Source organism: Lentzea sp. NPDC051838 (assembly GCF_040681245.1).
Lineage (GTDB): Bacteria > Actinomycetota > Actinomycetes > Mycobacteriales > Pseudonocardiaceae > Lentzea.
Map to the genome: position 1 here is coordinate 57,672 of NZ_JBFAYI010000023.1, position 87,586 is coordinate 145,257.

Genomic DNA, 87,586 nt, shown 5'->3' on the forward strand with positions numbered 1-87,586 from the left:
CACGAGAGCATCGAACCAGAGCAGCTTCGTCGCGAGCTCCTCGCCCGGGTCGCGCACGATCGGGTTGAAGTCGAAGGAGCCCGGCAGGTAGTCGAGTCCGAGGTTGAGGCCACCGCTGGCCCGCAGCAGCTCCTGGACCTCCTGGTCCGGTTCCGCGCGCGCCAGCTCCGGGTCGAGGTGCACCAGCACGATCTCGGGTATGCGGAAGCCCAGCCGCCGCGCCAGCTCGCCGACGACGATCTCGGCGACCAGCACCTTCACGCCCTGTCCGGCGCCGCGGAACTTCACCACGTACATACCCAGGTCGTCGGCCTCGACCAGCCCCGGCATCGACCCGCCCTCGCGGAACGGCGTCACATACCGGGTGGCCGTGACCTCCCTCAGAGAACTCGCTGCCACACTCACTGGCGCATGATCACACGAACGCCTTCGCGAAGCCGAGCAGAATTCCGCCCCAGCCACCCTCGCCGCTGACGCCGGTCTCGACGCGCTCGGGCTTGGTGAAGTGCCGCTCGAAGTTGCGATGCACCAGCTCAACGCGCGTGCCGTCACCCTCCGCCGTGAAGGTGATCTCCACTTCGGACGCCCGCCGCGGGTCCGGGTCGTAATCCCAGTCACCGTCGAGGTGCCAGGCCAGCAGCAACCGTGCCGGCGGCTCCCAGGCTTTGACCGAACCCCACTCGCACTCGGCGCCGTCGACGCCGATCTCGTACCAGCGGCCACCTTCGCGCGGCTCGACGACGACGTCCTTCAGCTCCGCCTCGCCGATGTGGTGCGCGGACGGCCACCACGTCACGAACTTCTCCGTGAACACCTTGAACGCGTGGTCCGCGCCCGCGTTCACGAGCACAGATCTCCGGACCTCGGTCATGTTTCCTCCACGATCGCAGCGAAGTTCGCGAGTGCCTGACCCCAGATGTCGTCGAGGTAGTCGCGCATCGCGGCCACCCCGACGTGGTCGACCGAATACAGCCGACGGGTGCCGGCCGCCTCCGCGCGAACCAGCCGTGCCTCCTTGAGCACCTTGAGGTGCTGCGACACGGCCGGCCGCGACACGGGCAGCTCGGCGGCGATCTCCCCCACCGCCCGCGGCCTGGCCACGAGCAGCGTGAAGATCTCGCGGCGGGTCGGGTCGCCGAGCGCCGCGAACGCCACTTGGTAAGTCTCCACGAACGGTAAGCTACGACTTACAGAGTCACCCTGTCAACGCCTGGAAGTACGCGGCCTGACCGGCCTTCTTCGGGTGGTACGAGTCGTCGGTCGGACTGACCAGCGCGTTGATCCACGGCTCGTCCGCACAGACGCCGTGGTCCGCAAACGCTTCCCTGACGTCGACATAGCGCGCACCAGCCCTTTGCGCGGCCTCGGCGATCACCCCGGACAGCTCGTCGGCGGCGTCGTTGAGCGCCTGCCGCTTCCGCACGGACAGGGTGCGGCACGAGTCGTTCTGCGTGAACAGCCGCGGATAGCCGAGCACGACGAGCTGAGCGTTCGGCGCGGCTTGCTTGATCGTGGAGTAGGCGCCGTCCAGTCGGCCGGGCAGCTCGTCGCGGGCGAAGTCACGGGCCTTCCCGACCCTGGTCTCGCACGCCTTGTCGCCCTTGAGCACGCAGGTCGTCAGCACGTCGACGAACCCGAGGTCGTTGCCGCCGATGGTGATCGTGACCAGCGTGGTTCCGGGCGTCAGCGCCTTGAACTGCGGCCTGAGCGACTTCGTGGTCGCACCGGAACACGCGACGAACTTGAACGACGGGAAGTCCTTGCCCTGCAACGCCGGATAGGCATTCGAACTTCGGCGGCAGGAACCGTCCAGATAGGAACCAGCGCCCGCGCCGGACGCGTAGGAGTCGCCGAGTGCGACGTACTCCGGAGCGAACGGCGCGGGCGCCAGCAGAGCTGCTGCGAGTACTCCAGCCATGAGTCCCATAAGGCCCGGAGTACCACTGTGGATGATCGACTAGAAGGCCATTAACCCAGTCGTGTGGGCAGCACGCAGACCGGGATCGCGGTCGTCAGCGGCGTGCCCGACGGCGTGAGCTTGCCGGTCGCCCGATCCACCGCGAACGACGTCACGTTGTTCGAGTTCTGGTTGGCCGCGAACAGGAACGCACCCGACGGGTCGAGAACGGCGTGCCGCGGGTACTTGCCCCCGGTCGGCGTGTGCCCGACCAGCGAGAGCCCCGTCGCCGTGACGGTGAAGTGCGCGATGCTGTCGTGGCCGCGGTTCGACAGGTAGACGTGCTTGCCGTCGCCCGACACCAGCACCTCGGCCGGGTAGTTGCGCACACTCGTCGCCGGCGCGGTCTTGAGCACCTGGCCCGGCGTGAGCTTCCCGTCCGCGTACGCGCAGACCACGATCGTCGAGTCCAGCTCGTTCGCCACGTAGGCCGTGCGACCGCCGGGGTGGAACGCGATGTGCCGCGGCCCGGCGCCCGGCTTGAACTTCGCCGTCGACACGAGCTTGAGCTGCCCGCCGGTGAACGAGTACACGAACACCGCGTCCGCACCGAGGTCGACCGCCGCCGCGAAGCGCCCCGACGGGTCGAACACGATCTGGTGCGCGTGCGGGCCCTCCTGGCGCTCCGGGTCCGGCCCGGAACCCTTGTGCTGCACCTTCTGCGTGCGCGCTCCCAGGCTCCCGTCCGGGTTGACCGGGAACACGCTCAGCGACCCGGACGAGTAGTCCGCGGTGATCAGGAACTTCCCGGACGGGTCGAGCGTCAGGTGGCACGGGTCCGCGCCGCCGGTCGCCTGCTTGTTGATCACCTTGAGCGTGGCCGCGTTGAGCGCGGTGACCTCGCCCTTCGTGTTCTCGTTGACCGCGTACAGGAACCTGCCGTCCCGCGACTCGACCACGAACGACGGGTTGACCACGCCGGAGATGACGCCGGTGGTCTTCAGCTGGCCGTTCGCCGTGTCGTAGGTGCCGATGCCGATGCCCTTGGCGCCACCACTCCACGTCGTGTAGGCACCGAAGAAGACTCTCTTCGTGGCGGGTGCCGCTTCCGCGGTTCCTCCGGTCATCAGCAACCCAGCTCCCACACCCATGACGCCGAGAAAACGTCGTCGATCAACACCCACGGTCCGCACCTCCGGGATACTCAGCGGCGGCGCATGACACAGTGGCCTAGACCATCACGGCCAGGCAATAGGTGCAACGAAGATTGCGCCTAGCGCAACGGGTCGGCGGAGATCAACCGGGCCTTCTCGGCCTCGATGTCGTAGGCGGGCGGCGGGAACTTCGGATCCATCTCGCGCATCGTCTCGAGCAGCAACCGGGACACCGCCCAGTTGCGATACCACTTGCGGTCACTGGGAATCGCGTACCAGGGCGTGGCGGAGCAGTTCTTCAACGCCTGCGTGTACGCGTCCTGATACTTGGACCACTTCGAGCGCACGTCGATGTCGGCGGGGTTGTACTTCCAGTGCTTGCGTGGATCGTCCAGACGGGCAAGCAGCCGTTCCTTCTGCACCTCCGGCGAGATGTTGAGGAAGCACTTGATGACCGTGATGCCGCTGTCGGCCAGTTCGAGCTCGAAGGCGTTGATCTCCTTGTAACGCCCTCGAATCTCCGCGGCCGTGAGCAGGCGCTCCACTTTTGGCACGAGGACGTCCTCGTAGTGCGAGCGGTCGAACGCGCCGATGCGCCCCTTGTCGGGCAGCACCTTCTTGATGCGGGTGAGGAAGTGCTGACGTCGTTCGGCGGGAGTCGGCTTCTTGAACGACGCGATCCGCACGCCCTGCGGGTTCACCAGGCCGACGACGTGGCTGACCACGCCACCCTTGCCCGAGGTGTCCATGCCCTGCAGCACGAGCAGCACCGCGCGAGAATTCTCCGCGTACAGCGCTTCCTGCAGGTCGTCCAGCTCGGCCCCGGTGGCGGCGAGGTCGTCGGCCGCCTCCTTCTTGTTCTTGGGACCGATCGGGCGCCCGGCCGGGTCGAGGGTGGAGAGATCCACCTCATCGAGTCGCAGAGCTTCACGAACCGACTTCTTCGCCATCAGCGCAGCGTATCGATGAACCGTTCTACGCGCCCGCCACGCAAAGATCACCCACGATCTGATGAATCTACGCAACGAACTGAGGCAGTACGCAACGCTTCACGGTCGAAATCGCTTGTCCGGGCCCCTAGCCTTGGAGGATGACCGCCATCGCTGAGCACAAGACCACCACCAGCGCTGACTTCGTAGCACTCGACGAGGAGTGGAGCACCCACAATTACCACCCGCTGCCGGTGGTCATCTCGCACGGCGAGGGAGCGTGGGTCACCGACGTCGAAGGCCGCCGCTACCTGGACTTCCTGTCCGGCTACTCGTCGCTGAACTTCGGCCACCGCCACCCCGCCCTGGTGGCCGCGACCATCGAGCAGCTCGGCCGCGTCACGCTGACCAGCCGCGCGTTCCACCACGACCAGTTCGGCCTGTTCTGCCGTGAGCTCGCGGCGCTGACCGGCACCGAGATGGTGCTCGCGATGAACTCCGGCGCCGAGGCCGTGGAGTCCGCGATCAAGGTCGCGCGCAAGTGGGCCTACCAGGTCAAGGGCGTGCCGGAGGGCACCGCCGAGATCATCGTCGCCGGGTCCAACTTCCACGGCCGCACCACGACCATCGTGTCGTTCTCGACGGACGAGACCGCGCGCAACGACTTCGGCCCCTTCACGCCGGGCTTCAAGGTCGTCAAGTACGGCAACCTCGACGAGATCGAGTCCGCGATCTCCCCGCGCACGGCCGCCGTGCTGATCGAGCCGATCCAGGGCGAGGCCGGCGTCGTCGTGCCGCCCGCCGGGTACCTGCAGGGCATCCGCCGCCTGTGCGACGAGCACAACGTCCTGTTCATCGCCGACGAGATCCAGTCCGGTCTCGGCCGCACCGGCGAGCTGTTCGCGTTGGACCACGAGGGCATCCGCGCCGACCTCTACACGCTGGGCAAGGCACTCGGTGGCGGCATCCTGCCGGTGTCCGCGGTGGTCGGCTCTCGCGCGGTCCTGGGTGTGCTGAAGCCCGGTGAGCACGGCTCGACGTTCGGCGGCAACCCGCTGGCCTGCGCCGTCGGCCGCGCCGTCGTGCGGCTGCTGGAGACCGGTGAGTTCCAGGAGCGCTCGCGCGAGCTGGGCGCCTACCTGCACTCCTCGCTGGGTCAGCTCGTGGGCTCCGGTGTCGCCGAGGTGCGCGGCCGCGGGCTGTGGGCCGGTGTCGAGATCTCCCCCGGTGGCCCGGTCGGGCGTGCGGCGTCCGAGGCGCTCGCCGCTCGGGGTGTGCTGTGCAAGGAGACGCAGGCGACCACGCTGCGCGTCGCCCCGCCGTTGGTGATCACGCGTGACGAGATCGACCTGGGTGTGCGAGCGATCGCGGAGGTCGTTCGTCCCGATTTGGGGTGATTTCCCCACCTGGAGTGGTCACAAATGCGGTGGACGGGCGACGTTGCCCGTCCACCGCAGGCATGATTACTCGTATGGGTGAACGGGTTAGAGCCGAGGCTGCTGCGGCGTTGGGCACTTGGACTGAGCCGGAAGAGGTCTACGCGGCCGGTCGTGCGCTGAGGTCCTCTGTGGACTTCAAGGCGCACCGCGCGGCTTCTCTGGCCGCATCGCGTCCGTCCGTGCTGGAGTTCATGAACGCCAGCAACAAGGGCCGGCTGGAGCACCTGATCCCGTTGCGCGTGGGCCGGATGCTCGCCAACCCCTTCGCGTTCTTCCGCGGTGCCGCCGGGCTCCAGGCGGGCGACCTCGCCGCCGGCTGCGCGACCGGTCTTCACGCTCAGTTGTGCGGTGATGCACACGCAGCGAACTTCGGGCTGTACGGCACGCCCGAGGGTCAGATCGTCATGGACATCAACGACTTCGACGAGACGCTGCCCGGCCCGTGGGAGTGGGACCTCAAGCGGCTCGTGGCGTCGCTGGTGCTGGCGGGCCGGACCGGCGGCGTGTCGGACAAGGGCTGCCGTGACGCCGCCGAGGACGCCGTACGCGCCTACCGCGGTGCGATCAGGGCTCTCGCCGAGCAGCCGTTCATGGACTCGTGGACCGCGCTGGGCGACGAGTCGGTGCTGTCGAAGGTGAAGGCCGACGACCTGATCAACGACTTCTCCAAGGCCGCCGAGAAGTCGCGCAAGAACACCAGCGCCCGCTTCGCCGCCAAGTGGACCGCGCACGACGGCGAGAAGTGGCGGTTCATCACGAACCCGCCCACCTTCACCGACGTCTCGCCGGAGACCGAGGCCGCCGTGATCGCCGCGCTGCCGTCCTACGTGGACACCCTGCGCGAGTCGCGGACCAACCTGATCATGCGCTACGGCGTGTCGGACGTGGCGTTCCGCGTCGTCGGCACCGGCAGCGTCGGCCTGCGCAACTACCTCATCCTGTTGCACGGCAACGGGTCCGAGGCCTTGGTCCTGCAGGCCAAGGAGGCGCGTTCGTCGGCGTTGGAGCCGTTCCTGGACGTGGAGCCCGCCAAGCACGAGGGCAAGCGGATCGTGCACGGCGCCCGGCTCGTCCAGGCCGAGTCCGACATCCTGCTGGGCTGGACGACGATCGAGGGCCGTCCGTTCATCGTGCGGCAGTTCCGCAACCGCAAGGGCGAGATCGACGCGACCACGTTGAAGCGCGACGACCTCGACGACTACGGCCGTTTCGCGGGAGCGCTCCTGGCTCGCGCGCACACGCGTTCGCTCGACCCGCGTCTGCTGGCGGGCTACTTCCAGAACGGCGGCGGCGAGGATCTCGACGAGGCCTTCGCCAAGTACGCGTTCGACTACGCCGACCAGACCGAGGCCGACCACGCCTCGCTGGCCGAACTGGTCAGGAACGGCAAGCTGCCCGCGCTCGTCGAGGACCGCTGACGCGCCTTCCGGCTTCCGCGGGAAAGTTCGCCTAGCCTGGAAATATGAAGATCCGCCGCGCCGCCACCCCCGACGACGTGTTCGCCGCAGCGCACCTGTTCGACGCGCCCCCGGTGGCCGACGCGACCGCGCGGTTCCTCGCCCAGGAGCACAGCCACCTGCTGATCGCCTACGTCGACGACCAGCCGGCCGGGTTCGTGTCCGGAGTGGAGACGACCCACCCCGACAAGGGCACCGAGATGTTCCTCTACGAGCTCGGCGTGGACGACGCGTTCCTGCGCCGCGGCATCGGCACGGCCCTGGTCGAGGCGCTGAAAGCCCTTGCAGCGGAACGGGGTTGCTACGCGATGTGGACCGGCACCGCCGCCGGTGACGCGGCGGCCCAGGCCACCTACAAGAAGGCCGGCGGGTCGATCGACGACGGCGCGTTCGTCTCCTGGGACCTCTAGGTCCAGACGGGTTCGTCCACTTCGGACACCCGGCCGTCCGCGCGGAAGTGCAGGAACCGGTCGAACGACTTGGCGAACCACCGGTCGTGCGTGACGGCGACGACCGTGCCCTCGAAGTCGTTCAAGGCGTTCTGCAACGCCTCGGCCGACGCCAGGTCGAGGTTGTCCGTCGGCTCGTCGAGCAGCAGCAACGTGGCACCGGACAGCTCCAGCAACAGGATCTGGAACCGGGCCTGCTGGCCGCCCGACAGGTTCTCGAAGCGCTGGTCGCCGGCCTTGTCGAGGCCGTACCGCTTCAACACCGACATCGCCGCGCCGCGATCACGTCCGCGGCGAAGGTCGTCGCCGTGCCAGAGGATGTCGACGAGCGTGCGGCCGATCCACTCGGGGTGCTCGTGCGTCTGCGCGAACAGACCGGGCACCACGCGCGCGCCGAGCTTCCACGCGCCGTTGATGTTGACGGTGTCGCCGCCCAACAGCCGGAGGAAGTGGCTCTTGCCGGAACCGTTCGAGCCGAGGACCGCGACCCGGTCACCGAAGAAGATCTCCTGCGAGAACGGCTTCATCAGCCCGGTCAGCTCCAGCTCCTCGCACGTGATCGCGCGAACGGCCGTGCGGCCGCCCTTGAGGCGAGGGTTGACCTTCTCGTCGGACGGGATCTCCGGTGGTGGGCCGGCTTCTTCGAACCGTTCGAGCCGACCACACATGACGCGGTACTTCGGCGCCATGGACTCGTAGTACTTCGCCTGTTGTTGGAGGGTGCGCACGAGCTCTTTCAACCGCTCGTGTTCCTCGTTCCAACGGCGATGGTCTTCCTTGAGCTTCTCGATGCGCTTGTGCCGCGCGGCGTGCCAGGTGCCGAACGAGCCGGCGTGCGTCCACGTGGAGTGCGCTTCGACCGTGACTACGTGCGTGGCGGCGTTGGCGAGCAGCTCGCGGTCGTGGCTGACGACGAGGACGGCCTTGTCCGTGGCCTTCAGACGTTCTTCCAGCCAGCGCTTGCCGGGCACGTCGAGGTAGTTGTCGGGCTCGTCGAGCAGCAACACCTGTTCGTGGCCGCGTAGGAGCGTCTCCAAGACGAGGCGTTTCTGTTCGCCGCCGGAGAGCGTGCGCACCTCACGGAACCGTGCGCGGTCATAAGGCAGATCGAGTGCGGCGACGGTGACGGTGTCCCAGAGGACCTCGATGTCGTAGCCACCCGTCTCGCCGTACGTGGTCAACGCGTTGGCGTAGCGCATCTGGGCGGCTTCGTCGTCGGTGTCCATCAACGCGAGCTCGGCCTCGTCAAGCTCCCTCGCGGCGTTCTGAAGCGCTTGAGGGGCGACGGACAGCAGAAGATCGCGTACGAGAGAGTCGTCGCGCACGGAGCCGATGAACTGCGGCATGACCGCGAGCCCGCCCTGCACGTGCACGCTGCCCTGCTTGGGTGTGAGCTCGCCGGACAGGATGCGCTGCAGCGTCGTCTTGCCCACGCCGTTGGCACCGACCAGCGCGACGACGGTGCCGCCACTCACCTTGAACGAGACGTCGCGGAACAGCTCCCTGCCGTCCGGCAAGGCGTACGCGAGCCCGTTCGCTTCCAGATAACCCACGCCGGAGATGGTCGGCGTTCCGGCGCCGTGAGCGCCAGCGAGTTTCCGGCTAGCGGAGGCGGAGCGGGTACTTGCGCAACACCAGCGCCGCCGCCGTGACGAGCAGGCACTGGAACGCGGGGCCGAACGCGCCGATCACCGTCAGCAGCACCGTGAGGCCACCGAAGAGGAGCAGCAGGGAGTAGAAGAGCCACGGCCGCACCTGGCGGTTCATGGTGCGCGCGAGTCTCGGTTCCTCGGCTAGCAGCCGCTGCTCGATCTCCTCGAGCGAGCGACGTTCGGCTTCACTGAGCATCGGTGCCTCCGGAAGACGTCGGGACGGCATCATTCCCGCCCGGCTCCCAGTGGATACTCGAACGCCGCCGTAGTCAAACTAAAGCTCGCCCAATCGGTCATACTCCCCCGCATGTCTGGGGGTTACTCGAAGAAGCTGGCGCTGAGACTCGACGCGGCGCAGTACGCCGCGTATGAGGGCACACCGCCCACCCGGCCGCACTGGACGGCCGCCCGCGCCGCGCTCGTGGCGGTGTCCGCGGTGCTGGTCGTGCTGGTCGCGGGCCTCGCCGTGCTGGGCGGATGGCTCGTGGTGCGGGACTTCCCGTCGTTCTCGATCCTGGCCGGCATCCCGGTGCTGATGATCGCGTGGGTGCTGCGGCCACGGCTGTGGAGCGCGGACGACGTGTGGCACGAGCTGCGCCGCGACGACGCGCCCGCTTTCTTCGCGCTGCTCGACCGGATCGCGGCCGCCGCGGGCGCGCCGATGCCGGACCGGGTGGCGCTGGACGCCGACTTCAACGCCTCGGCCGCTACCCACGGGTGGCTCCGGCGCCGGACGCTCACGATGGGGCTGCCGTTGTTCGGCGTGCTCACGCCCCAGCAGCGGGTGGCCGTGCTGGCACACGAGTTCGGGCACTTCGTGAACGGCGACCCGGCGCGCAGCCTGCTGACGCAGCCCGCCGTGCGGACACCGCTGATCCTGGCCGATCTCGTGCGGCCGTCCGACACGGCCATCAGCGCGAACCTGTGGGAACAGCTCGCCGAGCGGGCGCTGTGGCCGCTCCAGGTGGTGTTGCAGCGGTTGTTCCCGCTGATCGGCACCGGGGTCGTGGCCGTGGCCGCGCGCGATCACCAGCGGGCCGAGTACTGCGCAGACGCACTCGCCGTCCGGCTCGCCGGAACTCAGGCGGTGGTGTCGGCCATGACGGACATGGCCGCGGGAGAACAGCTCCTCGCGACGATCGCGGCCGCCGAGCGCGGCACCCAGTCGAACCCCCGGCACGGCCGGTCGCAACCACCCCGGTGCGGCACGATGGCGGGCAGCGGCGGACGCGTGGCGGGCGACGATGAACGTGGCCGACGTGCTGGAGAAGTCCGTCGAGGACGCCTCGCTCTGGCACGACCACCCGCCAGCCGGGCTGCGGGCGCGGATCGCCGAGTCCTGGCCGTACACCTCGCCGTCGGTCGTGCTCAGCGAGGCGGACTCGGCTCGGATCGACGCCGAGCTGCACCGGTTCTACGCGCGGGCGGGTAGAGATATGGCTTGGTCAGGCGCTTAGGGAGGCTGCGACACCGGCCCGTCAGCGGCTCAGGGCGACCAGCCTGGACACCGCCCGCAGGTACTTCTTGCGGTAGCCGCCCTTGAGCATCTCCTCGGTGAACAGCTCCGAGAGCGGCTGCCCCGAGACGGCGACCGGGATGTCGCGGTCGTAGAGCCGGTCGCCGAACGCCACCAGCCGCAGCCCGACGTTCTGGTCCGGCGCGGGCTTGACGTCCTTGAGGTGCACGGCCGTGACCCCGTCCAGCAACCTGCCGTACTTCGACGGGTGGATGCGGGCGAGCGCTTTGCACAGGTCGTCGAAGTCGTCGATCGTCGAGCCCTCGGTGTTAGAGGCTCTAACGATCAATTCAGTGTCTGACATCGGTGAAGGGGCATCAGGCAGGCCGCGGTGGCGGTAGTCGGGGCCGTCGACGCGCACGACGTCGAACTTCGACGACATCGACTGGATCTCGCGCAGGAAGTCGGCGGCGGCGAACCGGCCCTCGCCGAGCTTGTCGGGCAGCGTGTTCGACGTGGCCGCGATGAAGACGCCCTGCGCGGTCAGTTCCTTGATCAGGCGGGTGACCAGCATGGTGTCGCCGGGGTCGTCGAGCTCGAACTCGTCGATCGCGAGGAGCTTGTGGTCGCTGAGGCGCTTCACGGCCTCGGGGAACGTCAGGACGCCGACGAGGTTGGTCAGCTCGACGAACGTGCCGTAGGCCTTGGGGCCCGGGACGGCGTGCCACAGGCTGGCCAGCAGGTGGGTCTTGCCCACGCCGAAGCCTCCGTCGAGGTACAGGCCGAGCTTGCCCTCTTCTTCCTTGGCCCCGAACAGCGACCATCGCTTGCCCTTGGGCTTGGTCAGGCTCACGCGGGCGGCGAACAGGCGTCCGGCCTCGACCGCGGCGGCCTGGCTGGGCTCGTCCGGGTTGGGGAGGTAGCTGTCGAAGCTGACGCTGTTGAACCTCGGCGGCGGCACCAGGTTCTCGATCAGTTCGTCGGCCCCGATCTGGGGATCCCGGTCGGACAAGCGCATGCCCGCAGCCTATCGGCGTGATGGGATGGGAACGTGGAGATGTTGTGGCCCTCACCGGGTGTTGAGATGACCGACACAGCGCTTGCGTCCTTGTACGGCTACCCGGCGGACAGGACGTGGGTGACCGCGAACTTCGTGTCCAGCGTGGACGGTGCGGTGTCGGTCGACGGACGCTCGGCCGGGCTCGGTTCGCCTGCCGACAAGCAGATCTTCCTGCTCGGGCGCTCGCTGGCCGACGTCGTGATGGTCGGTGCCGGGACCGTGCTGATCGAGGGCTACCGGCCGTCGAAGCAGCTGCCGATCGCCGTGGTGACCGCGCGCGGGACGTTGACGCCGGACCTGCCGTTGTTCAGCGACCCCTCGCTGCGGCCGATCGTGATCACCACCGCGTCCGCAAAGCTGCCGCCCTCGTTGCCCGCGGACGTGATCATCGCCGGGGACACCGAGGTCGACCTTCCGACGGCCGTGTCAGAGCTCGCGGCACGGGGGCTGCACAAGATCAACCTCGAAGGCGGGCCGCGACTGTTCGGGTCGATGATCGCGGCCGGTCTGGTCGACGCGATCAACCTGACGATGTCGCCGTTGCTGGCGGTCGGCGACTCCACGCGGATTGCATACGGTTCGGTGGTGCCGCCGGTAGACCTCACATTGTCTTCAGTATTGCGCGCCGACGACGTGCTGTTGCTGCGGTACCAGCGGCAGAATTCCAGCTGAAGAGGCAGGATGTCGGCGTGGACCTACCGCTGACGCCGCCTCTGCAGCCCATGCTCGCGACCGCGGTCGACGGTATACCGGATACCGCCGACCTGGTGTTCGAGCCGAAGTGGGACGGTTTCCGCTGCGTGGTGTTCCGCGACGGCGACGAGGTCTTCCTGCAGTCCCGCAGCGGCAAGCCGCTCAACCGCTACTTCCCCGAGGTCGTCGCGTCGATGCTGGACGTGCTGCCGCCGAAGGCCGTCGTCGACGGCGAGCTGGTCGTCGCGAAGAACGACGAGCTCGACTTCGACGCGTTGTCCGAGCGCATCCACCCGGCGGCCTCGCGCGTGGCGTTGCTGTCGGAGTCGACGCCGGCCACGTTCGTAGCGTTCGACCTGCTCGCCCTCGGCTCCGAGGTGTTGCTGGAGCAGCCGACCACAGCCCGTCGCGAGGCGCTGCTGAAGCTCGCGGACCTCAACATCACCCCCGCGACGACGTCGGTGGACACCGCCCGCCAGTGGTTCACCCTGTTCGAGGGCGCGGGCCTGGACGGCGTGATGGGCAAGCCGGCCGACGGCCCGTACACGCCCGGCAAGCGCTCGATGATCAAGGTGAAGCACGCCCGCACCGCCGACGTCGTGCTCGCGGGCCTGCGCTGGCACAAGGACACCGAACCCGGCACCGCCGTCGGCTCACTGCTCCTCGGCGTCTACGACTCGAACGACCTTCTCCACCACATCGGCGTCTGCGGCTCGTTCAAGGCAGCCGAACGCCGCGCGCTGGCAACCGAGCTGGCTGAGTTGATCACCGAGTCCGACTCGCACCCGTGGGCGAATCCTCAGCCGGGCCAACGGATTCCGGGCGAGATCAACCGGTGGCGCGGCAAGCAGGCCGAGTACGTGGCACTGCGGCCGGAACGCGTCCTGGAGATCCACTACACCCAGACCGAGGGCGAACAACCCGTGCGGCTGCGGCACAACGGCCAGTTCGCGCGGTGGCGTCCGGACCGCGAACCGTTGTCGTGCCGCTACGACCAGCTGGAGATCCCGGCCCGCTACGACGTCGCCTCGGTGCTGAAGGGCGAGCTGCGCGCTCGTTAGACGTCCGGCTTGGCCGATCGGGTGGCTCCGACCGACGCGATGACGACGCAGCCCACGGCGACCCACTGCGCGGGCTTCAGTTCCTCGCCGAGCAGCAGCAGTCCCGCCAGCGCGGCCACCGCGGGTTCCATCGACATCAGGATCCCGAACACGCGCGGAGGCATGCGCCGCAACGCTTCCAGCTCCAGCGAGTACGGGATCACCGACGACATCAACGCGACCGCGAAGCCCGCCGCGAGCACGATCGGGTCGAACATCGCGGTGCCGGACGACGTGATGCCGAACGGCAGCGCGATCACCGCGCCCACCACCATCGCGAGCGCGAGGCCCTTGCCGTCGGTGGTCTTGCTGCCGAGCTTGGCCGTCACCAGGATGTAGGCCGCCCAGCACGCGCCCGCGGCCAGCGCGAACAGCACGCCGGACAACGCGAGCCCGCCCTGCACGCGGGTCAGCAGCACGACGCCGGTGCCCGCGAGCAGCACCCACACCCCGTCGAGCCACCGCCGCGACCCGACGACGGCCACCGCCAGCGGGCCGAGGAACTCGATCGTCACGGCCGCGCCGAGCGGGATGCGGGCGAGGGCGGCGTAGAAGCAGAGGTTCATCACGGCGAGCACCACGCCGTACGTCACGACGACCGCGAGCGTGCGGCGGTCCATGCGCAACGACGGGCGCCAGATCGCGACCAGGATGAGCGCCGCGAAGACCAGGCGCAGCGTGACCGTGCCCGCCGCGCCCGCGACCGTGAAGAGCTGCTTCGCGAAGGCCGCGCCGACCTGGACGCTCACGATGCCGAGCAGCACCAGCGCCGTCGGCGGGATCCCGCCCATCAGCCGGGCGACGGGAAGCCGATCCGCGTGAGCCATGGCCCCATCCTCACGCAGGGTCGTCCGGCGATGCATGCGAAATTCCACACACCGATCTGACTCACCGTTTCCTCACCTCAGACGTGCGAGGCTCAGCTCGTTCGAAGAGTGGACGAGAGTGAGGACATCTGTGCGTCGCGCTGCCTTGGCCCTGTTGGCAGTGAGCGTGCTGACGGCGTGCAGCGCGGGACCCTCGACCCGGCCGGTGATCGCGGTCAAGGGCGAGGAGAACCAGCCGGTCGACCAGAGCACCCTCGCTGGGCCGCAGCCCGTTCCCCCTCTCAGCGAGTACCGGACGGACTCGCTGGGCTGGTCGGCGTGCAACGAGCAGATGAAGGACCGCCTCGGCGCCGACGCTCCCCAGGGCGACCAGACCTACGAGTGCTCGCGGATGACCGTCGTGCTCGACCCGCCCGGACGTCCAGGGCGCGGCACGCTCGGCATCGCGTTGATGCGCGTCGGCACCGGCAAGAGCGCGCTGGTCGTCGTCAACGACCCCGGCGGCGAACCCGGCACGGTGAAGGCCGCGCGGCTCGCGGCGTCGTTGCCGAAGGACATCCTCAGCACGTACACGATCATCGGCATGGACCGGCGCGGCACAGGCCGTTCGGACGGCATGTCCTGCGTGCCACCGGCAACGCGCGCGCAGCTCGTCGAGTACGACCCCGCCGAGACCGAGCAGTCGAACCTCGTCGTCGCCGCCGGTGAAGCGTCGCAGGAGTGCGTGCTCGACCTCGAAGGCAGGCTGACGGCGTTCGACTCTTGGCGCGCGGCCGCCGACCTCGAACGACTCCGCGACCACCTCGGCACCGACCGCCTCAACGCGCTCAGCTTCGGCGAGGGCTCGCGCGTGCTCACGACCTACGCCCAGCGCTTCCCGAACCGCATCGGCCGCATGGTGCTCGACGGCGCCCCGGACCCGACGCTCGACATGGTCGGCGTGCTGGAGTCGCGGGCCGTCGCCTCCGAGGCCGCACTCGACGCGTTCGCCACCGACTGCAAGATCCGCAGCTGCGCCCTGGCGAACCCGCGCGCCGACGTCGAGGCGCTGCTGACCCAGCTGCGTTCCGGGCGAGTGCGCGGCGAGTACGTCGACCTCACGCCCGGCTCGGCCCTGAACGCGATCCTCTACGGCCTGGCCGACCGCGCGCGCTGGCCACAGCTGACCGACGCGATCGTCAAGGCGCGCGCGGGCGACGGCAGCGGCCTGTTCACGCTGCTCGACCCCGTCGTGAACGACCTCGACGAGAACCCGCCGCGCTTCGACGCGGGCCTGATCATCGGCTGCAACGACACCTCGACCCGCATCCCGCCGGACCGGGTGAAGGCACTCGCCGCCGACTGGCAGACCAAGTACAAGCTGTTCGGCACGCTGTACGCCCGCCAGCTGCTGCACTGCAACCCGTTCCCGCCGCCCAAGGCCGAGAAGCTCGACGCGTTGAAGAGCGCGCCGCCGATCGTGGTGCTCAGCACCGCCAACGACGTCTCGACGCCCGCCCCCGGCACCGAGCACACGGCGCAGCGGCTGCCGGGGTCGGCGTTGATCGGGTGGCAGGGCAGCGGACACGGCGCGTTGACGTTGTCGAGCTGTGCGACGACGGCGGTGCGCGACTACCTCGTCGACGCGAAGGTGCCGTCGAACGGCACCGTCTGCCCGCCGTGACCCGGACTCCGTAGCCTCGGCGGGTATGGGCGGAGAGCCGGTGAACCAGGTCCACGGCGACGCGGGCAACGTCGTGCAGGTCCGGGACATCCACGGCGACCTCCACCTGCACCAACCCCAACCACCGGTCCACTCGGTGACACCGCGCCAGCTCCCGGCGGACATCAGGCAGTTCAACGGCCGGGAAGGCGAGCTGCAGCGGCTCGACGCGCTGCTGACCGGAGAGACCGCCGCGGTGGTCGTCTGCGCCATCGCCGGTACCGCGGGTGTCGGCAAGACGGCACTGGCCGTGAGGTGGGCGCACCGGGCACGGCACCACTTCCCCGACGGCCAGCTGTACGTCGACCTGCTCGGCTACTCCCCGGACGCGCCTGTCCTGCCAGGCCAAGCCCTTGAAGGCTTTCTGCACGCGCTCGGGGTGTCCGGTGACGCGGTCCCGCCCCGAGTCGAGGACCAGGCCGCGCTCTACCGGTCGCTGCTCGACGGCCGCCGCGTACTGGTGGTGCTGGACAACGCCGGTTCCCCGGACCAGGTGCGCCCGCTGCTGCCCGGCTCCGGCAGCTGCTTCGCCCTCATCACCAGCCGCAGCGGCCTGTCCGGTCTCGTCGCCCGCAACGACGCCCAGCGGCTGACGCTGGACCTGTTGTCCCACCACGATTCCCTGGCCCTGCTCCGCGAACTGGCCGGTACGTCCAAGGTCGACGCCGAACCACGTGCCGCGGCGACCCTGGTCGACCAGTGCGGCCGACTGCCGCTGGCGCTGCGGGTGGCGGGCGAACGCGCCGCCGCGGAACCCGATCTCCGTCTGAGCGAGCTCGTCGCCGAGCTGACGGACGAGCGCGGCCGCCTCGATCTGCTCGACGACGACCAGGACCCGAGCACCGCTGTCCGCGCGGTCTTCTCGTGGTCGTACCGCAGTCTGTCCTCGCCCGTCGCCAGGCTGTTCCGCTTGCTGGGTCTGCATCCCGGCCCCGACTTCGGCGTGCCGGTGGCGGCCGCGCTCGCCGATGTCCCGCTGCCGCAAGCGAAACGGCTCATGCAGACGCTCGCGGGAGCGCACCTCGTCCAGTCGAGCGGTCCGGGCAGGTACCGGTTCCACGACGTGCTGCGGCTCTACGCGGCCGAGCTCGCTGAGTCGGACGAGCTGCGGCACGAGGCAGCCCGGAGCATGCTCTGCTGGTACCTGCACAGCGCGAGTGCCGCCGACCGCCTGCTCCTGCCTTTGTTCGTCGTGCCCCAGGTCGAGTTGCCGAAACCGCCGACCACGCCCCTCCCGTTCGTCTCCCGCGGTGAAGCCTTGGCGTGGTGCGAGGTCGAAGCGGCCAACCTCGCCGCCGCAGCCCGCTACGCGCACCAGCTCGGCGAACATCGGCTGGCGGTGTGGTTTCCCCGGGCCATGTGGAGCTACTACGACCTGCGCAAGCCGTGGACGGACTGGATCGCCACCTACGAGATCGCGCTGTCCTCCGCGCGCCTGGTGCGCGACAAGAACCTCGCCTGGATCGTCAAGTCGCTCGGTGTGGCGTACTACGACCTCCAGCGCTTCGACGAGGCGTCCGCGCTCTTCGAGGAATCCCTGGTGATCTGGCGGGACATCGGCGACAACTCCGGCGTCGCAGCCAGTTTGGACATGCTCGGCTCCACCCATCGCAAACAGGGACACACCGAAGCCGCACTCGAATGCCATCGGGAGGCGCTCACGTTCCGACTCGACGATGGCGCCAAGCGCGGTATCGCCGTGACGTTGAACCGGCTGGGGTCCACGTATCGCGACCTCGAACGCTTCGACGAGTCACTCGACTACCTGGGCAGGTCACTGGCGATCAGACGCGAGATCGGAGATCTGCACGGGCAGGGTTTCGCGCTGCACAGCATCGGCGCCACCTACGAACAGCTCGGCCGGTTGACCGATGCCATGGACGCCTACGGGCAGTCTCTGGTCGTCCGCCGGGAGATCAGCGACCGGCGCGGAGAAGCCGAGATCCTGTACTGCCTCGGGAAGATCCGGCTCCGCCTCGGCCAGGTCAGCGACGCACGGGAGGCGTGGACGGAGGCTCTGACGGTGTTCAGCGATCTCGGCGCGCCACAGGCATCGGACGTGCGGCGAGAGCTGCAGGCGCTCGGCGAGGCGTGACGTGGTTCGGGGAGCCTCCCGCCCGGCCTCAGCGCGGAAAAGGCTCCCCGACCGAATCTTGTGTCAGCAGCTCGAACAGCAGCCGCAGCCGGGACCCGTGCACCCGGAACAGCACCCACACGTACCCATCAGGGCCTCCCCGTCCTCCAAGCCGGACCTGCGCGGGACATCCGCGCATCCCACGGTCCGCCCCGGCACCAGCCCTGGGAAGCCCTCTCACCCGAACGCGTACGGACAACCACCGGGGCGTCGCAGCGCGTGATATCGCTACGCGCCCAGGTCGTCCAGAGCCTTCTGCGCTGCCTCCAGTTCGGCTCGCAACTGCTCCACGCGGGCGAGTTGCTGAGCACGCGCCGCGTTCAGAACACCCTCGACGATCTCGGCGACCTCGGGCGTCAGCAGCTTCGCGGCCTGGGCCACGGAGGCGGGCGACACCGGGGTCGGGCGGATCGTCTTGCGGGTGCCCTGCAGCACCTCGACCGTCCATTCGCCCTCGCCCGCCGACACCAGGGTGACGGTGACTTCGGGCGTGGCGTTCTTGGCCGCCGGCTTGCGCTTCACGGGCGCGGGCTCGGCGACGACCGGCGCGGGAGCGGGTTTCGGCTTGGGGGCCGCGGGTTTCACCGGCGCCTCCGGAACGTAGGGATGGAAGATCTCAGTCTCTCGCGGCGGCTCCGGCGGCGCAGGGGCCGGAGCCTTCTTGCGCGGCGGCGGCTTCTCCAGCGTCAGCTCGGCGGGACCGAACGACATCTCGTCCTTCGACCCCGTCGGCCGGACCTGGATGAAATCGCCCTCCTCCGGTTCGGTGAAGGCGAGCAGCTTCGCCGACCTCCCCGCCTCCATGCCCACCGCGGCCGCCGTGAACCACACCAGCGGCTGGGTGCCTCCGTCCAGCTGCGAGCGCAGGCTGTCGACGTCCTCCGCCGACAGCCCGCTCTTCTTCGCCATCGCCCTGCCTCCCGCCGTTCGAACACCTGTGCCCCAGCATGCCCTACACCCCTGACAATTCTGAGCACCGGGTCCAGCGGCAAGATCAACTACGGGTTTCCGTCGGTCCCGCAGATGTAGCCGGCGTTGATGCAGTTGCGCACACGCCGTTCCAGTTCGGCCTGGTCCCACGCGTTCATGAAGTCACCGTGGAACGTGTAGCCGGGCGCGCTGGTCACGTTGACGCCGTTGACCGTGCCTCCCAACGACAATCCGGTGCCGTTCACCGGATAGGTGATCAGGAACTCGAGCCGCGGCACCACCACGGGATGCGACGCCGGACAGACCAGCCCGACCGCGAACGCCATGTGGTCGCGGTGGTTCGCCGAGTCGAGGTCCCTGCCGTTCCAACAGGTCGGGAAGTCCAGATATGTCTCGACTTTCGTTCCCGGCGGGCAGTTCAGGAAGTTGCGGTCCGACGGCGACTGCGTGGTGCACGACCACCGCGCCGCCGGGTTCTGGTCCGGAGACGTCGCCTTCGAGTTGCCCACGACGTACCGCAGCCCCTGCGGGTGCGCGACGGCCCGCTGCCGGTCGTGGATGCCCTGGTAGTAGATCGTCACGGTGTCGGGCGCGATCGCCTGCCCGTTCTTGTACAGCGTCGGCACCCAATACGCCGACTTGTCGGCCACGGGAGCACAGTTCGTGGTCCCGGCTTTCAGCGATGTCAGCGTCGACTGCGCGTTCGTCGTCCGGTTGCCGAAGAACTCGTGCATGTGTGACACGCCAGGCTGGTTCTGGAACACGATCGGGTCATCCTGCCGACGATGACTCGCCCCGCAGTTGGCCCGGAATTCCGAACCGGGGATCGCCTGCTGCTCGACCATCGCCTGAGCCTGCTCGGCGCTGTACACGTAACTGTGCCCCGCGTGGGACACCCCAGGCTGACTCAGGATCAGCCCCGCCGCCACGAGCGACATCGCCACCGCCGCGACGCCGATCGCTCCTCGAATCCGCACGTGCATGGACTCTCCTCTCGCACCACAGTGTGTGAGAGCGCTCTCATGACAGGTACGGTAAACCCGAATGCCTCCGCGTGTCCACGTGAGGGTTGCTCAGGCTTCTTCGGCCTCGATCGCGCGCAGCCGGTACTCGCACCCGTACTCGACCGCGTACTCGAGGTCGTAGATGTGGACGATCTTGGGCCCACCGTGCAGGTGCACGTACGTCACGGTCTGCTTCGGGTCCTCGGGCGTCGAAGGCAACGAGTCGACCCGGCCGTCGAGAGGACCGCCGACGTACCGCACGACATAGGGCTGCGACATGGGCGACCTCCTCTCACGTTCCTGCCATTCTACGAGGTCGCACGCTGTATCCGTGCCCAATACAGCCGGTTGGCGCACTAGCCGAACCACTTCAGGGCCAGTTCTTCGAGCGTGTCGGCCTCCGGCATGCCTTTCATGAACCACGGCACATTGCTGTACACGTGCAACAACGTGTAAGCCATGACGGTGGCAGGATCCGGCGTCCGCCCATACGCCTCGACCATCGCCTTCCAGCACCGCGAGTCGCCCTTCGTGACGAAGATGCCCGCCCCGGCGAACTCGTACTCGAACGCCCCGCGCATCGCCGGCTCGAAGTCGAGCAGCCCGGACAGCTTCCCGTTCTGCCGCAACAGGTGCATGCTCCCGACCTCGGTGTGCAGCAACACCGGATCCTGGCTCGCGAGGTCGACGCCGTCGAGGAACTCAGGGATCTGCTCCAACCAGCGCTCGCCCAGCCCGTGCTTCCGTTGCCGCTCAACACATCCAGCGCGCTGCTTCGCGACGAACTCGCCCCAGTCGGCCGGCTTGAGCACTTCCGGCGGCACGATCTCGTGCAACGCCTTGAGCATCTCCCCGACCTGCGCGCTGACCCCGACGTCCGGCACCTCCGGCTGCTCGCCGTGCAGCCGCGACATCAGCACGTACGCCCACTCGCCCAGCACCCCGGTGTCGAGCAGCTTCGGCGTGGGCACCGGCAGCCGACCGTGCAGCGCCTCCATGACCGCGGCCTCGGTCGGCACCTCGTCGTGGTGCTCCGGCGGCCACAGCTTCAGCACCAGGTCGTCGCCGATCGCGAAGACGGGCAACGAGCCCTCCTCGAACCGCACCACGTCCCCGCGCAGCCCGAGCCGGTCGCGCAGCAGTTCCCCGTCGGGCTCCATGCGGTCGATCATGACTCACCAGGCGATGGCAGAGCTACAGGTGATCACGCCAGCACACACTGCAGGCCGCCTTGCCACGCTCCTTCGCCTGCCGAGCGGTCACCTGCTCCACAGGATTGAGCTTCCGTCCGTGCTTGATCGCGTTGCGGACACCCTGCTGGTATCCAGAACACTCCACGTCGCGATGAAAGGTCCGACCGCCCGTAGTAGTGATGCCGGGCGTGTTCGGTGGAGGCCACGGCTGGTCGAGTTGGTAGCCCCACCCTTGCGCATCATCCGTTGTCACATGGTGAAAAATCGGCGCCGAACGGGCGGCCGTTACCCCTGCTAGGGCTCAACGAATACGGGCGGCGAGCCGGTCGCGCAGCAACTCCCCCGTCGGGATCTGTTACTCCTGTTTGCGGGCGCGCGACGGCTGCACGCGCATCGGCTCGCCCGGCATCTTCGGGTAGTCGGGCGGGTACGGCATCTCACCGCGTGGGTCGGCGGCGTACCACTCCAGCAGGGTCTCGATGCCGAACGCCTCGGAGTCCAGGCCCGCGTGCAGGGTGCCGCGTTCCTCCAGGTACTTCGGCACGGTCAGCACGTCGAAGTCATCCGGGTCCACAGTGGACAGCTCGTCCCAGGTGACCGGCGTCGAGACGGTCGCGCGAGGAGTGCCTCGCACGGACCAGGCCGAGGCGATCGTGCGGTCGCGCGCGGCCTGGTTGAAGTCGATGAACACGCGAGAACCGCGCTCTTCCTTCCACCACGCCGAAGTCGCCAGGGAAGGTGCCCGCTTCTCGACTTCGCGGGCGAGGGCGATCACGGCGTGGCGGACGTCGATGAAGTCCCACGAAGGGCGGATCCGGACGGCGACGTGGATGCCGCGGCCTCCTGAGGTCTTCGGGTAGCCGGTCAGGCCTGCGTCCGCCAGCACTTCGCGCAGCACCAGGGCTACGCGGGCGGCGTCGGAGAAGTCGGTGCCGGGCTGGGGGTCGAGGTCGATGCGCAGTTCGTCCGGGTGGTCGACGTCGGAGCGCCGCACCGGCCACGGGTGGAAGTCGAACGTGCCGAGGTTGGCTGCCCAGACGATGACGGCTTCCGAGGTCGGGCAGATCTCGTCGGCTGGACGGCCGGACGGAAAGCGGACCTGGACCGTCTCGACGTACGACGGAGCGCCCTTGGGCACGCGCTTCTGGTAGAACGCCTCGCCTTCCACGCCGTCGACGTAGCGCTTCAGCACCACGGGCCGGTCGCGCAGCACGGTCAGCAGGTAGGGCGCGACGGTGCGGTAGTACTCGACCACCTGGCCCTTGGTGATGCCTCGCGCGGGGAAGTACGGCTTGTCCGGGTTGGACACGCGCACCAGCTGGTCACCGACCTGGAGCTCGATCGCCTTGGAAGCCACGCCGAAACACTAAAGGCCCCGGACGAACGCCGCGAGCGCCAGCTCGAAGCTGTCGCGGTCCAGTTCGCGGGCGACGCGCGGCAGCAGGTGGGCTCGGTCGAGGTGCGGGTAGCGGTCCGAGTAGTCGGCGGGGTCGGCGGAGAAGCCGCTGGAGAACGAGGACAGCGCGGAACCGAAGACGATGTACATGAGTCCGGCGGCGATCATCGTGGCTTCGCGGCGCGACCAGCCCGCGTCGACCAAAGCGCCGTGCAGCAGGTCGAGGCGTTGCAACGACTCGTCGCGGCCCGCGGGACCGTAGGCGAGGAACGGGACGATGTTCGGGTGCGAGGACAGCGCCGCACGGTACGAGCGCGCGCACCGCAGCAGACCTTCACGCCAGTCGACCATGAACCCTGTCACGTCGACTGTAGACAGTATGGAGGATGCGATGTCGTTGAGGAGCTGGTCCTTCGTGCGGACGTGCCCGTACAGCGAGGCCGCCTGAACGCCCAGCTCAGCGGCCAGCTTGCGCATCGACAGGCCGTCGAGGCCGTCGCGGTCGATGATGGCCAGGGCTGTCGACCGTATGCGATCTGGGCTCAACAGAGGGGTGCTCGGCCGGGGCATGTGGGTTAACCTAACACTGTTCGGTTTCTCAGGAGGACCCGTGGACTTGACGCTTTCGGACGAACACCGGCAGCTCAGGGAGCTGGCGCGGCGCTTCACCGACGAGCGCGTCGTGCCCAACGCGACGCGCTGGGACCGCGAGGAGGCCATCGACAAGGAGCTGGTCACACAGCTCGGTGAGGTCGGCTTCCTCGGGCTCGGCATCGACGAGGAGTACGGCGGCTCGGGCGGCGACAACCTGGCGTACTGCCTGGTCCTCGAAGAGGTCGCACGCGGGGACAGCGCCGTCCGGGGCATCATCTCGGTGTCGCTGGGCCTGGTCGCCAAGTCGATCGCGAAGCACGGCACCGAAGAGCAGAAGCGACGCTGGCTGCCGGGGCTGACCAGCGGAGAGCAGATCGGCTGCTTCGCACTCACCGAGCCCGGCACCGGCAGCGACGCGGGCAGCCTCGCCACCAAAGCCGCGAAAACCGACAACGGCTGGACCATCAACGGCCGCAAGGTCTTCATCACCAACGGCACGTGGGCCGACGTGGCGCTCGTGTTCGCCCGCACCGGCGGCCCAGGCCCGAAGGGCATATCAGCGTTCCTCGTCCCGACAGACACGCGAGGGTTCACCGCCACCGAGATCAAGGGCAAACTCGGCATGCGCGGCCAGGCCACCGCCGAGATCACCCTCGAGGACGTCCACGTCCCCGACGACGCCCTGCTCAGCGAAGCAGGCTTCAAACTCGCGATGCAGGCGCTCGACAAGGGCCGCATGTCGGTGGCCGCGGGCTGCGTCGGAGCGGCGAGAGGCGCCTTCGAGGCGGCCCTGAAGTACTCCCAGGAACGCGAACAGTTCGGCAAGCCGATCGCGGGCTTCCAGCTGGTTCAAGAACTTCTCGCGGACATGGCCGTGGAAACCGACGCCGCGAGGCTCCTCACCTGGCGCGTCGCCGACCTGGCCGACCGCGACCAGCCGTTCAGCACCGAAGCCAGCATGGCCAAGCTCTACGCCAGCGAAGCCGCCGTGAAGGTCGCCAACAACGCCATCCAGGTCTTCGGCGGCTACGGCTACATCGACGAGTACCCCGTGGGCAAGTACCTCCGCGACGCCCGCGTCACCACCCTCTACGAGGGCACCAGCCAGATCCAGAAACTGCTCATCGGCAGGGCACTCACCGGCATCAACGCGTTCCAGTAAAGGAAGACAACTATGGACTTCACGCTCGACGACGAGCAGAAGGAGATCCGCGACTGGGTGCGGACCTTCGTGCGCAAGGAGATCATCCCGCTGGAGCCCGAGGTGCTGCGCCGCGAACGCGCCGGCCAGCCCGGTCTGCCGAAGGACGAGCTCAAGGCGTTGCAGGACAAGGCGAAGCAGGCCGGGTTCTTCGGTGTGCTGACGCCGCAGGAGTACGGCGGCATGGGCCTCGGCGGCATGATGACCGCGCTCATCGAGGCGGAGCTCGGCCGGTCCTTCGTGCCGTTCCGGTTCGGTGGCTACGCGGACAACATCCTGTTCCACGGCAACGAGGAGCAGAAGCAGCGCTACCTGCTGCCGACGATCTCCGGCGAGCGCGTCTCGTGCTTCGCGATCACCGAGCCCGGCGCCGGCAGTGACGCCAAGGCCATCCGCACGACCGCCGTGAGGGACGGCGACGAGTGGGTGATCAACGGCGAGAAGACGTTCATCACGCAGGGCAACGAGGCCGACTTCGTGATGGTCTTCGCCATCACCGACAAGGAGAAGGGCGCCGACGGCGGCGTCACGTGCTTCCTCGTCGACCGCGACATGGGCTGGAAGTCCGAGCCCATCCCGACCATGGGCCAGTGGGGACCGGCCGCGCTCGTGTTCGACAACGTGCGGGTGCCGCACGAGAACATCCTCGGCGAGGAGGGCAAGGGCTTCCACCTCGCGATGCAGTGGATCGGCCAGGGCCGCTACCTGCTGCCCGCCCGCGCGCTCGGCTCCGTCGAACGTCTCGTCGAGATGTCGATCGAACAGGCCAAGAACCGGGTCACGTTCGGCCAGCCCATCGCCGAGTACCAGGCGATCCAGTGGATGATCGCGGACTCCGCGGTCGAGATCGAGGCGTTGCGCTGGCTCGTGCTGCACGCCGCCTGGCTCGTCGACCAGAAGCAGGACTCGCGGCAGGCGCAGTCCATCGCGAAGCTCTACGGCGGCATCAAGGCCAACGAGATCGTCGACCGCGTCCTGCAGATCCACGGCGGCATGGGCTACACCCGCGAGCTGCCGATCGAGCGCTGGTACCGCGAGCTGCGGCTGCTGCGGATCTACGAGGGCACCGACGAGATCCAGCGCCGCACGATCGCCCGCAACCTCCTCAAGGGCCACGCGAACGTTCGCGGCACACTGGGGTAATGCTGCAACACGACATCCTCGGCGTCGTCGAACGACAGGTCCGCACCTGGTCGCGCGACGACGCCGAGGTGTACGCGGCGGCGACAGGCGGCTACTCCCCCGCCTTCGCCATCCCGTTGCTGCAGCACGGCGGCCCGCAGCTGGGGCTGACCGGCGCCGACATGACCCAGGTCCTGCACGCCGAACAGTCGCTGTGGATCACCAAGCCGCTCCCGCCGAGCGGTTCGGCGGTCGTCACCAAGACCGTCACCGACATCCTCGACAAGGGCTCGGGAGCGCTGGTCGTCAGCACCTGGGAGTCGGAGTACGCGAGAACCCGCTCGTCGTGCTTCCTCAAGGGCGAGGGCGGTTTCGGCGGCGAACGCGGCGAGACCGGGAAGTTCACCGTCCCGGACACCGAACCCGAGGTCAGCTTCTTCCGGACCACGCGAGACCAGGCTCTGCGGTACCGCGAGACCGGCGACGTCAACCCGATGCACCACGACGACGAGTTCGCGCGGAGAGCCGGGTTCGACAGGCCCATCCTGCACGGCCTCTGCACGCTCGGGATCACCGTGCGCGGCAAGGACTTCACCGAGCTGCACGCCCGCTTCACCGCCCCGGTGCTGCCCGGCGACGAGCTCAGGATCGAGCACTGGCCGACCGGCGAGTTCCGCACGTCGACACGCAATGAACAAGTAGTCATCGGATGGCTTCGGTTTTCCGAAGTGGACAGCCGCCGAAATTCCGCACGATCGGACCATGAGTAGTGCCCTGGCGACCGTGGACTCCGGCATCGAACCGGTGCGCGTTGCGGTGGAGTCCCGAGACCTGATCAGCGCGGCCGGTGTGACCCATCTGCTGAAGGCATCACCGCGCGTGCGAGTGGTGCAGGACCGGACGGACGCCCACGTCTTGCTCGCGGTCGTGAACGAACTGTGCGCGCAACAGGCGGCAAGGCTGCGGGCCATCGGCTCGTCGCGGATCGTGGTGATCGCGGCACGGGTGCACGACCTCACCCCGTCGATCGCCGCTCAGGCCGGGCTCGCGAACCCGTTGCGGCGCGCGGACGTCAACGCCGAACGCCTGATCAAGCTGCTCTGCGCCGGGCAGGCCGTGCAGGACCGGTCGGCGGTGCTGAACGACCGCGATCTGCAGCTGCTGCGGCTACTGGCCGACGGCGCGACGATCGCGGAGGTCGCGGCGCGGCTGTTCTGCTCGGAGCGGACCGTGAAGTACGCGCTGCACCAGCTGCTGGAACGGTTCGGGCTGCGCAACCGGGTGCACGCCGTCGCCTGGGCGATCCGCTCCAACCTGCTCTAACGGGAGGCGTGGTACTGGTCCCAGGTGATCGTGCCCAGCAGCACGTCGTGCACGTCGTGTTCGGGTGCGGCGGGTGCGATCGGGGTGCGCTTCGGTTCGTCGGACATCGGAGGAACTCCCGTCGTTTCGTTGCTGTTGTTGGCAAAGAACGGCGGGACGACCGAGCGGGTTCACGTCTGTTTGGGTGACAACGAATCTCAAATGGGAGTCTCAAATGGGCCCGAAGACCGAGGACAGCTGCACTCGGCGGCTGATCCCGGCCTTGCGGTAGATCCGGGTCAGATGCAGCTCGACCGCGCGCTGGGTCACGTTGAACCGCGTGGCGATCTCCCGGTTCGTCTCCCCTTCCAACGCCAGCTCGACGATGCGCGACTCGTGCGGCGTGAGCTTTCCCCAAGCGCCACAACGCACCGCGGCAGGCCGCTCGACCAACGCCGCCCGCGCCTGCACCACCAGCTCATCGACTCCGGCGCGGTCGGCGTCGGCGAGCGCGGCCCGCGGCGAACCCAGCGCGAGGTGCAGGCGCGCCCGCTGGTGCAGCAACACGATGCACACCCACGCGGGCGACAACGTGCCCGTGTAACCGAGGCGCACCAACATCTCCCGAGCCTCGCGAAGCCGTCCGCAGTCCACACAGGACGCCACGAACGCAGCCGCCGCCAACGCCACGCAACCTCGCGAAGGCGACGCGCGTTCAGCCAGTGAGTGCATGAGCCGGAACACCTCGGCGTGCCTGCCGCTCTCCCGATGCGCCCACATCTCCAGTGCGACCAGCCAGTCCTGCTCCGCGCCGACGAGCCGGTCCCGCAACGGGAGATCCAGCAGCACGCGCGACGATCCGCCACGCAGAAGCCCCAGCCCCGCAAGGACGAGCGACAGCATCGCGGGCTCGGGAAGATCGGAGAGGACCTGCTCGGCACTCTCCCCGGACTGGAGCGCGCGAAACCAGTCCGGCGGCTCCTCCTGTCCAGCGAGAACCCCGAGAACGTCCTCGTCGCACTGCCAGTCGAGCACCACTGCGGCCAGCCAGTCCAAGGCGCCACCAGGGTTTCCCTCGGCCGACAACCGCTGCCAGCACCGCGCCAGTTCGTCCGCACGAGGCGCGATCCCCGACCGCAGATGGAGATCCGCCATCCCGATCGCCACCTGCGCGGCGACGGACCCGCTCATCGGCTCCCGCAACGCCGCCCGCAGGCACCGCACCGCCTGCTCAGGTCGTCCGGCAGCTCGGTGCAGCCGGGCAGCCGTGCGCAACACCGGAGCAACCCATTGCGCCCCAACAGGTTCAACACACGCCACGACGTGCTCCGCCACCGCGGTCGCAGGATCGGACCGCCGCCGCATCCCCTCCGCGGCCGCGCGATGCAGACGTTGCCGCAAGTCCGGTGGCATCTCCTGACAGACCGCACGCGACAGCGCGGGCGACCTCAGCCGATCACCCGAGGTGAGCCGGGCGTCGGCGAGACGTTCGAAGGCGGCGAGCGCGTCGTACGAGCTCATTCCCGAGACCTCGCACAGCAGGTCCAGCGGCGCACGACCAAGGACGGCAAGCGCACGGGCAACGGTCACCGCGTCCGCGTCCAGCACCTGCCAGTACCGCCGCACGGCCCGCAGCAGCCGCGGCAGTCGCAACTCGCGCAACGCGTCGCCGGAGATCTCATCGGGTTCCAGGAGATCGAGAACGTCGCTCACCACACCCGGCGCACCACCGCTGTAGTCGAGGCACAGCGCGGTGATCTCGGGGCCGGCATCGCAGCGCCGCCCGATCATCTCTGCCACCGCGAGGGCGTCGACAGGCCGCAGCGGCACCCGCTCGGCGTCCGCGACGAGGTCCGCGAGTCCATCCGGCGGAGACTCGGGATCGAAGTCGCCGGCGAGCACGACAGCACCCCGGAATCGCGCCAGCCGTTCGGCTTCCTCCGCAGACAACCTCTCGACGTCGTCCACCAGCAGCAACGTGTCGCCGCCGGACAACGCCCGCAACCCGCGCACCGGCCGCATTCCGCTGCGCACCGCGATCGACGACGCGACGGACAACAACGCGCTCTTGCCCATCCCCGTCGCCCCGTGCACCACGCACGAGCGGCCACCACCACTGAGTGCGCGTGTCAAGGCGGCGATCTCCCGCTCACGTCCCACGAGCACGCCGCCCGCCTGACGCACGGCGGCCTCGACGAGACCGGGGCGGAGCGGGGCGACCATGTCTTCCAGCAAAACGCGAGAGGGCTCTCAGAACCATGCAGAAGGACCGGCAGAAAGTTCCGCATCTCTGCCCGTTCGCACAGCCCACGTGGACCTGTGCCCGCACCCCGCTACCCCAGCGCTGAGCAGCACGTCTCATTTGGTGCTACATCGGCAAACACCTGGCAATCCATTGGCAGTGCTTGGCAATTGGTAATCGGAACGCGTGACCCTGAACCAATTCGGCACCCATTACGTGAGAACTGACGAACACAGGCGAACACCTCAAGGAGTTCCGATGCGGGTCGCGTCACGCACCGTCTTCGACTTCATCCGTCCGAGCGGCGCCACCGCCCCGGTGGAGACCGAGCTGATCTACCAGTCCGACGACCCGTTCGCGGTGACGATGAAGTTCCACGCCGGCGGCTCGGTCGCGACCTGGATCATGGGCAGGGACCTGCTGATCGAGGGCATGACCACCTCGTCCGGTCTCGGCGACGTCCGGCTGCGGCCGCACTCCGGCCGCACGCTCGTGCTGGAGCTCGTCTCCGACCGGCACGTCACCGTCTTCCGGCTGCCCACCGGCACGCTGCGCAAGTTCCTCGACGCCACCTACCGGCTCGTGCCGCCCGGTAGCGAGCAGTTCGACGCCGACGCGTTCCTCGCGACGGTTCTGCAGTGATCTACACCGCGAGCCGCAGGGCCTTCTTCAGCTCGTTCTGCAGCGCGGTCATGCCGGGCGACTCGTAGCCGTCGGACTCCGCGAGAGCGCGCACCCGGTATCTCGTCGCCGCGTCGTGGTCGCTCATGCGGTCGCAGACGTCGGCCAGCGCGATCAGCACGGACACCACCGACTCCGGGTCCGCCAGCGCTTCGGCGGCCACGGTGAACTCGTCACGTGCCTCGGCGAGCCGGCCCGCGGCACTCAGCGCGCGGCCACGGGCGTGCTGCGCGAGCGACCGCACGCCCGACACGGACTCGCCGATGAGCGCGTCCGCCTCCGCCACGACGTCGAGAGCCTCCTCGTAGTCCCCTGCCGCCGTGAGGCTGTCCGCCAGCCTCAGCAGCAACTGGGCGACGTTCTCGTTCGCGACGCCCTTGCCTCCTGCGGCACGTTGCTCAGCGATGCACGCGCGGTGCGTCTCGACCGCCTCGGCGAAGCGGCCCAGCCGTTGCAGCAGCACACCGGCGAACGACAGCGCGAACATGACACCGGACTGCAGCCCTGCCTCGCGGAACAGCTCGGCGGCGATTCGGACGTGGGCGACCCCGGTCTCGTTGTCGCCCCTGCGGGTCTCGATGCCTCCGCGGTAGTAGTGCGCCCATGCCGTTTCGACCACAGAGCCGCACTCCTGCGCGACTCGCAACGCCCTCTCCTGCGTGGCCATGGCCAGCGGAATGTTCGTGATACGCGCTGTATACACCCAGCACACGAAGTTGAGCTGTTGGGCTTCCTGGCCCTGTATACCGAGTGCACACGCGGCGTCCACACCCGCTGAATAGACCTCCAGCCACAGCTCACCCACGCCGCGGTGGTCGGAGTACCAGTGCATCGAGCGCGCCAACGCCAGCACAGCTGTATGCGCGCCGTCGACGACGGCCTCGCGGAACGCGCCACGCCAGTTCGCCAGCTCCTCGGACAACCACCGGTCCGCGCTCGCCAGATCCGGAGCGCCTTGCTCGTCGGGGTGGAACGAGGACGCTGCGGCCATCGCGGTCGTCAGCAACCAGTCGCGCGTGCGCAGCCGGTGTGTCTCGAGGTCGGCCTCATCGCTGTGCAGGCGTTCGCGCGCGTAGTCGCGGATCAGGTCGTGGCACGAGTACCGGCCAGGAACCTCCGGCCGCACCAGCGACGCGTCGACGAGCTCCTCCAGCAACGTCTCCGCGTCCTCGACCGGGATGTCGGCGGCAACAGCGGCCAGAGCTACGGACGTGTCCGGCCCGTGCACCAGCGCGAGCCTGCGGAAGATCGTCCGGGCGGCCGGGGCGAGCTGGCGGTAGGACATCTCGAACGCCGTGCGCACCTGGACGTCCCCGGTCGCGAGCACGTCGAGGCGTTCGCGTTCGTCGGAGAGCTGGTCGGCGAGGTGCCGCAACGACCACGTGGTGCGGCCGGTCAGCCGGCGCCCCGCGATGGCGAGCGCCAGCGGCACTCCCCCGCACAACGTCGCCACCACGTCGGCGGACTCCGGGTCAGCCCGGATCCGGTCGGCACCCGCGGCCGCCGCGAGCAGGTCGACGGCACCGGAGTGGCTGAGCGGGCCGAGGTCGAAGCGGTACCGGCAGTCCAGGCCCGCCAGCACGTTGCGGCTGGTCACGAGCATGAGTGAACCGGGACTCGCAGCGAGCAGCGGCCGAACCTGGGCCTCGTGAGCGGCGTTGTCGAGCACGAGCAGCACGGTCCGTTCGCGCAGCATCGACCGGTACAGGCGGAAGCGGTCGTCGGCGTCGGACGGCATGCGCGAGTCCGGTACCCCGAACGTGCGCAGCACCTGCTCGGCCGCGCGTTCCGGGGACAGCGGCGACGGATCCATGCCGCGCAGGTCGAGGTGCAGCACGCCGTCGGTGAACCTGCCCGCGAACCGGTGCGCCGCGTCGACCGCGAGAGAGGTCTTGCCGACGCCGGGCGGTCCGTGCAGGACGACGACGTCCAGCCCCAACGACGCCGACGCGCTGCTGATGCACGACGCGAGGTCCAGCTGCTCCTGGCCACGGCCGACCAGAGCCTGAGCGGGCGGCGGCGCGAGATCCGTGCGTTCCGGACGTGAAGGAGAGGTTCCCGGTGAGCGGGCGAGCGCGAGAAACTCCTCCGCCTCGCCGTCGTCGAGACCGAGTCCGGTCACCAGCAGGTCGACGGTCTGCGCCTGCGGAGTCTGCACGCGGCCGCGTTCGAGATCGCTCAGCGTGCGAACGCCCAGCCCCGTGCGGGCGGCGAGATCCTCCTGCGTGAGGGTCGCGCGCCGCCGGTAGAACCTCAGAAACTCGCCAAAGGTGGTTGTGGTTGCCCGCATTCCCTCACCCTCTGGCCAGAGACTCCCGCACCTCGGCGGCGATCTTGCGCGTGGCGTCCGTGTCCCACCGCTCGCACGCCGTGAGCGAGTCTCGCAGATGATGTTGATACGCGCCGTCATCGCCCCGTGACCTGGCGTTGTCCGCGAGCGCGCGCAACGTCTCGATCTCTCTCACGCCGTCGCCACACGCGCGGAAGCCTCCCAACGCGTCAGTCAGGTCCTCATCGGACTCAGCAAGCCGCCCCGCCAACCGGTGAGCCTCCGCGCGATGCCACTGTGCGCGCGCACGCCACGACTTCATCCGTGCGCGCTCATAGACCCGTTCAGCTTCCGTCAGGGCAGACACGGCTTCGTCTGGCTTGTCAGCGTCAATCAGCGCGAGGCCGAGCCACCAGAGAGTGCGACCGAGTGCGGACAACTCATAAGTGGTGCGAGCAAACGTGCTCAGCTCGTTCGCGACCTCTGTGTGTACGGCGACCGCGGCGTCCGGACGTCCCATGCGCTGCCACAGCACGCCGAGCACAGAGCGCGCGTAGAGCACGTCCATCGGCTCACGCATCCACTCGATCGCCTTGCGGCACACACGTTCCGCTTCGCCGAGGTCTCCGAGCCCGCTGTGCGAGGCCGCCGCGATGAGCCACACCCAGCCGATGTGCCCGGTCTCCCCCGACGACTCCGCTCGTTGTGCCGCGACGGTCAGCACGTCCAGCGCGTCCCGAGACCGGCCCAGCACGTCGAACAGCACCCAGCCGAGCTGGCCGCGGATCACGATCTCCTGCCACGGTTCGCGCGCGGACGCCAGTGCGGTGCGGTAGATCCGCTCCCAGAGCGGGCTCGGTTCGATGGCGGCGTAGTGCGACAGTGCGATCACCGCGCGGACCACGCCGTCGTGCATGCCGTGGCACTGCGCCTGTCCGATGATCTCGGACATGAGGCTGCGGTGGTCGTCCAGCCACCGTCGCGCGGTCGCGATGTCCATCTCGCCTTGCGGGACAACGCGTCGCGCGTCACCTGTCTGTCCGAAAAGGACTCCTGCGTTGACGGTCGTCTCCAGCAACGACGTGAGCATCCTGCGGCGCGCATCGTCGTCGGTGGCATCGATCAGGCCGTCGGCGAACGTTCGCACAAGGCCGTGGATCGAGTATCCGCACTCGTCGGGGTCGAGGAGGCTGACCTCGGTGAGCTCCTCCAGCGCCTGTTCGGCCTCGGCCACACCGATGTCGGCGAGAGCAGCGGCGAGTTGTGGCGTGACGTGGGTGCCGATCAACAGTCCCAGCCTGCGGAACACGAGCCGCGCGTGGTCCGGCAGGTGCGCCAACGACACCTCGAACGCGCCTCGCACCTCCAGATCGCCCGCCGTCAAAGCACCCAGCCGGCGTTCCTCGATCTGCTCGGCGAGATGGGCGAGCGGCCAGCGCGGGCGGCTGGCGAGCCGGTTGCCCGCGATCCTCAACGCGAGCGGCGACATCCCGCACAACCGCACGAGCTCCCGCGCGGTCTTGAGGTCGTCCTCGACCCGCCGCGACCCGATGATCGACGAAAGCAGCTCCAACGCGGCTTCTTCGGCGAGGCCTCCCAGACGGATCCAGGTGGCGCCCACGAGTCCGGTGAGCCTGCGCCGGGACGTCACGATCGTCAGACACCCCGGCGAATCGGCCGCGAGCGCGTGGACCTCCTCCTCACACGTCGCACCGTCGAGCACGAGCAGCAGGCGCCGTCCCGCGAGCAACGATCGGTAGAGCCTGATCTGCCCGCGCTCGTCCTCGGGCAGATGCTCAGCCGCCACGCCGAGGTCCTTGAGCAACCGCTCCAACGGCGGTGTGGAGCCCTCCAGTTCGATGAGCAGCTGACCGCCCGGAAACTGCTCCTCAAGCAGATGCGCGGCCCTCACGGCCAGCGACGTCTTACCCGTCCCCGCAGCGCCATGGACGACAACGAGCCCACTGCGCTTCTCGGCGATCGTGAACAGTTCCGCGTCCCTGCCGACGAGGTCCGCCACGTACATCGGCAACGACCAGACCGGCCCCGGCAGCGCGACCCGGCCGGACCTGGCCAGTCCGCGCAGCTCGTCGCGGTCGTGTTCGTCGAGGTCAAGGGCATCGAGCAACGCCTCAGTCGTGCGCCGCTGAGGTGATCGCGCGCGGCCGCGTTCCATGTCGCTGATCGCGCGGACGCTGACGCCGGACCGCTCGCTGAGCTCCTCCTGGCTGAGCCCGGCGTTCTTGCGGTGGTGCAGAAGCCGCGCGCCGAACGTCATATCGCCAAGCTATCGGTTCAAGCTGGTCAGCATCTGCGCACACACGCGAGAGAGATGGCGTCGCATCACCGTGGACGCTTTGGCCGCATCGCCGTTCTCGATCGCCTTCACGAGTTCGTCGTGGTCGTCCATCGACGCGTGCTGGTGCGGCGGGTCGTCGTCCAACGCGCTGCGGAGGAGCACCACACGTTGCTGCACGAGCCGTACCTGCTCGGCGATCCGTGGACTGCGCGCGGCGTCGATCAAAGTCTGGTGGAAGGCGAGGTCCAGCCGGTACGGGAACGGCTGCCCGGTCTTGTAGTTGCGCCGGCTCTCCGCACACACCTCGTGCAGCCGCACCAAGTCCACATCGGTACGCCGGGAGGCCGCGAGCTCCGCCGCAGCGCACTCCAGAGCGGTGCGCAGTTCGAACAACGCCTTGACCTCGTCCGTGTCCGCGTCGGGCACGAACGCGCCCCGGTGCGGCACGAGCTGAAGGAGGCCCTCGGAAGCCAGGTGCCGGATCGCCTCGCGCAACGGGCCGCGGCTGATGCCGAGCTTCTGCGCCACCTCGACCTCGTTGACCCGCGATCCTGGAGGGATTTCCCCAGTGAGCACCTGCTCGCGCAAGACGTCCACGGCCTGCCCGGCCAGACTGAGGTGCAGCGGGGTCGGAGGTGTCACTTTCGTCTCCTGCTCTGGACGGCACAGGCCGTCTCCTGGTTACACTAGCCGCGTTGTCAACTGTCGACAGTTGGCAGTTCCGGAACTGAGGAGGGGTGGCATGGGACACGAGGTTGTGGCTGAGGTCTGGCGCGGCGACTTCCTGGAGTCGGTGCACCACGGCACCGTCGTCGCCACCGACGCATCCGGCACCCCCACCCTGGAGATCGGCCGCCCCGGCGACGTCGCGTTCCCGCGCTCGTCCAACAAGCCGCTCCAAGCCCTCGCGATGCTGCGCAGCGGCCTGGACCTCGACGGCGAGCTGCTCGCGCTGGCCTGCGCGTCGCACTCGGGCGAGGACTTCCACGTCGAAGGAGCTCTCCGGATCCTCGCGTCAGCGGGTCTGGACGAGACAGCCCTCCAGTGCACCCCGGACCTGCCGCTCGGCGACGACGCGCGCGCCCAGCACCTCGCCCGCGGCCTCTCCCCCGCGCCGAAGTACATGAACTGCTCCGGCAAGCACGCCGCCATGCTCGCCACCTGCGTCGCCAACGGCTGGTCCACCGGCGACTACCTGGACCCGACGCACCCGCTGCAGGTCGCCACCCGCGAGACGATCGAGGACGTGGCCGGCGAGCCCGTCGCCCAGGTCGGCGTCGACGGCTGTGGCGCCCCGATCTTCGCCATCAGCCTCACGGGCCTGGCGCGCGCGTTCGGCCGTCTTGCCTCAGCGCCTGAAGGCACTCTGGAGCACCGCGTCGCCGCCGCCATGAACGCCTTCCCGCAGTGGGTCGGCGGCACGGGCCGGGACGTCACCGTGCTGATGGACGCCCTGCCCGGCGTCATCGCGAAGGACGGCGCCGAGGGCGTCTACGCGGTCGGCCTGCCCACCGGCGAAGGCGTGGCGCTGAAGATCGCCGACGGCTCGTCGCGCGCCCGCGCGGTCGTCATCGTGGCAGTGCTCAAGCGCCTCGGCGTGGACGTGAGTTCGGTCGAGGACCTCGCGACCGTCCCGGTCCTCGGACACGGCCGAACCGTTGGTGCCGTGAAACCTTCGCTTGCTCTGGCGAGTTGATCCGAGGCACTAGTCTGGGGGTTATGGGTGATTCGAAGGACGAGCGCGAGAAGTTCCAGGAGGAACTGATCGGCCTCGACCCGCACGACCCCGAGACCCAGGCGTTCGCCGACCACCTGGACAAGATGAAGCGCCAGCGTCCGGGCTACACGGTCGAGGGCTACCTCGAGGGTGTGCAGGACTTCGCCGACTCCGCGAACCGCACGACGGGCCACCAGCGACTGGTGGCCGTGATCGTGGTCGGACTGATCCTGCTGGGCGTGATCCTGACGATCTGGTTCGCGTTGAGCGACATCCTCGCGATCATCTTCTGACCCAAACGAAAACGACTTCTTAACCAGGTCTTACGGCTGCGCTCCCGCGACGGCCCCCGGGAAGCGTCGCACCGGTTCCCGCGTTAGAAAGAGACATGGAACCTGTTGTCGGCACCACCCCGAAAGTCGTGCGTACCGAAGAGGAATGGCGCGCCCAGCTGAACCCCGCCGAGTACGCGGTGCTGCGCCAGGCAGGCACCGAGCGTCCGTGGACCGGCGAGTACACCGAGACCAAGACCGAGGGCGTCTACGAGTGTCGTGCGTGCGGAGCCGAACTGTTCCGCAGCGACACCAAGTTCGACTCGCACTGCGGCTGGCCGTCGTTCTTCTCGCCGCTGGCAGGAGACTCGGTCATCCTGCGTGAGGACCGTGCACTCGGCATGGTCCGCGTCGAGGTGCTCTGCGCCACATGCCACAGCCACCTCGGGCATGTTTTCGAAGGTGAGGGGTACCCCACCCCGACGGACCAGCGCTACTGCATCAACTCCGTCTCCTTGAAACTCGTTCCGTCCGAATAGGAGACTGAGGCACAGTCCGGCCACCAGGACCGGACAGACCTGGGAGGCGACCATGTACTTCTTCGGTACCGACGGTGAAGGCTCCAGCGGAGTGGACGGCGGCTCTTCAAGCTGACGTGATGGCTCCGAAGAGTGAGCCATAGCCACAAATCAGTGACAGAAGACGGACAACCCTAAGGCTTCGTCAACAGCCCTTGCCGGGCTGTGGCACGGACCACACCATTGACGCCACCGAAGCAGTTCGGGGGGTAGGTCAGGGGGTGGGTCGAATGCCGAAGCCTTGGGGTTTGTCCGGACCGGAGTTCCTTCAGCTGTACTGGGTCGGGCTGGCACTGGCAGTGCTGGTCGCGATCGCCATCAGGGTGCGCGCCCGGTCGGGTCGCAGCACCACACCAGTGCGCTCGCTCGACATGGACGAGCTCGCATTCCTCGCGGGCGGTCCCAGGCGCGTGGTCGAAACGTCCATCGCGCGGTTGCTCACGGCGGGTGAGCTTCGCACTTCACGGCGTGGCGCCGTGCAGGCCACGTCCACCACGAGCTCGATCAACGCGGTGGACCGCGCCGTCATCACCGACAGCCAGCGCTACACCAACCGCACCGTCGGCCTGATGATCCCGGCCATCGCCAAGGACGACGCCGTCACGTCGATCGGCCGTCGTCTGCAGGAGATGGGTCTTCTCGTCGACCCGGACGTCGCGAACAGCGCGCGGCGCAAGGGATCCATCGTGCTGTGGGTGTTGCTCGCGATCGGTGTCGTCCGCCTGGTCAACGGCCTGGCGATCGGCGCGCCCGTCGGCTGGCTCGCGTTGCAGCTGGTGCTCACGGGTGTGCTCATCTTCCTGCTCACGAGGCGTGCCAAGCACGTCCGCACGAGCAAGGGCAACAGCGTGCTCAGCGAGGCGCGCTCGACCAACGCCCGATTGGCCATGTCCAACAACGACGCCATGTACGCGGGTGCGGCCGGGCTGGTGCTCTTCGGCGGTTTGGCCGTGTACCCGGACCTGGCGGTGCGCAGCTCGTTGCTCGCCTCGTCCGGCTCGGCCGGCGGCTACACCGGATACACCGACTCCAGTGGCGGCAGCTACGGCGGGTGTTCGTCGGGTTCTTCGTGTTCAAGCGGAAGCAGCTGCGGTGGGGGCGGCGGCTGCGGTGGCGGAGGCGGCGGCTGACGTTTTCCGTTGATCGGTCCTTTTCAGGTAACACCAGGAACCCAGGGGTAGATCTCACGTCGAAGATGCACTGGCACCAGTGAAGGGGAGTGCTGATGGCCAAGTCTTCGACGCCGGGTCCGGACTGGAAACCGGAGGAGATCGGGTTTCTGGCAGGGGGACCGGGCAGAGCGGCGGAGACCGCGCTGGCCCGGCTGATGGACGGCGGTCTCGTGCGTGTTTCCCGGGAGGGACTCGTGACCGCCGTCTACCAGAACGGTTACGGCGCCACGACGCGGATCGAGTCGTTCATCCTCAACGGGTTGAACGGCGCGGGCCGCCCGATCGGGCACGTGACAGGACCGGCCTCGCACAGCCAGGAGATGGGGTCGCTGCGGCAGAGCCTGACCGACCGGGCGATGATCCGCCGCAAGTGGGGCAAGGCCAGCGGTGGCACGGTGGCCTTCCGGGTGCTGCTGATCTTCGTCGGCTTCGGGTTGCTGGTGGCGACCTTCGCGGCCGACCGGGTCTTCCTGGCCGGCGCGATCGTCGCGTGGTTCCTGGCGTTCCTCCTGCGCGGCAAGAAGATGCTCACCCCGATGGGCCGGGGCGTGCTGGGGTACGCGCGGACGCACCAGCGCGGCCGGGTCGACGCCGTGGCGATGTACGGGCTGCGGGGCGTGATGGGCCGGCAACGGGTGTCCGACCTGTTCGGCTTGCCGTACCAGATCTTCGTCCCCGCACCGGGCAGCCTCCACCACGGCAGGCGGAAGTCGCGTTCGGACAGCGGGTGCGGCGGCAGCTCCGACAGCTGCGGCTCCGCGTCCGGTTGCTCCAGCAGTAGTTGTTCGAGCAACAGCTGCAACAGCAGCAGTAGCTGCGGCAGTTCCAGTTGCAGCAGCAGCTCCAGCAGCTGTTCGAGCAGCAGTAGCAGTGGCAGCAGCTCGAGCAGCAGCTGCAGCAGTTCCAGCAGTTAGGGGGAAACTGATGGCAACACCGACGACCACGCAGGTGACGCGGCTGTCCGCGGAAGAGGCCGGCTATCTGACGGCCGGACCCGGACGTGCCGCCGAGACCGTGCTGGCGCGACTGCTCGACGTCGGCGCCTTGCGGGTGTCGCGCGACGGGTACGTCACCGCCGTGCAGAACACCTACCAGGCGACCACGAGCATCGAAGCGCGGATCCTGAGCTACGCGCGCACGCCGGTCCGGTTCGACACGATGGTGCAGTCGACTGCGAACAGCACGGAGATGGCGGCGCTGCACCAGTACCTGCTCGACCGAGGTCTCGTGCAGCGGCCACGCCGCCGCAACGAGACGTGGTGGGTCTATCTCGTGATCGCGGGCTTCCTGGTGCTGCTCGGTTTCTCGACTCCGGTGTTCCTCCTCGGGGTACCGGTCGCCGTGGCGATCTTCCTGTGGCAACGCGGCCGCAAGGCGATCACCACCGCGGGCAAGGAGGCGCTGCACCAGGTGAGCGCGACCGACCGAGTGCACGCCGTGGCGCTGTACGGCTTCTGCGGCAAGATCAACGGCCAGGCGGTCGCGGACCTGTTCGAGCTGTCCCAGAGCATCGTCAAGATGCTGCCGCTCAAGACCGATCGCAAGAAGCGGTCCTCTTCGGACGGTGGCGGTGGCTGCGGTTCGAGTTGCAGCAGTTGCGGCAGCGGGTGTGGTAGCAGTAGTTGTTCGTCGAGCAGCAGCGGCAGCAGCTGTTCGTCCGGTGGCAGCAGCTGCGGTGGCGGCGGCTGCGGCGGTGGTGGCGGAGGAGGCGACTGATGGCGGGCATCACGAACCTGGGCGTCGGCATCGGCTGGCGTTCGGAGATCGACCTGACCGTGGAACGGCTGCCCGGCGTGGACTTCGTCGAGGTCGTCGCCGAGAACCTCCACATCGGACACCTGCCCGAGTCGGTCAGCCTCCTGCTGGAACGCGGCATCCCGGTACTACCCCACGCCGTCTCGCTCTCGCTGGGCGGCGCGGACCCTCTCGACCTGAGCCGCGTCGAGCACCTCGGCAGGATCGCCGAGGCCGTCGGCGCGCCGATGGTGAGCGACCACGTGTGCTTCGTCCGCGCGGGCGGCCTCGACTCGGGCCACCTGATGCCGGTGCCGCGCACCAAGGACGCGCTCGAGGTGCTCGTCGCGAACGTCAAGCTGGCGCAGGAGAACCTGCCCGTGCCGCTCGCGCTGGAGAACGTCGCCGCGCTGCTGGAGTGGCCGGACGGCGAGCTCACCGAGGGCCAGTTCCTCGCCGAGCTGGTCGAGCGCACGGACTGCTGGCTGCTCGTCGACGTCGCGAACCTGTACGCGAACGCCCGCAACATCGGCACCGATCCCGAGCGGTTCCTGGACGAGATCCCGTTGGAGCGCCTGGCGTACGTGCACGTGGCCGGCGGCGAGCAGCACGGCGACGTCTACCACGACACGCACGCGCACGCGGTGTTGCCGGAAGTACTCGGTGTTCTCGACGAACTGTGCTCTCGCGTGAAGCCACCCGGTGTTCTGCTGGAACGCGACGACAACTACCCGTCGGACGCCGAAATCGCGAGCGAACTGGCCGCGATCCGCGCGGTGGTGGACAAGCATGAATGACCTTTCGGCCGCACGCGAAAGGCTTGCCGTCCAACAGGCCGAGCTGTTGAATGCTTTGCTCGCGAAAGGACCTGTTCCCGCGGGATTCGACGAACAACGCTTCGACGTCGAACGGCGCGCGTTGCTGTCGAAACGCCGCGGCATCGTGCGGATGCTGGGACCCGCCGTCGCCGACGAGCTCGGCGACCGGTTCCGGCCGCTCTTCGACGCCTACGCAGTTGAACACCCACGTCGCGCGGGCTCCCGCGCACGCGAGGATGCCGCGGCGTTCGCGGATTGGTGTCGTGCCGCGGGAGAACTGTCAGAGAAACGCAAGACCCGCTGGAAGTTCTGGCAGTCGAACTGACGGGCGAACAAAACCCCTTCAAGAATCCCCCGTTCAGCCCTGTGTGACCCCGTTCACCCTCGATACGTTCGAAAGGGTCGGGGGACCTTTTTCACATTGCCGTAGAAGGCCTTCCGGCCTGCGCGGACCACAGCGCGCAGCAATTCGAACCATGAGGGGATTCGAATGCGCGGAAAATCCAAAGTGCTCGGCGCCGCCATCGCGGCACTGGCACTGACAGCGGGAACGGCCACGGTGACGCCTCTTGGAGCGTCGGCCGCACCGCAACCCAGCAGTCCGAAACAGGCGATCGACGAGGTCACGCTCGTCACCGGCGACAAGGTCCTGCTCGGCCACGGCCAGCAGGTCGTCGCGATCCAGCCCGGCGACGGCCGCAAGGGCATGACGTTCAAGACCCACCGGAGTGCCGACGGGCACACGATGGTCGTTCCGAAGGACGCGTTCGGGCCCCTGGCGGCGGGCCGGCTCGACCGCAGGCTGTTCGACGTCACCACGTTGCTGGAGTTCGGCTACCGCGACCGGATGCCGTTGATCGTGGACGGTCACGCGAGACTCGGTGCGCGGTCCTCGAACGACTGGACCGCGCTGAAAGCCGAGGCGGACTCCGGTGACAAGGTCTGGCTCGACGGCATCCGCAAGCCGACGCTCGACCGCAGCGTCAAGCAGATCGGCGCGCCGGCCGCCCACGAGAAGGGCATCACCGGCAAGGGCGTGAAGGTCGCGATCGTCGACACCGGCGTGGACGAGAACCACCCGGACCTCAAGGGTCAGCAGATCGCGGAGAAGAACTTCACCAGCGACCCCGACAACACCGACAAGGTGGGCCACGGCACGCACGTCGGCTCCACGGTCGCGAGCCACGACTCGAAGTACGGCGGTGTCGCGCCGGGCGCGCAGCTGCTCGACGCCAAGGTGTGCGTCGAGTTCGGCTGCCAGGAGTCCTGGATCCTCGACGGCATGCGCTGGGCCGCCGAGCAGGGCGCCCAGGTCGTCAACATGAGCCTCGGCGGCGGTGACACCGAGGAGGTCGACCCGCTGGAGCAGGCCGTCAACGAGCTGACGGCCCAGTACGGCACGTTGTTCGTCATCGCGGCGGGCAACTCCGGTTCCACCGGCACGGTCAGCTCGCCCAGCACCGCGGAGGCCGCGCTGTCGGTCGGCGCCGTGGACCGCGACGACTCGCTCGCCCCGTTCTCCAGCAAAGGCCCTCGCGTTGGAGACAGCGGCCTCAAGCCCGAGGTGACCGCACCGGGCGTCGGCATCGTCGCAGCAGCTGCGGGCACCAACGGCGAGCACTTCGCGGCGAGCGGCACGTCCATGGCGACGCCGCACGTGGCGGGCGCGGCGGCGTTGCTGAAGTCGCAGCACCCGGAGTGGACGCCGGCGCAGCTCAAGTCGGTGCTGGCCACCACGGCCAAGCCGACCGCGGGCGTCAGCGCGTTCGACCAGGGCGCGGGCCGCATCGACGTGTCCAAGGCGATCAACCAGGTGCTGACCGCCGACGTCGTCGCGGTGAACCTCGGCCGGCACGAGTGGCCGCACGGTGACGACAAGCCCGAGACCAAGGCGATCACGTACGCGAACCCGACGGACGCGCCGATCACGCTCGACGTGAAGCTGACCAGCGGTGCGCCGCAGGGCATGTTCTCGCTGGGCGCCACGAAGGTCACGGTTCCCGCCAAGGGCACCGCGTCCGTCAACGTCACCGGTGACACGCGCGTGGGCACCAAGGACGCCGCGTACACCGGCGAGGTCGTCGCCACGTCCGGCACGCACACGGTGCGCACGCTCGTCGGCGTCGACCGCGAGGTGGAGAGCTACACCCTCAACCTCGACCTGACCGGCCGCGACGGGCAGGACCCGACGCAGGCGCTGACGTTCGTCGAAGGCCTGGACATCAGCTCGTTCAAGGTGATCTTCGGCGGCGACCAGAAGATCCGCCTGCCCAAGGGCACCTACGTGATCGACTCGTCGATCGCCTCGCCGACCACCTACGACATGGTGGTCCAGCCGACGGTGAAGCTGACCGGTGACCTGACGATCAAGCAGGACGCCCGCCTGGCGCAGGCGATCGACGTCAAGGTGCCGGAGGCGACCGGCAACTTCGTGGTCGGCGACCTCACGTGGCGGCGCACGTTCGGCACCAGGATCGTGCAGGCCGGGTTGCTCTCGTTCGGCGGCTTCGACGGCGTCGGCGCGGTCCAGATCGGCGGGCCGCTGTCGCCCAAGGAGATGGCGTCGCTGACGACCGTGCACGCGAACTCGGCGGCGGACGCGAACGTCTACTACCGGCTGTCCTACCCGGTCGGCGGAACGCTGCCGACGGGTCTGACGCGCGCGCCGGAGAAGAAGGACCTGGCTCGCGTCGAGGCCACGATCGGCGGCCTCAAGCCGGACAGCCAGGCGACCAAGGGCGAGCTCCCGCTGTCGGTGCACGGGATCAGCGGCGGTTCGGCGCTCTACCAGGTGCCGCCGGGCAGCAAGGCCGTCGACTACGTGACGACCGAGGACGTGCGCTGGCAGTCGATCGTGAGCATCACGCACGCGAACGGCAGCCGGGAGCAGACCATCTCCGGCCCGCGCAGGTACGAGGCGGGCAGGACGTACCAGGAGCGGGAGAACCAGCCGGTGTTCTCGCCGGCGCTGCCCGAGTCCCCGTACCCGTACGCCCAGCGGTTCGGTACGCAGATGTTCATTGGCGTCCCGCTGCTGGCCGACTCGAACGGCGGCGAAGGTGTGTCCACTGTGGACACCGCACGGACCGCCCTGTACCGCAACGGCGCGCTGATCGGCGAGACCACCACGGCGGGCGGGAACTTCCAGAACGTGCCGCTGCCCGAGGGTGACTTCCGCGCCGAGGTGAGCCTCGACCGCGGCAAGCAGTTCGACTTCAGCAGCAAGGTGTCCGGGGTGTGGACCTTCAAGTCGAAGGGCACGCCCGACAAGGTGGACACGCTGCCGTTGAACGTCGTGCGGTTCGCGCCGAAGCTCGACGCCGACGGCGCGGTGCCCGGCGGCACGTTGCAGCGCATCGGGTTGTCCACCCAGTCCCAGGGCGACACGGGCAAGGTGCGCATCACCGGCGTGCAGTACTCGCACGACGACGGCAAGACGTGGCGCAACGCGGGTGTGGTCGGCAACAGCGCGTTGATCTACCACCCGGCGGGCTCGCAGTGGACCTCGTTGAAGGCCACGGCGAAGGACGCCAAGGGCAACACCGTCGAGATCACGGTGATCCACGCCTACAAGGTGAGCTGACGACGAAGGGGCCGCCTCGGCGGCCCCTTCTCGTGTCACTACGGCAGGTTCGTGACCAGCTCGGCCGCCGGGACGCGGGTGCCCGTGTAGAAGGGGATCTCCTCACGCACGTGCAGCCGCGCCTCGGTGCCGCGCAGGTGACGCATCAGGTCGACGATGCGGTGCAGCTCGTCGGCCTCGAACGCGAGCATCCACTCGTAGTCGCCCAGCGCGAACGACGCGACGGTGTTCGCGCGCACGTCCGGGTAGTCGCGGGCTTCCTTGCCGTGGTCCGCCAGCATCTTGCGGCGCTCGTCCTCCGGCAGCAGGTACCACTCGTAGGAGCGCACGAACGGGTACACGCAGACGTACTTGCGCGCCTCCTCACCGGCGAGGAAGGCCGGGATGTGGCTGCGGTTGAACTCGGCGGGGCGGTGCAGGGCGACCTGCGACCAGACCGGCGTCGAGACCTTGCCGAGCGGCGTGCGGCGGAAGCCCGTGTAGGCGGCCTGCACCTGCTCGATCTCCTCGGCGTGCCACCAGATCATGAAGTCGGCATCGGCACGCAGACCCGCCAGGTCGTAGACGCCGCGGACGACGACGCCCTTGCCCTCCAACGCGTCCAGGTAGTTCTGGGTCTCCGCGGCGGCGGCGCTGCGGTCCTCGGGGAGCTTGCCCGGTTCGACCCGGAACACCGACCACATCGTGTAGCGGATGGTGTCGTTGAGCTCGTTGTAGTTCAGGCGTGCCATGGCTCCATCTTGGCACGACCCCGCTAGCGGCGAACTCGGCCCAGCAGGTGTGCTGCGACACGGGCGGCGGCCGCGTCCGCCGTCGCGATGCAGGCAGGGACGCCGACGCCGTGCAGCGTGGCACCCGCGACAGCCAGGCCGGGAACGTCGGCGACGCCGCGCTCGATCGTGTCGACCAGATCGACGTGACCGACGCCGTACTGCGGCAGGCCCCCGCCCCAGCGCTGCACCACGTAGTCGATCGGCTCGGCCCTGATGCCCGTCAGTTCGTACAGGTCGTTGCGCACGGCCTTCACCAGGTCGGCGTCACTGCGCTGCAACAGCGCCGTCTCGCCGTGCCGGCCGACCGAGCCGCGCAGGATCACCGGCTCGCCGTAGTGCGACCACTTGCGGCTGGAGAACGTGAACGCCTTGGCGGTGAACGGGGTGATGCGGTCGCTGTACCGCTCCCCCTCCGCGATCAGGACGCCGGAGCGGTCCGGCAGCTCGGTACCTGGAGGTAAGGCGAGCGCGACGACGGCCATCGAGGCGACCTCGACCTTGCCGTACGCCGCGGACACCTGCGGCGCGATCTCCGCCAGCAGCTTGCGCGCGGACGGCGCCGGGACCGCGAGCACGACACCGTCGCACTCCAGGTACTCGGGCGTGGCGGCCGACCCGATCTCGAGGCGCCAGCCGCTGCCCTGCCACGACAGCACCCGCACCGGCAGACCGAGGCGGATGATCGGCCTGGCGACCTCGGCGAGCCGGTCGACGAGCGACTGGACGCCGTTCGCGAGGCTCGCGAACACCGGCGGCCGCGCGGCACGGGGCTGCGGCGGCGCGGGCATCATCATCGCGGCGGCCGCGAGCAGCGAGCCGACACCCTTGTCCAGCAGCGTGGCGATCTGCGGCATCGTCGCGCGCAGGCCGAGCTCGTCCGCGCGGCCCGCGTAGACGCCACCCAGCAACGGGCTGACCAGGCGGTCGGCGACCTCGGGGCCGAACCTGTCCTTCATCAGCGAGCCGACGGCGACGTCGCCGCCCTTGAGCTCGATCGGCGGCAGCGTCGGTTCCATCTCGACCCGCAGCGCGCCCTCGGACGACAGCATGTGCCGCACCGTCTCGACGCTGGCCGGCACGCCCATGAACGTGTGCGCGGGCAGCTGGTGGGTACGTCCGGCGGCGTGGACCGAGGCCTTGGCACCGGTCGGGTGCACGACGTGATCGGCGAGGCCGACCTCGGCGATCAGCTCCTGCGCCTCGGGCTTGCGGTGCAGGAACGCCTCCGTGCCCACGTCGAACCGCACACCCGCGAGCTCGGTGGTCCGCAGCTTGCCGCCGAGCCGGTCGGACTGCTCGATCACCGTGATCTTCGCGTCCGGACCCAGCAGCATCCGCAGGCGGTGCGCGGCGGCGAGGCCGGAGATCCCGCCTCCGACGACAGCTACGTGCGGCGCTCTTCCGTGCATTACAAGCTGTGGATCAGTTCGACGGTCCGGGTGATGATCTCCGGATCGGTGTCGGGGAGCACGCCGTGGCCGAGGTTGAAGATGTGGCCGGCGGCGGCCTTGCCCTCGGCGTGGATGCGGCGCACCTCGCGTTCGACGGCCTCGAAGCCCGCGAAGAACAGCGCCGGGTCGAGGTTGCCCTGCACGACCGGCTTCGGCAGCTCCGGGGCTGCCTGCTCGAGTCGCTCCACTGCGACGTCCAGGGGGATCCGCCAGTCGACGCCGACGACGTCCGCTCCGGCCTCGCGCATCGCGGGCAGCAGCTCACCGGTGCCGACGCCGAAGTGGATGCGCGGCACGGTGGTGATCGTCTCGAGGACGCGCTTCGAGTGCGGCAGGACGAACTCGCGGTAGTCGCGCTCGGACAGCGCGCCCGCCCACGAGTCGAACAGCTGCACGGCCTGCACGCCCGCGTCGAGCTGCGCGTGCAGGAAGGCCGCGGTGATGTCCGCGATCTTGGCGAGCAGCGCGTGCCACAGCTCGGGGTTGCCGTGCATGAGGGCCTTGGTGCGCTCGTGGTTCTTGCTGGGGCCGCCCTCGACGAGGTAGCTCGCCAGCGTGAACGGCGCTCCCGCGAACCCGATCAGCGCGACTTCCTGGGGAAGTTCCTTGAGCAGCAACCCGATGGCGTCCGCGACCGGCTGGACCTGCTCGGCGTGCAGCTCGGGCAGGTTCTGGACGTCGTCGAGCGTCCGGACCGGGTTCGCGACCACGGGACCGACGCCCGCGACGATGTCCAGGTCGACACCGGCTGCCTTCAGCGGCACCACGATGTCCGAGAAGAGGATCGCGCCGTCGACGCCGTGCCGCCGGATCGGCTGCATGGTGATCTCGCAGACCATCTCGGGATCCATGCAGGCGTCGAGCATCGCGGTGCCCTGGCGCAGTGCCCGGTACTCGGGCAACGACCGTCCCGCCTGCCGCATGAACCAGACAGGGGTGTGCGACGGGGTGCCGCCACGCGCGGCCACAAGAAGGGGTGCCATGGAAGTCATCTCCCTTTCATGGTCCCACGTCCCGGCGTGCCGCCGTCACTCGGTCGGTTTCCGAGGCATACAGTCAGTTGTGTGACCGAGCCGGAAATCTTCCGCCGGGCGGTGGGGACGCTCAAGTCGGTTCGCACCAGGCCCGAGATAGAACTCACCGAGGTTCGCCCACCGCAGCGGCTCGCGCCGTGGGCGTACGCGCTGACGGCTGAGGTCACCGGTCCGTCCGACGAACTGTCCACCGGCCGCCTCGTGTTGTTGCACGACCCGGACGGCGACGAGGCGTGGGGCGGTGTCCTGCGCGTGGTCGCCTACGTGCGGGTCGAGCTGGACCACGAGCTCGCGTCGGATCCGCTGCTGCCCGAGGTCGGGTGGTCGTGGCTGACCGAGGCGCTGGAGCAGTCCGGCGCCGGGTTCACCGCGCTGGGCGGCACCGTGACGCAGACGTCCTCGGCCCGGTTCGGCGACATCGCGGGCCCGGCTCGCACCGACGACCTGGAGCTGCGCGCGTCCTGGACCGCTCTGGACGGCGAGCTCGCCGAGCACGGCACCGCGTTCTACGAGCTGATGGCGACAGCCGTGGGGCTGCCGCCGGTCGGCGTCACGCTCTTCGGTCAGCGCCAGTCCTAGTCAGCGTCGCGCAGCACTCGCAGGACGTTTGCTCCCGCGAGCTTCGCGCAGTCGTCCTCGGACCAGCCCTTGTCGAGCAGCGCGCCGATGAGGTTGGGGTAGGTCGAGACGTCCTCGAGGCCCTGCGGGAGCTCGCCGACGCCGTCGTAGTCGCCGCCGAGGCCGATGTGGTCGACGCCGACGACCTCGCGTGCGTGCTCGACGTGCGCGACGACGTCGTCGAGCGTCGCCGTGGGCGCCGGGTTGTCGACGATCCACTTCTCGCCGAAGACCTTGCGGGCTCCGAGGTCGGCGTGGTTCTCGCCCGCGGCCGTCATGGCGTCACGAAGGGCTGCGTCCCATTCAGCGAACCGGGGTGCCACGAAGCTCGGGACGAATGTGATCATGGCCACACCGCCGTTGGTCTTGAGCTTGACCAGGACGTCGTCAGGGATGTTGCGCGGGTGGTCCGCAACGTGGCGGCACGACGAGTGGCTGAAGATGACCGGCTTGACGCTCGTCTCGAGCGCGGCGTGCATCGTGCTGGGCGCGACGTGGCTCAGGTCGACGAGCATGCCGATCCGGTTCATCTCGCGGACGACCTCGCGGCCGAACTCCGTCAGCCCGCCGTGTTCCGGCTGGTCAGTGGCACTGTCGGCCCACGGCGTGTTGTCGTTGTGGGTCAGTGTCATGTAGCGGACGCCCAACCGGCGCAGGGCGCGCAGAACTCCGAGTGAAGAGTTGATGGAATGTCCGCCCTCCGCACCCAGGAGGGACGCGACACGCCCGGACGCGAAAACTTTTTCAGCCTCCGCGGCGGTGGTCGCGACGCCCAGGTGATCGGAGTACCGCTCGGCCAGCTCGTAGACGAGTTCGACCTGCTCCAGCACGGCGGTGACGGCTCCGTCGCCCGCGAGCCGGCAAGGAATCCAGACGGACCAGAACTGCATCCCCAGACCGCCCTCGCGCATTTTCACGAGGTCCGTGTGCAACCTGGGATGACGTTCCGTGAGATCGATCTTCGCGGCGGTCGTGTAGACGTCCTCGCCCGTTCCGTCACCGAACTCCCGGAGTGCCCACGGAAGGTCGTTGTGGCCGTCGACGAGGGGCACACGCTGCAGCAACGCCCGCGCTCGCTCGATACCGGAAGAGCTCGGCACAACCAACTCCTATACGTCGTCGTGAGAGGGACTCGTGTTACTCCCCCTATCTAGTTGTCATCCGATCGTGTGACAGATGAGGCCATCTGTCACAACTCAATAGGGATAGATACCCGATTGATCGTCCCGTAGACCCGCATGGGCGGCTACGCTGCCCCAGACGACACCACTTTCGGTCGATCAGTGGCGCGGCTGATTGGACGAAAGTCTCCGGTGCCGGTCGGGGGGCACGACCGACTCCAGGGAGGTAGTGACGTGGCTGCCGTCGGCTTAGGTCAGGCCGTTCGTACCACGCCAGCCGGCTCGTTGCCGGCGAACATGGTCCCGCACCCGCGGGAGGAGCTTTTTTCAGTGCTGGTGGTCGACGACCACCCACTGCTGAGGGAGGCGATATCAGCTCGGCTCACCCAAATGGGGGCCGGGACAGTGCATGAGGCCGCATCGGTGGCAGAGGCTCGGGCGCGGGCACTTGCTACCGGACCGTGCGACCTCGCGATCCTCGATCTGGGTCTGCCGGATGGCACCGGCATCGACCTGGTCACGGAACTCCGTGCCCAGGGCTGGCCCCGCATCGTGGTCCTCGCATCCTCCGACGACCCCTACGCGGTCAGGTCGGCCTTCCAGGCGGGCGCCCAGGCGTACCTCCTGAAGTCCGCCTCTCCGATGGTGGTCACCGACGGGGTGCGCCGGGTTCTCGATGGCGGCGTTTACGCAGATCCGAGCGTGGCACCAGTACTCGCAGCGGGTACTCGGGTGCCGGGCACCGACAACACGCCGCGGGAACTCTCCGCGCGTGAGGTCGAGGTGCTCCAGCTGGTCGCCGATGGCCAGAGCAACAAGGAAATCGGCGAGGCTCTGAGCTTGTCCGCGTTGACGGTGAAGTCTCACCTGTCGCGGATCGGCCGGAAGCTGGGCACCGGGGATCGCGCTCAGATGGTCGCGCTGGCCATGCGTGCCGGCGTGATCCGTTAGATACCGGTTTGAAGCACTGAACCGGCCGAGAACACCTGTGAGTGGTGCGATCGTCGTAGGGTCATCCGCTGTGGATGTACCCGCCGACGAGCCAACCGCACCAACCGGACCAGATCCGGTACCGCTGACGGAACCTGCTGATGGGGTCCCGCCCGTGGTCGCCGATCCTGCTGCGCTCCGGCGAGCCGCTGACGCGCTCGCCGGGGCGAAGGGCCCGGTCGCGGTGGACACCGAGCGAGCCTCGGGCTACCGCTACTCACAGCGTGCCTATCTGGTGCAACTGCGCCGGGAGGGCGCCGGCACATGGCTGGTCGACCCGATCGCTCTAGGCGGTCGGCTGGACCCGCTGGTGCAGGCGCTGGACGGCACTGAGTGGGTGTTGCACGCGGCGTCTCAGGACCTGCCGTGCCTCGCCGAACTCGGGCTGCGACCCGGCGTGCTGTTCGACACCGAGCTGGCGGGCAGGCTGGCTGGGTTCGAACGTGTCGCACTGGGCACGTTGGTGGAACGGCTACTTGGTTACAGGCTCGAGAAGGGGCACGGCGCGGCCGACTGGTCGCGCCGGCCCCTTCCTGCCGATTGGCTGACGTACGCCGCTCTCGACGTGGAGCTGCTCGTGCAGCTGCGCGACGTTCTCGAAACCGAGCTGGAGCGCCAGGGCAAACTCGCCTGGGCGCTCGAGGAGTTCGAGGCGGTGCGGACGGCGCCTTTGCCGCGCCCCCGTACCGACCCCTGGCGGCGCACGTCGGGCATCCACCGCGTGCGCAACCAGCGCCAACTGGCCCTCGTGCGGTCGTTGTGGGAAGCCCGCGACGCCGTGGCCCGCGAACGCGACATCGCCCCAGGCCGAGTCCTCCCGGACTCCGCCCTGATGGAGGCAGCCGCCCGCAACCCGGCCTCAGAAGCCGAACTGCTGGCCCTCCCGGTCTTCCGCGGCCGAGCCCAGCGCCGCATGTCCGGCACCTGGATGAACGCCCTGCGTCGCGCGGCCGCCCTGCCCAAGTCGGACCTCCCCGAGCCCGCGGGCCAGCACGACGGCCCGCCCCCGCCCAACCGCTGGGCGGACAAGGACCCGGACGCCGCAGCCCGCCTCACCGCGGCCCGAGCGGCCCTGGCCGGCATCGCCGAGGCCAACACCCTCCCGGTGGAGAACCTCCTGCTGCCCGACCTGGTCCGCCGCACCTGCTGGCAACCACCGGCCGACCTCTCGCCCGAGTCCGTGGCCACCGTCCTGCGCGACGGCGGCGCCCGCTCGTGGCAGGTCGACCTGACCCTGGAAGCCCTGGCGAAGGCCCTGACAGCAACGGCCCCAACCACCTGATATCCGATATATCAGTTCCCGCACCCCTTGCTGACCTGCCCCTTAGCAATGAGACTTTGGACTTCGTCCGCAAAAGACTCATTGCAAGGGGCAGGTTCGCATGATCAGCACCTCACGGCTGGACCTGCTGCCGTTGCAGGTCGAGCACGCAGCGGAGATGGCCGAGGTGCTGGCGAACCCGGCACTGCACAGGTTCATCGGCGGCGCCCCACTCACCCCGGAAGCACTCCGCGCCCGCTACGAACGACTGGTCGCGGGCTCCCCCGACCCGACCGAGCAGTGGCTCAACTGGGTGATCTTGCTGCGGTCCGAGGGCCGCCTCGTCGGCACCGTCCAGGCGACCGTCGCTTCTCAGACCGCCGAGATCGCCTGGGTCGTCGGCACGTGCTGGCAGGGCCGGGGCATCGCGGGCGAGGCAGCCCGCGGCCTGGTCGAGTGGCTCTCCCCTCAGGTGCTCGCAGTCGTCGCCCACATCCACCCGGACCACCACGCGTCCGCCGCCGTCGCCGCCTCGGCCGGCCTCACCGCCACCGACGAGGTGCACGACGGCGAGATCCGCTGGCACAGAGCCTTGCAATGAGTCTTTTGCGGGCGAAGTCCAAAGAGTCATTGCTAAACACCAGGTCAGTGGGCGCCGCGAAACCGATATATCAGTTGGCCATCCGCTCGCCGAGGCGGCGGGCGAGGTCGGCGACCTCGTCGTCGGGCAGGTCGAGGTGGCCGCGGGAGGGCTCGAAGACGGCGATCTGCTGATCTTCGTAGGGCACTCCCGGTGGCAACGGCGCGAGGTGCCAGTGGACGTGCCGGTTGCCCTGCTGGCTGCCGAGCGACAGCACGTACAGCCGCTCGACCGGCAGCAGATCGGTCAGCGCGCTGCCTGCGGAGTGCACGACGCGGTGGATCGCGGCGTACTCGTCGGGGGTGAAGTCGCCGATGACGTGCTCGCGGTGGTCGACCGGCGCCACCAGGAAGTGACCGACCACCGACGGGAACCTGCTCGCGAAGACGATGGCGGCGTCGTCCCGGTAGGCGACGTGGTGCGGGTAGTCCGGGTTCCCCGCGAGGAGCTCGCAGATGAAGCACGCCCGCCGGACCAGGTCGAGGTAGGCGTCGGCAGCCCACGGGACACGAGTCGTCATGCGTTCCACGTGTACCCGATCCAGGCGCCGGGTCGCGGAAGGCCGGTGGCTCTCGCCCAGAGGCCAGTGGGAAATTCCAGCGCGCGACCGACGCCATTGAGCGCATTCCGAGCCCCGCCAGGATCGGTAAACTTCCCGGTACCGCCGCCTTGACAACGTTGTCACGACGGAATGGGAGCTCGACCGATGCAGAGATCATCACATCGTCGTCAGATTTCCCGGTTGCTCACAGGCCTGCTGTTGATCACGGCCGCAACGGTCGCCGCGGCGCCACAAGCCGCAGCGGCGACCAACGTCGCACTGAACAAACCTGCCACCGGGTCCGCGAGCTGTGCACAGGAAGAATCGCCCGCCAAGGCGGTCAACGGCAGCGTGACCGGTGGAAACGCCGACAAGTGGTGTTCGGGCGCCACAACGAAGTACCTCCAGGTCGACCTCGGCACGGCCATCACCATCAACCGGTTCGTCGTCAAGCACGCAGGTGCCGGTGGTGAAGGACAAGACCTCAACACACGTGCCTTCACCATCCAGACAAGCGCCAACGGCACGGCCTGGAGCACCACAACAACGATCACCAACAACACCGCCGACGTGTCCACCCATGACATCGCTGCCACCAGTGCGCGGTACGTCCGGCTCAACGTCACTCAAGGCGAGCAGAACGGCGCAACAGCGCGCATCTACGAGTTCGAGGTGTACGACACCGACGGCGGGCAGCCGTCAGGCAACCTCGCGCTCAACCGTCCCGCGACCGGCAGCACGCCGTGCGCGACCGCGGAAGGCCCGGAGAAGGCTGTGAACGGCAGCGTCACCGGCGGCAACAGCGACAAGTGGTGCTCGTCGGCGGCGACGAGGTTCCTCCAGGTCGACCTGCAGGCTGCTCGCACCGTTGGTGGCGTGATCATCCGGCACGCCGGCGCTGGTGGGGAGTCGACTGCAAACAACACCGCTGCATACAACATTCAGGTTTCTGCCGACGGTACGAACTTCACGACGGTGTCGACGACGACCGGCAACACCGCCAGCGTCACGCGGCACACGTGGAGCCAGGGCAACGCTCGCTACGTCCGGCTCAACGTCAGCGATGGCACCGCGCGGATCTACGAGTTCGAGGTCTACCTCGACCCGCCGCCGATCGGTGGCGATCCGGGCACGTGCCACTCCGACGCGCCGCCGACCGTGCCCGACTACGTCGCCGAGCACACGACGTTGATGACGAGGGTGTCGTGCAACGCTGACGTCGCCGTGTACTTCGACCCGGAACTCCTCCGGCTGCCGCCCGCGCAGACCGCGTGGACCACCCCGTTCGCGACCGAGGTGTGGCGCCACTACCGGGAGACCTACGGCGGCTGCGCGGTCAACCGGCCGCTCCCGGCGCCGATCGGGCCGAACTGCACGCGGTTCGGCTACCCGAAGCCGTTGCTCGCGTTCTTCCACGAGGGCAAGTACCACGGCGGCACGGTCGTGAACCGGTTCGACGACTTCGCCGGCTTCCGCAACACGATCGACGTCGGCGACAACGGCTGGAGCGTCAACAACGCGACCCTGCGCGACGTCATCACGCACGAGGAGTGCCACATCGTCGAGGGCGCGAGTCAGGGCGTGCACGAGTCCCCCGCGTACGGCGAGATCTGGGGCGACAGCAAGTGGGCCGAGATCTGCCAGTACGACTTCTACCGCAAGTCGGGCCGCACCGACGACGCGAACCGGGTGTTCAACCAGTACATGAACAACCGCGACGACCTGCCGCAGGGCGCGCGCCAGGCTGCCTGGTTCCGCGACTGGTTCCACCCGCTGTACCAGGAGACCGGCAGCACGATGGCGTTCATGGAGCGCTTCTTCGGGTTGCTCAACCAGCACTTCCCGAAGCGCTCGGAGAACGACAACCGCAACCTGATCTACACGCGCCGGATGAACGCCGGCGAGTTCGTCCACTTCATGAGCGGTGCCGTCGGCCGGGATCTCAGCGCCATGGCGCAGCAGGCGTTCAACTCGGGGTTCAGCCGAGCGCAGTTCGACCAGGCAAAAGTGAATTTCCCGGGCATCACGTACTGAGAAAGACCAGCCCCTCCTGACGGACATGTCCCCACCGAGGAGTTGTCCGTCCCGAGGAGAGGCCTCCGTTGAAACGAAATCTCCCCATCGCCGTGGTCAGCCTCGCGCTGGCCACGGCGCTCACCGGCGCCACCCCAGCCACAGCAACGACGGCCGACACGGCCGACAGTCGACCGTCTGCAGAACACTGGATCACCCTCATCACGGGTGACCAGGTCCGCACCGACGACAAGGGCCGGCCGCGCGAGTACAAGCCGGCACCGGGCCGTGAGCACATCATGGTGTCCACGAGAGAGGACGGCGCGCACTTCTACGCCGTGCCCGCCGACGTCGAGCAGATGATCGCGAACGGCAAGCTCGACCGGCGGCTGTTCGACCTGGCCCTGCTCAGCAAGCCCGAGTACACCAAGCGCAAGGGTCTCGGCCTGCTGGTGTCCGCGGGATCCGGTATGCAGAATGCGCGCTCGTTCACGCGCGCGGGCGTCGACGCCGTCACGGTGACGCCCGAGAACGCGTCGACTGTATGGAGTTCGCTGTCGACCGCACGCGGTATGCAGCCGACCGTCTGGCTGGATGCTGCATACAAGCCGACACTCGACCGCAGCACGGCGCAGATCGGCGCGCCCCAGGCGTGGCAGGCAGGGTTCGACGGCAAGGGTGTGAAGGTCGCCGTGCTCGACACGGGCGTCGACAACACCCACCCCGACCTCGCCACCCAGGAGATCGCGGAGAAGAACTTCACGGACTCCCCCGACAACGCGGACCGCGTCGGCCACGGCACGCACGTCGCGTCGATCACGGCCGGCACGGGAGCCAAGTCGGGCGGGAAGTACAAGGGCGTCGCTCCCGGCGCGCGCATCCTCGACGGCAAGGTGCTCGGCGACGACGGCTCGGGCTACGAGTCCGGGATCCTCGCGGGCATCGAGTGGGCGGTCGAGCAGGGCGCCGACGTCGTCAACATGAGTCTCGGCGGCGACGACAGCCCGGTGCTGGACCCGATGGAGATCCTGATCAACAAGCTCTCCCAGGAGACCGGCACGCTGTTCGTCATCGCGTCCGGCAACTTCGGCCCGAACTCCGTCGGCTCTCCCGGCAGCGCCGACCAGGCCCTCACCGTCGGCGCCGTCGACCGCGACGACAAGCTGGCGAGCTTCTCCAGCACCGGTCCGCGCGAGGGCGACGGCGCGATCAAGCCGGACATCACCGCACCCGGCGTCGGCATCGGCGCGGCGGCCGCGGGCAAGCTCGGCGAGACGCAGCCCAAGCCCGCCGACGGCTACGTCACGCTGAGCGGCACGTCGATGGCGACCCCGCACGTCACGGGCGCGGCGGCGATCCTGGCGCAGATCCACCCGGACTGGCGCGGCGACCAGCTCAAGGCCGCGCTGATGGCGTCCGCGAAGTCCGGCGCCTACACCCCGTTCGAGCAGGGCGCGGGCCGCACGGACGTCGCGAAGGCGATCAAGCAGACCGTCACGAGCGGCTCGATCTCGTTCGGCACCGCGTTGTGGCCGCACCACGACGACGTCCCGATCACGAAGGACGTCCTCTACCGCAACGAAAGCGACCAGCCGATCACGCTCGACCTCAAGGCCGAGACCACCGCGCCACAGGGCTTCTTCACCCTCAAGGACACGAAGCTGACCGTCCCAGCGCACGGCACCGCGAGCACCAAGCTCACCGCGGACACGAAGCTGGGCGGCGACGCGACAGGCACGTTCAGCGCGTACATCAACGCGAGCGGCGGCGGCCAAACCGTCGTCACGCCGGCGGCTGTGACGCGCGAGGACGAGCGCTACAGCATCACGATCAAGGCGATCGGCCGCGACGGCAAACCCGCCGCGGACTGGCGCACCGAGTTGCAGGGTGTCACCGGTGACGCGAAAGGCAACTACATCGGGCTGGGCACCGGGCTGGAGACCTTCCGCGTCCCCAAGGGCCGCTACCTGCTGACCGGCCGCCAGTGGGTCGGCCCCGAGCAGCCGAACCCGAACTACAACTGGTTCAACGGCACGAACATCGAGATCAACGCCGACACCACGATCACGCTCGACGCCCGTCAGGCGAAGCCCGTCGACATCGTGCTCCCGGACAAGCCCACCGAACGCTTCTCCTACATCAGGGTCGGCCACAAGGTGCCGTCGATGGAGTACGGCTTCGGCTTGCTGGGCCTGCCGTTCAGCGTCCTCAACACCGCTCACGTCGGCCCGGAGGGCAAGCCCGGTGAGATGAACGAGCTGCTCACCGCCTCGTACACCGGCACCGACCGCAACGAGTACCACGTGGTCGACGAGTCCTCGACGCTCACGAAGTTCTGGACCGGCAACCGCAAACACCTGCAGCCCAAAGATCTCGTGACGGTCGAGGCCTCGGCGGGCACCACCGCCGAGGGACGCACCGGCTTCCTGTACGCGGAAGCCGCACTCGGCGACAACGCGGCGTTCGGCGTCGGGTTCGGACACTCCTTGCCGCACAAGCGAAAGCTGCACCTCTACTCCCCCGCCAACACCTGGGGCTTCCGCTTCGAGCAGGACAACGCGGACGTCACCGAGGCCTACTGGGTCGGCGCGGCGGAGAAGTTCAAGCCGGGCCGCACCTACAAGAAGACGTTCAACACCGGCGTTTTCGGCCCGGCACTGTCGAACGAACGCCGCGTGGGCCTGTACCGCGACGGCGACATCCTGTTCGGCAGCCTGCCGTTCTTCACCGACGGTCAGGGCCGCCCCGGCGGTTCACTCGTCGAATCGGGCTCGACGGTGCTGAAGCAGGGCGGCGAGGTGATCTCCTCGACCGACCGGCCGCTGGATCTGGAGACGTTCTTCTCCATGCCGGAAGCACCGGGCAGGTATGAGCTGACCACCACGGCGAACCGGAGCGGTGTCGCGGCGATCAGCACCTCGGTCACCGCGACGTGGAACTTCGACTCCACGCGCACCGAGGGGCCGACGCAGCTCGCGTTGTCGATGGTCCGGTTCACGCCGGAACTCGCACTCGACGGAACCCTGCCCGCGCATCGGTTCCAGCGCATCCCGCTGACCGTCCAAAATGGCCGGCTGAAGTCCGCGCAGGTGTCCTACGACAAGGGCGTCACGTGGCAGAAGGCGTGGGTCGCCGGCAACTCGATGCTGGTGACCAACCCGGCCAAGGGCGGGAGCGTCTCGCTGCGGGCCACCGCGGTCACCAAGGGCGGCAACGAGGTCACCCAGACCGTCGTCAACGCTTACCTGACCAAGTGACGAACGACAACGCGCCCGGCCACCAAGGCCGGGCGCGTTGTCTTGTCAGCGGTTCGGGAACGCCTCGTCGTAGACGGCCCGCAGATCAGGCTCGTCCAGACCGCTGTAACCGCAGCCCATCACCCGCATGTCCGCCGCCGCCACGAGGTACTTCCTGCCGACCTCGGGCTCGAACCCGGCCAGCACCGGCGACGCGGCGGTGTTGCGGACCTCGACGAAATCGGCCTCGCCGATCCACGCGTGGTGCACCTGCAGCGTCACGACGTTGCCCTCGATCTTCAGCACGGTCGCCTCGAACGCCATCCGCGCGTTCTCCGCGAGGAACGCCGCTTCCGGTTTGCGGCACCGGACATCGGGATCCTCGGGGCCGGAGGTCAGCACCGCGACCGTCGTCTTGCGGCCGTCCGACGGGCTGGGGCTGACCGGCGGCACGGGCACCGACGTGGTGCCGCTCCCCGGACGCGGCTGGCTCGTGGTCGCCGGTTCTCCTCCCCCGCTGCCGTCCGGCGCACCGGAACCGGTCGCCAGGCCGTGCTCGGTCGGCGTCGGCAACGCGACCGGAGGCCCTGACGCGGGTCCGGAGTCCGAACTCGCCAGCACGATCGCGCCGGCCACCACGGCGACCGCGGCCGCCGCGCCGACGAGCACCGGCAGTCGTCGTGAGGAAAACCGCTGCACGACGGGGAAATCACGGTTGGCACCGGCGACGAGCCGCCGCACCTCGTCTTCCGGCAACGGGTGGAGCGTGGCCGCCGGATCGGCGCGGCGCATCCTTTCGCGCAGGTCGTCGCTCATGGCCGCTCCCCTTCCTGGTCCAGAAGTGTCTTGAGCTTCTTGCGAGCGCGGTGCAGGCGGATGCTCACCGCGTTGGCACTCAGGCCGACGACCTGGGCGATCTCGGCGGGTCCGAGCTCTTCCCAGGCCCACAGCCGCACCAGCTCGGCGTCGACGGACGACAACCGCGCGAGTGCCCTGCCGAGCGCCGGATCCGGGTCGTCGCGGGCGGGCGCGTACTCGGGCGGCCGCGCGACCTGCCAGATCCGCACGAGCAGCCGGTCCTGTCGGCGGCGCGCCCGGTCGGCGTTCGCGAGACAGTTGCGCGCCACGGCATATGCCCAGGCCAGCGGCTCGGCCGGCATCTCGGCCCGGCGCCGCCACGCGACCAGCAGCGTCTCGGACAGCACGTCGTCCGCGGTCGCCGGGTCGGTCCGCCGGGCCAGGTACCGGCGCAGCGGCTCGATCAGCTCCTGCGCGACGGCGTCGAATCCCGTTCGGCGCGGTTCCACGTCCACCTGCTCCACCTCGGGACATGTCCGGCAGGACGCCCGCTCTTTCAACTCGCGCGAGGAATTTCCACCGTGACGACGAGACCGCCGCCGTCGCGGGGTTCCGCGTGCACCCGGCCGTTGTGCGCGACCGTCACCGCACGCACGATCGACAGGCCGAGTCCGGCGCCGTCGGGTCCGGTGCGTTCCCGCGTGCCCCGGTGGAACGGCTCGAACAGCTGGTCCGCGTCGGGCACGGCCTCTCCCGTGTTCTCGACGGTCAGCCTGCCCCAGTGCCCGGACGGCGTGACGCGCACCCACACCGTGCCTCCGGGAACGTTGTAGCGCACGGCGTTGTCGAGCAGGTTCCGCAGGAGCTGCTCCAGCAACAGCTCGTCGCCGACCACCTCCACCGCGGCCACGCGCACGTCGATGGGGCCGGCGGTCTCACTCGCGACGCGTTCCGCGACGGTGTCCAGCCGCACCCGGTCCCTGACGCGCAGCTCCTGCTCGCCCCGAGCGAGGTGCAGCAGTCCGTTGATCAACGCGATCGACCTGTCGTTGCTGCGCAGAAGCTCTTCCCTGGCGCGCCGCACGCGATCCGGGTCCGACGAGGACAGCCCGACCTGCAGCAGCGTCCTGGTGACGGTCAGCGGCGTGCGCAGCTCGTGCGAGGCGTTGGCGATGAACCGTCCCTGCGCCTCGAACGCGGCGTCGGCCCGGCGCAGCACGCGGCCGCTCAGCCACCAGCCGAGGCCTGCCGCGACCGCGGCCAGCAGCAGGAACGTGAGCACGGACTGGACGAGCAACCCGGTCAGCGCATCGTCCCACGCCTGCTCCGGTGACGGGCCGCTCCACATCGGCCCGCCGCTCAGGGTCATCCGCGGCATCACCTTGCGTTCCAGCTCCAGGATCGTCGCCCTGTTGTCGAAGTACAGGAAGGTGACCACGAGGGTGCTCGCGGCGAGGAACAGTCCTGTGTGGACGAGGGTCAGCCGGGTGCGCAGCTTCATCTGCTTCACCGCTGCTCTCCGCGCAATCTGTAGCCGACGCCGGCGATGGTCTCGATGGCGCTCGCGTCGTCGAGCTTGGCGCGCAGGCGGGACATCGTGATGCGCACGGCGTTCGTGAACGGATCGGCGTTCTCGTCCCACACACTCGTCAGCAACTCCTCGGCGCTGACCACCGCGCCGCTGGCCGCCATCAACGCGTGCAGCACGCCGAACTCCTTCACGGACAACGGCAAGAAGCGCCCGTTCTGCGAAACCTGCCTGAGCGCGGTGTTCATCTCGATGCCGCCGTGACGCATGACGGGCGGTGCGGCGGGAGTGCTCCTGCGGCCGAGAGCGTCGATGCGCGCGACGAGCTCGTCGAAGTCGAACGGCTTGCCGAGGTAGTCGTCCGCGCCGATGCGCAGGCCCTTCACGCGTTCGCGAACGTCGTCCATCGCCGTGAGCATGAGGATCCGAGTGCGCACACCGGACGCGATGACCTCGCGGCACACGTCGTCGCCGTGCTTGCCGGGCAGGTCCCGGTCCAGCACCACGACGTCGTACTCGTCTCCGGCGAGCTTCTCCGTCGCGGTGAGGCCGTCGTGCGCGATGTCCACGGCCATGGCGAGCTGCCGGAGCCCGTCCGCGATGAAATCCGCCAGAACGGGTTCGTCCTCGGCTATCAGCACACGCATCTCCGGCCCTCCTTTTTCCACACCCTCGCACAACAGTTGTTTCACCGGCATAACGACATTGCGAGACGTCGCTGAAACGGGTGGCTCCGTAGCGTTTCTCTTGTCGCCATCACCCGATGGTCCCAAGAGAAGAACACCGTGAAAGGAAAGAACCATGGCAGACGTTCGCCCCCGCCTCGAGGTCACTCCGCGCAACCCCATCTGCGACGTCATCCCGCGCATCACTCCGCGCGTGACGCCGCGGGTCACGCCGCGCTCGCCCGAGGGCACGCCGCGCGACTGACAGTCGAGCCCGGCCCGCGGCGTCACCCCCTCGCCGCGGGCCTTCTCCCCTGATCGGAGCCTTCTCGTGCCGGGAACCGCCTTGTCCGCGCGTGCTGTCTTCCGCCGTTTCTGGCCGTTCACCCGCGGCGACCGTCGCTGGCTCGTCCTCGGCTGCGTGCTGCTGATCGGGGCCGCCGCCTGTGACGCCTTCGCGGTGTCGATGTTCGCCCGAATCGTCGACGACGCGTTGCGCGCGGGCGACCTCTCCGCTTTCTGGCGTCCCGCTTCCCTTTGGGCGGGCGTCGCGCTGTTGTCGAGTTTTTTCGTATTCGGCGGTGAGTACCTCACGGCCCGCACCGGCGAACGATTCCTTTTGCGCCTGCGCACCAAGGTGTTCGCACATCTGCACCGCCAGCCGCCGGACTTCTTCGAACGCCGCCGCCCCGGCGATCTCCTCGCCCGCCTCACCGACGACGTCGACACCGTCGAGCGCTTCGTCGGCTCCGGCCTCGTGCAGATGGTCACCGCGCTGTTCGGCTTCGTCTTCTTCACCGGCTACGCGCTCTACCTGAGCTGGGAGCTGGCGCTGGCCGCGTTCGTCGTGGTGCCGCTGTTCTCGTGGGTGACCCGCCGTTTCGCCCGCCACATCAACGCGCGCTCCCGCGAGCAACGCGCGTTGAACGGCGACATCACCGCCATCCTCGAGGAGAGCCTCGCCAACGTCACCGCCGTCCAGGCCTACAACCGCCAGGACTCCGAGTCGGACCGCCTGCTGTCCGCCGGCCGCCGCATGCTCACGACGAACCTCTCGATCGCCCGCCTCAGCGGCCTCTACGCACCGGTCGTCCACATCGCGCAGACCGTCAGCGTCCTCGCGGTGATCGGCCTCGGCGCCTGGGAGATCTCCACCGGCCGCATCAGCCTGGGCGGCGTCCTCGCGTTCGCCGCGATCCTCAGCTCGCTCTACGCCCCGGTCCAGCAACTGGGCCAGCTCCGCGTCATGGTGTCCGCCGCCGCCACGGGTTCCGAACGCATCATCGAGCTCCTGGACGCCGAGCCACCTCTCGTCGACGGCCCGCGTGTCCTGCCTCGCGCCCGCGGCTTCGTCAGCCTGCGCTCCGTCGGCTTTCACTACCCCGAGACGCCTTCGCCAGCGTTAGAGGCTCTCACCATCGATATAAGCCCTGGCGAGCTGCTGGCCATCACCGGCCCGTCCGGCGCGGGCAAGTCGACCATCGCGAAGCTCCTGCTCCGCTTCTACGACCCCACCGCCGGCCTCGTGTCGCTCGACGGCGTCGACCTCCGTGAGCTGACCCTGGCCTCGCTGCGCTCGAACGTCGCCCTGGTGGGCCAGCAGACGCAGATGTTCCACGGCACGATCTACGACAACATCGCCTTCGGCTCCCCCACCGCCACCCCGGACGACGTGGTCGGCGCCGCCAGAGCAGCCGACGCCCACGACTTCATCGCCCTCCTGCCCGACGACTACGACACCGTCATCGGCCAGCACGGCCACGGCCTGTCCGGTGGCCAGCGCCAGCGCATCGCGATCGCCCGCGCGATGGTCGCCGACACCCCGGTGCTCGTCCTCGACGAACCGACCGCGAGCCTCGACGCCCACTCGTCCGGCCGCCTGCTCGGCCCGCTGCGCCGCCTCGCGTCCGGCCGCACCACGATCCTGATCACCCACGACCTGCGCCTGACCGCCAACGCCGACCGCGTCCTCGTCCTCACCGCGGACGGCACCGTCGCCGAGTACGGCCACCCGGCCGACCTCCTCGCCACCCACGGCCCGTACCGAGCCCTCCACGCCCTGACCCTCAGCTGACCCCTTGCAACGAGTCTTTTGCGGACGAAGTCCAAAGAGTCATTGCTAAGCAGCAGGTCACGGCGGCGGGAGAACTAGTATATTGGCCAATATATTAGTTCGGGGTCGCGTCGCCAGGGCCGTCGCTGAACATCGCGCGCGACAGCTGGGCGTGCGCGAGACGCCGTACCGCCTTCAGGACGGTGTCCCCGATGAGGGTGCCGACGACCATCGCCTCGATGACGTCGTCGGACGAACGCTGCTGCGCGATGTACTCGACGTCGGCCTGCGCGATGATCTTCGCCCCCTCCAGGTAGGCGTCGAGCACCTGGCGGAAGTGGTCATGCCCGACCGAGCGGGCCGCGGACAGCGCGGCGGCCAGCATGTGCGTGACGTTGCTCTGGGTGACGTCGTAGCACTCGTCCTCGCCGTGCCGTCCGAAGAACTCCTGGACGTCCTTCACCGCGAGCGGGTCCAGGTCGGCCGAGCCCGGCTGGCTGATCGCCTCCTGCACCTTGCCGAGCTTGTTGTGCAGGGAGTCGTCGCGGGTGTCGACGGCGGCGAGGACCTCGCGCACCGACGCGATGGAGAGGCCGCCGACGTCCACTAGCGCGCGCACCAGACGTAGACGGCGGAGGTGCTCGTCGTCGTAGTGAGCCTGGTTCGGGCTGGTCAGCACGCCGGCGGGCAGCAGTCCCTCGCGCAGGTAGTACTTGATCGTCGGCACCGGAACGCCGCTTCTCTTCGAAAGCTCGCCAACACGCATATGGATAGTGTACCTTTCCGATAGCGGGAAGCGCCGCTATCCATTCTCTGCAGGGGGCTCAGATGTTGAAGACCGCGTACAGCTGGCACCGGCCGTTAATGCTCTTCACGTTCTCCATGGCCGTGCTCACCCCGATCGCCGCGCTCGGCATGCTGCTGGACGACCGGATGCTGCTCGACTCGCCCATCTGGTTCAAGCCGTTCAAGTTCGCGGTGTCGTTCACCCTCTACAGCGCCTCCCTGGCCTGGTTCACCAGCCTGCTCGAAGGCCGGCTGCGCAAGATCGCTTGGTGGCTCGGCACCGTGTTCGCGGCGGCCGGCGTCGCCGAGATGGTGATCATCATTACGCAGGTCACCAGGGGCAAGCGCAGCCATTTCAACTTCGAGACGCCGCTCGACTCCGCGCTGTTCGGAGCCATGGGCATGCTGGCGATGGTGCTGTTCGGCACGAGCCTCGTCATCGCGATCCTGTTGTTCCGCAAGAAGTTCGACAACCCCGCCCAGAGCTGGGTCATCCGGCTCAGCCTGCTCGTCGCGCTCGTCGGCATGAGCGTCGGCTTCCTCATGACGCAGCCGCGCGCCGGCCAGTCACCGACGGGTGGCGTGATCGGCAGCCACTCGATCGGCGGACCCGACGGCGGTTCGTACCTCCCGCTCACCGGCTGGAGCACCGTCCACGGCGACCTGCGCATCGGTCACTTCATCGGCATGCACGCGGTGCAGGTCCTGCCGCTGCTGATCTTCTTCACCGGCCGGTGGGCCAACGCGCGCCTCGCGTGGGTGCTCAGCGGCGGCTACCTCGGCCTCACCGTTCTCGTCACCTGGCAGGCGCTGCGCGGGCAGTCCATCGTCAGGCCCGACTCCCTCACCCTGATCGCCGCCACCGCACTGATCGCCGCCACCGCGCTGGGCGTGGTGTGGGCACGGCAGAAGAACACCAACAAGGAGCTCGTGAACGCATGACCGCCACCCTGTTCTCCCTGACGTTCCTGCTGGCCGCGCCGTTCTGGGCGCTCATGATCTTCGCGCCGAAGTGGTCGTGGACGAAGCGGATCGCCGAGTCGTACCTGATCATCCTGCCGGTGGTGGCGATCTACGTCGTGCTGATGATCCCGGTGTTGCCGGAGCTGTTGCCGCTGGTCACGCGGCCGGAGCTGCCCGCGCTGGCCCAGTTCATGAGCACCGACGTGGGCGCGACGCTGGTGTGGGCGCACATGATCGCGTGGGACCTGTTCGTCGGGCGCTGGATGTACCTGGAGGGGCGTCGCCTGAACGTCCACCCGCTGGTGATGGCACCCGTTCTGGTGATCACGATCCTGCTGGCCCCGGTCGGGTTGCCGCTGTTCCTGATCGTGCGCAAGGTGTGTGACGCAACCAACAGGGGTGCCGCAGTGGTTACTCACCAGTAACTAGGGTTAGAGTTGGCGTTACCGACCGGTAGGGATGTCGCGCACCCCCTGCCCGGTGGACAGAGTTGTCACCACAAGTGGAGGAGACGCCGTGGCCGCACCAGCAGCGCCGGCACGCGTTCGGAACGTGGTCTTCGTCGACGGCGTCCGCACGCCGTTCGGCAAGGCCGGCCCCAAGGGGATTTTCGCCGAGACCCGTGCCGACGACCTCATCGTGAAGGTCATCCGTGAGCTGCTGCGCAGGCACCCCGAGCTGCCGCCGGAGCGCGTCGACGAGGTCGCCATCGCGGCGACCACGCAGATCGGCGACCAGGGTCTCACTCTCGGTCGCACGGCGGCGCTGCTCGCGGGTCTGCCGAAGTCGGTGCCCGGTTACTCGATCGACCGCATGTGTGCCGGCGCGATGACCGCCGTGACCACCGCGGCGAGCGGCATCGCGTTCGGTGCCTACGACATCGCGATCGCGGGCGGCGTCGAGCACATGGGCCGCCACCCGATGGGCGAGGGCGTCGACCCGAACCCGCGCTTCCTGTCGGACCGGATCGTCGACACCAGCGCGCTGGTCATGGGCCAGACCGCGGAGAACCTGCACGACCGGTTCCCGCACATCACCAAGGACCGCACCGACGCCTACGCGGCCGCCTCGCAGGCCAAGTACGCGGACGCGCTGAAGAACGGCAAGATCGGCCCGGAGCTCGTGCCCGTCGCGACCCGCTCCGCCGAGAACGGCTGGGGCCTCGCCACCGCCGACGAGCCGCCGCGTCCCGGCACGACCGTCGAGGACCTGGCGAAGCTCAAGACGCCGTTCCGCCCGCACGGCCGGATCACCGCGGGCAACGCGGCCGGTCTGAACGACGGCGCGACCGGCTGCATCCTCGCCGAGGAGGAGACCGCGCGCGAGCTCGGCCTGCCCGTCGGCATGCGGATGGTCGGCTACTCGTTCCTGGGTGTCGAGCCCGAGGTCATGGGCATCGGCCCGGTTCCGGCCACCGAGAAGGCTCTCGAGCGCGCCGGTCTGTCCATTGAGGACATCGGCCTGTTCGAGGTGAACGAGGCGTTCGCGATCCAGGTGCTCGCGTTCCTCGACCACTTCGGCATCGCGGACGACGACCCCCGCGTGAACCAGTGGGGCGGCGCCATCGCGACCGGTCACCCGCTGGCCTCCTCCGGTGTTCGTCTGATGACGCAGCTGTCGCGTCAGTTCGCCGAGCGCCCGGACGTGCGCTACGGCCTCACCACCATGTGCATCGGCATCGGCATGGGCGGGACCGTCATCTGGGAGAACCCGAACTGGAGTGGCAAGTGACCATCACCGCTGAGGAAGCAAAGGCGATCTTCCCCGACGAGGTCGTCACCGTTGCCAAGACCCGGCTGATCTCCGTGCCGGGCCTGGACAAGCCGGTCGCGTTCATCACGATCGACAACGGCCTGGACCACACCCGTCCGTCGACGTTCGGCCCGCAGTCGCTGGTGTCGCTGGGCGCGGCGTTCGACGAGGCCTACGCGGCCCAGCCCGCCGCGATCGCGGTGACCGGCAAGCCGTTCATCTTCGCGGTCGGCGCGGACCTGTCCGCCGTCGAGCAGGCCACCGACCGTTCGCAGGGCGTGACGATCGGCAAGCTGGGCCACGACGTCTTCAAGAAGTTCACCGACTCGGACATCCCGACCTTCGCCTTCGTCAACGGCGCGGTCATGGGCGGTGGCCTCGAGCTCGCGCTGTCGTGCCACTACCGCACGCTGGCGTCGAACGCGGCCGCGATCGCGCTGCCCGAGGTGTTCCTGGGCCTGTTCCCGGGCTGGGGCGGCACGCAGCTGCTGCCGAACCTGATCGGCGCCAACGACGCCGTGACGGTGATCTTCGAGAACGCGTTGAACCAGAACAAGATGCTCAAGCCGAAGGAAGCTTTGGCGTTGGGCATCGCGGACGTGCTGTTCGACTCCGCGGACTACCTGGAGCAGTCGCTGCTGTGGCTGTCCTCCGTGGTGCGTGGCGAGATCACGGTGGCGCGCAAGGAGATCGACCGCGGCGAGGCGTGGGACGCCGCCGTCGCGCGGGCCAAGGCGATCGTTTTCGGCAAGACCAAGGGCGCGGCGCCCGGTGCTCAGAAGGCGCTGGAGCTGCTGGAGCTGGCGCGCGAGAACGACCTGGACAAGGGCTACGCCGCCGAGACCGAGGGCCTCGCGGACCTCGTCATGAGCGACGAGCTCCGTGCTGGGCTCTACTCGTTCAACCTGGTGCAGAAGCGCGCGAAGCGTCCGGCCGGCGCGCCGGACAAGTCGTTGGCGCGCAAGGTCACCAAGGTCGGTGTCGTCGGCGCCGGTCTGATGGCGTCGCAGATGGCGCTGCTGTTCATCCGCCGCCTGCACGTGCCGGTCGTGCTGACCGACATCGACCAGGCGCGCGTGGACAAGGGCGTCGGCTACGTCCACAGCGAGATCGACAAGCTGGCTTCGAAGAAGCGCATCTCGCCGGACGAGGCGAACCGGTTGAAGGCCCTCGTGTCGGGCTCGCTCGACAAGGCGGCTTTTGCTGACGCCGACTTCGTGATCGAGGCCGTGTTCGAGGACCTCGCGGTGAAGCAGCAGGTGTTCGCCGAGGTCGAGGAGCACGTGTCGGCCGAGGCCATCCTCGCCACGAACACGTCGTCGCTGTCCATCACGGACATGGCGTCGAAGCTCAAGCACCCCGAGCGGGTCGTGGGCTTCCACTTCTTCAACCCGGTCGCGGTCATGCCGCTGCTGGAGATCGTGCGCGCCGAGCAGACCGACGACGCCACCCTGGCGACGGCGTTCTCGGTCGGCAAGCAGCTGAAGAAGTCGTCCGTGCTGGTGAAGGACGCGCCCGCGTTCGTCGTGAACCGCCTGCTGACTCGCTTCATGGGCGAGGTCATCAAGTCGGTCGACGAGGGCACCTCGTTCGAGGTCGCGGACAAGGCCACCGAGCCCCTCGGCCTGCCGATGTCGCCGATGATCCTGCTGCAGCTGGTCGGTTCCGCCGTCGCGCTGCACGTCTCGGAGACGATGCACGGCGCGTTCCCCGACCGCTTCTCGGTGTCGGAGAACATGAAGAAGTTCGTCGCCGCAGGCAAGGGCGCGGTCTGGCAGTGGGACTCCACTGGCGCGCAGACGGTCGACCCCGAGGTCCTGGCGCTGTGGGAGTTCGGAAACGCTCCTTTGTCGGGTGAAGAGGTCAAGCTCCGCGCGCTGGAGGCGTTGGCCGAGGAGATCCGGATCATGCTCGACGAGGGCGTGGTCGCGGAGGCGCAGGACATCGACCTGTGCATGATCCTGGGCGCCGGGTGGCCGTTCTGGCTGGGCGGCATCACGCCGTACCTGGACCGCGCCGGCATCTCGGAGAAGGTGACGGGCAAGCGGTTCCTGGCGCCTGGCGTGGCGTCCGTGCCTGCCTAGTGCGTTCTTCGAAGCCCCGGCTCCTCCTCGACGGAGCCGGGGCTTCGTCGTGTTCAGGCCTGGTAGACGAGCTTCTCCGGCGCCTGGCCGCTGACCCACGCCTTGGCGAGCTTGCCGGCGGCCGTGCGGAAGACCCCGTCGGTGTTGCCGTCGTCGGGCAGGATCGTCTCAGCCTGCTTGTCCAGGACGAGGTGGCGCACCGCGCCGCCGTCGGTATGGAACCGGTAGCGGACCTCGGTGGCCGTCTCCTCTTCCTTGTGCAGGTACACGAGCATGGCCATCCGGTACTACCTCCACGGCTTGCTGAAGTCTTCGTTGCTCGACGGCGGAATCCGGCTCTCCCACCGGGAGACGCGGTTCGGCGGGCAGAACGCCGATGCCGGTCATGATCACCACCCGGCCGGACGAACGTCTCGTCGCCTCATCGGGCCTTGCGCACCTGCCGCGTGATGCGCGCCTGAGCGGCCCTGACGCATCCCATGACCAGCGGCCCGAGCTCGCTCGGCGGCACGGTCACCGAACCGGACGTCGACCGTCACCGTGACTGCGGCGTTCTGACTGGTCTCGGTCACCTGAACCCGGTCGCCCTGCGCCAGATCGCCGTCGAACAAGGCGTTCCACCGCGGCGTTGGCATGTCGTCACCCCCGCGCCTGGCCATAGCGGGTGGTTGATCAACTCGCCGTCGAGTTGGAAGTTATTCAGTCCTCAGTCTCCGGCTGGTACTGCTCCGCGCTGCCGTCCTGGCGGATGAAGTAAGCCTCGATGTTGGTCGCGCGCAGCGTCACCTCGGAGCCGGCCACCAGGTCCCGGTAGCGCAGCAGGTCGGGCAGGCCGATCGCCACGACGTCGAACGGGTGCTTCTGGCGCAGCATCAACGACTTGCGCAACGCCTCGCTGAACGCCCGGCGCGGTGAGTCGTCGTCCTCGGGGACCTCCACCAGCGCGCCTTCGAGCTGACGTTCGAGCGCGGCCCGCACGTGGTCTGCCGTGCACCAGGCCGCGATCTCCGTGAGAGTCATGTGTCCCGTATCGGGAAAAATCAAGGGATCATTAGCCGTCTCAATGTTTCGATCAGGTCATGTTGTCCCGACCGGCGATTCTGGTCGACGTCGACGGCCCGCTGAACCCATTTCTCGCGAAGCCGACCCTGCGTCCGATCGGCTACTCCACGCACCGCATCCGGCCTGCGGGTTTCTCCCGGCCGCTGCGGGTGTGGCTCGATCCGTCGCACGGTCCGTGGCTGCTCTCACTGGCTGCCGCGACGCGTGCCGACCTGGTGTGGGCGACGACGTGGGAACACGAGGCGAACAAGTTCATCGGACCGCTCCTCGGACTCCCCGAACTCGAGTGGATCGACTTCGGTGGACGCGGCGCCGACCATCACGACGGCCTCCACGGCAAGGTCCCCGCGATCGCGGAATGGGCGGGCACGCGGCCGATCGCGTGGCTCGACGACGAGTTCCAGCCCCGCGACCCGGAGTGGGCAACGTCCCGGCCCGGCACCCTGCTCGTGCCGGTCGACCCCCGCGAGGGCATCGGCATCGAGCACCTCAGCCAGGTGCACACATTCCTCACCAACGTGTCCGCACAAGCGTGACACCACCGATATATCAGTTCTCCTACCACCCTTTGCAACGAGTCTTTTGCGGACGAAGTCCAAAGTCTCATTGCTAAGGTGCAGGTCGACGCCCTGTGACGGCGATATATCAGTTGGTCACTGGTGCAGAGCGATCTCCGCGAACTCCTGGACGCGGGCCAGCGTGATGCCCTCGCGTTGCTCGACGGCGAGCGGATGGTCCGTCGGCTCGAGCTCGATCAGCGGCCGCACGCCCAGCGGCTGGGTGTGCAGGTTGGTCTTGAGGTTCAGCGTCGTCGGCTCGTACCCCGGCAGCACCGTGGACAGCCACCCGAAGTACGGCGGCTCCTCCACGCGGGCCGGATCCTCGAACACGTCTCCCATGCGGATGAAGTTCGCCTTGGACAGCGACACCCACACGCCCCACTCGAAGTCCTCGCCGGCCTCGCGCACCGGCAGCACGATCCGGCCGCGCACGAAGTAGTGCTCGTTGTCGATCAGGCAGTACTCGTCGCCGAGCACGTTGGCGGGGTTCTCGGCGAGCTCCGGCGTCCAGTAGACGGGCGCGGCCATCGCGTAGGCGAAGGGCAGGCCGTCGTGTTCCTGGCCGCAGCACGTGCAGGTGAACGCCGGGGTGGTCATGCCGGGCAGCCTAGAGGTGAATGCTTGCTGCCAAAGGCGTTTCGGCGCACAACAACGGCATGCGCGTGTTCACCGCGAGGCTCGGCCAGTTCTTCTTCCACGGATCCGTTCAGACCTGACGGATCGGCACAACCTCCACGAGCCGGTCGAGGTCCTTGAAGTCCTTGACGTTCATCGTCAGCACCGGCATGCCCGCGACCGACGCCGTGGCCGCGATCTGCAGGTCCATCCGCCGCGGCCGGGGACTGCGGCCCGCGCGCCGCACCAGCGAGGCCATCTGCCCGTAGACCTTGGCCTCCTCCACACCGAACGGCAGCACCTCGAACGTCTGCATCGCCGCGTAGTACCGCTCCGTGCGCGCGGCTCGCTCGACCGGGTCGTCGACGTCGATCCCGAACGCCAGCTCCGCGATCGTGACAGCGCTGAGGAACGGCTGGGCGTTGAGGTACTCGCCCAGGTTCGCCCGCTCGATCCTGATCAGCACGCAGGTGTCGAGCAGGCAGCGCTTCACCTCTGCCACGGGTCTTCCAGCGGGTCGTCCGCGCCGAAGAACTCGTCGGCCGCCAGCCGGTCCGCCTCCCAGCGGTCGGCGTCGATCGACGGCAGGGTGCCGAACAGCACCTGAATCTCGCCGAGCGCCGGCCGGGACGTGACTTCCTCCCGGTACGGCGAAAGCTGCGCGACCGGCTTGTTGTTGCGGGTGACGACGAAGCTCTCACCCGCCTCTACACGGCGCATGATCTCCGCGTTGTCGTTGCGGAGCTCGCGTTGCCCGATGGCTTTGAGCTGCTGCATACCACCAATGTAGCTCAACCCCGAGAAAAGTGCGACAGATGCGCTACACGATCCGGGCCTGGCGCAACACGCTGACCGAGCGCTAGCTTCACATACGTGAAATTCACTCGCGTCTCGGCCACCCTGCTCCTGGCCGCGAGTCTCGTTGCTCCCGCGCAGGCGGAACCGGCGTCCTGGACCGGCCCGCTGAGCACGCGCGGACGGTGGATCGTCGACGCACACGGCGACCGCTTCAAGCTGAAGTCCGGCAACTGGCACGGTGCGAGCGGCACCTGGAACGGTTCCGGCGACATCAACGACCCCGCCAACCACCACGCCGGCGAGAAGGCCGACCAGGTTCCGCTCGGCCTCGACCGCGCGACGATGGCCACGATCATCACCAGCTTCAAGGAGATCGGCGTCAACAGCGTCCGGTTGCCGTTCTCCAACCAGATGATCAAGGACACCAACCCCGTCAACGGCCTGAAGGACGCGCAGCTCAACGGCAAGCGGCCACTCGAGATCTACGACGCGCTCGTCAACGCGCTGACGAGCAACGACCTCGCCGTCATCCTCAACAACCACACGACGACGTCGCGCTGGTGTTGCGGCGTTGACGGCAACGAACGGTGGAACACCAGCCAGAGCACGGACCAGTGGGTCAACGACTGGGCGTTCATGGCCGACCGCTACAAGGCCAACAAACGGGTCGTCGGCGCCGATCTCTACAACGAGGTGCGCCGCAACGTCTGGGACGACCCGAACTGGGGCTGGGGCAACGACCACGACTGGCACAAGGCGTCCCAGCAGGCCGCGGATCGCATCCAGCAGACCGCACCCGATCTGCTGGTCATCGTCGAGGGCATCAACTGGACGGGCATCCCGGTCGACGGCTTCGCGCACGGCAGGCCCACGCTAGAGCCCGTCCGCTTCCTCAGCCACACGCTCGCCAACCCCGAGAAGCTCGTCTACAGCGCCCACTTCTACGGCTACACCGGCCCGAACCACAGCGGTGCCACCGGGGTCGGCGAGACGAGCGACCCGCGCTACCAGGACCTGTCGCCACAGGAGCTGACGGATGTCCTGCAGCGCCAGGCGTTCTACATCACCGAGGCGCAGAAGCACTTCACCGCGCCGTTGTGGATCAGCGAGTTCGGCGTCGGCGGCATCGACGAGTCCAACCAGAAGGCGCGCGCCTGGTTCGAGCGCTTCGTCGACCAGCTGATCGCCAAGGACACCGACTTCGCCTACTGGCCACTGGTCGGCTTCCACACCAACAAGACCGGCAACAGCTGGGCGCTGCTTCGCTGGGACGCAGGCGGAAACCGCATCAGTGTCAACGACGGCGACGACTGGCGCGCGGGGGCGTGGAACCGGCTCGTCAACGCGCCCCAACGGTCCGGGCAGATCGCGCGCGAGACGCGGTGGAACATGCTCCTCAAGGAATCGTGCCCGCAGAACGAGAAGCTCGTCGGCATCAGCCACACGGGCGGCCGCGGTCTGTGCGTCAGCGGTCCACAGTGGAGCAACACGACCCGGGTCACCAACGAGCAGCACGTGACCAACGACTGGGCCGTCGGCTACACGAAACTCCAGTGTCCACAAGGAAACGCGGCTGTCGGGTACGCGAACTTCACGCTGGTGTGCGCACCGATCGCCACCGGAACGTCCACGCGCGTGCTGTGGTTCGACCGCGGCGACAACCGGCCGGACCAGGGCGGCGACTGGGCCAACGGGCACTACAAGGGCCAGTGCGCGCAGGACGAGCACATCGCCGGCGTCGCCTACAACTGGCGCAGGACTCCGGACGCACTGCTCTGCCGGAAGTGAAGTCCGAAGTACTGAAGGAAAGCGGCCGCAGGATCCTCGACCGGAGTCGAGGTCTTGTGGCCGTTCTCCGTGACGACGACCTTCTCGTTCGTCACGGTGAGCCGCCCGGACGGCGTCAGGATGGTCGCCCGCGGCGCGATCCGGAAGTTCGACTCCGGCGAGGTCTGCTGCCACCAGCACGTCGGCACGAACTCCGCCAGCGAACGCGGCCGCCGTTCGATCCGGTAACGTAGCTCGTCACCGTTGTAGACGTCCACATCACCGTCGTGGTCGACCAGCCGGAACACTCCGGCCGGATCCCGCTGGTCCTCACGCGACTCCCACCGCAGCGGGTGCGTCGAGAACGACCCGAACCCGACGTCGCAGAGCCACTCACCGTCCACCAGCAACGTCAGATGGTCGAACGGCGGCCCGAACGTCTCGCCGTTGAACACCTTCGCGGCCATCAGCTCGACGGAATGCCCCAAGTCCCGCAACAACTCCGCGAACAACCCGTTGAGCTCGTAGCAGAACCCGCCGCGCCGCTGCACCACGATCTTGTCGTACAGCCACGGGATCTCCAGCTCGACCCGGATGTCCATGTGGGTGTATAGGTTCTCGAACGGGACGCTCAGCAGATGCCGTTCGTGCAGCTCCGCCAACGATGACGAGCGAGAGGCGCCGATGCGCTGTAGGTAAGCGTCCACCGTGCCACGATAACCACATGGGCGAGGTCAGGATCGGCACTTCGGGATGGGTCTACCCACCCTGGCGCGGCGTGTTCTACCCCAAGGGCGTCACGCAGAAGCGCGAGCTGGCCTACCTCAGCGAACAGCTCAACTCGGTGGAGATCAACGGATCCTTCTACTCGCTGCAACGCCCGTCCAGCTACCAGAAGTGGGCCGCGGAAACCCCGGACGACTTCAAGTTCGCCGTCAAGGGCAGCCGCTTCATCACGCACATGAAGCGCCTCAAGGACGGCAACGAGCTCCTCGCCAACTACCTCGCGTCCGGAGTCCTCGCCCTGGGCCCGAAACTCGGCCCGATCCTCTGGCAGCTCCCGCCGACGCTGCAGTTCGACGCCGACCTGCTCACCGCGTTCTTCGAGGGCCTCCCCCGCACCACCACCGAGGCGGCGAAAGTCGCCGAACGCCACGACCACCGCGTCGACCCGGCCCACACCACCACGGACGCCGAACGCCCGATGCGGTACGCCCTCGAAGTCCGCCACGCCAGCTACCACACGCCCGAGTTCGTCGACCTCCTCAAACGCCACGACATCGCGCTCGTGATCGCGGACGCCGCCGGCAAGTACCCGCTGATCGAGGAGGTCACCAGCGACTTCGTCTACGTCCGGCTGCACGGCCACGACGAGCTGTATGCCAGCGGCTACACCGACGAAGGCCTCGACATATGGGCGACCAAGGTCCGGAAGTGGCGGAAACACGGCGACGTCTTCGTCTACTTCGACAACGACGCCAAGGCCTACGCCCCACGCGATGCCAAGGCGCTTCAAGATCGTCTGGCCGATTGATCCAAACGGACGCACACTCGTCTCCTGACGGAGGTGCGCCCATGTCGACGAAGAGCCTCATCGCCGCCTTGGTGATCACTGCGGGCGCGGTTGCCTCCAGTGGGATCGCTGTCGCACAGAGTGACAAGAACTGCGACAAAGGCGAGTTCTGCGTGTGGGCCGGACCGGAGTACACAGGGGCCGTGCAGCGGCTCGACCTGGAGTCCGCGAACCCCGCCGAGTGCATCACGCTGACCGTCGTGGGCCGATCCTTCGTCAACCGTCTGAGCAGGGACGCGAGCGTGTACCAGCGGGAGAACTGCTCGACCGAGGCCGAGTTCACCACCTACCCCAAGCACGGCACCTACGTGCCGGACGCGTACTTCGTCATCCGCGGGCTGGAAGTGTGGGGGCCATAACGAGGGTCGACTACTTTAGTCACCCTATGTAACACCACTCGATCGTGTGAGTACTCACCAGTAGGTCTCATTTGGTGCCTAGGTTGCCGCCCTATCGAGTGGTGGCAGCTGGAGGAAATGTGACCGTGGCGGGTGAAGCCGGGTTACTCGAACTGATGGCCGGGCGACTGGCCCATGACGATCTCACCCCACGTGCGGCGGAACTGGTGCTGGCGGCGTGCCGAGGCGAAGCGGCACTGGACCGCGCGCTCGCCGGTGCGCCCTCGAAAGCGGAGACGCCGAGAGAGCGGACGGACGGGCCTGGCCAGGGGATCTTCGTGTCGGAGATCCGGGTGCGCGGCTTCCGGGGCATCGGGCCTCAGGCACGCCTGCCGCTGGCGCCGGGGCCCGGGCTGACCGTCGTCACCGGACGCAACGGAAGTGGCAAGTCGAGCTTCGCCGAGGCCGCGGAGCTCGCGCTCACCGGCTACAACGCCCGCTGGACCCGCGCACGGCACGACGTGTGGCGGCAGGGGTGGCGCAACCTGCACCAGAACGACACCGCCGTCGAGCTGGAGCTCGTGCAGGCAGGGCAGGCGAACCGGACCACGATCCGAAGACGCTGGGCGCAGGACGAGGACCTGGCGCAGGGCGACTGGACGCAGGACAACGCGCCGTTCGACGACAGCAGGTGGCACGACGCGCTGGAGACCTACCGGCCGTTCCTGCCCTACAGCGAACTGGGGACAGTCCTCGACGCACAGCCTGAGGACCTCTACGAAGCGCTACACCGTTTACTGGGGTTAGAAGCTATAACGGAAGCTCAACAGTCTCTCGCCGAGCAGCGCAAACGCCTCGCCGAGATCGTCGCGCGGCCCTACGACCGGCGTGAACGCGTGCGTGCGGAGCTGGCGGCGTCCCCCGACGAACGCGCCCGCCGTGCCGCCGAGCTCCTCGGCAGCGACTCCCCCGACCTCGACGCGATCGCCGACCTGGCACTCGGTGCCGATGTCGGCAGCGGGACCGACCTGCTGCACCAGATCGTCGATCTGCAGCTGCCGCCCGACGACGAGATCGACAGGTGTCGTGAGACCCTCGATCTCGCGTTAGGGGCTGTAACTGTCGTTGCAACCGATAACGCGCAGGACTCGCTCAGGTGCAGCGAGATCCTGCGGCTCGCGATCCAGTTGCAGGAGTCCGGCGGCAACCAGTCGTGCCCGGTGTGCGATCTCGGGCGGCTCGACGGGCTGTGGCTGCACAAGGCCAAGGAACGCGCAGAGCACCTCGCCAAGGCCGCCGCGGAGCTGCACGACGCCGCGGATCGCCTCGACGTGGCGGTCGCGGCCGCGCGGGCGTTGTGCGTGCCGACCCCGGACGTGCTGCGGGAAGCCCAGGACATGCTCGACACGACCACCGTGCTGCAGGCCTGGCAGGCGTGGGAGGACTGCGTCTCGATCGACGACCCCGTGCGGCTGCGACAGGAGTTGTTCGACCGGTATGCAGACCTCGTGCAGGCTGTGGACCAGCTGAAATCCGTCGCTCGCGAGCAGATCGACCGGCGTGACCTGGTGTGGCGGCCGATGGCGATCGCGTTGTTCGAGTGGCACTCGCAGGCGCAGCAAGCGCTTGCGGACGCGGACGTGCTCGCGGACGTGACCGAGGCCGAGAACTGGATCCGCAAGACGGCGGCGACGCTGCGTTCGGAGCGCATCGCGCCGTTCGCGAAGGAGTCGCAGCGGATCTGGCAGCGGCTGCGGCAGCAGAGCAACGTCGACCTGGGCGCGGTGCGGCTCGGCGGCACCCGCAACGTCGAGCTGGACGTGTCCGTCGACGGCGTCTCGAACTCCGCGCTGGCGGTGATGAGCCAGGGCGAGCTGCACTCGCTGGGACTCGCGTTGTTCCTGCCGCGCGCGATGGTGGACGAGAGCCCGTTCCGGTTCGTGGTGATCGACGACCCGGTGCAGGCGATGGATCCGTCCAAGGTGGACGGACTCGCCCAGGTGCTCGCCGACGTCGGGCTGACGCGTCAGGTCGTGGTCTTCACGCACGACGAACGCCTGGTGGAGGCACTGCGGCGGCTGAGGCTCCCCGCGACGGTGTGGGAGGTCTGCCGCGGCGAGGAGTCCGTCGTGCAGGTGCGGATGTCCGACGACCCCGTCGGCCGCTGCCTGAACGACGCGCGGGCGATGCGCGGTGACGACGACCTGCCGGAGGCGCTGCGGGCCGAGCTGGTGGCGTCGTGCTGCCGGGCGGCGCTGGAAGCCGCGTCGCACGCCCGGTTCCGGCGCGCAAGGCTCGGCCGCGGCATGCCGCACGCCGAGGTCGAACGCGTGCTGGAGTGCGCGTTGACGACCAGGCAGAAGCTCGCACTGGCCGTGCTCGACGACCTCGCCGAACAGGGAAAGCTGTTGCGGCACCTGGAGGACGTTGTCGGCTCGTGGGCCGTCGACCTGCTGCAGGCGTGCCGCGTCGGCGGTGACGGCGGCGACCTCGACGTGCTGATCCGCGACACCGAGCTGCTCGCGGGGTGGTTGCAGCGATGACCCGGACCCCCAATGTCCCTGCTGACGTGCAGGACCGGTTGACCTGCGTCGCGAACCTGCTGGCACGCCCGGAGCAGCTCGACGGCGTGCGGATCCGGTGCTGCGCGGAGCTGTTGCGCACGGCGGTGGAACGTTCGGTGGCTCGTGCCTGCAAGGCCGAGAACACCGACCAGCCCGTGCACGCGCTGCTGCTCAACCTTCCGTCCCATGTGGACGCTGATGCCGCGCACGACGCCTCCCAGCTGTGGCACGCGCTGAGCCGCGCGATCCGGCACCACGGCTACGAGCTGACCCCGACGGTCGCGGAGCTGCGCGGCTGGCACGCCGACACGGCTGCTGTCGTCGAGGCTCTGCGGCCGACCCTGACCCTTTCCGGCACCATCGACCTCACCTGAAGGCACCGGTGAAACTGCTGCTGTTCGCGGACCTGCACCTGGACACGCGCTTCCCGAGCGCCGGTCCCGCGCGGCGCCAGGCGTTGCGCGACACGCTGGGCCGCATCGTCGGCCTCGCCCAGGACTCCAACGTCGACGCGGTGCTGTGCGCCGGCGACCTCTACGAGCACGATCGCTGCTCCCCTTCCACGGCCGCGTTCCTGCAGTCGTCGTTCGACTGCTCGGTGCCGGTGTTCCTGGCTCCGGGCAACGACGACTGGTACGGGCCGCAGTCGGTCTACCAGCAGGTGGACTGGACACCGAACGTGCACGTGTTCTCGTCGGAGAACATGACACCCGTGGAGCTCGCCGACGGCATCACCTTGTGGGGCGCCGCGCACGTCGGACCCGGTCCGGCGCGGGACTTCCTGGACGGGTTCGCGGTGAACCGGTCGGGCGTGAACCTGTCGCTGTGCCACGGATCCGCGCCGGACGACGTCGCGATCACCGGCCTGGACCACGCTTTCCTCGGCCACGAGCACACACCCGAGCACGCCGTGCGCTACACGTTCCCCGGCAACCCGGATCCGTTGACCGCGGACGAAACCGGTGAGCGCGGCGCCGTTCTGTGCACCGTGCACGACGACGGAACGGTGTCGCGCGAGGTGTTCGACGTGTCCGCGTCGCGTTCGCTGGGGCTGGTGGCTGAGTCGTCGGAGGCTTTTCCCTTGCTGGACTTCGATTCCGTGGCCGCGGAACGAACCGTGCGCGGCCAGTTCGTGCGGGACGTGCTGGCGGATCCCTCTCTCGACACCGGTCTGCGCGGCCGTGTGCTCGCCACCGGCCTGCGGGCGCTGGAGGAACGATGAAGATCGAGTCGGTGACCGCGCACGCCTTCGGGCCTCTGCACGGCAGGACCTTGCCGCTGGCGCCGGGTCTGACCGTCGTGTCGGGCATGAACGAGTCCGCGAAGTCCTCCTGGCACGCGGCGATTCGCGCGGCGCTGTGCGGCGAACCGTCGTCGCGGCACCGCCCGTGGCACGGCGATTCGTGGCGGGTGGCCGCCACGGTGTCGCTGGAGTCGGGCGAGGTCGTGGCAGTCGACCGCGACCTCAACGACGACGCGTGCCCGGACGTGGCACGGCACGTCGGCCTCGACCGCTCGTCGTTCGCCGCCACGGCCTGCGTCGACCAGGCGCAGCTGCTGTCGGTGCTGGACGAGGCCGACGGCCTGCAGGATCACCTGCGCCGCGCTGCCGCCACCGCGGGCACGGACGGGACCGTGGAACAAGCGTTGCAGCGCTTGACCGCGCCGGTCGACACGTTGCGCGATGCCCGGAACCGCTTGCGGGAAGCCGAAACGGACCTGGCTGTCGCGCGCCGCGAACACGCGCGCTACCTGCAGTTGAGCGCAAAGGCCCGTTCCGCCGCCGCAGCCCGCGCCCGGCTGGCCGTCCAGTCGCACGCGGCTTCGTTGGAGGCGCTGAACACCCGCGCTTCACGTCTGGCCGAGCTGCAGGAACGTTTCGGCGACTCGCCGCCGTCCGGTCTGGCAGCGCAGGAAGCCTTGACGGACAAGGTCAACCGCGCGCTGGCCGCGTGGCGCGCGGCTCCGACTCCGCGGGTGCTGACCGGTCCCACAGCCGCGACGCTCGAGGGCGAACTCGAGGCCCTGCCTGAGTTTCCCGTCGGCGAAACCGCTTTGGACGACGAGCTCCGCGTCGTGGCCGCCGCTTTCGACACCTCTGCCGCCGTCGTCGCAGCCCACCGCGAACGACGTCCGATGCCCGCGACGTCCGCCGAACCGTCGGTGCTGCGCGGCCTCGCCACCCGGCTGGACCCGATCAGCGGCTCGCGCCTGACGACGGCGTCCCTCGAGGTCGACACCGCGCGCCAGTTCCAGGACGAGGCCGCCGCCAACGCCGCGCGCATGCAGGTGGAAGCCGACGTGGCCGCCGCGCGGGTGCGGGAGATCGCGATGCCGAACCCGTTCCTGCGCAACGCTTTGCTGGCTCTGAGCTGCCTGACCTCATTTGTCGGCGTGCTGCTCTTCCTGGTGGACCAGCAGATCGCGGCCGTCGGCGTGCTCGTGGCCGCCCTGACCGCGGGCATCGGCGGTGCTCTCGCCCGCGGCAACGCACCCCAGCGCGAGGCCGCCGTCGCCTTCGCCGCGGAACGTGCCGCCGCCGCACACCAAGCGCGCGGCCTGCTGTTCGTGGCCGACCGCAAACTGGCCGAGGCGGAGGGCCAGCGCGCGGTGGCGTTGGAAGCGGTGCGCGTCCACGACGAAGCAGTGGCCGGGTGCGCCTCTCTGGGCGTGCCACCGGACCGCGAAACGTTGTGGCGCCTGGCAAACCGCGCGGCCTGGGAAGCCGAGCACACGGACCTGGTGTGCGAGATGGCCCGCATCGAGAAGGCAGTGCGCATCGAACTGGCAGCACGGGGCAAGGTCGACAACTCGATGACCGTGCCCGACCTGCTGATCGACTACGAGACCGACTGCAAGGTCCGCGCCCGCCAGGCGTTGATGGCGGCCCAACGCCCGCTTCTCGCTCGGGCGCTGGAGGACCGCCGCCTGGCCGAAGCGACAGTCGCCGAGGCCACGACAGCCCACGACCGCGCTTTGCTGCTGCTGCGCGGTGCCGTGCTGGCGGTCGGCGGCACCGGCGAGCGCCCCGAGGACCTCTTGCGCTGCCTGGCCGAGTGGCAGCGCGGCTGGGACCGGCTGCTGCGCGAGGCCGAGGAGGAGCGCAACGCGTGGGCGGAGCTGCAGTCCCTTCTGGCTGACGGAACATTGGACGACTTGGAGGCCACCATCTCCGCCTCCCAGACCCACCACGCCTCACTGCTGGAAGACGCGGCTCGTTACGCCGCATGCGATCCCGTCGACCCGTCGCTGGCCACGTCCTGCGACTCTCTCGCGGCCGCCGTCGCCGAAGTCGCGCGCGTGCTGCCCAGCGTCCCGGACGCGGAAGAGGAAGTGCAGGCCGCCGCGTCGGTGGTGGCCGAGGTGACGGCGGAGGTCGAGGCGATCTCCCTGGCCACGCGGTACCTGACGGCGGCTCGGGAGAAGGTGCACAGCACGATCGCGCCGGCGCTGGAGAAAACGTTGCGGGAGTGGCTTCCCGGGGTGACGGACGGGCGCTACGTCGACGCCGCTGTCGATCCCCAGTCGTTGACCGTCCGTGTGTGTGCCGCGTCCGAGGCTTGGCATCAGGCTTCACGTCTGTCCCTGGGCACGGCGGAACAGGTCTACCTGCTGCTGCGCGTCGCATTGGCTCAACACCTCGCCACGGAGGCGTGTCCGTTGTTGTTGGACGACGTGACCGTTCAGGCTGACGATGCCCGTACCCGTGCGGTGCTGGACCTGCTGCTGCGGTTGTCGGAGGACAGGCAGATCGTGTTGTTCGCGCAGGAGACCGCGGTGGTGGAGTGGGCTCGGGAGCGGCTGGGTGAGCGGGACGTGCTGCACCAGCTCACGCCCGTGGCTGCCTGACCCGTCGAGACGTGACGGCCCGGTCGGCAACGTCCTCCGGGTCGTCGTGCTCAGGCGCGGTGCCGACCTTCGAGACGACGCCCGAACAGCGGTTTCCCGGAATTGTCAGACCCCGTCGCTACCGTCGGCCCCATGACCAACGCCGCCTTCCGCAAGCTGACCCCGACCACCGACGAGAGGCTCGCCGAGCTGGGCCTGCGCCTCGCCGTCCTCGACCGCGCGATCGCCGCCGGGATCGACGCGCGGGGTGCCTCGCCGCCGTTCGGGCCCACCAACGCGCCGGGGCTGCTCGACTGGATTCACCGGGTGGGCACGCTCAGGCAGCTTCTCGACGCGGAGGGCTGGCAGCGGCTCGACCACTGGAACGCCGGGCTGATCAGGCATCCGTCGCGGCCGATTCTGCTCGGGACGTTGCAGGGCAACCGCGGGACGGGGTCGCCGGACGCGCCGTTGCGCAGCGACTACGCGAAGGGGCCCGCCATCGCGGCGATGATGCGGGACAACGACCACGACCAGTTCGCGCTGTTCGAGAACGTGCGCAGCGAGGGCCTGAAGTTGTGGTTCCTGGTCACGTATCCGCTGCAACTGGAGGATCGGCTGGTGGTGTTGCGGGAGGTGTCGCAGCCGGAGCCGACGCCGCAGAACCAGGTCATCGAGCGGTGGGCGCATCGGATTCCGTTGCCGCCGATGGAGTTCGCGCAGACCAGGACGTCCAATGTGGACGGACCGGAGGAGGTGGACTTCCCGATCGCGCTGAGGCGTTGAGCAGGCGATGTCGAGTCCCGCGTCACCTCGGGGCGAGCACACGCACAGCTTCCCGTTCGTCCTCCAACCGTCCGCCGGACCAGGAGGTGAAGTCCGCGGCGTTACCCTCCAGCTGGGACTCAGCAGGCCCCTCATCCGCACGAGCAGGGCCCGCGTGGCAGCGCGGCGGGGCAGAGGTGACAATGGCCGGATCATGTTCACCTCCTCGCGACTCACGCTCGCCCGCACCCGGCGCGGACTCACCGCGGCCGAGCTCGCGCGCAAGTCCGGGGTGTCGGCGCGCGCGATCAGCGAGTACGAGCGCGGGGTGCGGTGTCCGCGGCCGTCCACAACGGAGTCGCTGGCGGCGGCGCTCGGGTTTCCCCAGACGTTCCTGACGTTGCCGGAACCACCGAGGCCGCAGAACGCACCGGAAAACGCGCAGGCCGCGGCGGCCGCGCAGCTGGCGATCGAGTTCAACGCGTGGCTGGAGCGGTTGTTCGTGTTGCCGCAGCCAGATCTGCCGCCGCCGAAGACGTCGCCGGACGACACGCGCACGGCGTGGCGGCTCGACACGGTGCCGACGCCGAACATGGTGCAGCTGCTGGAGTCGCGCGGTGTGCGGGTGTTCTCGCTGCCGGTCGACTGCGCCGGGCAGGAGGCGTTCTCCTGCTGGCACAACGGGACGCCGTACGTGTTCCTCAGCCCGGCGGCGACTCCGGAGCAGGCTCGGTTCGACGCGACGACGCAGCTCGCCGTCCTGCTCGGCCACGCCGAACCGGAGAGCTTCGCCGCCGAGTTCCTGATGCCCCTCGACTGGTGCGCCATCGGAATGGTGCGCCGCGAGACGTCGAAGCTGCTCACCAAGGTGTTCAAGGTGCTGCGCGAGAACGGCACCACGCCGCTGCACGTCGCCAAGGAGCTGCACTTGGGCCTGGAAGAGCTCAACGGCCTGGTGTTCGGGCTGGTGCTCACGGCGTTGCCAGGTGGCGGAGAACCCGGACCGAAGGGACGCGCGCGCCTTACCCTGGTCCACTGATCAACCTGGGGGGGACCAGAGATGATGTTCGTGCGCTACCTCGTGGCGCTGCCGTTGATCCTGCTCAGCTACGTCGGCGTGCCGTTCGGGTACCTCACGTTCAACCGGTATCTGGTGGTGGGCGGAGAAGACTTCGACTTCGCGGCCGAGTTCACGAAGCGCCTCACGGGCAACGACGGGTTCTGGCCGGTCGTGCTGGCGCTGCTCCTCTTCGCCGCGCTGTGGTGGATGACCACGGCGTGGCCGCGGATCGCGCTGGTGCCGTCGGCGCCGATCGCGTTCATGGGAATCCTCACCGGACTGATCGACGGCTGGCAGAAGATCGCGGCGGGCGTGGCGGCCCCGGCCATCGCGTGGGGCCTCGCGTGGCTCGCGGCGAAGATCGTGTCGTGGCCGCTCACCGGGGCCGTGAGGCGGTCCCCTGTCGAAGTCGCCATCGGACTGCGCGGAGAGGGAAGGCTGCGGGTGCAGTCACGCAGGCTGCTGCTCGACAAACTGCCACCGCCGAGGCACCCGGAGTCGCCGGTCGGGCGTGTCGCGATCCCGTTCGACCGGATCAGCCACGTCGAGGCGGGTGTGGTGCACGCGCCGGCGCAATGGCGGTTCGGCAACACCAGCGAGCTCGCCCTCTCGCCGGGGCCGGTGCTGCGCGTCATCGGCGGCGGCCAGGAGTGGCTGCTGCCGGTCGACGACGTCGAGGCGACCATGCGGCTCGTCATCGAGCGCACGGACGTTCGCGCCAAGCAGGATCCGCGTCCACCGCTGGAGAACAGCCGGTGGACGAACGCGAAGAAACTGTGGGAACTGCAGGACAAGCAGTCGATGAGTCCCAACACGCAGAAGGTCAAGCACGGCATGCACCACGGGATGCTGGTGCTGAGCGCCATGACCGCGGCGATGGCCGGGTACGCGGTGTACCGCATGTTCACCGGCAGCTGGGGTTTCCTCTTCGGCGTCCTCTTCTTCGGTGGTATCTCCTACGGCATGGCGCGAGCGTGGGCGTCGCTCGGGGCCACGCAGAAGCTAGCTGAGGAAAATCCGCGGCCACCGACGGCTGACGATCCCGACCCTCGACACATTCCGGTCACTGGCTGGAGTGCCTCGCCAGTGGTACTAGGCCAAACGAGCGATTTGTGAAACGCATCGCCCGGCATACCCGACACTGAGAGTGACGGGTCGCAGAGTCGGGAGGACGCCCCATGACGATGCAGCAACGCACAGAGCCCTCGCCCGCAGCTGTTCTGATCTCCGTAGCCGTGCTCGCGCTGGTTCTGACCGTTGCTTTCGGCCCGCTGGGCTTCGTCATCGGGCTCGCACTCTTCGCGTTGATGTTCATCGGCACCAAGCACAGACAGCCGTCCGAGCAGATCGTCCCCGCCCGCACCCGCTCCCGGATCCGCCGGCTGTCCACGGCGGGCCGGGTGGCGATCGTCGGCGAGTCGCACTACCAGGACGCCATCGCCGAGGTCGCCAAGCACGCGACGGCGCAGACCCTCGAAGACGCGATCCCGGCGACCGCGGTGCTCGTGCCGGAGCCCGCCAACCGCCACGACCACCTGGCTGTGCGGGTCGACCTGCTGCGCGGCGACGGGTCCGCGATCACCGCCGGCTACCTGCGCGGCGACCAGGCCTCCGACTACCGGCCACTGCTGCTCGAACTGGCCGGGCGTGGCGAGGTCGGCTCCTGCCCGGCGCGGATCATGGGTGGCGGCAACCGCTACTACGGCGTGCACCTGCACCTCGGCGACCCGCGACTGCTTCTGCTCGACCACGAGATCCTCGGCACGGCCCCGACCATGCCCGCGGAGCACCAGGTCGCGGTCACGGGCGAGGAGTCCAACCAGCTCATCCTGCACCGAGTGGTCAACGGCCGGACGCCCGTCCACGTCATCGCGGAACTTCGCGACTGCCGCATCGCGAAGGGCACGCACGTCGGCGAACACACCCTCGAAGTGCTTCTCGAGGGCGAACGCATCGGCCAGCTCACCTACGCGATGGGCCTGCGCTACTGCGACCTGGCCCAGGAGTGGCGCGCCCGCACGGGGCGGGCGCTCTGCGAAGCCGTCATCACCAACGAGGGCACGCGCGGCCTTCAGGCGAAGCTGCTGCTGCCCAAGTAGTCGGCGAACGTGCGCGGCTCACGGCCGAGGACGCGCTGCACGCCATCGGACAGGTGCGCCTCTTCTCCCATGCGGATGCGGACGAGCAGCATCGTGACGAGGTCGGCGATCTCGGCCGGGTAGCCGAGGTCGCGCATCGAGGCGGCGAACGCGTCCGGCTCGACGTCTGCATACAGAATGGGATTGCCCGTCACCTCGACGATCCGCGCCAGCATCTCGGCGAAGGACAGCGACTCCGGACCGCTCAGCTCGTAGGTCTGGCCGGAGTGACCGGGCTGCGTCAACGCCGCGACGGCGACTTCGGCAATGTCCACCACGTCGATGAACGGGTGGATGCCCTGGCCGGCGGGAACGGCGAGCTCGCCGTACTCGACACCGGGGGCGAACAGGTCCTCGTCGAAGTTCTGCATGAACCACGTCGGACGCAGGATCGTCCACTCGAGGCCGGACTCCTTGACCGCTGCTTCGAACGGGTCGTCGTCGGGAGCGCCGCGCATCGAGAGCAGGACGAGACGGGTGACACCGGTCTTCACGGCCAGCGGGACGAACTCGGCCAGGAGCGCCGGGTTGTCCGGCGGGACGACGTAGACCGCGGTGGTGCCGGTGAGAGCCGGCTCCCAGGTGTCGGCGTCGGACCAGTCGAACTTAGTGGCCGACGAGCGGGAGGCGGGGCGGGCGGCGTCGCCGAGGAGTGCGGTGACGCGGCGGCCGGTCTTGCCGGAGGCGGCGAGCACGAGGACGGTGTCGGCGTTGATCTCGTTCGTTGTCATGGCTAGAGCTAATCAACGTTGACTCGGACGATCCATGCCTCAATCACCGGCATCCTTGCTCGTTCGTCCAGGTGGTAAGTAGTGGGTCATGAGTGAGCGTGATCTCGTGGACCTGAGGGATGCCTTGCGGGCCTTTGCCGCCGCCCGCGACTGGGACAGCTACCACACGCCCAAGAACCTGGTGATGGCGTTGTCCGCGGAGGTCGGCGAGCTCACCGACCTCTTCCAGTGGCTCACGCCCGATGAGGCGAAGAATGCAATGAAAGACCCAGAACTCGCTTGGAACGTGCGGGACGAGCTCGCGGACGTGATGCACTACCTCACCAGGCTGGCGGACAAGCTCGGTGTCGACCTCGTCGAGGCCGCGTTCGCCAAGATCGAACGCAATGAGCGCCGATTCCCGACCGGGAGCCTGACTCCGGTACCTGTCGAGAAGGGTGAGCTGTGAGTCTCCAGAGCGTGCAGGCATTGCACGTGCACCAAAAGGTCACGTTCATGTCCAACCGTTACGAGGTCTTCGTCGACAACGCCGGTGAGCCTGGCGAGCTGGTCGGCTACGCGGAGCAGAAGAAGTTCAAGATCAAGGAACGGATCACGATCTACACCGACTCGTCGAAGAGCCAGGTGCTGTTCGAGTTCAACGCCCGCAAGGCGCTCGACCTCGGCAGCGGCTACGACGTGACGGACGCGCACGGACAGTCGATCGGGTTGTTCCGCAAAGACTTCGCGCGCTCGCTGCTGCGGTCGACGTGGCACCTCGAGCAGCCGGGCTGGGGCAGGACGACGGGCGCCGAACGCAACAAGTGGTTCGCGGGCATTCGCCGGCTGTGGCAGTGGATCCCGATCGTCGGCGAAGCGCCGTTCCCCATGCGGTATCACTTCGACTTCACCACGGAGAACGGCGCTCCGGTGTTCAGCGTCGACAAGAAGACCTGGGTCCGCGACCACTACCTGGTCCCGATCCAGGATCCCGGCGTCGACCGACGGCTTGTGATCGCCCAAGCCGTCGCACTCGACGCGCTGCAGTCCCGCTAGAGGTACGTCAGCAGGAGGAGGATCAGGCACACCAACAGCACGACGCCGAGCACCGCGGGCAGGAGTGACTGCGAGGACGGCGCGGGCTCGCGAGCGTGCCTGCCCCGCCTCCTGCGCGCTCGCCACCGCAATGGTGCCTCCCCTGCCCACTGATCGTTCATGACGATCACGGTAAGGACCGGGAAGCCGAGCTTGACTCGCGTCACCCGCTCGCCGGGGGTACATCACCCTGACGGCGGCTCAAGGTGACAGGACCCAGGAAAACCGTCCAGGAAACAGCATGGGAACGGCACAGAAAAAGCCCTGCGGGGAGCGCTTTTGGCGCTCAACCCGCAGGGCTACATTAAGTTCGGCGGCGACCTACTCTCCCACACCGTAACCAGTGCAGT

Annotated in this window: 87 protein-coding genes (1 of these 87 running past the window's edge); 48 read left to right on the forward strand and 39 right to left on the reverse strand. The window is 68.6% G+C overall.

Annotated elements, in window-relative coordinates:
• The 6 genes from AB0M24_RS34775 to AB0M24_RS34800 form a co-directional block, all read right to left on the reverse strand.
• Positions 1 to 405: the 5' portion of a HipA family kinase gene (locus tag AB0M24_RS34775; RefSeq protein ID WP_363777711.1), read on the reverse strand. Its footprint begins 375 nt before the window's first position; the window shows 405 of its 780 coding nt (coding positions 1-405); it begins with the start codon at positions 403 to 405; the stop codon falls past the left edge of the window.
• A gap of 10 nt (positions 406 to 415) precedes the next feature.
• Positions 416 to 871 (reverse strand): SRPBCC family protein, encoded by a 456-nt coding sequence (locus AB0M24_RS34780; protein WP_363777712.1) that lies wholly within the window; start codon positions 869 to 871, stop codon positions 416 to 418.
• On the reverse strand, positions 868 to 1,170 hold the full coding sequence (locus AB0M24_RS34785; protein WP_363777713.1) for a metalloregulator ArsR/SmtB family transcription factor: 303 nt from the start codon (positions 1,168 to 1,170) through the stop codon (positions 868 to 870). Before AB0M24_RS34785 ends, AB0M24_RS34780 begins: the two co-directional genes overlap by 4 nt.
• A gap of 25 nt (positions 1,171 to 1,195) precedes the next feature.
• Complete coding sequence (locus AB0M24_RS34790; RefSeq protein ID WP_363777714.1) at positions 1,196 to 1,918, reverse strand: SGNH/GDSL hydrolase family protein; 723 nt, start codon at positions 1,916 to 1,918, stop codon at positions 1,196 to 1,198.
• Positions 1,919 to 1,968: 50 nt separating this feature from the next.
• Entirely contained in the window at positions 1,969 to 3,048 is a 1,080-nt protein-coding gene (locus AB0M24_RS34795) for a lactonase family protein (protein WP_363777715.1), read from the reverse strand.
• A gap of 122 nt (positions 3,049 to 3,170) precedes the next feature.
• Positions 3,171 to 4,001: a PPK2 family polyphosphate kinase gene (locus AB0M24_RS34800; RefSeq protein WP_363777716.1), complete on the reverse strand. Its 831-nt coding sequence runs from the start codon at positions 3,999 to 4,001 to the stop codon at positions 3,171 to 3,173.
• A 140-nt stretch (positions 4,002 to 4,141) separates the two neighbouring features.
• Here AB0M24_RS34800 and rocD point away from each other — a divergent pair, with 140 nt between their 5' ends.
• The 3 genes from rocD to AB0M24_RS34815 all read left to right on the forward strand — a co-directional run bounded on the left by rocD (position 4,142) and on the right by AB0M24_RS34815 (position 7,286).
• Positions 4,142 to 5,377 carry an ornithine--oxo-acid transaminase gene (gene rocD / locus AB0M24_RS34805; RefSeq protein WP_363777717.1) on the forward strand — a complete coding sequence of 412 codons (1,236 nt, stop codon included), beginning with the start codon at positions 4,142 to 4,144 and terminating at the stop codon, positions 5,375 to 5,377.
• 74 nt (positions 5,378 to 5,451) lie between these two features.
• A complete protein-coding gene (locus AB0M24_RS34810; RefSeq protein ID WP_363777718.1) occupies positions 5,452 to 6,837 on the forward strand; it encodes a DUF2252 domain-containing protein in 1,386 nt (461 codons plus the stop codon).
• Between the two features lie 44 nt (positions 6,838 to 6,881).
• Positions 6,882 to 7,286, forward strand: coding sequence for a GNAT family N-acetyltransferase (locus AB0M24_RS34815; RefSeq protein ID WP_363777719.1), 405 nt, complete (start codon positions 6,882 to 6,884; stop codon positions 7,284 to 7,286).
• Here AB0M24_RS34815 and AB0M24_RS34820 read toward each other — a convergent pair.
• Positions 7,283 to 8,878 carry an ATP-binding cassette domain-containing protein gene (locus AB0M24_RS34820; RefSeq protein WP_363777720.1) on the reverse strand — a complete coding sequence of 532 codons (1,596 nt, stop codon included), beginning with the start codon at positions 8,876 to 8,878 and terminating at the stop codon, positions 7,283 to 7,285. The genes AB0M24_RS34815 and AB0M24_RS34820 overlap by 4 nt on opposite strands.
• A gap of 49 nt (positions 8,879 to 8,927) precedes the next feature.
• Positions 8,928 to 9,173 carry a DUF3040 domain-containing protein gene (locus AB0M24_RS34825; RefSeq protein WP_363777721.1) on the reverse strand — a complete coding sequence of 82 codons (246 nt, stop codon included), beginning with the start codon at positions 9,171 to 9,173 and terminating at the stop codon, positions 8,928 to 8,930.
• 111 nt (positions 9,174 to 9,284) lie between these two features.
• Here AB0M24_RS34825 and AB0M24_RS34830 point away from each other — a divergent pair, with 111 nt between their 5' ends.
• Entirely contained in the window at positions 9,285 to 10,409 is a 1,125-nt protein-coding gene (locus AB0M24_RS34830) for a M48 family metallopeptidase (protein WP_363777722.1), read from the forward strand.
• 46 nt (positions 10,410 to 10,455) lie between these two features.
• Here AB0M24_RS34830 and zapE read toward each other — a convergent pair whose 3' ends face one another.
• Positions 10,456 to 11,451, reverse strand: coding sequence for a cell division protein ZapE (gene zapE / locus AB0M24_RS34835; protein ID WP_363777723.1), 996 nt, complete (start codon positions 11,449 to 11,451; stop codon positions 10,456 to 10,458).
• A 66-nt stretch (positions 11,452 to 11,517) separates the two neighbouring features.
• Between zapE and AB0M24_RS34840 the strand changes: the two genes are divergently transcribed.
• A complete protein-coding gene (locus AB0M24_RS34840; RefSeq protein ID WP_363777724.1) occupies positions 11,518 to 12,165 on the forward strand; it encodes a dihydrofolate reductase family protein in 648 nt (215 codons plus the stop codon).
• A 17-nt stretch (positions 12,166 to 12,182) separates the two neighbouring features.
• A complete protein-coding gene (locus AB0M24_RS34845) occupies positions 12,183 to 13,247 on the forward strand; it encodes an ATP-dependent DNA ligase (protein WP_363777725.1) in 1,065 nt (354 codons plus the stop codon).
• Here AB0M24_RS34845 and AB0M24_RS34850 read toward each other — a convergent pair.
• Positions 13,244 to 14,113 carry an EamA family transporter gene (locus AB0M24_RS34850; RefSeq protein ID WP_363777726.1) on the reverse strand — a complete coding sequence of 290 codons (870 nt, stop codon included), beginning with the start codon at positions 14,111 to 14,113 and terminating at the stop codon, positions 13,244 to 13,246. The genes AB0M24_RS34845 and AB0M24_RS34850 overlap by 4 nt on opposite strands.
• Positions 14,114 to 14,273: 160 nt before the next feature.
• Between AB0M24_RS34850 and AB0M24_RS34855 the strand changes: the two genes are divergently transcribed.
• Entirely contained in the window at positions 14,274 to 15,776 is a 1,503-nt protein-coding gene (locus AB0M24_RS34855) for an alpha/beta hydrolase (protein WP_363777727.1), read from the forward strand.
• A gap of 25 nt (positions 15,777 to 15,801) precedes the next feature.
• Positions 15,802 to 17,910 (forward strand): tetratricopeptide repeat protein, encoded by a 2,109-nt coding sequence (locus tag AB0M24_RS34860; RefSeq protein ID WP_363777728.1) that lies wholly within the window; start codon positions 15,802 to 15,804, stop codon positions 17,908 to 17,910.
• Positions 17,911 to 18,177: 267 nt separating this feature from the next.
• Here AB0M24_RS34860 and AB0M24_RS34865 read toward each other — a convergent pair whose 3' ends face one another.
• From AB0M24_RS34865 to AB0M24_RS34890, 6 genes are all read right to left on the reverse strand, one after another.
• Positions 18,178 to 18,858: a DUF6319 family protein gene (locus AB0M24_RS34865; protein WP_363777729.1), complete on the reverse strand. Its 681-nt coding sequence runs from the start codon at positions 18,856 to 18,858 to the stop codon at positions 18,178 to 18,180.
• An 89-nt stretch (positions 18,859 to 18,947) separates the two neighbouring features.
• Positions 18,948 to 19,862 (reverse strand): DUF1996 domain-containing protein, encoded by a 915-nt coding sequence (locus AB0M24_RS34870; RefSeq protein WP_363777730.1) that lies wholly within the window; start codon positions 19,860 to 19,862, stop codon positions 18,948 to 18,950.
• 90 nt (positions 19,863 to 19,952) lie between these two features.
• A complete protein-coding gene (locus AB0M24_RS34875) occupies positions 19,953 to 20,162 on the reverse strand; it encodes a hypothetical protein (protein ID WP_363777731.1) in 210 nt (69 codons plus the stop codon).
• Between the two features lie 77 nt (positions 20,163 to 20,239).
• Positions 20,240 to 21,043, reverse strand: coding sequence for an aminoglycoside phosphotransferase family protein (locus AB0M24_RS34880; RefSeq protein WP_363777732.1), 804 nt, complete (start codon positions 21,041 to 21,043; stop codon positions 20,240 to 20,242).
• Between the two features lie 388 nt (positions 21,044 to 21,431).
• Positions 21,432 to 22,433: a non-homologous end-joining DNA ligase gene (gene ligD, locus AB0M24_RS34885; RefSeq protein WP_363777733.1), complete on the reverse strand. Its 1,002-nt coding sequence runs from the start codon at positions 22,431 to 22,433 to the stop codon at positions 21,432 to 21,434.
• A 9-nt stretch (positions 22,434 to 22,442) separates the two neighbouring features.
• Entirely contained in the window at positions 22,443 to 23,042 is a 600-nt protein-coding gene (locus AB0M24_RS34890; protein WP_363777734.1) for a TetR family transcriptional regulator, read from the reverse strand.
• 40 nt (positions 23,043 to 23,082) lie between these two features.
• Between AB0M24_RS34890 and AB0M24_RS34895 the strand changes: the two genes are divergently transcribed.
• The 4 genes from AB0M24_RS34895 to AB0M24_RS34910 are packed head-to-tail and all read left to right on the forward strand — an operon-like array spanning position 23,083 to position 26,712.
• On the forward strand, positions 23,083 to 24,228 hold the full coding sequence (locus AB0M24_RS34895) for an acyl-CoA dehydrogenase family protein (RefSeq protein WP_363777735.1): 1,146 nt from the start codon (positions 23,083 to 23,085) through the stop codon (positions 24,226 to 24,228).
• Positions 24,229 to 24,240: 12 nt separating this feature from the next.
• Entirely contained in the window at positions 24,241 to 25,410 is a 1,170-nt protein-coding gene (locus AB0M24_RS34900) for an acyl-CoA dehydrogenase family protein (RefSeq protein ID WP_363777736.1), read from the forward strand.
• Complete coding sequence (locus AB0M24_RS34905; protein ID WP_363777737.1) at positions 25,410 to 26,159, forward strand: MaoC/PaaZ C-terminal domain-containing protein; 750 nt, start codon at positions 25,410 to 25,412, stop codon at positions 26,157 to 26,159. The genes AB0M24_RS34900 and AB0M24_RS34905 overlap by 1 nt, the downstream gene beginning before the upstream one ends.
• On the forward strand, positions 26,152 to 26,712 hold the full coding sequence (locus AB0M24_RS34910) for a helix-turn-helix transcriptional regulator (protein ID WP_363777738.1): 561 nt from the start codon (positions 26,152 to 26,154) through the stop codon (positions 26,710 to 26,712). Before AB0M24_RS34905 ends, AB0M24_RS34910 begins: the two co-directional genes overlap by 8 nt.
• Before the next feature lie 210 nt (positions 26,713 to 26,922).
• On the opposite strand, the gene AB0M24_RS34915 is transcribed toward AB0M24_RS34910, so the two are convergent.
• Entirely contained in the window at positions 26,923 to 28,914 is a 1,992-nt protein-coding gene (locus AB0M24_RS34915; protein WP_363777739.1) for a LuxR family transcriptional regulator, read from the reverse strand.
• Between the two features lie 277 nt (positions 28,915 to 29,191).
• Between AB0M24_RS34915 and AB0M24_RS34920 the strand changes: the two genes are divergently transcribed.
• Positions 29,192 to 29,575: an SsgA family sporulation/cell division regulator gene (locus AB0M24_RS34920; protein ID WP_363777740.1), complete on the forward strand. Its 384-nt coding sequence runs from the start codon at positions 29,192 to 29,194 to the stop codon at positions 29,573 to 29,575.
• Position 29,576: 1 nt separating this feature from the next.
• Here AB0M24_RS34920 and AB0M24_RS34925 read toward each other — a convergent pair whose 3' ends face one another.
• The 3 genes from AB0M24_RS34925 to AB0M24_RS34935 are packed head-to-tail and all read right to left on the reverse strand — an operon-like array spanning position 29,577 to position 34,824.
• The gene (locus AB0M24_RS34925; protein ID WP_363777741.1) at positions 29,577 to 31,904 is read right to left on the reverse strand and encodes a helix-turn-helix domain-containing protein; all 2,328 of its coding nucleotides are present in this window, start codon (positions 31,902 to 31,904) and stop codon (positions 29,577 to 29,579) included.
• Between the two features lie 4 nt (positions 31,905 to 31,908).
• On the reverse strand, positions 31,909 to 34,161 hold the full coding sequence (locus AB0M24_RS34930; protein ID WP_363777742.1) for a helix-turn-helix domain-containing protein: 2,253 nt from the start codon (positions 34,159 to 34,161) through the stop codon (positions 31,909 to 31,911).
• Between the two features lie 9 nt (positions 34,162 to 34,170).
• On the reverse strand, positions 34,171 to 34,824 hold the full coding sequence (locus tag AB0M24_RS34935; protein WP_363777743.1) for a GntR family transcriptional regulator: 654 nt from the start codon (positions 34,822 to 34,824) through the stop codon (positions 34,171 to 34,173).
• A 100-nt stretch (positions 34,825 to 34,924) separates the two neighbouring features.
• Here AB0M24_RS34935 and AB0M24_RS34940 point away from each other — a divergent pair, with 100 nt between their 5' ends.
• The 9 genes from AB0M24_RS34940 (at position 34,925) to AB0M24_RS34980 (ending at position 44,056) form a co-directional block, all read left to right on the forward strand.
• Positions 34,925 to 35,878: an asparaginase gene (locus tag AB0M24_RS34940; RefSeq protein WP_363777744.1), complete on the forward strand. Its 954-nt coding sequence runs from the start codon at positions 34,925 to 34,927 to the stop codon at positions 35,876 to 35,878.
• A 23-nt stretch (positions 35,879 to 35,901) separates the two neighbouring features.
• Positions 35,902 to 36,192, forward strand: a complete 291-nt coding sequence (locus AB0M24_RS34945) for a hypothetical protein (RefSeq protein ID WP_363777745.1) — start codon at positions 35,902 to 35,904, stop codon at positions 36,190 to 36,192.
• A gap of 95 nt (positions 36,193 to 36,287) precedes the next feature.
• Entirely contained in the window at positions 36,288 to 36,710 is a 423-nt protein-coding gene (gene msrB, locus AB0M24_RS34950; protein WP_363777746.1) for a peptide-methionine (R)-S-oxide reductase MsrB, read from the forward strand.
• A 269-nt stretch (positions 36,711 to 36,979) separates the two neighbouring features.
• Complete coding sequence (locus tag AB0M24_RS34955) at positions 36,980 to 37,879, forward strand: TIGR04222 domain-containing membrane protein (protein ID WP_363777747.1); 900 nt, start codon at positions 36,980 to 36,982, stop codon at positions 37,877 to 37,879.
• A 95-nt stretch (positions 37,880 to 37,974) separates the two neighbouring features.
• Positions 37,975 to 38,835: a TIGR04222 domain-containing membrane protein gene (locus AB0M24_RS34960; protein WP_363777748.1), complete on the forward strand. Its 861-nt coding sequence runs from the start codon at positions 37,975 to 37,977 to the stop codon at positions 38,833 to 38,835.
• On the forward strand, positions 38,792 to 39,637 hold the full coding sequence (locus AB0M24_RS34965) for a TIGR04222 domain-containing membrane protein (protein ID WP_363777749.1): 846 nt from the start codon (positions 38,792 to 38,794) through the stop codon (positions 39,635 to 39,637). The genes AB0M24_RS34960 and AB0M24_RS34965 overlap by 44 nt, the downstream gene beginning before the upstream one ends.
• Positions 39,637 to 40,452 (forward strand): DUF692 domain-containing protein, encoded by an 816-nt coding sequence (locus AB0M24_RS34970; protein WP_363777750.1) that lies wholly within the window; start codon positions 39,637 to 39,639, stop codon positions 40,450 to 40,452. Before AB0M24_RS34965 ends, AB0M24_RS34970 begins: the two co-directional genes overlap by 1 nt.
• Positions 40,445 to 40,798, forward strand: a complete 354-nt coding sequence (locus AB0M24_RS34975) for a hypothetical protein (protein WP_363777751.1) — start codon at positions 40,445 to 40,447, stop codon at positions 40,796 to 40,798. Before AB0M24_RS34970 ends, AB0M24_RS34975 begins: the two co-directional genes overlap by 8 nt.
• A 165-nt stretch (positions 40,799 to 40,963) precedes the next feature.
• The gene (locus AB0M24_RS34980) at positions 40,964 to 44,056 is read left to right on the forward strand and encodes a S8 family serine peptidase (RefSeq protein ID WP_363777752.1); all 3,093 of its coding nucleotides are present in this window, start codon (positions 40,964 to 40,966) and stop codon (positions 44,054 to 44,056) included.
• A gap of 38 nt (positions 44,057 to 44,094) precedes the next feature.
• Here the strand turns inward: AB0M24_RS34980 and hemQ are convergent, their stop codons facing one another.
• The 3 genes from hemQ to hemE are packed head-to-tail and all read right to left on the reverse strand — an operon-like array spanning position 44,095 to position 47,272.
• Positions 44,095 to 44,787 (reverse strand): hydrogen peroxide-dependent heme synthase, encoded by a 693-nt coding sequence (gene hemQ / locus AB0M24_RS34985; protein ID WP_363777753.1) that lies wholly within the window; start codon positions 44,785 to 44,787, stop codon positions 44,095 to 44,097.
• Positions 44,788 to 44,810: 23 nt separating this feature from the next.
• Positions 44,811 to 46,238 (reverse strand): protoporphyrinogen oxidase, encoded by a 1,428-nt coding sequence (hemG, locus tag AB0M24_RS34990; RefSeq protein ID WP_363777754.1) that lies wholly within the window; start codon positions 46,236 to 46,238, stop codon positions 44,811 to 44,813.
• Positions 46,238 to 47,272 carry a uroporphyrinogen decarboxylase gene (gene hemE / locus AB0M24_RS34995; protein WP_363777755.1) on the reverse strand — a complete coding sequence of 345 codons (1,035 nt, stop codon included), beginning with the start codon at positions 47,270 to 47,272 and terminating at the stop codon, positions 46,238 to 46,240. Before hemE ends, hemG begins: the two co-directional genes overlap by 1 nt.
• Positions 47,273 to 47,344: 72 nt before the next feature.
• Between hemE and AB0M24_RS35000 the strand changes: the two genes are divergently transcribed.
• A complete protein-coding gene (locus AB0M24_RS35000) occupies positions 47,345 to 47,893 on the forward strand; it encodes a DUF3000 domain-containing protein (protein ID WP_363777756.1) in 549 nt (182 codons plus the stop codon).
• Here AB0M24_RS35000 and AB0M24_RS35005 read toward each other — a convergent pair.
• Positions 47,890 to 49,032, reverse strand: coding sequence for a dipeptidase (locus tag AB0M24_RS35005; RefSeq protein ID WP_363777757.1), 1,143 nt, complete (start codon positions 49,030 to 49,032; stop codon positions 47,890 to 47,892). The genes AB0M24_RS35000 and AB0M24_RS35005 overlap by 4 nt on opposite strands.
• 318 nt (positions 49,033 to 49,350) lie before the next feature.
• Here AB0M24_RS35005 and AB0M24_RS35010 point away from each other — a divergent pair, with 318 nt between their 5' ends.
• From AB0M24_RS35010 to AB0M24_RS35020, 3 genes are all read left to right on the forward strand, one after another.
• Positions 49,351 to 50,004, forward strand: a complete 654-nt coding sequence (locus AB0M24_RS35010; RefSeq protein ID WP_181320591.1) for a response regulator transcription factor — start codon at positions 49,351 to 49,353, stop codon at positions 50,002 to 50,004.
• A 70-nt stretch (positions 50,005 to 50,074) separates the two neighbouring features.
• A complete protein-coding gene (locus AB0M24_RS35015; RefSeq protein WP_363777758.1) occupies positions 50,075 to 51,325 on the forward strand; it encodes a ribonuclease D in 1,251 nt (416 codons plus the stop codon).
• Between the two features lie 100 nt (positions 51,326 to 51,425).
• Positions 51,426 to 51,905: a GNAT family N-acetyltransferase gene (locus AB0M24_RS35020; RefSeq protein ID WP_363777759.1), complete on the forward strand. Its 480-nt coding sequence runs from the start codon at positions 51,426 to 51,428 to the stop codon at positions 51,903 to 51,905.
• A 70-nt stretch (positions 51,906 to 51,975) separates the two neighbouring features.
• Here the strand turns inward: AB0M24_RS35020 and AB0M24_RS35025 are convergent, their stop codons facing one another.
• Positions 51,976 to 52,464, reverse strand: coding sequence for an HIT domain-containing protein (locus AB0M24_RS35025; protein WP_363777760.1), 489 nt, complete (start codon positions 52,462 to 52,464; stop codon positions 51,976 to 51,978).
• A gap of 222 nt (positions 52,465 to 52,686) precedes the next feature.
• Between AB0M24_RS35025 and AB0M24_RS35030 the strand changes: the two genes are divergently transcribed.
• A complete protein-coding gene (locus AB0M24_RS35030; RefSeq protein WP_363777761.1) occupies positions 52,687 to 54,519 on the forward strand; it encodes a discoidin domain-containing protein in 1,833 nt (610 codons plus the stop codon).
• Between the two features lie 68 nt (positions 54,520 to 54,587).
• Positions 54,588 to 57,755, forward strand: a complete 3,168-nt coding sequence (locus tag AB0M24_RS35035) for a S8 family serine peptidase (protein WP_363777762.1) — start codon at positions 54,588 to 54,590, stop codon at positions 57,753 to 57,755.
• Positions 57,756 to 57,800: 45 nt separating this feature from the next.
• Here AB0M24_RS35035 and AB0M24_RS35040 read toward each other — a convergent pair whose 3' ends face one another.
• The 4 genes from AB0M24_RS35040 to AB0M24_RS35055 are packed head-to-tail and all read right to left on the reverse strand — an operon-like array spanning position 57,801 to position 60,707.
• Positions 57,801 to 58,550 carry a hypothetical protein gene (locus AB0M24_RS35040; RefSeq protein WP_363777763.1) on the reverse strand — a complete coding sequence of 250 codons (750 nt, stop codon included), beginning with the start codon at positions 58,548 to 58,550 and terminating at the stop codon, positions 57,801 to 57,803.
• On the reverse strand, positions 58,547 to 59,047 hold the full coding sequence (locus AB0M24_RS35045; RefSeq protein ID WP_363777764.1) for a sigma-70 family RNA polymerase sigma factor: 501 nt from the start codon (positions 59,045 to 59,047) through the stop codon (positions 58,547 to 58,549). Before AB0M24_RS35045 ends, AB0M24_RS35040 begins: the two co-directional genes overlap by 4 nt.
• Positions 59,048 to 59,088: 41 nt before the next feature.
• Positions 59,089 to 60,033, reverse strand: coding sequence for a HAMP domain-containing sensor histidine kinase (locus tag AB0M24_RS35050; protein ID WP_363777795.1), 945 nt, complete (start codon positions 60,031 to 60,033; stop codon positions 59,089 to 59,091).
• 5 nt (positions 60,034 to 60,038) lie between these two features.
• A complete protein-coding gene (locus AB0M24_RS35055) occupies positions 60,039 to 60,707 on the reverse strand; it encodes a response regulator transcription factor (RefSeq protein ID WP_363777765.1) in 669 nt (222 codons plus the stop codon).
• A 154-nt stretch (positions 60,708 to 60,861) separates the two neighbouring features.
• Between AB0M24_RS35055 and AB0M24_RS35060 the strand changes: the two genes are divergently transcribed.
• On the forward strand, positions 60,862 to 60,990 hold the full coding sequence (locus AB0M24_RS35060) for a hypothetical protein (protein WP_363777766.1): 129 nt from the start codon (positions 60,862 to 60,864) through the stop codon (positions 60,988 to 60,990).
• A 66-nt stretch (positions 60,991 to 61,056) separates the two neighbouring features.
• Positions 61,057 to 62,799, forward strand: coding sequence for an ABC transporter ATP-binding protein (locus AB0M24_RS35065; RefSeq protein ID WP_363777767.1), 1,743 nt, complete (start codon positions 61,057 to 61,059; stop codon positions 62,797 to 62,799).
• Positions 62,800 to 62,893: 94 nt separating this feature from the next.
• Here the strand turns inward: AB0M24_RS35065 and AB0M24_RS35070 are convergent, their stop codons facing one another.
• Positions 62,894 to 63,544 (reverse strand): MerR family transcriptional regulator, encoded by a 651-nt coding sequence (locus tag AB0M24_RS35070; protein ID WP_363777768.1) that lies wholly within the window; start codon positions 63,542 to 63,544, stop codon positions 62,894 to 62,896.
• A 62-nt stretch (positions 63,545 to 63,606) separates the two neighbouring features.
• On the opposite strand from AB0M24_RS35070, the gene AB0M24_RS35075 reads away from it, so the two are divergent.
• The 4 genes from AB0M24_RS35075 (at position 63,607) to AB0M24_RS35090 (ending at position 68,363) form a co-directional block, all read left to right on the forward strand.
• Positions 63,607 to 64,506: a hypothetical protein gene (locus AB0M24_RS35075; RefSeq protein ID WP_363777769.1), complete on the forward strand. Its 900-nt coding sequence runs from the start codon at positions 63,607 to 63,609 to the stop codon at positions 64,504 to 64,506.
• Positions 64,503 to 64,952 (forward strand): ABA4-like family protein, encoded by a 450-nt coding sequence (locus AB0M24_RS35080; protein ID WP_363777770.1) that lies wholly within the window; start codon positions 64,503 to 64,505, stop codon positions 64,950 to 64,952. Before AB0M24_RS35075 ends, AB0M24_RS35080 begins: the two co-directional genes overlap by 4 nt.
• Before the next feature lie 91 nt (positions 64,953 to 65,043).
• Entirely contained in the window at positions 65,044 to 66,258 is a 1,215-nt protein-coding gene (locus AB0M24_RS35085) for a thiolase family protein (protein WP_363777771.1), read from the forward strand.
• Positions 66,255 to 68,363 (forward strand): 3-hydroxyacyl-CoA dehydrogenase NAD-binding domain-containing protein, encoded by a 2,109-nt coding sequence (locus tag AB0M24_RS35090; RefSeq protein WP_363777772.1) that lies wholly within the window; start codon positions 66,255 to 66,257, stop codon positions 68,361 to 68,363. Before AB0M24_RS35085 ends, AB0M24_RS35090 begins: the two co-directional genes overlap by 4 nt.
• Before the next feature lie 53 nt (positions 68,364 to 68,416).
• Here AB0M24_RS35090 and AB0M24_RS35095 read toward each other — a convergent pair whose 3' ends face one another.
• The 3 genes from AB0M24_RS35095 to AB0M24_RS35105 form a co-directional block, all read right to left on the reverse strand.
• The gene (locus AB0M24_RS35095) at positions 68,417 to 68,644 is read right to left on the reverse strand and encodes a hypothetical protein (protein WP_363777773.1); all 228 of its coding nucleotides are present in this window, start codon (positions 68,642 to 68,644) and stop codon (positions 68,417 to 68,419) included.
• 108 nt (positions 68,645 to 68,752) lie between these two features.
• Positions 68,753 to 68,998 carry a hypothetical protein gene (locus AB0M24_RS35100; RefSeq protein ID WP_363777774.1) on the reverse strand — a complete coding sequence of 82 codons (246 nt, stop codon included), beginning with the start codon at positions 68,996 to 68,998 and terminating at the stop codon, positions 68,753 to 68,755.
• A gap of 64 nt (positions 68,999 to 69,062) precedes the next feature.
• Positions 69,063 to 69,383 (reverse strand): hypothetical protein, encoded by a 321-nt coding sequence (locus AB0M24_RS35105; RefSeq protein ID WP_363777775.1) that lies wholly within the window; start codon positions 69,381 to 69,383, stop codon positions 69,063 to 69,065.
• 59 nt (positions 69,384 to 69,442) lie between these two features.
• Here AB0M24_RS35105 and AB0M24_RS35110 point away from each other — a divergent pair, with 59 nt between their 5' ends.
• Positions 69,443 to 69,961, forward strand: coding sequence for an HAD domain-containing protein (locus tag AB0M24_RS35110; protein WP_363777776.1), 519 nt, complete (start codon positions 69,443 to 69,445; stop codon positions 69,959 to 69,961).
• Between the two features lie 117 nt (positions 69,962 to 70,078).
• Here AB0M24_RS35110 and AB0M24_RS35115 read toward each other — a convergent pair whose 3' ends face one another.
• The 3 genes from AB0M24_RS35115 to AB0M24_RS35125 form a co-directional block, all read right to left on the reverse strand.
• Complete coding sequence (locus AB0M24_RS35115) at positions 70,079 to 70,582, reverse strand: DUF2199 domain-containing protein (protein ID WP_363777777.1); 504 nt, start codon at positions 70,580 to 70,582, stop codon at positions 70,079 to 70,081.
• Between the two features lie 109 nt (positions 70,583 to 70,691).
• Positions 70,692 to 71,102 carry a type II toxin-antitoxin system VapC family toxin gene (locus tag AB0M24_RS35120; protein ID WP_363777778.1) on the reverse strand — a complete coding sequence of 137 codons (411 nt, stop codon included), beginning with the start codon at positions 71,100 to 71,102 and terminating at the stop codon, positions 70,692 to 70,694.
• Complete coding sequence (locus AB0M24_RS35125; protein WP_363777779.1) at positions 71,090 to 71,377, reverse strand: type II toxin-antitoxin system prevent-host-death family antitoxin; 288 nt, start codon at positions 71,375 to 71,377, stop codon at positions 71,090 to 71,092. Before AB0M24_RS35125 ends, AB0M24_RS35120 begins: the two co-directional genes overlap by 13 nt.
• 96 nt (positions 71,378 to 71,473) lie before the next feature.
• Here AB0M24_RS35125 and AB0M24_RS35130 point away from each other — a divergent pair, with 96 nt between their 5' ends.
• Complete coding sequence (locus tag AB0M24_RS35130) at positions 71,474 to 73,186, forward strand: cellulase family glycosylhydrolase (protein ID WP_363777780.1); 1,713 nt, start codon at positions 71,474 to 71,476, stop codon at positions 73,184 to 73,186.
• Here AB0M24_RS35130 and AB0M24_RS35135 read toward each other — a convergent pair.
• Entirely contained in the window at positions 73,141 to 73,872 is a 732-nt protein-coding gene (locus tag AB0M24_RS35135; RefSeq protein ID WP_363777781.1) for an arylamine N-acetyltransferase, read from the reverse strand. The genes AB0M24_RS35130 and AB0M24_RS35135 overlap by 46 nt on opposite strands.
• A gap of 17 nt (positions 73,873 to 73,889) precedes the next feature.
• Here AB0M24_RS35135 and AB0M24_RS35140 point away from each other — a divergent pair, with 17 nt between their 5' ends.
• The 10 genes from AB0M24_RS35140 (at position 73,890) to AB0M24_RS35185 (ending at position 85,392) form a co-directional block, all read left to right on the forward strand.
• A complete protein-coding gene (locus tag AB0M24_RS35140) occupies positions 73,890 to 74,699 on the forward strand; it encodes a DUF72 domain-containing protein (protein ID WP_363777782.1) in 810 nt (269 codons plus the stop codon).
• A gap of 41 nt (positions 74,700 to 74,740) precedes the next feature.
• Entirely contained in the window at positions 74,741 to 75,097 is a 357-nt protein-coding gene (locus tag AB0M24_RS35145; protein WP_363777783.1) for a peptidase inhibitor family I36 protein, read from the forward strand.
• Between the two features lie 119 nt (positions 75,098 to 75,216).
• Positions 75,217 to 77,619 carry an AAA family ATPase gene (locus AB0M24_RS35150; RefSeq protein WP_363777784.1) on the forward strand — a complete coding sequence of 801 codons (2,403 nt, stop codon included), beginning with the start codon at positions 75,217 to 75,219 and terminating at the stop codon, positions 77,617 to 77,619.
• Positions 77,616 to 78,014, forward strand: coding sequence for a hypothetical protein (locus tag AB0M24_RS35155; protein ID WP_363777785.1), 399 nt, complete (start codon positions 77,616 to 77,618; stop codon positions 78,012 to 78,014). Before AB0M24_RS35150 ends, AB0M24_RS35155 begins: the two co-directional genes overlap by 4 nt.
• 8 nt (positions 78,015 to 78,022) lie before the next feature.
• Positions 78,023 to 78,862 (forward strand): metallophosphoesterase, encoded by an 840-nt coding sequence (locus AB0M24_RS35160; protein WP_363777786.1) that lies wholly within the window; start codon positions 78,023 to 78,025, stop codon positions 78,860 to 78,862.
• Entirely contained in the window at positions 78,859 to 81,489 is a 2,631-nt protein-coding gene (locus AB0M24_RS35165) for an AAA family ATPase (protein ID WP_363777787.1), read from the forward strand. Before AB0M24_RS35160 ends, AB0M24_RS35165 begins: the two co-directional genes overlap by 4 nt.
• Before the next feature lie 132 nt (positions 81,490 to 81,621).
• Positions 81,622 to 82,254, forward strand: a complete 633-nt coding sequence (locus AB0M24_RS35170) for a hypothetical protein (protein ID WP_363777788.1) — start codon at positions 81,622 to 81,624, stop codon at positions 82,252 to 82,254.
• Positions 82,255 to 82,447: 193 nt separating this feature from the next.
• Positions 82,448 to 83,272, forward strand: coding sequence for a helix-turn-helix domain-containing protein (locus AB0M24_RS35175; RefSeq protein WP_363777789.1), 825 nt, complete (start codon positions 82,448 to 82,450; stop codon positions 83,270 to 83,272).
• Between the two features lie 21 nt (positions 83,273 to 83,293).
• Positions 83,294 to 84,409, forward strand: a complete 1,116-nt coding sequence (locus AB0M24_RS35180; RefSeq protein WP_363777790.1) for a hypothetical protein — start codon at positions 83,294 to 83,296, stop codon at positions 84,407 to 84,409.
• Positions 84,410 to 84,471: 62 nt separating this feature from the next.
• Positions 84,472 to 85,392: a hypothetical protein gene (locus AB0M24_RS35185; protein WP_363777791.1), complete on the forward strand. Its 921-nt coding sequence runs from the start codon at positions 84,472 to 84,474 to the stop codon at positions 85,390 to 85,392.
• Here AB0M24_RS35185 and AB0M24_RS35190 read toward each other — a convergent pair.
• Entirely contained in the window at positions 85,365 to 86,162 is a 798-nt protein-coding gene (locus AB0M24_RS35190) for an NAD(P)H-binding protein (protein WP_363777792.1), read from the reverse strand. The two genes, AB0M24_RS35185 and AB0M24_RS35190, sit on opposite strands and share 28 nt — an antisense overlap.
• Before the next feature lie 88 nt (positions 86,163 to 86,250).
• Here AB0M24_RS35190 and AB0M24_RS35195 point away from each other — a divergent pair, with 88 nt between their 5' ends.
• Complete coding sequence (locus tag AB0M24_RS35195; RefSeq protein ID WP_363777793.1) at positions 86,251 to 86,610, forward strand: nucleotide pyrophosphohydrolase; 360 nt, start codon at positions 86,251 to 86,253, stop codon at positions 86,608 to 86,610.
• Positions 86,611 to 86,657: 47 nt separating this feature from the next.
• Positions 86,658 to 87,197 carry a hypothetical protein gene (locus AB0M24_RS35200; RefSeq protein ID WP_363777794.1) on the forward strand — a complete coding sequence of 180 codons (540 nt, stop codon included), beginning with the start codon at positions 86,658 to 86,660 and terminating at the stop codon, positions 87,195 to 87,197.
• Here the strand turns inward: AB0M24_RS35200 and AB0M24_RS35205 are convergent.
• Positions 87,194 to 87,358: a hypothetical protein gene (locus tag AB0M24_RS35205; RefSeq protein WP_177221221.1), complete on the reverse strand. Its 165-nt coding sequence runs from the start codon at positions 87,356 to 87,358 to the stop codon at positions 87,194 to 87,196. The genes AB0M24_RS35200 and AB0M24_RS35205 overlap by 4 nt on opposite strands.
• Between the last annotated feature and the right edge of the window lie 228 nt (positions 87,359 to 87,586).

What these genes read in the sequence shown, in the direction of transcription:
- AB0M24_RS34780 (WP_363777712.1), bottom strand. Translation starts at nt 871, where the DNA reads ATGACCGAGGTCCGGAGATCTGTGCTCGTGAACGCGGGCGCGGACCAC.
- AB0M24_RS34790 (WP_363777714.1), bottom strand. Translation starts at nt 1,918, where the DNA reads ATGGCTGGAGTACTCGCAGCAGCTCTGCTGGCGCCCGCGCCGTTCGCT.
- AB0M24_RS34795 (WP_363777715.1), bottom strand. Translation starts at nt 3,048, where the DNA reads ATGGGTGTGGGAGCTGGGTTGCTGATGACCGGAGGAACCGCGGAAGCG.
- AB0M24_RS34800 (WP_363777716.1), bottom strand. Translation starts at nt 4,001, where the DNA reads ATGGCGAAGAAGTCGGTTCGTGAAGCTCTGCGACTCGATGAGGTGGAT.
- rocD (WP_363777717.1), top strand. Translation starts at nt 4,142, where the DNA reads ATGACCGCCATCGCTGAGCACAAGACCACCACCAGCGCTGACTTCGTA.
- AB0M24_RS34810 (WP_363777718.1), top strand. Translation starts at nt 5,452, where the DNA reads ATGGGTGAACGGGTTAGAGCCGAGGCTGCTGCGGCGTTGGGCACTTGG.
- AB0M24_RS34815 (WP_363777719.1), top strand. Translation starts at nt 6,882, where the DNA reads ATGAAGATCCGCCGCGCCGCCACCCCCGACGACGTGTTCGCCGCAGCG.
- AB0M24_RS34825 (WP_363777721.1), bottom strand. Translation starts at nt 9,173, where the DNA reads ATGCTCAGTGAAGCCGAACGTCGCTCGCTCGAGGAGATCGAGCAGCGG.
- AB0M24_RS34830 (WP_363777722.1), top strand. Translation starts at nt 9,285, where the DNA reads ATGTCTGGGGGTTACTCGAAGAAGCTGGCGCTGAGACTCGACGCGGCG.
- zapE (WP_363777723.1), bottom strand. Translation starts at nt 11,451, where the DNA reads ATGCGCTTGTCCGACCGGGATCCCCAGATCGGGGCCGACGAACTGATC.
- AB0M24_RS34840 (WP_363777724.1), top strand. Translation starts at nt 11,518, where the DNA reads ATGACCGACACAGCGCTTGCGTCCTTGTACGGCTACCCGGCGGACAGG.
- AB0M24_RS34850 (WP_363777726.1), bottom strand. Translation starts at nt 14,113, where the DNA reads ATGGCTCACGCGGATCGGCTTCCCGTCGCCCGGCTGATGGGCGGGATC.
- AB0M24_RS34860 (WP_363777728.1), top strand. Translation starts at nt 15,802, where the DNA reads ATGGGCGGAGAGCCGGTGAACCAGGTCCACGGCGACGCGGGCAACGTC.
- AB0M24_RS34865 (WP_363777729.1), bottom strand. Translation starts at nt 18,858, where the DNA reads ATGGCGAAGAAGAGCGGGCTGTCGGCGGAGGACGTCGACAGCCTGCGC.
- AB0M24_RS34870 (WP_363777730.1), bottom strand. Translation starts at nt 19,862, where the DNA reads ATGCACGTGCGGATTCGAGGAGCGATCGGCGTCGCGGCGGTGGCGATG.
- AB0M24_RS34875 (WP_363777731.1), bottom strand. Translation starts at nt 20,162, where the DNA reads ATGTCGCAGCCCTATGTCGTGCGGTACGTCGGCGGTCCTCTCGACGGC.
- AB0M24_RS34880 (WP_363777732.1), bottom strand. Translation starts at nt 21,043, where the DNA reads ATGGAGCCCGACGGGGAACTGCTGCGCGACCGGCTCGGGCTGCGCGGG.
- AB0M24_RS34890 (WP_363777734.1), bottom strand. Translation starts at nt 23,042, where the DNA reads ATGCCCCGGCCGAGCACCCCTCTGTTGAGCCCAGATCGCATACGGTCG.
- AB0M24_RS34900 (WP_363777736.1), top strand. Translation starts at nt 24,241, where the DNA reads ATGGACTTCACGCTCGACGACGAGCAGAAGGAGATCCGCGACTGGGTG.
- AB0M24_RS34905 (WP_363777737.1), top strand. Translation starts at nt 25,410, where the DNA reads ATGCTGCAACACGACATCCTCGGCGTCGTCGAACGACAGGTCCGCACC.
- AB0M24_RS34910 (WP_363777738.1), top strand. Translation starts at nt 26,152, where the DNA reads ATGAGTAGTGCCCTGGCGACCGTGGACTCCGGCATCGAACCGGTGCGC.
- AB0M24_RS34915 (WP_363777739.1), bottom strand. Translation starts at nt 28,914, where the DNA reads ATGGTCGCCCCGCTCCGCCCCGGTCTCGTCGAGGCCGCCGTGCGTCAG.
- AB0M24_RS34920 (WP_363777740.1), top strand. Translation starts at nt 29,192, where the DNA reads ATGCGGGTCGCGTCACGCACCGTCTTCGACTTCATCCGTCCGAGCGGC.
- AB0M24_RS34925 (WP_363777741.1), bottom strand. Translation starts at nt 31,904, where the DNA reads ATGCGGGCAACCACAACCACCTTTGGCGAGTTTCTGAGGTTCTACCGG.
- AB0M24_RS34930 (WP_363777742.1), bottom strand. Translation starts at nt 34,161, where the DNA reads ATGACGTTCGGCGCGCGGCTTCTGCACCACCGCAAGAACGCCGGGCTC.
- AB0M24_RS34940 (WP_363777744.1), top strand. Translation starts at nt 34,925, where the DNA reads ATGGGACACGAGGTTGTGGCTGAGGTCTGGCGCGGCGACTTCCTGGAG.
- AB0M24_RS34945 (WP_363777745.1), top strand. Translation starts at nt 35,902, where the DNA reads ATGGGTGATTCGAAGGACGAGCGCGAGAAGTTCCAGGAGGAACTGATC.
- msrB (WP_363777746.1), top strand. Translation starts at nt 36,288, where the DNA reads ATGGAACCTGTTGTCGGCACCACCCCGAAAGTCGTGCGTACCGAAGAG.
- AB0M24_RS34955 (WP_363777747.1), top strand. Translation starts at nt 36,980, where the DNA reads ATGCCGAAGCCTTGGGGTTTGTCCGGACCGGAGTTCCTTCAGCTGTAC.
- AB0M24_RS34960 (WP_363777748.1), top strand. Translation starts at nt 37,975, where the DNA reads ATGGCCAAGTCTTCGACGCCGGGTCCGGACTGGAAACCGGAGGAGATC.
- AB0M24_RS34970 (WP_363777750.1), top strand. Translation starts at nt 39,637, where the DNA reads ATGGCGGGCATCACGAACCTGGGCGTCGGCATCGGCTGGCGTTCGGAG.
- AB0M24_RS34975 (WP_363777751.1), top strand. Translation starts at nt 40,445, where the DNA reads ATGAATGACCTTTCGGCCGCACGCGAAAGGCTTGCCGTCCAACAGGCC.
- AB0M24_RS34980 (WP_363777752.1), top strand. Translation starts at nt 40,964, where the DNA reads ATGCGCGGAAAATCCAAAGTGCTCGGCGCCGCCATCGCGGCACTGGCA.
- hemQ (WP_363777753.1), bottom strand. Translation starts at nt 44,787, where the DNA reads ATGGCACGCCTGAACTACAACGAGCTCAACGACACCATCCGCTACACG.
- hemG (WP_363777754.1), bottom strand. Translation starts at nt 46,238, where the DNA reads ATGCACGGAAGAGCGCCGCACGTAGCTGTCGTCGGAGGCGGGATCTCC.
- hemE (WP_363777755.1), bottom strand. Translation starts at nt 47,272, where the DNA reads ATGACTTCCATGGCACCCCTTCTTGTGGCCGCGCGTGGCGGCACCCCG.
- AB0M24_RS35010 (WP_181320591.1), top strand. Translation starts at nt 49,351, where the DNA reads ATGGTCCCGCACCCGCGGGAGGAGCTTTTTTCAGTGCTGGTGGTCGAC.
- AB0M24_RS35020 (WP_363777759.1), top strand. Translation starts at nt 51,426, where the DNA reads ATGATCAGCACCTCACGGCTGGACCTGCTGCCGTTGCAGGTCGAGCAC.
- AB0M24_RS35025 (WP_363777760.1), bottom strand. Translation starts at nt 52,464, where the DNA reads ATGACGACTCGTGTCCCGTGGGCTGCCGACGCCTACCTCGACCTGGTC.
- AB0M24_RS35040 (WP_363777763.1), bottom strand. Translation starts at nt 58,550, where the DNA reads ATGAGCGACGACCTGCGCGAAAGGATGCGCCGCGCCGATCCGGCGGCC.
- AB0M24_RS35050 (WP_363777795.1), bottom strand. Translation starts at nt 60,033, where the DNA reads ATGAAGCTGCGCACCCGGCTGACCCTCGTCCACACAGGACTGTTCCTC.
- AB0M24_RS35055 (WP_363777765.1), bottom strand. Translation starts at nt 60,707, where the DNA reads ATGCGTGTGCTGATAGCCGAGGACGAACCCGTTCTGGCGGATTTCATC.
- AB0M24_RS35060 (WP_363777766.1), top strand. Translation starts at nt 60,862, where the DNA reads ATGGCAGACGTTCGCCCCCGCCTCGAGGTCACTCCGCGCAACCCCATC.
- AB0M24_RS35070 (WP_363777768.1), bottom strand. Translation starts at nt 63,544, where the DNA reads ATGCGTGTTGGCGAGCTTTCGAAGAGAAGCGGCGTTCCGGTGCCGACG.
- AB0M24_RS35075 (WP_363777769.1), top strand. Translation starts at nt 63,607, where the DNA reads ATGTTGAAGACCGCGTACAGCTGGCACCGGCCGTTAATGCTCTTCACG.
- AB0M24_RS35080 (WP_363777770.1), top strand. Translation starts at nt 64,503, where the DNA reads ATGACCGCCACCCTGTTCTCCCTGACGTTCCTGCTGGCCGCGCCGTTC.
- AB0M24_RS35095 (WP_363777773.1), bottom strand. Translation starts at nt 68,644, where the DNA reads ATGGCCATGCTCGTGTACCTGCACAAGGAAGAGGAGACGGCCACCGAG.
- AB0M24_RS35100 (WP_363777774.1), bottom strand. Translation starts at nt 68,998, where the DNA reads ATGCCAACGCCGCGGTGGAACGCCTTGTTCGACGGCGATCTGGCGCAG.
- AB0M24_RS35105 (WP_363777775.1), bottom strand. Translation starts at nt 69,383, where the DNA reads ATGACTCTCACGGAGATCGCGGCCTGGTGCACGGCAGACCACGTGCGG.
- AB0M24_RS35110 (WP_363777776.1), top strand. Translation starts at nt 69,443, where the DNA reads ATGTTGTCCCGACCGGCGATTCTGGTCGACGTCGACGGCCCGCTGAAC.
- AB0M24_RS35115 (WP_363777777.1), bottom strand. Translation starts at nt 70,582, where the DNA reads ATGACCACCCCGGCGTTCACCTGCACGTGCTGCGGCCAGGAACACGAC.
- AB0M24_RS35125 (WP_363777779.1), bottom strand. Translation starts at nt 71,377, where the DNA reads ATGCAGCAGCTCAAAGCCATCGGGCAACGCGAGCTCCGCAACGACAAC.
- AB0M24_RS35140 (WP_363777782.1), top strand. Translation starts at nt 73,890, where the DNA reads ATGGGCGAGGTCAGGATCGGCACTTCGGGATGGGTCTACCCACCCTGG.
- AB0M24_RS35145 (WP_363777783.1), top strand. Translation starts at nt 74,741, where the DNA reads ATGTCGACGAAGAGCCTCATCGCCGCCTTGGTGATCACTGCGGGCGCG.
- AB0M24_RS35155 (WP_363777785.1), top strand. Translation starts at nt 77,616, where the DNA reads ATGACCCGGACCCCCAATGTCCCTGCTGACGTGCAGGACCGGTTGACC.
- AB0M24_RS35165 (WP_363777787.1), top strand. Translation starts at nt 78,859, where the DNA reads ATGAAGATCGAGTCGGTGACCGCGCACGCCTTCGGGCCTCTGCACGGC.
- AB0M24_RS35170 (WP_363777788.1), top strand. Translation starts at nt 81,622, where the DNA reads ATGACCAACGCCGCCTTCCGCAAGCTGACCCCGACCACCGACGAGAGG.
- AB0M24_RS35175 (WP_363777789.1), top strand. Translation starts at nt 82,448, where the DNA reads ATGTTCACCTCCTCGCGACTCACGCTCGCCCGCACCCGGCGCGGACTC.
- AB0M24_RS35180 (WP_363777790.1), top strand. Translation starts at nt 83,294, where the DNA reads ATGATGTTCGTGCGCTACCTCGTGGCGCTGCCGTTGATCCTGCTCAGC.
- AB0M24_RS35185 (WP_363777791.1), top strand. Translation starts at nt 84,472, where the DNA reads ATGACGATGCAGCAACGCACAGAGCCCTCGCCCGCAGCTGTTCTGATC.
- AB0M24_RS35190 (WP_363777792.1), bottom strand. Translation starts at nt 86,162, where the DNA reads ATGACAACGAACGAGATCAACGCCGACACCGTCCTCGTGCTCGCCGCC.
- AB0M24_RS35195 (WP_363777793.1), top strand. Translation starts at nt 86,251, where the DNA reads ATGAGTGAGCGTGATCTCGTGGACCTGAGGGATGCCTTGCGGGCCTTT.
- AB0M24_RS35200 (WP_363777794.1), top strand. Translation starts at nt 86,658, where the DNA reads ATGTCCAACCGTTACGAGGTCTTCGTCGACAACGCCGGTGAGCCTGGC.
- AB0M24_RS35205 (WP_177221221.1), bottom strand. Translation starts at nt 87,358, where the DNA reads ATGAACGATCAGTGGGCAGGGGAGGCACCATTGCGGTGGCGAGCGCGC.